The 111469-nt window shown below is 70.4% G+C and carries 107 protein-coding genes and 12 pseudogenes (1 of these 119 cut by a window edge); 53 read left to right on the top strand and 66 right to left on the bottom strand.

From position 1 onward, the window contains the following. The 6 genes and pseudogenes from ACZ5ON_RS18475 to ACZ5ON_RS18450 all read right to left on the bottom strand — a co-directional run. Positions 1–252, bottom strand: partial view of a hypothetical protein gene (locus ACZ5ON_RS18475; RefSeq protein WP_465593197.1) — the start only. It extends 567 nt beyond the left edge of the window; only the first 252 of its 819 coding nucleotides appear in the window; its start codon is at positions 250–252; its stop codon lies beyond the left edge, outside the window. Beyond that, positions 141–527, bottom strand: a complete 387-nt coding sequence (locus tag ACZ5ON_RS18470; RefSeq protein ID WP_465593194.1) for a hypothetical protein — start codon at positions 525–527, stop codon at positions 141–143. The genes ACZ5ON_RS18475 and ACZ5ON_RS18470 overlap by 112 nt, the downstream gene beginning before the upstream one ends. Before the next feature lie 839 nt (positions 528–1366). Next, positions 1367–1735, bottom strand: a pseudogene (locus tag ACZ5ON_RS18465) (M20/M25/M40 family metallo-hydrolase); the annotation flags it as partial. Positions 1736–1794: 59 nt separating this feature from the next. After that, a complete protein-coding gene (locus tag ACZ5ON_RS18460) occupies positions 1795–2583 on the bottom strand; it encodes a GNAT family N-acetyltransferase (RefSeq protein ID WP_465593191.1) in 789 nt (262 codons plus the stop codon). Next, positions 2574–3191 carry an HAD family hydrolase gene (locus tag ACZ5ON_RS18455; protein ID WP_465593188.1) on the bottom strand — a complete coding sequence of 206 codons (618 nt, stop codon included), beginning with the start codon at positions 3189–3191 and terminating at the stop codon, positions 2574–2576. The genes ACZ5ON_RS18460 and ACZ5ON_RS18455 overlap by 10 nt, the downstream gene beginning before the upstream one ends. Then, a complete protein-coding gene (locus tag ACZ5ON_RS18450) occupies positions 3188–4189 on the bottom strand; it encodes a radical SAM protein (protein ID WP_465593185.1) in 1002 nt (333 codons plus the stop codon). Before ACZ5ON_RS18450 ends, ACZ5ON_RS18455 begins: the two co-directional genes overlap by 4 nt. A gap of 357 nt (positions 4190–4546) precedes the next feature. Between ACZ5ON_RS18450 and ACZ5ON_RS18445 the strand changes: the two genes are divergently transcribed. Further along, complete coding sequence (locus ACZ5ON_RS18445) at positions 4547–4801, top strand: hypothetical protein (RefSeq protein ID WP_465593182.1); 255 nt, start codon at positions 4547–4549, stop codon at positions 4799–4801. Between the two features lies 1 nt (position 4802). Next, positions 4803–5369 carry a hypothetical protein gene (locus tag ACZ5ON_RS18440; protein ID WP_465593179.1) on the top strand — a complete coding sequence of 189 codons (567 nt, stop codon included), beginning with the start codon at positions 4803–4805 and terminating at the stop codon, positions 5367–5369. 7 nt (positions 5370–5376) lie between these two features. Here the strand turns inward: ACZ5ON_RS18440 and ACZ5ON_RS18435 are convergent, their stop codons facing one another. The 3 genes and pseudogenes from ACZ5ON_RS18435 to ACZ5ON_RS18425 form a co-directional block, all read right to left on the bottom strand. Continuing rightward, positions 5377–6576 (bottom strand): alpha/beta hydrolase family protein, encoded by a 1200-nt coding sequence (locus tag ACZ5ON_RS18435; RefSeq protein WP_465593176.1) that lies wholly within the window; start codon positions 6574–6576, stop codon positions 5377–5379. Between the two features lie 332 nt (positions 6577–6908). After that, positions 6909–7105 (bottom strand): annotated as a pseudogene (locus ACZ5ON_RS18430) (cytochrome b/b6 domain-containing protein); the annotation flags it as partial. A gap of 61 nt (positions 7106–7166) precedes the next feature. Further along, on the bottom strand, positions 7167–7592 hold the full coding sequence (locus ACZ5ON_RS18425; RefSeq protein WP_465593173.1) for an organic hydroperoxide resistance protein: 426 nt from the start codon (positions 7590–7592) through the stop codon (positions 7167–7169). Between the two features lie 457 nt (positions 7593–8049). Between ACZ5ON_RS18425 and ACZ5ON_RS18420 the strand changes: the two genes are divergently transcribed. Beyond that, positions 8050–10830 carry a helix-turn-helix transcriptional regulator gene (locus ACZ5ON_RS18420; protein ID WP_465593170.1) on the top strand — a complete coding sequence of 927 codons (2781 nt, stop codon included), beginning with the start codon at positions 8050–8052 and terminating at the stop codon, positions 10828–10830. A gap of 34 nt (positions 10831–10864) precedes the next feature. On the opposite strand, the gene ACZ5ON_RS18415 is transcribed toward ACZ5ON_RS18420, so the two are convergent. Continuing rightward, complete coding sequence (locus ACZ5ON_RS18415) at positions 10865–11680, bottom strand: alpha/beta hydrolase (protein WP_465593167.1); 816 nt, start codon at positions 11678–11680, stop codon at positions 10865–10867. 233 nt (positions 11681–11913) lie between these two features. Between ACZ5ON_RS18415 and ACZ5ON_RS18410 the strand changes: the two genes are divergently transcribed. Together ACZ5ON_RS18410 and ACZ5ON_RS18405 are read left to right on the top strand one after the other, a co-directional pair. After that, complete coding sequence (locus tag ACZ5ON_RS18410) at positions 11914–12981, top strand: alpha/beta fold hydrolase (protein ID WP_465593164.1); 1068 nt, start codon at positions 11914–11916, stop codon at positions 12979–12981. 34 nt (positions 12982–13015) lie between these two features. Beyond that, on the top strand, positions 13016–13210 hold the full coding sequence (locus tag ACZ5ON_RS18405; RefSeq protein WP_465593161.1) for a hypothetical protein: 195 nt from the start codon (positions 13016–13018) through the stop codon (positions 13208–13210). Positions 13211–13220: 10 nt separating this feature from the next. On the opposite strand, the gene ACZ5ON_RS18400 is transcribed toward ACZ5ON_RS18405, so the two are convergent. Then, the gene (locus ACZ5ON_RS18400) at positions 13221–13475 is read right to left on the bottom strand and encodes a hypothetical protein (protein ID WP_465593158.1); all 255 of its coding nucleotides are present in this window, start codon (positions 13473–13475) and stop codon (positions 13221–13223) included. A gap of 215 nt (positions 13476–13690) precedes the next feature. Between ACZ5ON_RS18400 and ACZ5ON_RS18395 the strand changes: the two genes are divergently transcribed. Continuing rightward, positions 13691–14524: an alpha/beta fold hydrolase gene (locus ACZ5ON_RS18395; protein ID WP_465593156.1), complete on the top strand. Its 834-nt coding sequence runs from the start codon at positions 13691–13693 to the stop codon at positions 14522–14524. A gap of 279 nt (positions 14525–14803) precedes the next feature. Here ACZ5ON_RS18395 and ACZ5ON_RS18390 read toward each other — a convergent pair whose 3' ends face one another. Both ACZ5ON_RS18390 and ACZ5ON_RS18385 read right to left on the bottom strand, forming a co-directional pair. Next, positions 14804–17521 (bottom strand): ATP-binding protein, encoded by a 2718-nt coding sequence (locus ACZ5ON_RS18390; RefSeq protein ID WP_465593153.1) that lies wholly within the window; start codon positions 17519–17521, stop codon positions 14804–14806. Between the two features lie 318 nt (positions 17522–17839). After that, positions 17840–18811 carry an alpha/beta hydrolase gene (locus tag ACZ5ON_RS18385; RefSeq protein ID WP_465593150.1) on the bottom strand — a complete coding sequence of 324 codons (972 nt, stop codon included), beginning with the start codon at positions 18809–18811 and terminating at the stop codon, positions 17840–17842. A gap of 436 nt (positions 18812–19247) precedes the next feature. On the opposite strand from ACZ5ON_RS18385, the gene abc-f reads away from it, so the two are divergent. The 6 genes and pseudogenes from abc-f to ACZ5ON_RS18355 all read left to right on the top strand — a co-directional run. Further along, positions 19248–20882 carry a ribosomal protection-like ABC-F family protein gene (gene abc-f / locus ACZ5ON_RS18380; RefSeq protein ID WP_465593147.1) on the top strand — a complete coding sequence of 545 codons (1635 nt, stop codon included), beginning with the start codon at positions 19248–19250 and terminating at the stop codon, positions 20880–20882. Between the two features lie 272 nt (positions 20883–21154). Next, positions 21155–21994 (top strand): oxidoreductase, encoded by an 840-nt coding sequence (locus ACZ5ON_RS18375; protein WP_465593144.1) that lies wholly within the window; start codon positions 21155–21157, stop codon positions 21992–21994. A 121-nt stretch (positions 21995–22115) separates the two neighbouring features. Further along, positions 22116–23291, top strand: coding sequence for a hypothetical protein (locus ACZ5ON_RS18370; protein ID WP_465593141.1), 1176 nt, complete (start codon positions 22116–22118; stop codon positions 23289–23291). A gap of 11 nt (positions 23292–23302) precedes the next feature. After that, positions 23303–24550 carry an ATP-grasp domain-containing protein gene (locus ACZ5ON_RS18365; protein ID WP_465593138.1) on the top strand — a complete coding sequence of 416 codons (1248 nt, stop codon included), beginning with the start codon at positions 23303–23305 and terminating at the stop codon, positions 24548–24550. Between the two features lie 91 nt (positions 24551–24641). Continuing rightward, positions 24642–24899 (top strand): hypothetical protein, encoded by a 258-nt coding sequence (locus ACZ5ON_RS18360; RefSeq protein ID WP_465593135.1) that lies wholly within the window; start codon positions 24642–24644, stop codon positions 24897–24899. Between the two features lie 286 nt (positions 24900–25185). Continuing rightward, positions 25186–25317 (top strand): annotated as a pseudogene (locus ACZ5ON_RS18355) (AsnC family protein); the annotation flags it as partial. Between the two features lie 521 nt (positions 25318–25838). Here ACZ5ON_RS18355 and ACZ5ON_RS18350 read toward each other — a convergent pair. The 3 genes from ACZ5ON_RS18350 to ACZ5ON_RS18340 all read right to left on the bottom strand — a co-directional run bounded on the left by ACZ5ON_RS18350 (position 25839) and on the right by ACZ5ON_RS18340 (position 28295). Beyond that, positions 25839–27311, bottom strand: a complete 1473-nt coding sequence (locus ACZ5ON_RS18350) for an FAD-dependent monooxygenase (protein ID WP_465593132.1) — start codon at positions 27309–27311, stop codon at positions 25839–25841. 105 nt (positions 27312–27416) lie between these two features. Continuing rightward, positions 27417–27809, bottom strand: a complete 393-nt coding sequence (locus ACZ5ON_RS18345; RefSeq protein ID WP_465593129.1) for a nuclear transport factor 2 family protein — start codon at positions 27807–27809, stop codon at positions 27417–27419. A 192-nt stretch (positions 27810–28001) separates the two neighbouring features. Then, complete coding sequence (locus tag ACZ5ON_RS18340) at positions 28002–28295, bottom strand: glycoside hydrolase family 15 protein (RefSeq protein WP_465593126.1); 294 nt, start codon at positions 28293–28295, stop codon at positions 28002–28004. Positions 28296–28422: 127 nt separating this feature from the next. Between ACZ5ON_RS18340 and ACZ5ON_RS18335 the strand changes: the two genes are divergently transcribed. Continuing rightward, positions 28423–29076: an IS5 family transposase gene (locus tag ACZ5ON_RS18335; RefSeq protein ID WP_465593123.1), complete on the top strand. Its 654-nt coding sequence runs from the start codon at positions 28423–28425 to the stop codon at positions 29074–29076. A gap of 21 nt (positions 29077–29097) precedes the next feature. On the opposite strand, the gene ACZ5ON_RS18330 is transcribed toward ACZ5ON_RS18335, so the two are convergent. After that, positions 29098–29553 (bottom strand): VOC family protein, encoded by a 456-nt coding sequence (locus ACZ5ON_RS18330; RefSeq protein ID WP_465593120.1) that lies wholly within the window; start codon positions 29551–29553, stop codon positions 29098–29100. 178 nt (positions 29554–29731) lie between these two features. On the opposite strand from ACZ5ON_RS18330, the pseudogene ACZ5ON_RS18325 reads away from it, so the two are divergent. Then, a pseudogene (locus ACZ5ON_RS18325) lies at positions 29732–30958 on the top strand (IS256 family transposase). Between the two features lie 18 nt (positions 30959–30976). Here the strand turns inward: ACZ5ON_RS18325 and ACZ5ON_RS18320 are convergent. From ACZ5ON_RS18320 to ACZ5ON_RS18310, 3 genes and pseudogenes are all read right to left on the bottom strand, one after another. Next, positions 30977–32401: pseudogene (locus ACZ5ON_RS18320) on the bottom strand (glycoside hydrolase family 15 protein). 155 nt (positions 32402–32556) lie between these two features. Beyond that, entirely contained in the window at positions 32557–32703 is a 147-nt protein-coding gene (locus ACZ5ON_RS18315; protein ID WP_465593117.1) for a hypothetical protein, read from the bottom strand. Positions 32704–32953: 250 nt separating this feature from the next. Further along, positions 32954–33316, bottom strand: a complete 363-nt coding sequence (locus ACZ5ON_RS18310) for a hypothetical protein (RefSeq protein ID WP_465593114.1) — start codon at positions 33314–33316, stop codon at positions 32954–32956. A 406-nt stretch (positions 33317–33722) separates the two neighbouring features. Between ACZ5ON_RS18310 and ACZ5ON_RS18305 the strand changes: the two genes are divergently transcribed. Next, complete coding sequence (locus ACZ5ON_RS18305; RefSeq protein ID WP_465593111.1) at positions 33723–34178, top strand: DUF6221 family protein; 456 nt, start codon at positions 33723–33725, stop codon at positions 34176–34178. Positions 34179–34267: 89 nt separating this feature from the next. On the opposite strand, the gene ACZ5ON_RS18300 is transcribed toward ACZ5ON_RS18305, so the two are convergent. From ACZ5ON_RS18300 to ACZ5ON_RS18265, 8 genes are all read right to left on the bottom strand, one after another. Next, a complete protein-coding gene (locus ACZ5ON_RS18300) occupies positions 34268–34504 on the bottom strand; it encodes a hypothetical protein (protein WP_465593108.1) in 237 nt (78 codons plus the stop codon). Positions 34505–34873: 369 nt separating this feature from the next. Further along, a complete protein-coding gene (locus ACZ5ON_RS18295) occupies positions 34874–35602 on the bottom strand; it encodes a tRNA-dependent cyclodipeptide synthase (RefSeq protein ID WP_465593105.1) in 729 nt (242 codons plus the stop codon). A gap of 325 nt (positions 35603–35927) precedes the next feature. Further along, positions 35928–36095: a hypothetical protein gene (locus ACZ5ON_RS18290; protein ID WP_465593102.1), complete on the bottom strand. Its 168-nt coding sequence runs from the start codon at positions 36093–36095 to the stop codon at positions 35928–35930. 187 nt (positions 36096–36282) lie between these two features. Next, positions 36283–37674 carry an amidase gene (locus ACZ5ON_RS18285; protein ID WP_465593099.1) on the bottom strand — a complete coding sequence of 464 codons (1392 nt, stop codon included), beginning with the start codon at positions 37672–37674 and terminating at the stop codon, positions 36283–36285. Next, on the bottom strand, positions 37661–37870 hold the full coding sequence (locus ACZ5ON_RS18280) for a hypothetical protein (protein ID WP_465593096.1): 210 nt from the start codon (positions 37868–37870) through the stop codon (positions 37661–37663). Before ACZ5ON_RS18280 ends, ACZ5ON_RS18285 begins: the two co-directional genes overlap by 14 nt. Positions 37871–38010: 140 nt before the next feature. Next, positions 38011–38943 (bottom strand): MBL fold metallo-hydrolase, encoded by a 933-nt coding sequence (locus ACZ5ON_RS18275; protein WP_465593093.1) that lies wholly within the window; start codon positions 38941–38943, stop codon positions 38011–38013. A gap of 50 nt (positions 38944–38993) precedes the next feature. After that, positions 38994–40214, bottom strand: coding sequence for an MFS transporter (locus ACZ5ON_RS18270; protein WP_465593090.1), 1221 nt, complete (start codon positions 40212–40214; stop codon positions 38994–38996). Positions 40215–40290: 76 nt separating this feature from the next. Then, positions 40291–40875, bottom strand: a complete 585-nt coding sequence (locus ACZ5ON_RS18265; RefSeq protein ID WP_465593087.1) for a TetR/AcrR family transcriptional regulator — start codon at positions 40873–40875, stop codon at positions 40291–40293. Between the two features lie 140 nt (positions 40876–41015). Between ACZ5ON_RS18265 and ACZ5ON_RS18260 the strand changes: the two genes are divergently transcribed. Continuing rightward, positions 41016–41150: a hypothetical protein gene (locus ACZ5ON_RS18260; protein WP_465593084.1), complete on the top strand. Its 135-nt coding sequence runs from the start codon at positions 41016–41018 to the stop codon at positions 41148–41150. A gap of 46 nt (positions 41151–41196) precedes the next feature. Here ACZ5ON_RS18260 and ACZ5ON_RS18255 read toward each other — a convergent pair whose 3' ends face one another. Next, positions 41197–41436, bottom strand: a complete 240-nt coding sequence (locus tag ACZ5ON_RS18255) for a hypothetical protein (RefSeq protein WP_465593081.1) — start codon at positions 41434–41436, stop codon at positions 41197–41199. Positions 41437–41466: 30 nt separating this feature from the next. After that, complete coding sequence (locus tag ACZ5ON_RS18250) at positions 41467–42069, bottom strand: TetR/AcrR family transcriptional regulator (RefSeq protein ID WP_465593078.1); 603 nt, start codon at positions 42067–42069, stop codon at positions 41467–41469. 115 nt (positions 42070–42184) lie between these two features. On the opposite strand from ACZ5ON_RS18250, the pseudogene ACZ5ON_RS18245 reads away from it, so the two are divergent. Then, positions 42185–43623 (top strand): annotated as a pseudogene (locus tag ACZ5ON_RS18245) (amidase). A 2-nt stretch (positions 43624–43625) separates the two neighbouring features. Here the strand turns inward: ACZ5ON_RS18245 and ACZ5ON_RS18240 are convergent. The 3 genes from ACZ5ON_RS18240 to ACZ5ON_RS18230 form a co-directional block, all read right to left on the bottom strand. Beyond that, positions 43626–43955, bottom strand: coding sequence for an FAD-dependent monooxygenase (locus ACZ5ON_RS18240; RefSeq protein ID WP_465593075.1), 330 nt, complete (start codon positions 43953–43955; stop codon positions 43626–43628). A gap of 13 nt (positions 43956–43968) precedes the next feature. Further along, entirely contained in the window at positions 43969–44520 is a 552-nt protein-coding gene (locus ACZ5ON_RS18235) for a hypothetical protein (protein ID WP_465593072.1), read from the bottom strand. Between the two features lie 330 nt (positions 44521–44850). After that, on the bottom strand, positions 44851–45072 hold the full coding sequence (locus tag ACZ5ON_RS18230; protein ID WP_465593070.1) for a hypothetical protein: 222 nt from the start codon (positions 45070–45072) through the stop codon (positions 44851–44853). A 1797-nt stretch (positions 45073–46869) separates the two neighbouring features. Here ACZ5ON_RS18230 and ACZ5ON_RS18225 point away from each other — a divergent pair. Next, positions 46870–49575 (top strand): SpoIIE family protein phosphatase, encoded by a 2706-nt coding sequence (locus ACZ5ON_RS18225; RefSeq protein WP_465593067.1) that lies wholly within the window; start codon positions 46870–46872, stop codon positions 49573–49575. A 57-nt stretch (positions 49576–49632) separates the two neighbouring features. On the opposite strand, the gene ACZ5ON_RS18220 is transcribed toward ACZ5ON_RS18225, so the two are convergent. Next, positions 49633–49995 (bottom strand): hypothetical protein, encoded by a 363-nt coding sequence (locus ACZ5ON_RS18220; protein WP_465593064.1) that lies wholly within the window; start codon positions 49993–49995, stop codon positions 49633–49635. 236 nt (positions 49996–50231) lie between these two features. Between ACZ5ON_RS18220 and ACZ5ON_RS18215 the strand changes: the two genes are divergently transcribed. The 3 genes from ACZ5ON_RS18215 (at position 50232) to ACZ5ON_RS18205 (ending at position 52986) form a co-directional block, all read left to right on the top strand. Further along, a complete protein-coding gene (locus tag ACZ5ON_RS18215) occupies positions 50232–50414 on the top strand; it encodes a hypothetical protein (RefSeq protein ID WP_465593061.1) in 183 nt (60 codons plus the stop codon). A 231-nt stretch (positions 50415–50645) separates the two neighbouring features. Then, positions 50646–51872 carry an alpha/beta hydrolase family protein gene (locus tag ACZ5ON_RS18210; RefSeq protein WP_465593058.1) on the top strand — a complete coding sequence of 409 codons (1227 nt, stop codon included), beginning with the start codon at positions 50646–50648 and terminating at the stop codon, positions 51870–51872. A 754-nt stretch (positions 51873–52626) separates the two neighbouring features. Continuing rightward, positions 52627–52986 (top strand): hypothetical protein, encoded by a 360-nt coding sequence (locus tag ACZ5ON_RS18205; RefSeq protein WP_465593055.1) that lies wholly within the window; start codon positions 52627–52629, stop codon positions 52984–52986. 362 nt (positions 52987–53348) lie between these two features. Here the strand turns inward: ACZ5ON_RS18205 and ACZ5ON_RS18200 are convergent, their stop codons facing one another. Further along, positions 53349–54800 carry a WXG100-like domain-containing protein gene (locus ACZ5ON_RS18200; RefSeq protein ID WP_465593052.1) on the bottom strand — a complete coding sequence of 484 codons (1452 nt, stop codon included), beginning with the start codon at positions 54798–54800 and terminating at the stop codon, positions 53349–53351. Between the two features lie 264 nt (positions 54801–55064). Here ACZ5ON_RS18200 and ACZ5ON_RS18195 point away from each other — a divergent pair, with 264 nt between their 5' ends. The 4 genes from ACZ5ON_RS18195 to ACZ5ON_RS18180 all read left to right on the top strand — a co-directional run bounded on the left by ACZ5ON_RS18195 (position 55065) and on the right by ACZ5ON_RS18180 (position 57428). Continuing rightward, positions 55065–55256, top strand: coding sequence for a hypothetical protein (locus ACZ5ON_RS18195; protein WP_465593049.1), 192 nt, complete (start codon positions 55065–55067; stop codon positions 55254–55256). A gap of 656 nt (positions 55257–55912) precedes the next feature. Next, positions 55913–56248 (top strand): glycosyltransferase family 2 protein, encoded by a 336-nt coding sequence (locus tag ACZ5ON_RS18190; protein WP_465593046.1) that lies wholly within the window; start codon positions 55913–55915, stop codon positions 56246–56248. Between the two features lie 573 nt (positions 56249–56821). Beyond that, positions 56822–56947 (top strand): hypothetical protein, encoded by a 126-nt coding sequence (locus tag ACZ5ON_RS18185; RefSeq protein ID WP_465593043.1) that lies wholly within the window; start codon positions 56822–56824, stop codon positions 56945–56947. 121 nt (positions 56948–57068) lie between these two features. Further along, the gene (locus tag ACZ5ON_RS18180; RefSeq protein ID WP_465593040.1) at positions 57069–57428 is read left to right on the top strand and encodes a hypothetical protein; all 360 of its coding nucleotides are present in this window, start codon (positions 57069–57071) and stop codon (positions 57426–57428) included. A gap of 682 nt (positions 57429–58110) precedes the next feature. Here the strand turns inward: ACZ5ON_RS18180 and ACZ5ON_RS18175 are convergent. Together ACZ5ON_RS18175 and ACZ5ON_RS18170 are read right to left on the bottom strand one after the other, a co-directional pair. After that, a complete protein-coding gene (locus ACZ5ON_RS18175; protein ID WP_465593037.1) occupies positions 58111–58707 on the bottom strand; it encodes a choice-of-anchor C family protein in 597 nt (198 codons plus the stop codon). Between the two features lie 996 nt (positions 58708–59703). Beyond that, positions 59704–59819 (bottom strand): annotated as a pseudogene (locus tag ACZ5ON_RS18170) (transposase); the annotation flags it as partial. On the opposite strand from ACZ5ON_RS18170, the pseudogene ACZ5ON_RS18165 reads away from it, so the two are divergent. The 5 genes and pseudogenes from ACZ5ON_RS18165 to ACZ5ON_RS18145 form a co-directional block, all read left to right on the top strand. Further along, positions 59820–59924: pseudogene (locus ACZ5ON_RS18165) on the top strand (IS5-like element IS4811 family transposase); the annotation flags it as partial. It lies immediately after the preceding pseudogene. A 71-nt stretch (positions 59925–59995) separates the two neighbouring features. Then, positions 59996–60229 carry a hypothetical protein gene (locus ACZ5ON_RS18160; protein ID WP_465593034.1) on the top strand — a complete coding sequence of 78 codons (234 nt, stop codon included), beginning with the start codon at positions 59996–59998 and terminating at the stop codon, positions 60227–60229. A 253-nt stretch (positions 60230–60482) separates the two neighbouring features. After that, complete coding sequence (locus ACZ5ON_RS18155) at positions 60483–61133, top strand: alpha/beta fold hydrolase (RefSeq protein WP_465593031.1); 651 nt, start codon at positions 60483–60485, stop codon at positions 61131–61133. Between the two features lie 99 nt (positions 61134–61232). Continuing rightward, positions 61233–61391 carry an alpha/beta fold hydrolase gene (locus ACZ5ON_RS18150; RefSeq protein WP_465593028.1) on the top strand — a complete coding sequence of 53 codons (159 nt, stop codon included), beginning with the start codon at positions 61233–61235 and terminating at the stop codon, positions 61389–61391. Positions 61392–61617: 226 nt separating this feature from the next. Then, positions 61618–61902 (top strand): annotated as a pseudogene (locus tag ACZ5ON_RS18145) (hypothetical protein); the annotation flags it as partial. On the opposite strand, the gene ACZ5ON_RS18140 reads toward ACZ5ON_RS18145, so the two are convergent. Then, positions 61811–62542, bottom strand: coding sequence for a hypothetical protein (locus tag ACZ5ON_RS18140; RefSeq protein WP_465593025.1), 732 nt, complete (start codon positions 62540–62542; stop codon positions 61811–61813). The pseudogene ACZ5ON_RS18145 and the gene ACZ5ON_RS18140 sit on opposite strands and share 92 nt — an antisense overlap. 567 nt (positions 62543–63109) lie before the next feature. On the opposite strand from ACZ5ON_RS18140, the gene ACZ5ON_RS18135 reads away from it, so the two are divergent. Beyond that, positions 63110–63673 (top strand): hypothetical protein, encoded by a 564-nt coding sequence (locus tag ACZ5ON_RS18135; protein ID WP_465593022.1) that lies wholly within the window; start codon positions 63110–63112, stop codon positions 63671–63673. Between the two features lie 148 nt (positions 63674–63821). Here ACZ5ON_RS18135 and ACZ5ON_RS18130 read toward each other — a convergent pair whose 3' ends face one another. From ACZ5ON_RS18130 to ACZ5ON_RS18120, 3 genes are all read right to left on the bottom strand, one after another. After that, positions 63822–64487, bottom strand: a complete 666-nt coding sequence (locus ACZ5ON_RS18130; RefSeq protein ID WP_465593019.1) for a hypothetical protein — start codon at positions 64485–64487, stop codon at positions 63822–63824. A 463-nt stretch (positions 64488–64950) separates the two neighbouring features. Continuing rightward, complete coding sequence (locus ACZ5ON_RS18125) at positions 64951–65619, bottom strand: response regulator transcription factor (protein WP_465593017.1); 669 nt, start codon at positions 65617–65619, stop codon at positions 64951–64953. Then, a complete protein-coding gene (locus ACZ5ON_RS18120) occupies positions 65616–66848 on the bottom strand; it encodes a sensor histidine kinase (protein WP_465593015.1) in 1233 nt (410 codons plus the stop codon). The genes ACZ5ON_RS18125 and ACZ5ON_RS18120 overlap by 4 nt, the downstream gene beginning before the upstream one ends. A 231-nt stretch (positions 66849–67079) precedes the next feature. Here ACZ5ON_RS18120 and ACZ5ON_RS18115 point away from each other — a divergent pair, with 231 nt between their 5' ends. Together ACZ5ON_RS18115 and ACZ5ON_RS18110 are read left to right on the top strand one after the other, a co-directional pair. After that, on the top strand, positions 67080–67904 hold the full coding sequence (locus tag ACZ5ON_RS18115; RefSeq protein ID WP_465593013.1) for a CPBP family intramembrane glutamic endopeptidase: 825 nt from the start codon (positions 67080–67082) through the stop codon (positions 67902–67904). Positions 67905–68121: 217 nt separating this feature from the next. After that, positions 68122–68403 (top strand): annotated as a pseudogene (locus tag ACZ5ON_RS18110) (SCO2400 family protein); the annotation flags it as partial. A 23-nt stretch (positions 68404–68426) separates the two neighbouring features. On the opposite strand, the gene ACZ5ON_RS18105 reads toward ACZ5ON_RS18110, so the two are convergent. Further along, positions 68427–68825, bottom strand: coding sequence for a hypothetical protein (locus ACZ5ON_RS18105; RefSeq protein ID WP_465593471.1), 399 nt, complete (start codon positions 68823–68825; stop codon positions 68427–68429). 519 nt (positions 68826–69344) lie between these two features. Between ACZ5ON_RS18105 and ACZ5ON_RS18100 the strand changes: the two genes are divergently transcribed. Continuing rightward, entirely contained in the window at positions 69345–69689 is a 345-nt protein-coding gene (locus ACZ5ON_RS18100) for a hypothetical protein (RefSeq protein WP_465593011.1), read from the top strand. A 431-nt stretch (positions 69690–70120) separates the two neighbouring features. Here ACZ5ON_RS18100 and ACZ5ON_RS18095 read toward each other — a convergent pair whose 3' ends face one another. Continuing rightward, positions 70121–71707, bottom strand: a complete 1587-nt coding sequence (locus ACZ5ON_RS18095) for a Na+/H+ antiporter (protein WP_465593009.1) — start codon at positions 71705–71707, stop codon at positions 70121–70123. A gap of 52 nt (positions 71708–71759) precedes the next feature. Continuing rightward, complete coding sequence (locus ACZ5ON_RS18090; RefSeq protein WP_465593006.1) at positions 71760–72011, bottom strand: hypothetical protein; 252 nt, start codon at positions 72009–72011, stop codon at positions 71760–71762. Between the two features lie 327 nt (positions 72012–72338). On the opposite strand from ACZ5ON_RS18090, the gene ACZ5ON_RS18085 reads away from it, so the two are divergent. Beyond that, on the top strand, positions 72339–72482 hold the full coding sequence (locus tag ACZ5ON_RS18085; protein WP_465593003.1) for a hypothetical protein: 144 nt from the start codon (positions 72339–72341) through the stop codon (positions 72480–72482). A 193-nt stretch (positions 72483–72675) separates the two neighbouring features. On the opposite strand, the gene ACZ5ON_RS18080 is transcribed toward ACZ5ON_RS18085, so the two are convergent. Beyond that, complete coding sequence (locus ACZ5ON_RS18080; protein ID WP_465593000.1) at positions 72676–73890, bottom strand: GH12 family glycosyl hydrolase domain-containing protein; 1215 nt, start codon at positions 73888–73890, stop codon at positions 72676–72678. 1702 nt (positions 73891–75592) lie between these two features. Continuing rightward, entirely contained in the window at positions 75593–75787 is a 195-nt protein-coding gene (locus ACZ5ON_RS18075) for a hypothetical protein (RefSeq protein WP_465592997.1), read from the bottom strand. A gap of 394 nt (positions 75788–76181) precedes the next feature. Between ACZ5ON_RS18075 and ACZ5ON_RS18070 the strand changes: the two genes are divergently transcribed. The 6 genes from ACZ5ON_RS18070 (at position 76182) to ACZ5ON_RS18045 (ending at position 80420) form a co-directional block, all read left to right on the top strand. After that, entirely contained in the window at positions 76182–76652 is a 471-nt protein-coding gene (locus tag ACZ5ON_RS18070; protein ID WP_465592994.1) for a transposase, read from the top strand. Between the two features lie 12 nt (positions 76653–76664). Then, positions 76665–77717 carry a COG4705 family protein gene (locus tag ACZ5ON_RS18065; RefSeq protein WP_465592991.1) on the top strand — a complete coding sequence of 351 codons (1053 nt, stop codon included), beginning with the start codon at positions 76665–76667 and terminating at the stop codon, positions 77715–77717. Between the two features lie 191 nt (positions 77718–77908). Further along, complete coding sequence (locus tag ACZ5ON_RS18060) at positions 77909–78175, top strand: hypothetical protein (RefSeq protein ID WP_465592988.1); 267 nt, start codon at positions 77909–77911, stop codon at positions 78173–78175. A gap of 626 nt (positions 78176–78801) precedes the next feature. Next, positions 78802–79011, top strand: a complete 210-nt coding sequence (locus ACZ5ON_RS18055; RefSeq protein ID WP_344638812.1) for a cold-shock protein — start codon at positions 78802–78804, stop codon at positions 79009–79011. 598 nt (positions 79012–79609) lie between these two features. Continuing rightward, positions 79610–79876 carry a Ku protein gene (locus ACZ5ON_RS18050; protein ID WP_465592985.1) on the top strand — a complete coding sequence of 89 codons (267 nt, stop codon included), beginning with the start codon at positions 79610–79612 and terminating at the stop codon, positions 79874–79876. Next, positions 79842–80420 carry a nitrilase-related carbon-nitrogen hydrolase gene (locus ACZ5ON_RS18045; RefSeq protein ID WP_465592982.1) on the top strand — a complete coding sequence of 193 codons (579 nt, stop codon included), beginning with the start codon at positions 79842–79844 and terminating at the stop codon, positions 80418–80420. Before ACZ5ON_RS18050 ends, ACZ5ON_RS18045 begins: the two co-directional genes overlap by 35 nt. Here ACZ5ON_RS18045 and ACZ5ON_RS18040 read toward each other — a convergent pair. Beyond that, positions 80347–81312 carry a molybdopterin-dependent oxidoreductase gene (locus ACZ5ON_RS18040; RefSeq protein WP_465592979.1) on the bottom strand — a complete coding sequence of 322 codons (966 nt, stop codon included), beginning with the start codon at positions 81310–81312 and terminating at the stop codon, positions 80347–80349. The two genes, ACZ5ON_RS18045 and ACZ5ON_RS18040, sit on opposite strands and share 74 nt — an antisense overlap. A gap of 677 nt (positions 81313–81989) precedes the next feature. Continuing rightward, a complete protein-coding gene (locus ACZ5ON_RS18035) occupies positions 81990–82970 on the bottom strand; it encodes a helix-turn-helix transcriptional regulator (RefSeq protein WP_465592977.1) in 981 nt (326 codons plus the stop codon). Between the two features lie 107 nt (positions 82971–83077). Between ACZ5ON_RS18035 and ACZ5ON_RS18030 the strand changes: the two genes are divergently transcribed. Both ACZ5ON_RS18030 and ACZ5ON_RS18025 read left to right on the top strand, forming a co-directional pair. Further along, complete coding sequence (locus ACZ5ON_RS18030; RefSeq protein ID WP_465592974.1) at positions 83078–83656, top strand: TIGR03086 family metal-binding protein; 579 nt, start codon at positions 83078–83080, stop codon at positions 83654–83656. A 136-nt stretch (positions 83657–83792) separates the two neighbouring features. Then, positions 83793–84224: pseudogene (locus ACZ5ON_RS18025) on the top strand (transposase family protein); the annotation flags it as partial. Between the two features lie 37 nt (positions 84225–84261). Here the strand turns inward: ACZ5ON_RS18025 and ACZ5ON_RS18020 are convergent. Beyond that, on the bottom strand, positions 84262–84891 hold the full coding sequence (locus tag ACZ5ON_RS18020; protein WP_465592971.1) for a hypothetical protein: 630 nt from the start codon (positions 84889–84891) through the stop codon (positions 84262–84264). A 214-nt stretch (positions 84892–85105) separates the two neighbouring features. Here ACZ5ON_RS18020 and ACZ5ON_RS18015 point away from each other — a divergent pair, with 214 nt between their 5' ends. Continuing rightward, entirely contained in the window at positions 85106–85546 is a 441-nt protein-coding gene (locus tag ACZ5ON_RS18015) for an MOSC domain-containing protein (protein ID WP_465592968.1), read from the top strand. A 413-nt stretch (positions 85547–85959) separates the two neighbouring features. Here the strand turns inward: ACZ5ON_RS18015 and katG are convergent, their stop codons facing one another. The 5 genes from katG to ACZ5ON_RS17990 form a co-directional block, all read right to left on the bottom strand. Then, the gene (gene katG / locus ACZ5ON_RS18010; RefSeq protein WP_465592965.1) at positions 85960–88146 is read right to left on the bottom strand and encodes a catalase/peroxidase HPI; all 2187 of its coding nucleotides are present in this window, start codon (positions 88144–88146) and stop codon (positions 85960–85962) included. A gap of 629 nt (positions 88147–88775) precedes the next feature. Further along, positions 88776–89384 carry a hypothetical protein gene (locus ACZ5ON_RS18005; RefSeq protein WP_465592962.1) on the bottom strand — a complete coding sequence of 203 codons (609 nt, stop codon included), beginning with the start codon at positions 89382–89384 and terminating at the stop codon, positions 88776–88778. 1125 nt (positions 89385–90509) lie between these two features. Beyond that, on the bottom strand, positions 90510–91340 hold the full coding sequence (nadE, locus tag ACZ5ON_RS18000) for an ammonia-dependent NAD(+) synthetase (RefSeq protein WP_465592959.1): 831 nt from the start codon (positions 91338–91340) through the stop codon (positions 90510–90512). A 273-nt stretch (positions 91341–91613) separates the two neighbouring features. Then, on the bottom strand, positions 91614–92186 hold the full coding sequence (locus tag ACZ5ON_RS17995) for a hypothetical protein (protein WP_465592956.1): 573 nt from the start codon (positions 92184–92186) through the stop codon (positions 91614–91616). After that, positions 92135–92569, bottom strand: a complete 435-nt coding sequence (locus ACZ5ON_RS17990) for a hypothetical protein (protein ID WP_465592953.1) — start codon at positions 92567–92569, stop codon at positions 92135–92137. The genes ACZ5ON_RS17995 and ACZ5ON_RS17990 overlap by 52 nt, the downstream gene beginning before the upstream one ends. Positions 92570–92895: 326 nt before the next feature. On the opposite strand from ACZ5ON_RS17990, the gene ACZ5ON_RS17985 reads away from it, so the two are divergent. The 5 genes from ACZ5ON_RS17985 (at position 92896) to ACZ5ON_RS17965 (ending at position 96938) form a co-directional block, all read left to right on the top strand. Next, complete coding sequence (locus tag ACZ5ON_RS17985; protein ID WP_465592950.1) at positions 92896–93402, top strand: GNAT family N-acetyltransferase; 507 nt, start codon at positions 92896–92898, stop codon at positions 93400–93402. A 29-nt stretch (positions 93403–93431) separates the two neighbouring features. Further along, positions 93432–94049, top strand: a complete 618-nt coding sequence (locus ACZ5ON_RS17980; RefSeq protein ID WP_465592947.1) for a hypothetical protein — start codon at positions 93432–93434, stop codon at positions 94047–94049. 99 nt (positions 94050–94148) lie between these two features. After that, on the top strand, positions 94149–94466 hold the full coding sequence (locus ACZ5ON_RS17975; protein WP_465592944.1) for a hypothetical protein: 318 nt from the start codon (positions 94149–94151) through the stop codon (positions 94464–94466). Further along, a complete protein-coding gene (locus tag ACZ5ON_RS17970) occupies positions 94463–94708 on the top strand; it encodes a hypothetical protein (protein WP_465592942.1) in 246 nt (81 codons plus the stop codon). The genes ACZ5ON_RS17975 and ACZ5ON_RS17970 overlap by 4 nt, the downstream gene beginning before the upstream one ends. Positions 94709–95750: 1042 nt before the next feature. Continuing rightward, positions 95751–96938: a Cmx/CmrA family chloramphenicol efflux MFS transporter gene (locus ACZ5ON_RS17965; RefSeq protein WP_465592939.1), complete on the top strand. Its 1188-nt coding sequence runs from the start codon at positions 95751–95753 to the stop codon at positions 96936–96938. A 136-nt stretch (positions 96939–97074) separates the two neighbouring features. On the opposite strand, the gene ACZ5ON_RS17960 is transcribed toward ACZ5ON_RS17965, so the two are convergent. Beyond that, positions 97075–97719 carry a tyrosine-type recombinase/integrase gene (locus tag ACZ5ON_RS17960; protein ID WP_465592936.1) on the bottom strand — a complete coding sequence of 215 codons (645 nt, stop codon included), beginning with the start codon at positions 97717–97719 and terminating at the stop codon, positions 97075–97077. Next, entirely contained in the window at positions 97614–98147 is a 534-nt protein-coding gene (locus tag ACZ5ON_RS17955) for a hypothetical protein (RefSeq protein ID WP_465592934.1), read from the bottom strand. The genes ACZ5ON_RS17960 and ACZ5ON_RS17955 overlap by 106 nt, the downstream gene beginning before the upstream one ends. Positions 98148–98245: 98 nt before the next feature. Between ACZ5ON_RS17955 and ACZ5ON_RS17950 the strand changes: the two are divergent. Continuing rightward, positions 98246–98705, top strand: a pseudogene (locus tag ACZ5ON_RS17950) (YqjF family protein); the annotation flags it as partial. 232 nt (positions 98706–98937) lie between these two features. Here ACZ5ON_RS17950 and ACZ5ON_RS17945 read toward each other — a convergent pair. Both ACZ5ON_RS17945 and ACZ5ON_RS17940 read right to left on the bottom strand, forming a co-directional pair. After that, positions 98938–99585, bottom strand: a complete 648-nt coding sequence (locus ACZ5ON_RS17945; protein WP_465592931.1) for a DUF4232 domain-containing protein — start codon at positions 99583–99585, stop codon at positions 98938–98940. 410 nt (positions 99586–99995) lie between these two features. Next, complete coding sequence (locus ACZ5ON_RS17940) at positions 99996–101276, bottom strand: MFS transporter (protein ID WP_465592928.1); 1281 nt, start codon at positions 101274–101276, stop codon at positions 99996–99998. Between the two features lie 133 nt (positions 101277–101409). On the opposite strand from ACZ5ON_RS17940, the gene ACZ5ON_RS17935 reads away from it, so the two are divergent. Beyond that, a complete protein-coding gene (locus tag ACZ5ON_RS17935) occupies positions 101410–102345 on the top strand; it encodes a LysR family transcriptional regulator (protein ID WP_465592925.1) in 936 nt (311 codons plus the stop codon). Between the two features lie 523 nt (positions 102346–102868). Here the strand turns inward: ACZ5ON_RS17935 and ACZ5ON_RS17930 are convergent. The 3 genes from ACZ5ON_RS17930 to ACZ5ON_RS17920 all read right to left on the bottom strand — a co-directional run bounded on the left by ACZ5ON_RS17930 (position 102869) and on the right by ACZ5ON_RS17920 (position 104336). After that, positions 102869–103225 carry a sigma-70 family RNA polymerase sigma factor family protein gene (locus tag ACZ5ON_RS17930; RefSeq protein WP_465592923.1) on the bottom strand — a complete coding sequence of 119 codons (357 nt, stop codon included), beginning with the start codon at positions 103223–103225 and terminating at the stop codon, positions 102869–102871. Beyond that, positions 103198–103617: a YciI family protein gene (locus ACZ5ON_RS17925; RefSeq protein ID WP_465592921.1), complete on the bottom strand. Its 420-nt coding sequence runs from the start codon at positions 103615–103617 to the stop codon at positions 103198–103200. Before ACZ5ON_RS17925 ends, ACZ5ON_RS17930 begins: the two co-directional genes overlap by 28 nt. 329 nt (positions 103618–103946) lie before the next feature. Next, the gene (locus ACZ5ON_RS17920) at positions 103947–104336 is read right to left on the bottom strand and encodes a VOC family protein (protein ID WP_465592919.1); all 390 of its coding nucleotides are present in this window, start codon (positions 104334–104336) and stop codon (positions 103947–103949) included. Positions 104337–104726: 390 nt separating this feature from the next. Between ACZ5ON_RS17920 and ACZ5ON_RS17915 the strand changes: the two genes are divergently transcribed. Further along, the gene (locus ACZ5ON_RS17915) at positions 104727–105398 is read left to right on the top strand and encodes a hypothetical protein (protein WP_465592916.1); all 672 of its coding nucleotides are present in this window, start codon (positions 104727–104729) and stop codon (positions 105396–105398) included. 761 nt (positions 105399–106159) lie between these two features. On the opposite strand, the gene ACZ5ON_RS17910 is transcribed toward ACZ5ON_RS17915, so the two are convergent. The 3 genes from ACZ5ON_RS17910 to ACZ5ON_RS17900 all read right to left on the bottom strand — a co-directional run bounded on the left by ACZ5ON_RS17910 (position 106160) and on the right by ACZ5ON_RS17900 (position 108062). Further along, complete coding sequence (locus ACZ5ON_RS17910; RefSeq protein WP_465592913.1) at positions 106160–106921, bottom strand: SDR family NAD(P)-dependent oxidoreductase; 762 nt, start codon at positions 106919–106921, stop codon at positions 106160–106162. 100 nt (positions 106922–107021) lie between these two features. Further along, entirely contained in the window at positions 107022–107606 is a 585-nt protein-coding gene (locus ACZ5ON_RS17905) for a TetR/AcrR family transcriptional regulator (RefSeq protein WP_465592911.1), read from the bottom strand. 234 nt (positions 107607–107840) lie between these two features. Further along, the gene (locus ACZ5ON_RS17900) at positions 107841–108062 is read right to left on the bottom strand and encodes a hypothetical protein (RefSeq protein ID WP_465592908.1); all 222 of its coding nucleotides are present in this window, start codon (positions 108060–108062) and stop codon (positions 107841–107843) included. Positions 108063–108284: 222 nt separating this feature from the next. On the opposite strand from ACZ5ON_RS17900, the gene ACZ5ON_RS17895 reads away from it, so the two are divergent. Next, the gene (locus ACZ5ON_RS17895; RefSeq protein ID WP_465592905.1) at positions 108285–110147 is read left to right on the top strand and encodes a peroxidase family protein; all 1863 of its coding nucleotides are present in this window, start codon (positions 108285–108287) and stop codon (positions 110145–110147) included. A 4-nt stretch (positions 110148–110151) separates the two neighbouring features. Here ACZ5ON_RS17895 and ACZ5ON_RS17890 read toward each other — a convergent pair whose 3' ends face one another. Continuing rightward, positions 110152–110286 (bottom strand): hypothetical protein, encoded by a 135-nt coding sequence (locus tag ACZ5ON_RS17890; protein ID WP_465592902.1) that lies wholly within the window; start codon positions 110284–110286, stop codon positions 110152–110154. Between the two features lie 44 nt (positions 110287–110330). After that, on the bottom strand, positions 110331–111323 hold the full coding sequence (locus tag ACZ5ON_RS17885) for a sigma-70 family RNA polymerase sigma factor (RefSeq protein ID WP_465592899.1): 993 nt from the start codon (positions 111321–111323) through the stop codon (positions 110331–110333). Positions 111324–111469: the final 146 nt, after the last annotated feature.

The following is a 111469-nucleotide window of genomic DNA, read 5'->3' as shown; positions in this document are numbered from 1 at the left end:
GATGCCCTCCAGGTAGTCGATCTCGATCAGCGCGTCTCCCTGGCGCACCGTCAGTACCGCGTCGCCCCGGCCCGCGACCGGATCGGTCGCGGTCAGCACGAACACGTCCAGGTCCGAACTGTCGTTGCCGAAGCCCTCGATCAGTGAGCCGCTGACGAAGGCGGCCTCGACACCCGGATGGATGCCGGCCGCCGCTCGCCCCAACTCGATGTACCGGTTGAGCAGTCCGGCCGGTACGGCAGCTGTGGACACGCGGGACTCCTAGGCTCGGGGGATGGCCGGCACTGCCGCCGGACCGGGACGCAGCAGTGTGCGCAGGACGTTGGGGGCGTTGTAGGGGTGTGGCCGAGCTGAACCGCCGGCAGCGAGCCGGTGGCGAGCACCACGGCACCCAGCAGACAGCTCATCGACAGCTGCCAGACGACGTCGTGAAGGTCCCAGACCGCGACCGCGCGCGGCTGGGCCAGATGCTCTCCGAGGAAGAGCACCGCGGCGGCGGCGATCGACCACCATCCGAGGTACGGCACCAGGGCGTTGAGCAGCACCCCTCGGTAGAAGTACTCCTGGGCCGCCCCCCCCGAGGCCGTAGTAGATCACCTCGGCCGGCCGCATGTCCGCCCGGTCGTGCGGTTGCAGCCGCAGGATCCGGCGGTCGAGCGCGATCCGCAGTTCGCGTGCCTGTGCCGCCAGACCGACGCCGCCGACCACGCAGGCTCCGGCCGCGGCCGCCCAGGACCAGTGCCCGTACGGGAAGCCCAGGATGGGCAGCGGCAGGGCGAACACCGCGACCCGGATGGTGAGTTTGACGACCGGGCGGTACCGCAGCCGATCGGCCCAGGGCAGCCGGGTGCGGCCCAGCACGAGCACGAAGGCGTACATCACGGCGCAGGTGAGCAGCGGGTGCCCCGAGGTCAGCGGGAGGGCCGCCGGCAGGAGCGCCAGCGCGGCCGCGGTGGCCCGGGCCCTGGTCCGGGGCGACGGATGGAACACCGTCACTGGCGGCGGGGCCGCCGACGCCCGCGGGCACGGGCCCCGTACCGGCCACCGGATGCAGCCACTGCCGGATGAGATGCGGCCACTTCTCCAGGAGGGCCCGCACCGCCGGTTCGTCGGCGGGACCGTAGCGGATGTCGAAGCGCAGTGACGCCTGCTGGAGGCTGAGGAAGCGCTCGGTGGCCGGTGCCGAGAGGCCGGTGAGCGTGAAGCGTAGCCCGGACTCCTCGATGTCGGCCAGCAGGTACCGGAGTCGTGTGCCGACGTCGCCACCGCCGCGTGCCGGATGCAGCACCGGCCGGCCGGTGTCGAGCAGCAACTCCGCGTCCACCTGGCCGTCGTGGCCGCCGTACACCTCGTGGTCCGTCCTGGCCCCGTCGCAGATCAGCAGGACGTCCGGGCGGTGCTCGGCCAGGTAGCGCGCGGCCGCGCCGTCGCCGTCGTACTCCTCGCTGGTGTCGACCAGGACGAAGTGCCGCTCGGGGTCCGCGACGGCGAGCGCGTTGAGGAGCTGGAACTTGGCATCGGAGATGCCGAGTCCGGTCCAACGGTCGGTCTCGTCCCGCAGCACGAACGGATCCGCGGCCCAGCCCTCCCGTGGTGTCGGGGGTTTGGTGTCCACGTGACTGTAGAGCCAGATCCGCGCGGCCGGATCACCGCGCCCCAGCAGACCGGGGGCGATCTCACTGCAGCCGTGGCGAGCGAGTTCGGCCCGGCAACGGGCGAACCTGGCGCCGTCCATGGGGCTCACGGTGTCCAGTGCCACCAGCCGGGACAACTCCTCGAACACCGCACCGGCGCTCATGCGGCACTCTCCACGGCCGGCACCGTCCGCACGCCCTCGGGCAGCCGCAGCACGACCGGCCGTTCGGCAAGCCCTTTCCAGTAGGCGGCGGTGCGCAGTTGGAAGCAGTGCAGCCAGCGGCCGGTGGCGAGATCGAGATCCACTCCCGCGTAGCCGACCCGCTGCTCCCCGGCGAGCCGGGCACGGCCGCGCTCACCGGTGAGGATCTCGCCGTAGCCGTCCGTGCGGCCCAGCAGGGAGGGAAGCTGGCCGAGCGGCTCGGCGCCGGTCCAACGCAGCAGGTCGCGGTCCGTGTCCTGGGTGAGGCGGGGTGGTCCCGGCTCGCCCACGGCGGGGTGAGCGTCGGTGAAGACCACCGAGGAGCCCCGGCTGCCCGGCCGCACCACATCCCGGCGGTAGCCGATCCTGAACGCCACGGGGCGCAGGCCGAGTTCCTCCTTGAGCCGCTGGCTGACGCCGTCCTCGCAACTGCAGCTGGTGTACAGCGGAACCCCCAGGGCGCGCACGTGCGCACAGCGGAGCTCCTCCAGTGCCCTGCCGAGGCCGGTGCCGCACCGGTCCGGGTGCACCAGGAGATTGGCCAGCACGCCGTGGCCCGCGACGATCCGCGCGGTGGCGTAGCCGAGCACCCGGTTGCCCGCCACCGCCAGGAACCGGTGGCGGTCCGCCCCGCCCAGCTCGTCGAGATAGTGGTACCGGTGGTAGCAGGTGTGGAAGAGCTCCGACACCGCGGCGCGCAGGGCCGCCGGAGTCGGCTCCTCTACCGGTAGCACGATCAGGTCCATTCCTCGATCACCTCCGTCAGCCGCGCCAGGTCGGGCGCGACGGGCCAGGGCCCGGCCGCCGCGCCGCCGAACTGGACCGCGGGCAGGCCCGCCTCGCGCGCCGCCGCGACGTTGGCCGGGCGGTCGTCGACGAACAGCACCCGGTCGGGTGCGGCCCCGACCGCGCGGCACAGCGCGGCGTACCCGTCCGGATGCGGCTTGCGCACCCCGATCTCCCCGCTGATCACCCAGGTGCGGATGTACCGCTCGAGTCCGAAGCGGCGGCGCAGCAGCACCGACCACTCGGCGACGTCGTTGCTCAGGCAGGCCAGCCGCAGGCCGGCCGCCGCCAGCCGTTCCAGCAGCTGCGGCACGCCCGGGGTGAGCTCGTGGCTGAGGCAGTACTCCTCGTCCACGGCGGTCGGGGCACCGAGGCACTGCCAGAGCTGCTCCGAGGTCAGCCAGCCGAGGCTGGCCTCGGTGTACAACTCCTCGATCCGGCGGTGCGTCAGGCCGCTTCCCTTGCTGCGGGCATAGGGGACGAGAAGGTCCCGGACATCGTCGGCGCTGCGGTAGAGCACGCCCATGGCATCGAATGCGACGACCTCGACGGTCGAATGTGCTGTCATGCGTACCGATCCTGCTCGAAGAACATGCCGTACTTCATGCCGATCGCGTCGAGTTGCGCCCGGACGCGGGGCGAGTAGAAGCTCACGCTCAGCTCGTCGCCGAAGAAGTAGCCGAGCTCGGTGGGGCGGATCGCCTCGGCGGTCACCTCGAAGAGACCGAGGTCGGCCGCTGTGGCGATCTCCGTGCCGAAGACGTCGAGCGGATCGATGCCGAACTTCTGCGCGAAGGACTCCCGCGGGATTCCGGAGCTGGTGTGCACACCTAGCGCGAGGGTCTTGCGCATCAGCTCGTCGCGGTCGAGGGTCTGGCCGATCCAGGTCGGCTGCCGGCCGGCCCGCACCGCCTCGCCCCACTCCCCCAGCGACTTGGTGTTCCAGTAGAAGGTCGAGTTGAGGAAGCCGTAGGCTCCGCAGCCGGCGCTCAGCAGCTGGGTCTGTTCGACACCGCGCTTGCGCTCGGTCTGCTGCTGGATGGTGTCCCGCCGCCGCGCGTACTTGTGGCTCTGCACTCGCAGATAGCCGCCGTCCGCCATGACCAGGCCGTGGGCGAGCTGCATCCGCAGGCCGTCCTGATAGCTCGGGTAGAGCTCCTGCTCCAGCTTCGAGATGCGCTTCATCGGATGGCGGCGCAGCCGGTAGACACTGACCGACTCCAGTTCCCAGCGGCAGATCTCGCGCATGGTCCGCACCCAGGAGGCGGGTGACTGTCCGGGCAGCGCGTAGATGAGGTCGACGTTGACGTTGTCGAACCCGGCCCGGCGGATGTTCTCCAGGCTGCGCAGCGTCATCTCGGAACCGTGCCGGCGGGCCATGATCTTCAGCACCCGGTCGTCCAGGCTCTCCACGCCGACGTTGATCCGGTTGACCCCGTTGTCACGGAGCGCCAGGAGCTCACCTCCTCGGCGTCCCCGCCTACGGCTACGCCCCCGCCGCCGCTGCGCCCGTTCCGGCGCCGTCGAGGGAGCAGCTCGCCGAGGAGGTCGCCGCCGACGCCGCACACCGCGCGGCCACCCACGCCCACGGTCTCGACCGCAGCGGCGGCAGCCTCACCGAGGCCGCCAACTGGGTCGGGTCGGCCGACGGCACCGCGACGTGCGAGCTGCCCGGCGGCGCGCACAACTGCTGTGCGTCCCCTCCCCCGCCGACCAGTACGGCCACATCAGCCGGACCTACCTGCTCGTGCGCGACGGCGAGCAGCAGATCCGGGTGAGCAGCATCAGCGACAGCGCTGAACCCGGAGCGCCGGCCACCAAGCGCGGAGACCAGGAGGTACTGAACCTCCTGGCCCGGCGCGCGAAGACCCTGCATCTGGGCACCGCGAACTACCGCTGGTTCGCCGACCCCGCCAAGGCCCTGTGCCTATCAAGCTGGCCGGCACGCCGGCCGCCGACCGGCCCCTGGTGGGGATGTGCGACGCCGCGCGCTGCCCGCAGGCCACCCACCACGCCTGCCACCGGCCGGTCTGGGCCGCCAGCGCCGAGAACAAGAAGGCGTTCATCGCCGCGATCGGCCGCAGCCAGCGAGTGGAGAAGACCCGACTGCAGCAGGAACTCGACCGCGATATGCGCGTCCTGGAAGCCATCGACACCGCCGACAAGAACGGGGTGTGAGATGGCCCGGATCACCGAACAGACCCGCTCCCGCAACGAGCACGCGATCTGCTCGGCCATGGACGGCGAGGTACCAGAGGGCGGCCGGTGCGATTTCGAGACCCTGGCTGCCGAAGCCGGCGTCACCCGTACCGCCTTCTACCCGAAGAAGAACCCCGACGGCACCACCAGACCGGGTCCCTACCAGCACCTCGCCGCAGGGTTCACTCGCCGACTCAAGGCGATGCAGGGCGCAGGAGGGACCCCGGACCCGCGAGACTCCCAGATTGCCCGCTTGAAGGACGCCAGCGCCGTCCTGGCCCAGCGCCTCCAAGCCCAGGAGAAGCAGCTCAAGGAACTCATGGCATTCCGACAGGTGGCCCTCTCCCGGCTCGCCGCTCAGCACCTGGAGATCGAACGTCTACGTGCCCAGTGCGTAACACGGGCGCAGGCCCCCGCCCAAGCGGTCACGCGGCTGCTGCCTAACGCATCCCTGGGGACGGTGACGTCCATCACGTCAGCAGCGACCCCGAGGCGACAGGAAAGCGACAACGCCGAGGAACCCGATACGAGCAGGCCTCGCTGCTAGCCCCTAGCTAGTGCTGGAAGACTACTTCCGGATTTTTCGGCGAGGGGCCGTCCAGCAGCGGACTGTGGATCCCCTTCAGCGTCTGGTCGAAGAACGCTGTCACGTACTCGCGGGTGATCATCACCCCGCGTTCCGGGGAGAGGGGCGGCGTCGGGAACCCGGCCTGCTTGTGAAGCAGGTCCAGGTCGGAGAAGCTGAAGTGGTCGGCGCCGGTGACCGTCAGCCACTTCTTGTAGCCGCCGAGGGCGGCCCAGGTCCGCCCCCATACGATGCCGTCGCCGCTGCCGGGCGTGTGGCCGTCGGCCCTACCCAGCATGAGGAACGGCCGGTTGATCTGGCCGGGCATCGGGGCCGGGTGGAAGGTGCCGTCCATGTTCACTCCGGCCCGTACTCGCGGGTCGGCGATCATCGTGGTGGCGGCCGCCGCTCCGCCGATGGAGTGTCCGGCCATGCCGATCTCGTGCTTGTCGATGAGGTGTGCCAGGCGCCACGCGCTATTGCCGTGCGTCAACTGGTCGATCACGAAGGACACGTCCAGCGCGCGGCTGGCGGCGACGGAGTCGAAGTCGAGCGTTTCCGGGTGGTCGCAGATCGCGCACGGCGGCGTCTGGCCGTTCGCCAGCGTCTCGCCGCTGTCCTCGTAGGTGTGGCCGACGAGCGCGACGACGTAGCCGTGACTGGCCAGGTCGGTCGCGAGCGAGGTGAGCACCATGCGCGGGTCCTCGGACGCGGGTGAGAGGATCACCAGCGGATGCTTGCCGCGTTGCGGCCGCGCGCCGTCGAAGGCGTGAGTGGTGACGCTGGAAAGGTTCTGCGGGGTGACGCCGGAGCTCGCCGGTATCTTCCCGTGCTGGATGACTCCGGCTGCCTCGGCGAGGGTCATGTAAGGGGCCGGGGTCCCGGTCCCGGGGACGGCGGGGTAGACCATCGTGACGGTCAGTTGGCGGGGGCCGGATGACGGCACCCACGGGTCGGGACGGCTCACGTCGGTGAGGTGGATGACGTCCTCGCCGGCGGCGTAGGGGCCGGTCGGCGCGGGGAGCGTGCCTTGGAAGGACCGCGTGGGCGCGGTGGCCGTGGCCGGTGCGGTGTCGGACGCGTGCGTGGCCACCGGTGTGGTCGTGGCGGCGAACCCGGCGCCGGTTCCGGTGACGAGGGCGGCGAGCGCCAGCGCCGCGACGGCGCTGATACGGCGATTGCGTTTCATGGGACCGACGCTAGGTTCCGCAGCTCCGTGTCGAATCAGCCCGTGGATGCAAACGTTCCGGTGTCGTTCGTAGCCCCGGCGAGGTACCGGCGTCATCCGCCGGGAGTATGTCGTGCGGCGCGGGGTTCCCTTCGCCGGCATCGTCGAGCGCCACCTTCGTCCTGGCCTACGACGGACACGACGTCAAGCCCTACCGCTGGACCTACGACGGCAGCCCGCTCAAAGCCGCATGAACCCCCGAAGGATCAACGCGGCGCCAGCTAGGGCACGGTCCCGTGCTTGGCCTGCAGCGCGGCCAGGTCACCGGCGAGCAGGTCGCTGACGCGGTGCTTCCAGCCCGCGCAGAGCTTCTGCCCGGCGTTGTACTTGCCGGCGGGCGCTCCAGCGGTGAGGGCTGGCGCCGACGGACGGAGCGTAGCCAGCGCCGGTCGTAGGACGCGAAACGGTTCGGCCTGCACAGATCGGCGCGGAAGGCCGACGAGAACAGTCCCAGGAGAACCGTTGCGGGCAGCAGGATGCCGGAGCACTCGGCGCCTCCGTCTGCCCACGTGTGCGCGGCCTGCGGAGGCGCACTTTGATGTCGCGGGCGCTCAGACAGCGGCGGCGTTGATGATGACGGGGAGGTTGCCCCGGGTCGCCTTGGAGTAGGGGCAAATCCGGTGGGCGGCCTCGGCGAGTTCCTCCGCGGTGCGCTGGTCGACGCCGCCGAGGCGAGGGGCCAGCGTGGCCAGGAGCGAGAACTCGCCGTCGCCGCCGTGGCGGAGGGTGACCTCGGCGGTGATCGAGGTGCTGGTCAGCCTGATCTTGCGCTGGGCGGCGGCGTGGCGGAGGGCGCCGAGGAAGCAAGCGGCCCAGCCCGCGGCGAAGAGCTGTTCCGGGTTGGTCGCGTCGCCGGCTCCGCCCAGTTCCTTGGGGATGGACAGGCGGTGTTCGAGAAGACCGTCGGTGGAGCGGGCGGTGCCGCCGTTGCGGCCCTCGCCGGTGACTTCGACCGTGGCGGTGTAGTTGACGGGCATGGCGGGTCTTCCTTACGTCGGTGTCCTGTACGGCTGGCGTCAGACTCCCTGGCGGCGGTGCCCCGTCGAGCCCGTGCCGGACACTGGTCGCCCCCGGCCCGGGTACTGGCCAGGGTTCGACACTGGCTCGACGGGCCCGCAGTCCCGGGATCGTGATCGGTGGACGCCGACCGGCTTCCGTTGCGGCGAAGGAGCTGACGAGGGTGGGCTTCAAGATCGAGGTCGTGGTCGTCCCGGTTTCGGACGTGGACCAGGCCAAGGACTTCTCCACGCGGATTTGATCGTGGACGGCATCGTGGCGGCCCTCGCCGCGACGCCCGGGCGTTGCCGGACTCGGTGCTGCCCGGGCCGGTGCACCCCCACGTGCGGGATGTAATCGTCGCCGAAGCACGCGGCAGTCCGCCGGCGCTGTCGGAGCTGCCGCGCGGTGAGAGCGATATCAGGAAGGGGTAGGGGCATGAAGTCCGTCACCACGACGATGGTGGGCCGCGAGGACGAGCAGGCGGAGCTCGTGGAGTTCGTGAAGTCCGCCACGGGCCAGGCTCTCGTCCTTCGAGGGGAGACGGGGGTCGGCAAGAGTTCATTGTTGAGCCATGCCGCCGCGCTGGCGGAGCAGGAGGGCCACGTCGTCGTCCGGGCCGCCGGCGTCGAGGCGGAGTCCGCGCTGCCCTATGCCGGGCTGCATCAGCTCCTTTGTCCGCTGCTCGCCGACGTCGCGCGGTTGGATGACGGGGCCCGGGCGGTGTTCGACGCCGTGTTCGGCGGAGTGCAGGGCGATCCGCCCTCGGTCATGACGCTCGGCATCGCCGTTCTCGGCCTGCTGGCACGCTCCGCCGCACAGCGGCCGCTGCTGCTGGTCCTCGACGACGGGCAGTGGCTGGACGACTCCAGCGCCGACGTCTGCGGCTTCGTTGGCCGACGCCTGGCCGGCAGCCCGGTGAAGCTGCTGGTCGCGGTCCGCACCGACCTCACGTCGCGCTTCGACACCGCCGCACTGCCCGAACTGCCGATCGTCGCCCTCGCCGACGAGGACGCGGCACGCCTGCTGGACCATCAGTACCCGGAGCTGGACCCACAGGTCCGTCGAATCGTGCTGGAGCAGGCCCAGGGCAACCCGCTGGCCTTGCTGGAGCTGCCCGCCCACTTCGCCGACCGGTCAAGCGACCTCCCGGCCGAAGACCTCATCGGTCAGCGCGGCGTGCCGTTGCCCCGGCGGCTGCAACGGGTGTTCGGCACCCGCATCGCAGCCCTCGACGAGCGGGTGCGGGCCGAGCTGCTGATGGGCGCGCTCGACGGCGCCGGGACCCCGAGCGGCGCCGACGCCCTCCCCGGCACTCGCTACGGCATGCGCGACGCCGACGCGGCAGTGGCCGCCGGGCTGCTGGACATCAAGGTGGCCACCGGCGATTTCGTCTTCCGCCACCCGCTCGTGCGTTCCGCCGTCGTGCGGATGGCTACTCCCAACCAGCGCCGCGCCGCGCATCTGGCGCTGGCACAGGTTCATCGTGAGAACCTCGAACGCCGGGCGACGCACCTGGCAGCGGCAACGGTCGATCCGGACGAGGACGTCGCCGTCATCCTGGAGGCGGCGGCCGAGTCGGCGACCCGGCGCGGCGGCGCGCTGGCGGCCGTGACCTGGCTGACCCGGGCCGCCGAGCTCAGCGAGAACCACACCGACCGGTCCCGGCGGCTGGCCGACGCGGCCTTCGTCGCCGGTCACGCCGCCCGCCTCGGCCAGGCACACCGGCTGGTCCAGGCGGACCTCGCATCCGGATCGACGCAGTCGCCGGCCTCGGTGCTGGCGGCCGCTTACCAAGCGCTCTACCAGGACGGGGACGTCCGCTCCACCCACCGACAGGTCTCGGCCGCGATCGAGAAGCTGCGGGACGGTGGGCCGGCCGCTGTGTCGACTGTCGGCGGAGCCGAACCCGAGGAGGTCCTCACCCGGCTGGTGATCCTTCTCCTGGCGATCAGTCAGTACAGCGGGGACCGCACGGCCTGGGAGAGCACGCACGAACTCCTCGCCTCCATGGGCAGCCTCGTCACCGAACGCTCGCGTCTCTACAGCGGCACGTGGAGCGATGTGACCAGGCACGGGGCCGGCTGGGCCGGGCCGGTGCGACAGGCCGCCGCGAACCTGCCGGATCTGGAGCCCTGGGACGTCACGCGGTTGGGCGCGACCGCGTACCACCTTGACGTCCTGAGCCAATACCGTCCGCACCTTCAGCGCGTCGTGGACCGCGAGCTGGAGACCGGGGCCGTGGCCACCGGCATGGTCATGCTTCACCTGATCATGCTCGACCAGATGGCGGTCGGCGAATGGGCCGAGGCGGAGGACACCGGACAGCGCGGCCTGGACCTGGCGGCCGAGCACGGCCACCACCTGTTCGCCGCCCAGAGCCGCGCCTACCTGGCCCAGCTGGCGGCGCTGCGCGGACAGGTCAGTAGGGCCCTGGACCTCCAGGCCGAGGTGGACGCCTGGGCCCGCCCGCGCGGACTGGGGTTCCTGACCCAGGTCGCCGACGCCGCCGGCGCGATCGCCGCGCTGAGCTCCGGCGACTACGAGACCGCGTACCTCTACGCCATCGGCATCACGCAGCCGGGCACGTTCCGGCCCTACGCCTACCAGGCCTCGCGTACCCTGCTCGATCTCGTCGAAGCCGCCCAGCACACCGGACGCGTCGAGCAGGCCCGGGCGCACGCCCTCGCTGCCCGCGACGCCGGCCTGCCGCGCGTGTCACCCCGCCTGGGGCTGATCACCTACGGCGCGCTGGCGATGACCGCCGAGAACGAGCGGGAGGCCGCCAAGATGTTCGCGCGGGCCGAATCCCACCCGGACGCCGCCCGTTTCCCGTTCGAGCTGGCCCGGATCCGGCTGGCGCACGGCATCCGGGTGCGCCACGTCCAGGGCCCGGCGGCGGCGCGGCAGCACCTCGTCCCGGCGGCCGAGGCGTTCGAGCGGCTGGGCGCGGCCGGCTGGACCGAGCGAGCCCGGACCGAACTGCGCGCCACCGGGATCCCGGCCCGCGCCTCGACGCTGAACCTGGCCTCGCTGACCTGGCAGGAACGCCGGATCGCCAACCTGGCCGCCAGCGGCCTGACGAACAAGGAGATCGGCGAGCGGATGCACCTGTCGCCGCGTACCGTCAGCTCGCACCTGTACCGCATCTTCCCCAAGCTGGGCATCACGGCCCGGGCGGCGCTGCGCGACGCGCTGAGCCGCACCGACGCACACTGAACCGGACCGACGCGGGCAGGTCTGACGCCCGCGCTCAGCCCGGTGTGGCCACGGCCACGACGCCGTTGGCGGCCAGCCAGGCGAGGGCGTGGTCGGCGACCGAGCGCCAGCCGCTGTCGAACACCAGTGAGTGCCCTCGATCGGCGAACTGCTTCAGATCGGTCACCGCGGACGAGTCGCCGTAGCGCTTGTAGGCCGAGCGGGTCACGGCGTCCGGGACCAGCCGGTCCTCCTGGCCGGACACGAGCAGGAGCGGTCCGCGCGCCGTGTTGGCCGTGTCCACGACGGCACCGGCCGGGCCGGCGGGGGTGCGATCGAGTCCGAGATCCGCGAGCAGCCGGAGCGGGGCCGGCACGGCGTACCGGTCGAAGAGCTTCGTCGCCTCCTCCGCTCCGACCGTGTTGGCCACGACGTGCCGGAAGCGGGCGCGCGGCGGCTGCTCGAAGCCCGGGTGCCGGGTCGAGCCGGCCGGTCTCGGCGACCAAGGCCGGGGCCGGCCGTCGTCCAGCGGCACACCGCCGGCCTGAAGCGGCGCGAGGGCGACGGCGGCGCGGCCGAGGTCGGCTCCGAGGAGGTGCTGGGCGATGAGGCCGCCGGCCGAATGCCCGATGAGGACCGGCGGGTTGTCGAAGGTGCGCACGATCGTCTCGTAGTGGGCGGTGAGCGCGGTGAGCCCGAGGTCACACAGCGGGCCGGGATCGCGGCGGACCTGCTCGGCGGTGGGGGCCTCACCGGGCCAGCCCGGGACGCACACCGCGTAACCGTGCGAGGTGAACCGTTCGGCCCAGCCCTCCCAGGAGGATCTGTGGAACCACGCACCGTGGATGAGGATGACGGGGGTTTGCTTCACGGTCGGACCTTCCGATTTGGCACACACGACGCTCCGCCGGCATCGCGGCGCTCCTTCGAGGATCACCGAGCGGCCGCTCGGCGGACACAGTCGAATGACTGAATGTGGCGGCCCGGCAGGTCCTTCGTGCGTCCGCGAGCGGCTTCGCGCGTCTTGACGTCATGTGACTGATGTGTCGGGCCGGTGGCCGAAGAACAGTGGAGGCATCAACGAGTCTCCGGGAAGGATCAGACATGATCAACAGGCGTACCTTCACCAAGGCGGTCGGTCTCGGCGTGGGGGCCACGGCCGTGTCGGTCGGCGCGGCATCGACCGCGCCCGCCGCCTTCGCCGCCGGTTCCGACCGGCCCGGCCGCCCGACCCCGGTCATCCCGGCTATCGCCCCGGGCACGCACACCACGTTCACCGAGCTGAAGCGGGTCCGGGCCGGCGTGCTCGACGTCGGCTACGCCGAGGCCGGGCCGAAGCACGGACCCGTGGTCATCTGCCTGCACGGCTGGCCCTACGACATCCACGGCTTCGTCGATGTGGCGCCACTGCTGGCGGACGCCGGCTACCGGGTGATCGTGCCGTACCTGCGGGGCCACGGCACCACGAACTTCCTGTCCCCCACGACCGTCCGCACCGGGCAGCAGTCCGCGATCGCCCTCGACGTCATCGCCCTGATGGACGCCCTGAAGATCCACAAGGCCGTACTGGCCGGCTTCGACTGGGGCTCGCGGGCCGCCGGCACCGTCGCGGCACTGTGGCCCGAGCGGGTCAAGGCCCTGGTGGCGGTGAGCGGTTACCTCATCGTCAACATCCCTGCGCAGCAGAACCCGCTGCCGCCGAAGGCCGAGCACACCTGGTGGTACCAGTACTACTTCGCCACCGACCGGGGCCGCGTCGCCATGGAGACCAAGCAGTACCGGCACGACCTGTGCCGGCTGGTGTGGGACGAGGTCTCCCCGACCTGGAAGTTCGACGACGCCACCTTCGAGCGCACCGCCGCGGCGTTCGAGAACCCCGACTACGCCGCCATCGTGATCCACAACTACCGCTGGCGCCTGGGCCTGGCCGACGGCGAGCGTCGCTACGACCGCTACGAGCAGCTGCTCGCGGCCCGGCCGGCCATCACGGTGCCGACCATCGCCCTGGACCCCGCCCTCGACCCGTTCCTGCCCACGACCGACGGCACCGGGTACCGGAAGTTCTTCACCGGCCGGTACGAGCACCGCGTGCTCCCCGGCATCGGCCACAACGCGCCGCAGGAGGCGCCGGCGGCGTTCGCCCAGGCCGTGGTGGACGCCGACCACCTGTGACCCGCGAGCGTGTCGACCACTTGGAGGTGCGGAAGTGAGTGATCCGAACGCCCACGAGCAGGCGGCGGCGATCCGCAAGGCCCGATTCGGCGCGCTCCCGGAACGCGTCGCCTTCGAGGACATGGTCGAAGAGAAGGCGGTGCTGCCGACGTGTCCGGCGGCGGACACCCTTGACCCCGACGCGCTGGCGATCAGGTTCTCCTGCCTGGCAGCGGACTTGGGTCTCTGAGCGCAGCGGGTCAGGCATGACCCGGCACCGGATGATCGATGTGGGAGTGTTCGGGTCCGCCCCCGACCGGGGACGGACCCGACTCCACCGCGGTGCCCGCCGGGGCCGGCAGCGCGGACGGGGAACAGGTGAAGGACAAGGGGTCGGTGGCGGCGGCGTTCGCGGTACGGGCGAGGTCCGCCGACGCGTTCACCGGCGCGGAGACGGCCACGGCGGCGACCAAGGGGAGACTCGCCGCGACCAGGACCAGGAAAGGCCTTTTCATGATCTCTCCTCGGAATCGGGGGGATGGCACCATCACTGTGTCCGCCCCGCCGGTGACGGCACATCAGTCATCTGACGCCTAGTCGTCGCGGCGGCTCGAAGGCTCAGAAGGGCCGGAAGCGTGAAGTCACATGACCGATGCGTCGGGAACGGACCGAGGGCGACAGTGAGGACCGCCGGATCCGCCACACTGTTCAAATCCCCTGGAGTGTTTTCATGTTCAGCATTGAGAACGGCCGCCTGCGCCGATTCATCGCCGGAGCCGCCGCCGGGGTCGGCGCGATCGCCGTCGCCGGAACCGCGAACGCCGCGACCCCGGACTCGGCGGCCGACCGGGCCCCGAAGCCGACCGTCATCCTGGAGCACGGCGCGTTCGCCGACGGCTCCAGCTGGGACGGCGTCATCGCCAAGCTGCGCCGCGACGGCTACCCGGTGGTGGCCGCCGCCAACCCGCTACGCGGCCCGGCTTCCGACGCCGCCGCGCTGCGCAGCCTCGTCGACCACATCAAGGGCCCCGTCGTCCTGGTCGGCCACTCCTACGGAGGCTCGGTCATCAGTGAGGCCGCCGTCGGTGAGCCGCGGGTCAAGGCCCTCGTGTACGTCGCCGCGTTCCTGCCCGCACCGGGCGAGTCCGCGCTGAAACTGACCAACCAGTTCCCCGGTTCGACCCTGTCCGGCACGCTGGACCCGGTGCCGTTCACCAACACCGACGGCAGCACCGGCACTGACCTGTACATCCAGCAGGACAAGTTCCGAGCCCAGTTCGCCGCCGACGTCCCCGCCGACCGGGCCGCGCTGGCAGCCGTGACGCAGCGGCCCATCGCCCGGGCCGCGCTGGAGGAGAAGGCCACCGCCGCCGCCTGGCAGACCGTCCCCAGCTGGGACATCGTCACCACCGAAGACCTCAACATCCCGGCCGCCGCACAGCGGTTCATGGCCGAACGCGCCCACGCACACACCACCGAGGTCGCCGCATCGCACTCCGTCGCGATGTCCCGCCCCGACCTGGTGGCCGACGTCATCAAGGAGGCGGCTCGCGCGACCCACTGACTGGCCATCAGCCGTCTACGGCGCGGTCGGCGCGCTGCTGGCAGATGCCCTGTTCGTGGGCAGCGGGGCACCGGTCCGCGGCCGAGAGGCCTCCGAGGGATCGCCAGGCGCGCACGGGTCGGCCGGTCGAACGCGGAGATCGGAGCCGAGGTCTACCTCAGCGCCCCTGCGGTCGAGTGGCATCTGCGCAAGGTGTTCACCGAACTCCGCATCAGCTCACGGCAGGAGTTGCGCACCGTGCTGCCGCAGTCGTCCCACCGATCCGCCGGACCACGGCGATCACCGCTCGGACAAAGCACCGTCGATCTCGCGACGGGAGGAGATCCCCAGCTTGGCGAAGACCTTGCGCAGGTGCCACTCGACCGTGCGAGGGCTGAGGAACAACTGCGCGCCGATCTCCGCGTTCGCGTGCCCGGCGGCCGCGAGGCGGGCGATCTGCGCCTCCTGCGGGGTCAGGACCGGCGCGCCGACGGTCCGCTTGCGGACCGTCTCACCGGTGGCGATCAGCTCTCGCCGGGCCCGCTCCGCGAACGCCTCCATACCCGTTTCCGCGGCCGCCTCGTACGCCGCCCGCAGCTCGGTACGGGCCTGCGCGCGCCGGTTCTGGCGGCGCAGCCACTCACCGAACAGCAGCCGGGCCCGGACCTCGAACACGCCGAGCCCGCCCCGGCCGAAGTGGTCGACGGCCTCGCGATAGTGGTCTTCGGCCTGCTCGGATGCTCCGGTCAGAGCATCGGCGACAGCCTGCGCACCCAGGGCCCAGGGCGTGCCGGCCAGGGCCCAGTCGGCCAGCCGATCGCGCGCTCGGGCCGCCACCGCCGGGTGGCCGGCCCGGGTCGCGGCCTCGACCAGCTCGCTGCTCGCCCAGAAATGCACGTTGAGGTCCTGGTACTCCATGCTCCGGAGCGCCGCTTCCATGGCGAGCGGATAGTTGCCCAGGCCGTTGTGGAGCACGGCCCGCACACACGCCGCCATGCCGGTGAGCCGTCCCAGGGCGGGCTGCTCACCGTCCCGTTCCATCGCCTCGATCAGTTCCAGGGCCGGTCGCTCCCGTCCCCGATACGCGCCGATCAGGGCCGTCATGCGCGGAGCCACGCCGGTGGCCTTCTCAACGGCCGCGGCCTCGGCCAGCAGGTCCCCGGCTTCGGAGAAACGCCCCGCATAGCCCAGCGCGGCCGCCCGGTAGGGCAGCACCATCGAGAGGATCGACAGCGTTCCGGTCGTCCGGGCGAAGCGGGCCGCCCGATCGGTGACGTCCAGCCAGGCCCGGAGATCGCCCAGCTCCGCGGCGGCGTTCGCGGCCGCCCACAGGACAGACGGGTCCTCCTCCTCGGTGAGGGAGCGCAGCGCCCGCGCCAGCAGCGGGAAGGCGGCGACCGGCCCGTCCGTGGTCCACACGACCAGGGCACGAAGGAAGACTCCCGCCGGCTCGTCGCCGGGTATCAGGTCGCGAGCGGCGTCGGCGACCCGCCGCAGTCCGCCTTCGTCGTGCCGGCCGGCCCGAATGGCCGCGCTGAACGCGTCGAGGTAGGTCTTCCGTGCGACGGCCGGGTCGAGGTCCCTGAGCCGGCCCGCCGCGTCGAGCAGCGGCTGCACCGCGCCCGGCCCCGAGCCGGTCATGGACGACACCTTGGCCCGCAGCCGGCTGGCGTTGGCCTGCTGCAGCCGGTCCAGCGGCCCCAGCTCGGCGGCGGCGAGCAGGTCGGGCACCCGAGCCGGCACGCCCGCGGCGAGGTGGGCCTCCGCGGCCGCCAGCGCGCGCCGCGCCCGCTGCTTCGGGTCGGGGGTGAGCGCGGCGGCACGTTCCAGGAAGGAGGCGGCGGCGGCCCGGCCGCCGCGCGCCAGGGCCCGGTCGGCGGAGCGCTCCAGCGCGGCGGCGACCTCCTCGTCCGGCCCGACCGCGGCGTGGGCCTGGTGCCAGGCCCGCCGGTCGGGGTCGCGCCGGGCGTCAATGGCCTGGGCCAGGACGCGGTGCGCCGCGCGCAGCGTGGCGGAATCCGCGCCACGCCAGACGGCCGAACGCACCAGCGGGTGCCGGAACCGCACCGAGGCTCCCAGGGTGATCAGGCCTGCGGCCTCGGCCACTGCCGCGGCCTCCAGCCCGATGCCCAGCAGACGCAGGGCATCCCACAACAGCGGCCCGTCACCGACCGGTTCAACCGCCGCGACCAGCAGCAGGGACCGGGCATCGGTCGGCAACGCATCGACGCGCCGACGGAATCCGTCCTCGACCCGGGTCGCCACCGGGCCGGCGCCGGGCCCTCCGAAGCCGAACGCCAATTCCACCGGTGACAGACCCCGGGGCAACTCCAGCAGGGCGAGCGGATTCCCACCGGTCTCGGCGACGATCCGGTCCCGCACGCGAGCGTCGACCGGCCCCGGCAGCACGCTGTCGAGCAGCACCCGGGCGTCGACGTCGGCCAGCCCGCGCAGGGGAAGTTCCGGCAGACCGGAAAAGCCCTCATCCTCCTTCTCTCCGTCGGTGATCCGCTCGGCGAACACCAACGCCACCGACTCGGCGTCCAGCCGACGCCCGACGAACGCCAGGATCCGTCGGGACATCAGGTCCAGCCATTGCACGTCGTCGACCAGGCATACCAGCGGGGTCCGGGCCGCCGCCTCGGCGAAGAGACCGAGGATCGCCATCCCGACCAGCAGCATCTCGGGCGGGTTCCCCGCGCTCAGGCCGAACGCGACACGCAGCGCGTCCTGCTGCACCGACGGGAGTCGATCCAGCTGCGACAACAGCGGAGCGCACAGGCGTTGCAAGGCCGAATACGCGAACTCAGACTCGGCTTCGACACCGACCGCGCGTACGACCTGCATCTGCGCCGCCTGCCCGGCCAGATGGTCGAGCAGCGCCGACTTGCCCACGCCGGCCTCACCGCGCAGAACCACCACCCGACTGTGTCCTTCGCGCACCTCGCGCAGCAGGCGGACCAGCGCCTCCAGCTCCCGGTTCCGCCCGAGCAACTGGTGTTTCGCGTGTTGCGGCATGTCACCTCCGGGACGAGTTCCTCCCGGAGGAGCTTCCACCCATCCTACGAACAGCAGGCCGGCTGAGCCGCACGGATTCCACACCCCTGGCGCCACCTCTCCTCGATGGACGGCCTGGCCGGCCTGCACGCGGACAGAGCTCGCGCGTTGCGGGCCGAGTCCGGCGCGGGCAAGGAGCTTCGCGCTAAGCATTTCCCGGGGAGCGCGGACAACGCTGCGCTCGGAGGTGGTCAACGCCGGGTCGCCGGCTGCGACTGCTCCCAGGCGGCGAAGTGGCCGCCCTTGTCGTCCTCGTTCCAGTGGACGAAGAGACCTGACCTACGAGCGCGGCGGCCGCGAGGTGTGAGCCCCCACCGCCATCGGTCGGCTCGTGGCGCCGAGGTGGGTGGTGAAGAAGTCGGCCAGTTTGCCGACGGCCGGGTCGATGTACTCCTTCTTGTCGTAGAGGTCGACGTGGCTCGCGCCTTCGATCCAGTGCAACTCCTTCGGCCCGGTGGCGCGTTGGTGGGCCTCGACGGCCATCCAGGAGGTGACGGCGCGCTCGCCGACGATCTGAAGCATCGGGCGGGGGCCGATCAGCGGGACGGCGAAAAACGCGTCGTAGGAGGCCAGCCGGTCGATGCTCTCCCAGGCCAGGAACTTCGCGGACCGCTCGTGCTCGCCGCGCGAGGTGCAGTAGTACTCGAATCCCTCGACACCGTGCTCGCCGCCGAGCGCGCCCGCCTGCTCGGCGGTCTGCGGGAACATCGTCATGACGCCGGGATCCTGGCCACGGGCGCCGGCAGTGCGGGCCGAGGCGGCCGCGCCCAGCAGCGCCTGGAAGACAGCCGGGTCCTGGCCGCCGTCGGCACCGAGCCGGAACTGGCGGGAGGGGTCGGCGGTGCACACGGTCGCCACCGCCCGGACCCGGTGATCACCGCCGGTGGCGGCCAGCGAGTATCCGCCGGACGCGCAGATGCCGAGCAGGCCGATCCGCTCCGCGTCGACGTCCTCACGGGTGACCAGGTACGACACGGCGGCCTTGAAGTCCTCCACCCGCTGAGCCGGGTCCTCCAGCCCGCGCGGCAGTCCCCCCGACTCCCCCTGGTGGGCCGCGTCGAACGCCAGGGTGACGAACCCGTGGTCGGCCATCCGCCGCGCGTACGTGCCGGACGTCTGCTCCTTCACCCCCGTCCCCGGGTGGCCGACCACCAGGGCCGGGCGCGGCCCCGGCGCCGGGGTGTCGGGGATGTACAGGTGCGCGGCGATCTCGATGCCGGCACTCTCGAAACGGATGTCCGACCTGCTCATGTAGACACTCTCCTGTCGATCGACTCATCGGCTGTTCGTCGGCACCCCTGTTCAGACTGCGACCCGCTCCGCCAGCAGGGCGTGGGGCGCCGGTGCAACTGTTCAGTATCAGTGATGATCAGAGCATCAGTCATATGGCTCAACAACGGTTGCCGCGAACGACAGTTCTCGATCGACAGCCACCGAGGCACACCTGCCCGACCCGCGGCGACGCGCGATCGCTGCTACATTCGATGTGACCTGTATTCGTGTGATCGAGGAGTGGCAGACGTGGCGGGTGACGACGACATCTCCGGGTGAGATCCGGATCTGACGGCCACCGGCCGGTGCTTCAGCAGCGCCGCCGAGCTGGCCCGTTTCGTCGTACCCCTTTTCCCGTGCCTTCCCAGGGCAGAGGTCCACCCTCCTGCCCTCACTCTTCTTCGAGGTCATCTCCATGTCCGACGCTGCCGTCGTCTGCTCCAACATCTCCTTCGCCTGGCCCGACGACACCCCGGTCTTGCACGACCTGTCCTTCACGATCCCCACCGGCCGTACCGGCCTGGTCGCCCCCAACGGCTCCGGCAAGAGCACCCTGCTCAAGCTGATCGCCGGTGAACTCACGCCCGCGACCGGCGCGGTGACGGTCGCCGGCCGGCTCGGCCACCTCCGCCAGAGCCTGCCCCTGAGCTCCGACCTCACCGTCGCCGAGGTGCTGGACGTCGCCGGGATCATCCGGGCCATCGACGCCGTCGAGTCCGGGGACGTCGACGAGCGGCACTTCACCACCATCGGCGACGACTGGGACATCGAGGAGCGCACCCGCGCCCAGCTCGACCGTCTCGGCCTGACCGACCTCACCCTGGACCGCGGCCTGCACACGCTCAGCGGCGGCCAGATCGTCTCCCTCGGCCTCGCCGCCCAACTGCTCAAGCGCCCCGACGTGCTGCTGCTCGACGAACCGACCAACAACCTCGACGCGCAGGCCCGACACAAGCTCTACGACGTATTGACGGACTTCAACGGCTGCCTGCTGGTGGTCAGCCACGACCGCGCACTGCTGGACCGCATGCAGTCCATCGCCGAACTTGGCAACGGTGAACTGTTCTTCTACGGCGGAAACTTCACCGCGTACGAGGACGCCGTCCGGGCCGAGCAGGAGGTCGCCGAGAAGAACGTCCGCAACGCCGAGCAGGAACTCAAGCGGGAGAAGCGGGAGATGCAGCAGGCCCGCGAACGCGCCGAACGCCGCCAGAGCAACGCCGCCCGCAACCTCAAGAACGCCGGCCTGCCCCGCATCTTCGCCGGGAATATGAAGCGCGGCGCCCAGGAGTCCGCGGGCCGCGCCGGGCAGATGCACGCCGCCCGGGTCAGCGAGGCCAAGGCCCGGCTCGACGAGGCCGGCCGCGCCCTGCGCGAGGAGCAGCGCCTCTCCCTGGACCTGCCCGACACCCAGGTTCCCGCCGGGCGCAATCTCTTCCTCGGCCAGGGGCTACAGGTGCACCACGCCGGCCGGCCGGTGTTCGCCGACGGCGGCGTCGACCTGAACATCCGCGGCCCCGAGCGGATCGCCCTGACCGGTCCCAACGGCGCCGGAAAGAGCACCCTGCTGCGCCTGGTCACCGGCGAACTCGCCCCGGACGGCGGGGAGATCACGCGCAACAACGGGCGGATCGCCTACCTCTCGCAGCGCCTGGACCTGCTGGACCTCGACCGCACCGTGGCGGAGAACTTCGCCGCGTTCGCCCCCTCGCGGCCCGAGACGGAGCGGATGAACCTGCTCGCCCGCTTCCTGTTCCGCGGCGCCCGCGCCCACCTGCCGGTCGGGGTCCTCTCCGGCGGCGAGCGACTGCGCGCCACCCTGGCCTGCGTGCTGTGCGCGGAGCCGGCCCCGCACCTGCTGCTGCTCGACGAGCCGACCAACAACCTCGACCTGGTCAGCGCGGGTCAGCTGGAGAGCACCCTGCACTCCTACCAGGGCGCCTTCCTGGTGGTCAGTCACGACGAGCGCTTCCTCGCCGAGATCGGGGTGAACCGCTGGCTCCGGCTGGCCGACGGCACGCTACAGGAGACCGCGGCCCCCGCGGTGTGAGCCGTCGACGTTAGAACCGGCCCGCACCCGCGGCTCCGTGCCTTCGGCAGCGAGGCGCGCCGGTTCCTCAAAGGCGGCGTCCTTCGTCATGGCCCAGTATCGCCCCGCCGGCCCGGCCGGATGGTCGAGCAGCACCGGCCGAGCCGCACGGGTTCGGCCCCTTGGCCCGGCCACCATCGCGGACTCAGCGTCATATGACTGATGTGCGAGGGATGTACCGCACACGACAGTGATGACCGATGGGTCTCACGACAGAGCACAAGGGGCTTGACATGACTCGCACGTGGTTGATCACCGGCGCGTCCCGGGGCTTCGGGCGGTGCCTGACCGAAGCGGTTCTGGAGAGCGGGGACCAGGTCCTGGCGACGGCTCGGCGGCCGGAGCAACTGGCGGACCTGGTCTCCCGCTACGGGGCGAGGGTCCGCACCACGGCCTTGGACGTGACCGACGCGGCTGCGGCCCGTGTCGCGGTGGAGGGCGCGGTCGCGGCGTTCGGGCGGCTCGACGTGGTGGTGAACAACGCCGGGTACGCCAACAGCGGCCCGATCGAGGAGATGACGGACAAGGACTTCCGCGAGCAGTTCGAGGCGAACTTCTTCGGGGTCGTCAACGTCACCCGGGCCGCGCTGCCGGTGCTGCGCGAGCAGCGGTCGGGAGTGTTCGTGCAGTTCTCGTCCCTGGGCGGCCGGGTCGGCGGCACCCCGGGCATGGGTGCCTACCAGAGCGCGAAGTTCGCCGTCGAGGGCTTCTCCGAGGTACTGGCCGGCGAGGTCGCACCGTTCGGGGTGAAGGTGGTCATCATCGAGCCCGGAGCCTTCCGGACGGACTGGCAGGGCTCGTCCATGGAGCTACATCCGGTGGGGCCCGACTACGAGGAGACCGTCGGCGCCATGAACCGGTACCGGCGGGAGAACAACGGCACGCAGCCCGGCGACCCGGCCCGCGCCGCCCGAGTGGTCATCGATGTCATCGGCCACGACGACCCGCCACGCCGGCTGCTGCTCGGCGCCCAGGCCGTGACCGCCGCCCTGGCCGCTGGTGCGGCGCGCGCGGAGGAGACGCGGAAATGGGCCGGGGCGAGCGGCGCCGCCGACTTCCCGGCGGGGCAGTGAGCCACCGGTGCCCGCGCGGCCTCGGCGCCGCCGGTACGGGCCCCGGCGGTCAGCCGGGCCTCCGAGCAACACCAACCCCAGTGCCGTCACGGCCGGTCGCGGCAGCCGGCAAGGAGCAGACGTGAACAGCAGCCAGCTCTTCGAGGGTGTCGCACACCCCCGGCAGCACACCTCTCCCGCCCCTGGCCACTCGGGCTCGCCGCTGCGCGAATACGTCCTGCGCAGCCTCCCCGCCGCCCTCGGCGACCTCTCCTCCGAGCGCCTGACTTACGATCAACTCGCGGACATTCACGAGCAGATGCTTCGGAACCTCGCTCCACGGCTCCACTCCGAGGACGACGAGCGGACCGCGCGCCTCCTCCAGCTCGATCTGCTCTTCCTGCTCAGCGGCTACGCGCCCGCGGGGCCGAAGGCGGCACCCCGCGCCCTGACCGAGCTGATATCCGCCCAGTGCACCAGGTTCCCCGCCCTGGATCCCCATCTGAGCTATGAACTCCTGATCGACGTCAACTGCGAGGAATACCGGCGCAGTGGGGACATCCGGGTGTTCTCCGCAGGCCGGGACGCCGCTCTCGAACGGGACTTCTACCTCGGCCACCACCTCTCCGAACCATGGGCCAAATCGGCCGCCTACGGCCTGCGCTCGCTGGTCCTGCCGGCGGCCGCCGCCCGACCGGCCGCGGTCCTGGACGACGTCGTCGAGTCCCTTGCGGAGTTCACGCGGTACATGGCCAGGTACCGCAAGCTGTCACAGCAGGCGTTCAACCGGTTCCGCCCTTACCACATGGGCCATCCCGGCGGACCGCGCGGCGCGAGCGGTGCGTTCATGCCCAGTGTCCACCTCCTCGAACTGGCCCTGCTGCCGCCGTCGAAGGGGTACGGCATCTTCCTGGACCAGTCGATGTCCTACTTCCCCTCGTGGTCCCGGCCCGTCATCGCACGGTGGCGCGGCGACTCCATCCGCGGGGCGAACGTGTCCCAGCGGCTGCGGGACGGACGGCTGGTGCTCGACCGCGCGGGCCGCGACCGGTTGGTCAGGGTGATCGACAAGTTCGTGGACTTCCGGATGGCGCACCTGGGCGTCACCCGGCACGCGCTCCCCGAGGCGTTCGCGGAGCGGACCGGGCTGACCCGTCGCGACATCCGCGAGCAGGGCGGCGAACACGACATCCTGGACGGCCGGGACCCCGGCACGTCGGGATTCAGCGTCCGGCACGTCCTCACCAATGCGGTGTACCGGCTCCTCGCTCTTCGCGCCGATCTCGCTCACCCCGGCTCCGCTCCGGCCGACCAGTAGGCAGGCAACCGATGTCAGCATTCCGTGTCGCGGTCGTCGACGCGTTCGGCACGTCCTTCGGGTTCACCGGCGCGTTCGGCGCGGTGGGCGGCGAAGTGATCCAGGTCCGGAGCACGCCCGCACCTCCGGTCGGAGTCGATCCGGTGGACGACCGGTCCTTCGGTCATGTGCTGCTCCACGACGGCGAGTTGGACGTCCTGGCTGCACGGCTCTCAGAGCTGGGGCCGGTCGCGGTCCTGCCTGGCCGGGAGACCGGTGTGGAGCTCGCCGACGCCCTCTCGGAGCGGCTCGGGCTGGCCTCCAACGGCACGCCCCTGAGCAGCGCGCGGCGCGACAAGTACGTGCAGATCGAAACGATCAAGGCTCACGGTGTCCCCGGCATGCGGCAGCTGCGAACCGGTGACGAAGCCGAACTGCTGGCCTGGCACGAGGAGTTGGGCGGGACCGTGGTCGTCAAACCCCTGCGCGGCTACTGGGGTGACGGCGTGTCGTTCTGCGACCTGCCGCAGGACTCGGTCGCCGCGCTGCGCGGGCTGCGCGACCGCCGCGTGGTGCTGGGCGAGCCGATCACCGAGGTCGTCGCCCAGGAGTACCTGGTGGGCGCCGAGTACATCGTGAACACGGTCAGTTGCGCGGGTGTGCACCAGCTGACCGACGCCTGGCGCACCGAGCGGATCGAGACCAACGGGGTGCGGGACCTGGTGACCGCGCAGGTGCTGCTGTGCTCCGACGAACAGCCGGTCGGCGAGCTCTTCGACTACGGTCGCCGGGTGCTGGACGCCCTCGGCATCCGGTACGGCGCGGCGCACCTGGAGATCAAGCTGACCCCGGACGGCCCGCGGCTGGTCGAGGTGGGCGCCCGCGTTTCAGGACTGCCCTACTACACGGCCGAGGCTCTGGGCGAGGGCCAACTGGAGTGGACCGTCGACGCCTACGTCCGGCCCGAGCGGTTCCACGCCCGGGCGGGCCGGCCCTACCAGCGGCGGCATGCGTTCGCCTGGGCTGCGCTGGTCGCTCCGGCTTCGGGACGGCTGCGGGGCTACCGCGCGCTGGACCGGCTCAAACAGCTGGCGAGCTTCCACTCCCTCACCCTGCTGGTGAGGCCCGGCGACGCGATCACCGCGACGACCTACGACCGCGAATACCCGGCCACCCTGACGCTCAGCCACCCGGTGGACGCCGTCCTGCAACGCGACCTCAACACGGTGCGCTACCTGGACGGCCCCGGGATGTATGAGATCACCCCGGCGGCCGGCTGACAGCTCCGCATCGCCATCCCCTCGACGACCGGCTCGAACGCCCGCCCGGCCGGGCGGCACGCCGCTTGCGGCCACCGACGCCATCCGGACCGTGGCCGGCGACCGGCTCGGCCGGTGGCAGCAGCAAGCCGCCGCAGGCATCCGCCGCATGCAGGGCAGCGCGGCGGCCATCGTGAACGCCTTCAACCAGCACCCCAATCAGGTGTTCCGAGCCCGCGAGCCGCACGAACTCCTCGGCATGCCCACCGACGAGGCGTCCGTATACATCACCCACAGCCGCCTCGGACGCCTCACTCGCCAAGGCTTCCTCACTCAACCCGAACGAGGCCGTTGCCAGAAACGGACTTGACGTCCGCTCAGAGGAAACGGATCGGACCGCAAGTCCCGAATCGCGAAGCTCGGGTGTCGCGAAAGAAAAGAAGAGCAGTCATTGAAGCTTCGCCATCTTCGAACGTGCTGGTCAGAGGGGCTGGCGTGACGCCCGGCTGTGGTGCTCGTGCTGGTCGCGGGCGGGAGTCTGTGGTCTTGATCGTCCGTCGGCTGTCTGTCAGCTCGGTGCGGAGCTTGGCCAGGATGCGCCAGGCCTTCAGGTGGGCGAAGCCGTAACGCGTCGGTATTTGACTTTGAGTAGGGTGATGTCGGTGGAATCCGACTACGACGAGCTGGATCGGCAGCTCGTGCATGCGCTCCGGATCGACGTTCGGGCCCCGTCCAGCGCCATCGCCGGGGTTCTCGGCGTGTCGGATCGCACCATCGCCCGCCGGTACGCCCGGTTGCGGTCAGCCGGGGCGGTTCGGGTGCTCGGCGGGGTCGACCCGACCGCGCTGAGCGCGGTGGTGTGGTTTCTGCGGGTGCGCTGCGCGCCCGCCGCGGCGGTCCCGGTGGCCGAAGCGCTGGCCAGACGCCCCGACACGTCCTGGGTGAGTGTCACCTCCGGCAGCACCGAGATCACCTGCGCGGTCCGCGCCGAGAACCAAGCCGACAGCGAGGCGCTGCTGCTGGCCGAGCTCCCCCGCACGCCCCGTGTGGAGGGGGTGACCGCGCACTCCGTGCTGCACGCCTGGTCTTTGGGGCTCGGCGCGCTGCCCGGTGATGCCTGCGACAGAAAGGCGCCTGCCGAGCGTTGCGGGGTCCATGGGTTGTCCGGCCCGGCGCCCGGGGGTTCCCGCCTTGCGATGCACGCGTGGGCGCCCTCGCCTGGAGGCTGGGGGCGCCGCGCGCTGATCCGGCCTGATCCGTGCGAGAGGGGCGCCGAGCGGGGCCGGCGGGTGGGCTCATCGAGCGGCGTTCAGCGGCACAGGGTGCGCAGGGTGGTGAGGCAGTCCGCGGCCCGGCGCTGCGGGTCGGTGTCGGTGCTGGCCCAGGCGATCCGGGCGTCCGGCCGGATGAGGACGGCGGTGACGTCCCGCCAGATCGGATGCGCTGTCTCGGTGTTGACGTTTCCTGTCCGCTGCTCCAGGCCATCCGCGGGGCACGGTGTCCGCGTCCCGGCGAGGTCCAGCAGCAGTGGTCGGCCGTGGTGCATCAGCGGGTGGGCGGTGGGTACGCCGGCTGTGTCCAGGGCGAGGCCGGCCAGTCGCGTGCCGTTCAGCGGATGCGCGCCGGGTGCGGTGTCGGCGGGGAGCGGGTCGTCGAAGCCGGCAATCCGGCGGGCCCACTGGCGGTTGGTCTGCGGTTCGGTGAGCGCGGCGGACCAGACCTCGCGCAGCGCGATCTGCTCCGGGCTCGCCGCCGCGAACAGGGCGAGCTGCGCGCGGGTGTTGTCGATGACGGCGCGGGCGGCCGGCCGGCGCTCCCTGTCGTAGCTGTCGAGCAGTCCGTCGGGCGCCCGGCCCTGGAGGGTGGCGGCCAGCTTCCAGCCCAGGTTGGTGGCGTCCTGGATGCCGAGGTTCATGCCCTGCCCGCCGGCCGGGAAGAACATGTGCGCCGCGTCCCCGGCCACCAGTACCCGTCCGGCCCGGTACCGCGCGGCCTGGCGGGTGGCGTTGCCGTAGCGCGAGAGCCACCGGGGGTTGCGGATGCCCAGGTCCCGTCCCAGTAGCGTGCGGGTCTGCTCGCGCACCTCCTCCAGGGTCAGTGGTTCGCCGGTGCCGTGGTGCATGGTGGCCGTGGACAGGCCCGCCAGTCGGTGGACGCCGTCGCCGATCGGGGCCGCCAGGAACGAACCGGCCGGCCCGGTGGCGGCGAGCGGCGCGGCGGGCGGATCGTCGAGTTCGACGTCGGCGAGCCACCCGGTCAGGGTGGTGTCCTGACCGGGGAAGTCGATGCCGGCCGCCTGGCGCACCGCGCTGCGGGTGCCGTCGCAGCCCACCACCCAGCGGGCCCGCACGGTCCGGTGGGTGCCGTCGGCCCGGATCACCACCTCGACGGCGTCCGGCCCCTGGGTGAGCGAGACGACCTCCTGTCCGCGCAGCACGCGGGCGCCCACGGCGACCGCGTGCTCCTCCAGGAGCTGTTCGGTGACGGACTGACCGAGCGCCAGCATGAAGGGGTGCGCCGCCCCGATGGTGGAGAAGTCCAGCCGGGTGGTCGCCGCGCCGAAGTGGCCGGTCGGCACCGGGGTGCCGCGTTCGATGAACCGCTGCGCGAGGCCGCGGGTGGCGAAGGTGTCCAGCGTGCCGGCCTGCATGCCGACCGCGCGCGAGCGTCCGTCCGGTGCCGCCCGGCGTTCCACGACGGTCACCTCCACCCCGTGCAGGCGCAACTCCGCGGCGAGCCAGAGCCCCACGGGGCCGGCCCCGGCGATGAGCACGTCGAGCATGACAATCACTTCCTCTCTGCTTTTCGGATGATGCGCCATGACGGCGGCACGCCGATGCGCTGGGACAGGGACGGCCGCCTCATGGCGTCAGGTGGGCGATGTGGCTCAGCGGGCGCTGCCGAGGTTCCGGTCGGCGTCGGCGCCTTCGAGCATGAGGGTGGTCTCCTCGATGCGGCGGAAGCGGCCGTCGGGGGCGAACTCGGCGAAGAGGTAGACCTCCATGCGGACGGTGGAGCCGTCGGTCTTGATGACCTCCATCGTGTGGCGGTCGGCGTAGCGGTCGCCGGACGAGAGTTCGTCGTGCACCTCGACCGAGCCGCCGGCGACGACCGTGCGCAGGTGGGCGATGTGGGCGAGGAACTCGGTGCGATTCGCCCAGCTTCCGTCGGTGCGCTGGCGGTAGTCGGGGGCGAAGTGCCGGTCGGCGGCCTCGTCGAGGTCGAGGCCCGGGGTGAGGAGCAGGTCGGTGAGGGCGGCGTGGGCGTCGGTGTGGTTCATGGGGATTCCTTCGGTCGGGTGCGGGAGTGACCCGCCATGCGTCAGTCCAAGATGCGTGCCCTGTGCACGCTTATTACCGTACAGGAAAAGCGTGCACTGTGCACGCTAATCTGGAGGGGTGCAGAACTCGACCGGATACGACATCGCCGATGCACTGGGCCTGCTCCTGCGGCGGAGCACTCACGCCCGCCTCTACACCCAGCTGACCGAGGGGCTGAGGGAAGCCGTCGAACGAGCTGAAACACCACTCTCACTCCCGGGGCCGGGACTGTGCACGGTCGAGCGAGAAGCGGTGTTGACAAGCCCGACGTGCGTGAAGGCCTGGGGGAAGTTGCCGAGATATTGGCCGACCTTGTTCAACTCCTCGGCGTACAGGCCGAGATGGTTGGAGTAGCTGTGCATCTTGTCGAAGAACAGCCGCGCCTGCTCCAGGTTCTCCGGGTCGCCGCTGCGCGCGAGGCAGTCGATGTACCAGTAGGAGCACATGCAAAACGTCCCCTCGGTGCCGGCCAGCACGTCCTGGGCCCCCCATCGGTGCGGTACCGGTAGACGAGTGAGTCCTCTACTAGGGTCTGTTGCGAAAGTGGATCAAGGTCGTAGATGATCACGGTCCGTGGGACGTGGTGACCTGACGAACGGCCAGTGGGAGCGACTGGAGCCGTTGCTGCCGGTGGGCAGGAAGCCGGGCCGTCCGCGGACCTGGACTCGTCGGCAGCTGATCGACGGCATACGATGGCGGACCCGGACCGGGGCGCCCTGGCGTGACCTGCCGGAGCGGTACGGGCCGTGGGACCGGGCCTACGACTTGTTCCGGCGCTGGCAGCGCGACGGCACCTGGAAACGGATCTTCGCGCAACTGCAGGCCGAGGCCGATGCAAAGGGCCTGATCACGTGGGACGTGAGTGTCGACTCCACCATCGCCCGCGCCCACCAGCACGCCGCTATGACCTGGCCGCCCCGTACGAAGCCCGACAGGGTCCGGGCCGACCGGGCGTACGACTCCCGCGCGAACCGCCCCTACCTGCGCCGACGCGGCGTGAAGTGCACCATCCCGGAGAAGGTGGATCAGGTCCGCAACCGCCAGAAACTCGGCTGCCGAGGCGGACGCCCTCCCGAGTTCGACAGGGAGGACTACAAGCAGCGGCATGCGGTCGAGTGCGGGATCAACCGGCTCAAGCGTCACCGTGCTGTCGCCACCAGGTACGACAAACTTGCTGTCCGCTACCACGCGACCGTGCTGGTCACCGCCATCAACGAATGGCTGTGACCAGCACCGTCGCAACGACCCTCAGATGACGTCGAATTCGTTGCCCTCGGGGTCCTGCATGGCGGCGGCATAGAGCCCCATGTCCGGCTCATCCTTAAGCCGCAGCACGGTGGCACCAGCTTCGACCAGCCTCTCCACCGTAGCCTTGACCCGCTGTGTGCGGACGTCCAGTGGGACGTCACGGCCCCCACCGACCTTCAGGTCGAAGTGCCACCGGTTCTTGGCGGCCTTCGGCTCCGGAACCTGCTGGAACCACACCCTCGGCCCACGTCCCGCGGGATCGATGATCGACTCCGGAACATCCCCGGCACCGGCTGGCAACTCTGCCTCGGGCACCCCCACCGCCGCCCAGTAAGCACGCCACGTGGCGTGCCCGCCCGGCGGAGGCTCAGGCACGTAGCCCAGGGCCTCGGTCCAGAACGTCACCATTCTCTGCGGATCGGAGCAGTCGATCGTCAGCTGCACTGTCATCTCCATGCTCGGAACATCCCAGGCAGGTCTGACACGATCCACTTTCACAACAGGCCCTAGTTCTTTTTAATCGGGACTGTACAACTAACGGCGGATCTGCTGATCAAGGGAGAGACGCCAGATGAGCGAGACCATCGCCGAGCAGGGCACCGTCGAAGATCTGCCGACCGCAGCGGACAGGGCGATGACGGATGACCAGCTGATTTCCATGCTGGTGGACCGGGCTCGCCGCGAAGGGCTCCAGCTGACCGGTGAGGGTGGGCTGTTGCAGCAGCTGACCAAGCGGGTACTGGAGTCCGCCCTGAGGGCGAGATCACAGACCACCTCGGCTACGAGAAGCACGAGGCGGCTGGGCGGAACAGCGGTAACAGCCGCAACGGCAGCCGGTCCAAGACCGTGCTGACCGATGTCGGCCCGGTTGAGGTACGCGTCCCACGGGACGTGGCCGGCACCTTCGAGCCGCAGATCGTCAAGAAGAGGCAGCGTCGCCTGACCGGCGTGGACGAGCTGGTGCTGTCGCTGTCCGCGAAGGGCTCACGCACGGCGAGATCGCCGCGCACCTGGCCGAGGTGTACGGGACGGAGGTGTCCAAGCAGACGATCTCGAACATCACCGACAAGGTGATGGAGGGCATGGCCGAATGGCAGGACCGGCCGCTCGACCGCGTGTATCCGGTCCTGTTCGTGGACGCTATCAACGTCAAGGTGCGCGACGGGCAGGTGGCGAACCGGCCGATCTACGTCGTCATGGCGGTGACCGTCGAGGGGCATCGCGACATCCTCGGGATCTGGGCCGGCGACGGCGGTGAGGGCGCGAAGTACTGGCTGCACGTGTTCACCGAGCTGAAGAACCGCGGCCTGGAGGACGTGCTCATGCTGGTCTGCGACGGGCTCAAGGGCCTGCCGGACGCGGTGGAGGCCGTCTGGCCTCGAACGATTGTCCAGACCTGTGTGATCCACCTCCTCCGGAACTCGTTCAGGTACGCGGCCCGCCAGGACTGGGACAAGATCGCGAAGGCGCTCAAGCCCGTCTACACCGCGCCGACCGAGGACGCCGCGACGGAGCGGCTCATGGAGTTCTCCGAATCCTGGGGAAAGAAGTACCCGGCGATCGTGAAGCTGTGGTCGGACGCCTGGGCGAGTTCGTCCCGTTCCTCTCGTTCGATGTGGAGATCCGCAAGGTCGTCTGCTCCACCAACGCCATCGAATCGGTCAACGCGCGCATACGCAAGGCCGTCCGCGCCCGCGGGCACTTCCCGAACGAGACCGCCGCCCTCAAGTGCGTGTACATGGCCCTGATGAGCCTGGACCCCACCGGGACGGGCCGCAAGAGGTGGACCATGCGTTGGAAGGCACCGCTCAACGCCTTCCAGATCGCCTTCGAGGGCCGTCTTACCCCAGCAAACCACTGACCAACTCAACAACCAAGATCAGCCGTTAAGTTGACACACCCGTTCCCGGGAGATGAATCCCACCTGCGGCATCAGCAGGCTGGAGGCGTCAAGGGTGTCGCTGCCTCGGTGTTGGATGAACGCGTTTCGCTTGTGGTTCCAGAAGTCGTCGTGGATGTCGTTGTAGATCTCGTCGCGGGTGAGGCTCCAGTGTTCGAGCGGCGCGGGGAGCGAGCGTCGCACGGCGATCTTGCAGGCGCGGTCGAGGGCGACTCAGCACAGCAGACGGGAGTACCGGAACTCCTGGGGGCCGCCGCGGACCTCCCAGATGCCGCTGTCCGAGCGTTGCCAGTTGGCGGCCACCCAGTTGGCCGAGTTTCGAAGGTGCTGCCAGAGTTCGCGTGTGACGGGCTCGACGACGTCGTACAGAGCGATCAGATCCAGAAGCTCGCCGTAGATGTCGAGTTGGAGCTGAGTGTATGCCTTGTTGCCGATGCTCACGGGGGCCGAGTCCTTGTACCCGGCGAGGCTGCCGAGCACCTCCTCGGGGAGGTCGGGCTGGCCGTCCAGGCGGTACACGATCTGCAGGGGACCGTGCTCTTGCGGTGTACCGCGCTTGTCCGCGTTGTTGTAGCAGTCCAGCACCCACTCGATGAACTGTCTGGGCTCCTCGGTGAAGCCGAGGCGAAGCAGGGTGGCGGTCGTCAGCGAGGCGTCGCGGATCCACGTGTAGCGGTAGTCCCAGTTGCGTGCGCCACCGACGAGCTCGGGCAGCCCGAAGGTGGCCGCGGCGGCGATCGATCCGTGGTCGATCGAGGTGAGCAGCTTCAGCGCGAGTGCGGAGCGGATGACCTCCTGCCTCCAATTGCCGTGGTAGGTGCAGTGGACCACCCAGTCCCGCCAGTACTTGAGCGTGTAATGGAAGGCGGTGTCGACCCAGCGATGCGTGGAGCTGGGCGACTGCGTGTCGGGGGACGCAGACTCCAGTACGAAGTCGGCCCGCTGGTCCGGCCCGAGGGTGAACTCTGCAACCGCGTCGCCGTTCTCGGTCCGCACCTCGATGTCGGTCGGGTGCTGCAGGCGCAGGGGTCCTGTGCCGTTCGTGTCCTTGGGCAGGAAGAACACCTCCCCGGGCCGCTCCTCGGCCCGGTGGGATGTGCGCGCGTAGTTGAAGCGGGGTGCGCAGCGGAGCTTGAAGCGGAAGCTGCCCTGGATGCCCTTCACTCTGCGGACGACGGCCTGCGTGTGGCGGATTTCGCCGATCGGCATGAAGTCGGTCACTTCGCCGATGCCGTCGTCGGTCAGGAACCGGGTGAGCAGGACGTTGGTCGCCGGCAGGCACAGCTGTTTGAGCCGCGCGTCATCCGCCGCAGGGTTGATCGCGAAGGTGCCGCCCGCGCTGTCGTCCAGCAAGGCCCCGAACACCGTGGGCGAAACGGGCGTTGGGCAGTCACCCGGCACCATCGGAGCCTCGGCATCTCCGGCATCTGGTCCTTCGGACCGCGGCGTCGTCGAGCCACTCGGCATCGACATCCGTGGCTGGCTCCGCACCATCCCCGCCGGCACCTCTACCGCCGCGGCCGGTGGATGCCGATCGACGACGGGCCCGGCATCGACAACTACCAACCGCACCAACCGGCAAGCGCCACAACCAGGAGGAAGCCATGACCGAGCAGGAGTACACCGAGTCCTGACGCGCCGCCGTCGCCAGCCTGCACCATGGCGGCGACCCGGAGCAGGACCACCTCGTCGACGAGATCCAGCACCCGGAGTCCACCGAGGCGCTGTACGAAATGGCGTCACGGTGCAAGGGGGTGACCGGTTGAGTGGCGCGCGCGCCTGCAAAAGACGGGGTCTGGAGCCGGAAGAGCCACCCGACAGCAACCGGTTCGCCGCGTGAACGTACGTGCCGCGCCCCGATCGTGGGGCGCGGCATCAGCTCGGCAGCAGGCGGCGGCTGGTACGACGGCTTTGCGTAGGCCTCGGGCCGCAAATTCCTGGTCTGCCTGCACCGGTTCAGTTGAAAACGAGTACGTCCGTGCGCATCGGAAGCGGGCTGCCCCAGCCGATGTTGATCTTGAATGTCACGACTCCGTTGCCGGGGGCGATGCTCGACACCTGGAAGGGCGCGGCACCGACGAACCGGTTCCCGTTGGCATCGATCTCGGAAGCCGTGATGACGACGGTCGAGTTCACCCCGATGACATTCCAGGGGAGCTGAAGGTTGAACGTCCCGTTGCCCGGGGTCCACGTCCACCAGGCCCGCCATACCGCGCCGACGTTGCCGCCGATCGCGAGTCCCTCTTCCCGGGGGGCGATGTGCGAGGTCTCTTTGATCTGCGGCACCTTGGAGGTAGCGGATGCATTGGAGGTGGTCACGACGGCACTCCTCACAACCTGGGAGGGCCCGAGAAGCCCTCCGGATACTAAAAGTATCCACGAGTACACTCAGCGTAATAATCCCTCGTTAGGGTGAATCTCACCCAGCCGGTCGCGCCGTTGCAGTGGCGCTGCCGAGACAAGTGCTATCGCCAGCTGGCCAGCGCTGGTGCCGCCTGGCGGCCTGTCACGTGGGAGCTCCCACCTTGCGAGCGTGAGATTGGGGGAGGTGCCGCACATCGCGGAGTGGCGTCGGCACCTCCCCAGCGCCCGTCATGTGGAACGCGGCATACCGGGTACTTGTGCTGTCCTCGTTGTTGCCCGTGGCCTGATGGTCATCCGGGGCGGTGGGCGTGTTCTGGTGTGCATCCGGTTCGGGGTGTGGGTGAGGATGGCGGAGGCGGCGGTGAGCAGCGGCGTGGTGGCGTGGCTGGAGGCGGAGCTGGCCCAGGTCGAGCAGATCGCTCGGGATGCCGGAGCCGACGTGTGGCGGGTTGATGACCACCCGGCTGGCAACGTGGCCGTCTGCGACGGCGTTGGCGAGCCCGTGGTGTACGACGAGAGCGTGCCCACGGGGGAACAGGCCCGGCACATCGCCCTTCACGACCCGGAACAGGCCCGGCACATCGCCCTTCACGACCCGGCCGCGATGCTGCGCCGGGCCACAGCGGACCGGAAACTTCTGGCCGACCACGCGAACGACCATGGCAGTTGCTGGGTGTGTGCGGGGCCAGAGTGGGCCTCCGACGACGCCGAGGGAAACCGGGAATGGTCCAGGACGGCGGTCCCTTGGCCGTGCCGGACGGTGCTGCTGCTCGCCGAGGGCTACGGCTGGACCGAGGGCCTTGAGGACTGCTGTTGAGCCACGCAGACGCTGGCTGGCTCAGTATGGCGGCAGCTTGGACAGGATGAATACGATGCGAGCCTCATCGCCGTGGAGACCACTGCCGATCACGTACATGAGGTCGAACGGTGGATCAAGGTCGTCGCCGGGGATGGTGAGGACCCGGCGGTAAAGGTCGCCCCTGTAGGGCTGCCCCAATTCACGGTCCCAAAGGCGCGCAGGCGGGCCGCGTAGCTCTCGTGGGCCTCGATACGGGGCCGCAGATAGCCGTCCGCGACCCGCATCGCCTCCGCGACGACCTCACGCATCAGATCGTCCCGGCCATCGAAGTGGTAGGAGATCATCCCCGCGCTGCTCAGCCCCGCGCGCTGCGCGATCTTCGCGAACGAGGCCCGCTGATATACCCGACCTCCGCGATGACGTCGATCGCCGCGGCGACGATCTGGGCACGGCGCCCCGTCTCCGTGAAGGAGAACCTGGCCCTACCTACCCTAGACAAGTCACATCTTCCCAGTTCAGAGCGGCATCTCCGTTTTCGTCTCCAGACGCTGGAACGGCCATTGGCCGGTGGATCCGGGCTCAGTAGCAGGTCCCGGACCTCATGCGCTCAAGGCCGGTGAGCCGCTCGTGAGACGTCACCGAGCAGGCACTTGTCGTACCCGTCCTGGTAGATGCGACCGGCTCGGATCTCTCGTGGGCGGTCGTTGCCACGTTCATCGTCTCTTCAACCGTAGGGAGACCACGGTCAGGTCCCGCAGTTCCTCCGGCGCATTCGGATGGTCGCCGGCGGCTATTTCGGCCAGCGTGTTGAACGATCCCGGATACACCATGACCGAGATGCCATTGCGCTGCAGGCAGGCGAATATGGCAAATTCCTCAAGGAAGTACGCTGACGAAAGGTCGAGTCGGCATTCCCGCTCGGAATTCGTCAATCCTTCGTCGCGGCGCAGGTTGTAGGCCTGCCCGAACCGGCGGATCGATTCGCCGAATCCGGGGTCCGTCTCGAACAGCTCGACCAGCCGGGCGTGATAGCCGGAATAGGTCTCCCAGGCCTGGACCTCGCCGCAGGTCATGAACTCGAACTTGGTGCTCTCCCGGAAGACTTCGAACACTTCACGGTTGGCGTCGACGAACTCACGCCCGAGCCTTAGGGCTTCGGCCTTGGCCGGCGCTTCAGCCAGCCCCCGGGTCGCGGCCAGGGTGAGCCGGTGGATGCTGTCGCCGACCAGGACCGTGCAGTGCTCGAAGCGCCTGGACACCCACCTTGCCATCGCGGCGACCTTGGCTGTGCTGAACTGTGTGTTCTCCAGGCTGATACCCAGGAAGCAGGATGCTTCCCGCTCGAAATCGTTGCGCCGACCGGGTGGCTCGACGCCCGAAACATTCGCTCTGTAGCGTGCCGATATCGATGCTGGACGCTGGATTGGTTGGTCGCCAGTCACAAACTCCCCCTTCTTGTCAGGGCATCTCGCCCGACATAAAATAATATGTCATATGTGAAGCTGGCGCCAAGATCCGAAGGCATGCGATGTGGAGCCCTCCGGTACTGGCCGATGGGCCGTCATGCCATCTCAATCAGGCTTCTGCGGTGGGGAGTTCGACAGCCCACCAGCCCCTCCCCCCGCCAAGCTCGCCTTCGCCCGCGACGCCGGTGCCGTCCCGGTCTGGATCCGCTTTCGGCAAAGGCGGCATCGACGCGCCGGACGGTGTTGCCGTCATCGACCTCCGATGGGTGGTTCGCCAGCTCCAGCACACTGCAGCCACCGGTCAGGCGTTCCAGCAGGCGCGGAACGCAGTACTGCTCGTCGAGTTCGACGGTTCCCGGTCGGCGAGGCGGTTGACGAGCAGCTCGGCGAAGGTGGCGCGCAGCCGGGTGAGGTCGCGGCAGCGGGCGCCGAGCGGGTCTGTACGGTCTTCGGTATAACTCCCGATCATGGAAGTAGCACCTGATGAGTGACATGACTGTCTCGGTTGAGGCGGTTGAAGAGACCCGGCCGGTCGAGCTTGCGGCGGAGCTTCTGGATGACCGGAAGAGCAGCAGGGGCCGGCTCGCGTAGCCGGCCTCCCGGGCCAGGTGTGTCCAGCCGGCGGCTCTGCCCTGTAGTCGGCCCTGGCCCGTCACTCAGGCCGCTGTGGCGAGTGCCCGAGCGGGCTGCGTCTGCTCGTACGCGTGCCCGACCCGCAGGAGCGTGGGCTCACCGAGGGGCCGGCCGAGCAGCTGCATACCGATCGGCATGCCCGCCGAGTCGTGGCCGACCGGAACGGTCAGGGCGGGCACTCCGGTGATGTTGGCGGGGGCGCAAAGGCGCACGTAGGCGTCGGAGACGCTCTCGACCGTGCCGTCGGGCCAGGTGACCGTCTCCTCGTCGGCCCCGACCGCGGGCATCGGGACGCTCGGGGCTGCGATCACGTCGACCTCCTCCAGCATCCGTGCCCACTCGGCGCGCATGAGCGTGCGGGAGCGTTGAGCGCGTACGTAGTCACCGGCGCTCATCAACTCGCTTGCCTCCAGGAGGATGCGGACGTCCTCCTGGTACAGCTCGGGGACCGTGCGCAGGCTGCGTTCGTGGTAGGCGCCGGCCTCCGGCACCATCAGGCCCCACTGGGTGGCCTGGATGTAACGGGTCATCGGGATGTCGACCTCGACGAGCTGTGCGCCCAGGGCTTCCAGCTGCCCGATGGCGTGCCGAACGGCGGTCTCCACCTGCGGGTGGACGTTGTCGAAGTAGTAGGTGCGCGGCAGGCCGATGCGCAGCCCCGTCAGGTCCGTGCCGGCACCGGGCCGGTAGTCCGCGGCGGGCACGGACAGCGAGGCGGGGTCGCGCGGATCGTGTCCGGCCAGCGCGCTCAGGACCAGGGCTGCGTCCTCGACGGTGCGGGTGACCGGGCCGACGTGGTCCAGCGACCAGGACAGGGAGGTGACGCCGTGACGGGGGACGAGACCGTAGGTCGGCTTGAGGCCGACGACCCCGTTGAGCGCGGCGGGCACCCGGATCGACCCACCGGTGTCGGTGCCCAGGGCGAAGGTCGCGGTGCCCGACGCGACGGCGACCGCGGAGCCGCCGCTGGAGCCACCGGCGACCCGGCCGCGGTCCCAGGCATTGCGGGTCTGCGGGGTGGTCAGGCCGAACGCGAACTCGTGGGTGTGGGTCTTGCCGAGCAGGATCGCGCCGGCTGCGCTCAGACGCGCGGCGACCGTGCTGTCCGCTGTCGCGCGATGGTCGGCGCGGACCCGGGAGCTGGCCGTGGTGGCCATCCCGCTGACATCGATCAGGTCCTTGAGCCCCATCGGGATGCCGTGCAGCGGTCCCCGGTAACGGCCTTGCGCCGCTTCGTGTTCGGCTTCGCTCGCCGCCCGGCGCGCCTGCTCCGCGGCGACCGTGACGTAGGCGCCGAGGTGCGGCTCCACCTTCTCGATGCGATCGAGGACGGAGTCGACCAGTTCGACGGGGGACAGTCGGCGGGCACGCATCGCGTCCGCGGCAGCAGCGAGGGACAGCTCATACGGCTGCATCGTGCTTCTCCTCTCCGGCGCGGTAGGCGGCGGCGGGCGGGACGTCCGCGAAGTCCAGCTCGCGCAGGACCGCTACGACGCTGTGGATGTGGTTGGCGACCGCGGCGACCGCGGCGTGGCGCTCGGCGGGCAGCACGAGTCCGGTGCGGGCGGCCCAGCGGGCGGCCTCCGGTGGTGTGAGTTCGACGGCGGACATGGATGTTCTCCTTCTCGGTCAAGGCTGGAACGGTGGAGTAACCGGGGCCCTAAAGGCCAAGGGTTCGCTTTAGGTGACTGCAGGCGCCGCGGCTGCTCGGCGGCCCGTGCGGGGGCGGCCGGGCGGCACCGGCCGCGTGATCAGGCCGCGGTGGCCGGGATCTCGACGCCCTGCTCGGCGAGCAGCCGGTAGCGGCCGTTCTCCCGGCGGACGGTGCCGGCCGTGGGCTGCGGGAAGTGGGTGCCCAGGAGCAGCGCGTCGGTGTCCGCCAGGGCGTCGAGCAGCCGGCCGCGGGTGCGGACCGCCTGGGCCGGGTCGATGTCGACGCAGCTGTTCACGTGGGGGTGGGACAGCTGCACGGGGTGGTGGATGCTGTCGCCGGTGATCAGCGCCCGGCGGTCGCTGCCGCGAAGTTCCACGGCGACCTGCCCCGGGGTGTGGCCCGGAGCAGGGACCAGGAGGACGCCCGGCGCGACCTCGTGCCCCTGCTCGGGCACGGGCACGAGGTCGTACTGCCCGGCGTCGCGGATGGGGTGGACGGAGTCGCGGAACATCTGGGTGCGGGCCTCGTCCAGGTCGGTGGCGGCCCAGTGGTCCCATTCGGTGCGGCTGGTGAGGTAGCGGGCATTGGGGAAGGTGGGGACCCAGTCCCCACCGACGAGGCGGGTGTTCCAGCCGACGTGATCGGTGTGCAGGTGCGTGGTGATCACCAGGTCCACGGACTCGGGCGGGAAGCCAGCCGCCGTCAGCCGTTCCAGGAAGTCGGTGCCGAGACCGTTCCAGGCCGGGTTGGCGCGGATCTTGCCGTTGCCGATGCCCGTGTCCACGACGATCCGCAGCCCGCCGGTCTCCACCGCGAAGCTGTGGCTCGCCAGCCGCGGGACATCGGCGTCGGCGAAGTCGGGGCGCAGCCACGGCGCCTCGTCGAGCACCTCCTTGGTGGCGCCCGGCAGCAGCCAGGGTCCGGTCTGCCGGGGCAGTCCGATCTCGTCGACGCGGCGTACGGCGATGTCGCCGAGGCTCCATCCCGTGCTGGTGAAGGGGGTGGCCCGACGGGGCGGGACAGTGCTCATCGGTGGGTCCTTTCGGATGGGACGGTGCGGTGCGGGAAGGCAGGACTCGGTCAGGCGGTGCGCGGCTGCCGCCCGGCGCGGGCGAGGCCGATCAGGGTCAGCAGGATGGCCGTCACGGCGTAGAGCGAGACGGCGGTCTGCAGGCCGAACAGGTTGGTCAGCAGGCCGGCAAGAACGGCGGGGCCGCTCATGGCGAGGTAGCTGAGGACGTAGTAGGCGGCGAGCGTGCCGGCGCGTTCGCCCGGGGCGGCCGGGGGCAGCAGCAGGCGCAGGGCGCCCTGGGTGACGGCGCCGAAGCCCGCGCCCGCCAAGGCGGTGCCGGCGAACAGCGCGGGCAGGCTGTGCAGGTGCGGGCCGCTCAGGGTCAGCAGGGCCCCCGGGATCAGGAGCGCGGTGCCGGCGAGGCTCACAGCACGGGCGGGCAGCGCCCGGGCGGAGTGACCGGCGAGGCCGGCCGCGGCCGTCAAGGTGAAGAAGACCAGGCCGCCGGTGGCGCGGGCGGCGTGCGGGGCGATGAGCCGGGCGAGCGAGGGGCCGAGGGAGGAGTAGAAGCCGCCGAGGGCCCAGGCGGCGACGACGCCGGGCGCGGCGAGCGCCATGGCCGGCCGGGAGGCGCGGGCGACGGCGATCGTGGGGCGCAGTGAACGCCAGGCGCCGGAGCTGGGTCGGGCGGTCTCGGGGGTGAGCAGGACCGCGGCCGCCTGCGCGGTGAAGAGTAGGAGCAGCAGCAGGTAGACGGTGCGCGTGGGGGCGGGGGCGTACTGCACGAGGGCGGTGGCGGCCAGCACGCCGGCCGCCATGCCGGCCACGGGGGCGATGCCGTTGGCGGCCGTTGCCCGGCCCGGTCGGTCGGGGTCCTCGAAGTCGAGCAGGGCGGCTCCGGCGGCGCTGGTGGCCACTCCGGTAGCCAGCCCCTGCAGGATCCGGGCGGCGATCAGCGCCGGCACCCCCTGTGCAGTGGCGAATGCGGCCATCGCGGCTGCTTCCGCCAGCAGCGCCGCGGTGAGGACCGGGCGCCGGCCCAAGTGGTCCGAGAGCGTGCCCGCGGTCAACAGCGCCACCAGCAGGGCGAGCGCGTAGGCGCTGAACACGACGGTGAGAGTCATGGCCGAGAAGTGCCATGCGGCCTGGTAGAGCGCATAGAGCGGGGTCGGTGCGCTGGAGGCGGCCAGCAGGCCGACCAGGACCGAGGCGTGCAGCGGGAAAGCGCCGCGACGGCTCAGCACGGGCAGGCGGCGGGGACGGGACGGCAGAGCTGTGACGCTGGCCATGGATGCACCTCCGAGCCTTAAGGCGAATGCTTTGCATTAAGCACTCTAGACCCGCGGCCCCCCGGAACGCAAATATTTAGCTTTTAGAGGGCGGAAGGGGTGCGACGCGGCCGAGTGCCACTGCCACCAGGCGGTCGGTGTAGGCCGCGGACAGGTCCGAGGGGCGGAACAGGATCCGATACATCAGGGGGGCGACGACGACGTCCAGGAGGGTCTCAACGTCGGGCACGGCCTCCCCGCGCCCGGCCGCGCGCACGCCGACCGCCTTCAACTGCTCGGCGGCGTAGTCGGAGCAGCGAGCCGCATTGCCCTGCTCGGGGTCCCCCAGCAGGGCGTCGCGGATGTACGTGCGACCCGCCGTCGAGGACATCTCCTCAGCGAACTGCACGGCCCACGCCTCCAGGTCCGCCCGCAGGCTGCCGTGGTCGGCCGGCGGGGTGTCGGGGCGCAACCGCTCGACGGCGACGTCGGACAGCAGTTCCCGCAGGTCCCCCCAGCGCCGATAGACGGTGGACGGCGTCACTCCCGCGCGGGCGGCGATCAGCGGCACGGTGAGCGCATCCCGCCCCACCTCCGCCTCCAGATCACGGACGGCCTGGTGCACGGACTGCTGGACGCGGGCACTGCGCCCGCCGGGGCGTGTGGTCGCTCGGGCACTCATGCACACAGTTTAATGCGAAGAAGTTGCGTCTGACTGGACATCGACCTGGTCGAACCGCCACGAGAGCTGATCCCACCCGGCCGCGACGCGGCGCCGGCATGCGACCCGGACGGACGCGCCAGCCTGCCGCCAAGGAGCCGGTGGAACGCACCTTCGGCTCCATTCTCAGGAGGCCTACACCGTGCCGGCATCCGCACGGCGTCAAGGAGTGGGCACTCGATCCCGCTCTCGCCCAGCGCCTCTGGGCGGTCTCGACCGACCTGCTCAGCACCTGACCTCCCGACGCCACGGCACCCCACGCTCGGGGCGGAGGTGCCGGCATCAGGAGCCACAGCGGGAGTCACCGCGGGAGCTACGCAGCTCGCCCTCGAAGAAGTACCCGCCGTCGTGCTCCCCGGCGCCGACGGCGAGCAGCGGCGCCGTGGGATGGAAGGCCAGCGCGTGCACCGGGAAACGCGTGCGGAGCACGGCTCGGCAGCCGAGGTCCCCGGTGCCGTAGACGTCGGTTGCTGAGGGCCGTTCGACTCGGAAGCGCAGACGACTCACGTACAGCGAGCTCAACGCCATCCTGGGCTGACCCGCAGCCACCTGCTACGCCGCATCCGCTCCGTCCCGCAGCAGGAGGGAGCGGACAATGCGCATCAGCCGCTCGCCCGCGTGCCCGACGCTGCCGTTCTGGGCGCTCACCTGGGCTCCCTCGAGGAGGAAGGTGAGCTCCGCGGCAGCCTCGTCCGGGTCGGGCAGCCCGGCCCGGGTGCACAGTTCGGTAAGACGGCGCAGCTGGCCGGCCTTGTGGGCCTCGATCAGCCGCCGTGCCGGGTGAGTGCGGTCGGGCAGCTCCGCGAGGGAGTTGATGAACGGGCAGCCCCGGTGGGAGAGCCCCGGTAGCCCGTCGGCGATGAACCGGGCCATGCCCAGGATCTGCTCCCGAGGCTCGTCGGGGTGCTGCTGCGCCAGCCGGTCGAACACGGCGGTGTAGTCCGCGGCGACGATCCGCAGCCACTCCTCGACCAGCGCGTCCTTGGTCGCGAAGTGCCGGTATAGCGCCATCTTGGTGGTCGCGGCCCGGTCGGCGATCGCCTGGACGCCGACCGCCTTGATCCCCTCGCGTGAGAAGAGTTCCTCCGCCGCGTCGAGGATCCGCTCCCGGGGCGGCAGTTTGGCCACCCGGCTCTGCCTGCTGACTCTGTCCACGGCGGCAATGCTACGGTACCGACCAGTCCTTTGCGATACCGATCGGTCTCATCAGATACCGATCGGTATGGCGAATTGGATGTCGAGCCTCCCGAGCGGAACGGAACGGACGAAGATGAAGCTCTCCGAGTACGCGACCTACGACGGCATCGGCCTGGCCGAGCTGGTGGCCCGCGGCGAGGTGACCACCGCGGAACTCGCCGCGACCGCCCAGCTGGCGTCCGACGCGGTGAATCCGCAGCTCAACGCCGTCGTGGAGACCTGGCCCGCCGAGGACGCACCGACGCCCGACAGCACGCCGCTGGCCGGGGTGCCCTTCCTGATCAAGGACCTCGCCATCGCGATGGCCGGCAAGCGCACCGAGCTGGGCAGCCGGCTCGCCGCGCGGAACGTCGCCGGGGCCGACTCCTCGCTCATGGCCCGCTTCCGCCGCGCCGGACTGGTGACGCTCGGACGCACGGCAACCCCGGAGTTCGCGTACAGCACCACCACCGAAGGCGTCCTGTACGGCGCCACCCGCAACCCCTGGGACCCGGCCCTCAGCCCCGGCGGCTCCAGCGGGGGCTAACCGCGGGCATCGTCCCGCTCGCGCACGCCACGGACGCGGCGGGCTCCCTCCGCGTCCCCGCCGCCGCCAACGGCCTGTTCGGACTGAAGCCGACCCGCGGCCGGACATCCATGGGCCCCGACGCGGACGAGGTCTTCAACGGGCTTGCCGTCCACGGCGTCCTCAGCCGCTCGGTGCGCGACAGCGCCGCGCTGCTGGACCTCGTCCACGGCCCCGAGGTCGGCGACCCCTACACGGCCCCGCAGCCGGAGCGGCCCTACGCGCAGGAGGTCACCCGCTCGCCCGGCAGTCTGCGGATCGGGCTCGTCACGCAGCCCTGGGGTGGCCGGGCCGTCGACGGCGCCGTCCTCGACGCCACGCTGCGCGCCGCCCGACTCGCCGAGTCACTGGGACACCGCGTGACCGAGGTCAGCGTCGAACTCGGCGTCGACTGGGAGGAGTTCGTCCTGGCCAACGCCCGCCTCTGGAGCACCAACCTGGCGACCTGGATCGACGGCTTCGCCGCAGCCTTCGGACGGCCCGTAGACTCCACCACCCTGGAACCCGAGACGCTGGCAAGCTACGCCTACGGACAGCGGGTCGGCGGGGCCGAGTTCGTCCACGCGCTGGCGATGCGCAACAGCGTCGCGCGCGCGATCGGCCGGTACTTCACCGGCCACGACCTGCTGCTGACGCCAACCCTGCCCGAACTGCCAGTCCCGCTCGGCACGTACGCCGCGGGGGCCGAGGGCGCAGACGGCCTCGGCTGGATCCGGCAGGTCCTCCACCGCTCACCGTTCACCGCCGCGTTCAACGTGGCCGGCACCCCGGCGATGTCCGTCCCGGTGGAGAGCGACCCCGCGAGCGGACTCCCCATCGGCATCCAGTTCGCCGCGGGGTACGGGCGCGAGGACCTGCTCTTCCGGCTCGCCGGGCAATTGGAGCAGGCCGCCCCCTGGGCGCTGCGGACCCCCGCTGTCTGGGCGGGCGCGCAGCAGACCACCTGAGCTCAGCCTGCCTCTACCCCGGTCGGGTCGCCGAGCAGGCGGCTCGCTCGACGGTGGCGGACCTGCTGGTTCGGGTCGCCCGCCTGCGCGAGGTAGCCCTGGTGCAGGAGGCGCGACACGGCCAGGGATGCCTCGGCGGCGACACGGCGTTCGGGCTCGTAGGTGTCCAGCAGGGACGGAGCGAAGTGACCGTGCAGGACGGCGGCGAGCTTCCAGGCGAGGTTGTGGGCATCCTGAATCCCGGTATTCATGCCCAGGCCCCCGGCGGCGCTCTGCACGTGGGCCGCGTCGCCGGCCAGGAGGACCCGGCCCCGACGGAAGGCGGCGGCCATGCCGATGGCGGCCTCAGGGGAACACGCGGAACACGAGGGCCGCGACGTCCTTGCCGTCGGCGTCCGGGCAAGGCACCAGCGAGTAGCCGTCCGGGTCGACGAAGCAACCCGGCACCAGGCCGGCCGGGTCGTCCAGCAGCAGCCAGCCCTCGGCGAAGTCGCCGGGCTCGGTGGTGAGGTCGAGGCTCTCGGGGTCGAAGCGGTCCTTGGCCATGCCCTCGGTCGGCTCGGCGGCCCGGTCCCAGAGCTTCGAGGTGGGCGGCCGCCGGCGCAGCACGCCCAGCGCCCAGCCGGTCATCGGCATCACCGCGTCCTGCCACGAGTTGAGCTCGCGTCCGTACAGCGCGAGCAGGCCGCAGACGGTCGCCACCCGGTAGCCGCCCTCCTCCCAGTCCACCTCCACCGGGCGGGTGTCGCCGTACTGCGACAGCACCGCGCGCACCTCCCCGGCTACGTCGTCCAGCACCAGGTAAACCGGCCGCGGTCCCTTGCCCGCCGGGCCGCCCACCGACTCCCCGCCGAACGGGGAGCCGAACCTGGCGGTCTCCGCGCCGCCAAAGTCCATCTCGATCCGAACGGAACGGGGTGCCGTCGGTCGGCAGTTCACCGGCATCGAGCGCGGGCAGCGCGGCGAACAGAGCGTCAAGAGTCCCGTCAATGTTCATGGCCGGTGAGGCTAGCGGGCCCCTCCGGCAGGCGGCGCGGGCGGACAATGGGAGGGGTGTCCAGCACGACCGAACTCCCCGGTCCGCGACTACCTGCGCCGCCAGTCGGCCCCGGACGGAGGGCCGGTCAGGACGACGGGCTGACAGGCCGACGGGCCGACGGGCCGTCCGAGTACGGTCGGTACCCGGACGGCCCGTCGGCCTCGGCGCGGTTCAACCGATGCGGCGACTCAGAAGAAGTCGCGCTCGATGATCTCCTCGCGCTCGATGACCTCGTCGCCGCCGAACAGGCCGCCGAAGATGCCGTCACGCTCGACGACCCGCTCCCGCTCGACGATCTCCTCGCGCCCAAAGTCGTCGCGGCGGACGATCTCCTCGCGCTCGATGATCTCCTCCCCACCGAAGAAACCGTCCCGCTCGATGATCTCCTCGCGCTCAAAGTACTCGCGCACGGCCTTCTCCCTGCTTCTGTCCACGTCTTTTGACGTTCCGGCAGACGTGACGATAACGCACCCCGGTTGAGTGGCGCCGAACGCCCCTGGACCTGCGACCCTTCAGGCGGTGACCTGCTCGCCTCAGGCGTCGACCTACTCGCGCAGCAGCTGTACGAGCAGCTCCCCGCCGACAGGCGGGGCGGGTGTGGCCGGGGTAGGCCCGGCGCCACCAGTGCACCGTGCGGTCGGCGGGCCCCTCGTCTGCGAAGGCCGGGTCGTTGTCGCGGACCTTGGTAAGCCACCGGGCAGCCGGAGCACGACCCGATCCCGGCCCACCGGCGGCACTGCCCTGCGCAAGCAGACCCAGAAGCGGCCGCCTTCCCGGTCGCTGATCAAGTCAGCGCCGATTGGTGAGCAAACCGAGCCCACATCTTGCATGATCAGAAGATGGCCCAGGCGTCCCTTGGCAGGCGGCCCTCTGTGACAGGCTCGGGTGAGACGTCCCGTTTTAGCGGGTTTGTGTAGGGACTGCGCTGCCAGGGATGCGGCCACAGCGCCGCGCAGCTCACCGACGGGTACTGCATCTCGTGCTGCGCACCAGCGCCCCGGCTGGTCGTCGATGACCCGGCGCCGACCGTACAGCCCCCTACACGCCGCCCGCACCGCGACCGGCGCTGCGTCCGGTGTCGGCCGCAGCGGCGGTATCCCGGGCCCTGGAGGCCGGCGGGCACCGGTTGCGGGTCGACGATGGCGGAACGGCGATGACCCGCCTTCCCGCCAGTCAGCCCGGCGGCAAGAAGAGGGGTGGCTCGGCCTCGACGCCATACCTGTACGACCGCCCCCAGTGTCAGGCACCGGTCGGGCGGCCACCGCGTCCCCCGGCGACGGTGCCGCGGGCCAGGCCGCCGTGCGGGAGCAGCGGGGCAAGGAGGGGGTGGACGGGCATGGTGGTGGCGGCGGCCTGGCGGGCCCGGGCCGCCGGCGAGGTCTGTTCGAGGAACTCGGCGAGGGAAGGCTTGGCGACGGCAGGGGCGGTGCGGCGTCCCCGGCACCGGCCCCGTCACCAAGCGCACCCCCGACGGCTGGGAGTCCGCCCCGAAGTGCGGGTGCCACGAGTCCGGGCACTGACCGTGCCCACCACCACGCCCCCGGCCCGCTCCCGGCCCGGGGCCGGACGTCACGCCCCACCCGGCCGAACCCACCCACCATCGGAGGTTCTGGCTGTTCAGCCAGGTGCCCAGCGACGTCCCGCCTTCCTTGTGCGTCCGCGGGACCCTCGAGTGCCCCTTCCGCTCCACGAACGCCGCCAGCTCCTGGTCCTCCTCGAAGCCGGTCGCCGTCAACAGGTCCCGCTGTTCCTGTTCGAGCTCCGCCCAGCCGGCCCGCTGCGCCCGCCCCCCGGCCGAACTGCTCACCCTCGAACGCGGTCCCCAGCGGCAGCTGCGCCCATTCGACGCGGCCGTCCGACTCCAGCCACCACGGCCGGGCCACGGCATGTCCACTGCCAGGTGATCAGCCAGGTGAGACACAGGCACGTCGATCTCCATCCAGCACGCCCTGGCGGGTCGCGGGCTCGCCTGCTGGCACCCCGGCCGCCGACCCCAGGGCGCCGACCTGCCTGGCGGTCTGTCCGGCGCTCCGGTGGCTTGGAACATGCACATCTCCAAACGGGGTGGCAGCGTGGAGGAGTCACGACCCGAACGTGCGGGGACGGGCGGGATGCACAGAGTGGACAGCCATGCCCCTGGGAACACGGAACCGGGCGCACCGAGGAAACGCCGGTCCGCCCGGGATGGGCTGCGCTCGCGGCTGAGGGTGAATACTGTCGCCGGGCAGGTGTTCCTGTGGCTGCTGGTCGTCGTGGTGCTGCTGGTCGCCGCGGCGCTGACCGCGCTCATCTTGCAGACCCGGAACTACGCCACGAGTGATGCGGAACACCGCACGCATGCCGCAGCCATCATCTTGGCTCACTATCCCGGAGCGGCGGCCGCTCTGGACAGCGCCAATCCCACTGCGGCGCTGCAGCCACTGGCCGTGGACGTGAAGAACCGCGGCGGCTTCGACTACATCGTGATTTTCGGCATCAACGGGATCCGCTACGCCTCCACCGACCATCCCGAGCTGATCGGAAAATACGTCTACGGCCTTCACTGGGAAGCCCTGAAGGGGCCGCTCAGCTTGGTCGAGAACACACCGATGGGAGTCCAAGTGGACACCACCGCGCCGGTCACCAGGCCGGACGGTTCGGTCGCCGGCCTGATCCAGGTCGGCTACTACGTCGAGAACACAGCCAGCGCCGTGAACCGGCAGCTACCGGTCCTGTTCGGTGGTGCGGCGGCCGCGCTCGCCGTGAGCATGGCCGGGGCGGCACTGGTGCGGCGGCGGCTGCGCCGTCAGACGCGCAGCCTGGGCCCGGCCGAGATGACGCGGATGTACGAGCACCACGACGCGGTGCTGCACGCGGTCCGCGAGGGCGTGCTGATCGTCGGCGGGGACGGACGGGTACTGCTGGCGAACGACGAAGCCCGGCGGCTGCTGGAGCTGCCGCCCGATGTCGAAGGGCTGCCGGTCACCGAACTCGGGCTCGATCCCGGGCTGGCCGACCTGCTGGCATCCGGGCGGGCCGCCACCGACGAAGTGCACCTGGCCAAGGACCGGTTGCTCGCCGTCAACAGCCGGCCGACCGAACCGTTCGGCGGAGGATCCGGCAGTGTCGCGACGATCCGTGACACCACCGAGCTGCGGGCACTGGCCGGCCAGGCCGAGACGGCGCGGGCCCGGCTGCAGCTCCTCTACGACGCGGGGGTGCGGATCGGCACCACCCTGGACGTGGCGCGGACCGCCCAGGAGCTCGCCGACGTGGCGGTTCCGCGGTTCGCGGACTTCGCCACGGTCGAGCTGGCCGAGCCGGTGCTGCGCGGTGACGAGCCGCTCCCGGACCCGGGCACCGCGCAGGGCCCGCGGATCCGCCGCGCCGCCGCCAGCGGCGGCAGCGACGGCAGCGACGGCAGCGGCGGCAGCGACGACCGGCTGTTCTACCCGGTGGGCTCGCAGATCAGCCCGCTGCCCGGCACCCCGGAGGCGATCGCCCTGGCGAGCGGGCGCGCCACGCTGGCCGCCGACCTTCGCCAGGCGCACGCCTGGCGGGCGCGCGACCCGCAGACCGCCGACCGGATTCTCGCGTACGGGGTCCACTCGATGATCTCCGCGCCGCTCAAGGCACGCGGCCTGACCCTGGGCACGGTCAACTTCTGGCGCGCGGGAAAGTCCGAGCCGTTCGGGGAGGACGACGTCTCCTTCGCCGAGGAACTGGTCGCCCGCGTGGCGATCACCGTCGACAACGCCCGCCGCTACACCCGCGAACACCGGATGGCCGAAACGCTGCAGCGCAGCCTGCTGCCCCGCGGGCTGCCCGAGCAGGGCGCCATGGAGGTGGCCTACCGCTACCTGCCGGCGCGGCGAGAGGTCGGCGGGGACTGGTTCGACGTCATTCCGCTGCCCGGCTTCCGCGTGGCACTCGTCGTCGGCGACGTCGTCGGCCACGGCCTGCACGCCGCCGCCACCATGGGCCGGCTGCGCACCGCCGTACTCAACTTCTCCACCCTCGACCTGCCCCCGGACGAACTGATCGCCCGCCTCGACGAACTGGTCGCCCGGCTCGACCAGGACGAGGCGGCCGCAGGAGAAGGCGACATCGAGGGCGAGCAGACCGCCGTCACGGGCGCCACCTGCCTGTACACGATCTACGATCCGGTCTCCGGACACTGCACGATGGCACGGGCGGGCCACCCACCTCCCGCTCTGGTGCACACCGACGGCAGCGTGGAGTTCGTCGCCCTGCCCGCCGGGCCACCGCTCGGCGTCGGCGGCCTGCCCTTCGAAACCACCGAGCTGCGGCTGGCACCCGGCACCGCTCTGGTGCTCTACACCGACGGGCTCGTCACTGACCGCGACCGCGACCTGGACAACGGACTCACCGCACTGCAGGCCGCTCTGGCCGACCACCATGCCGACGGATCCCCGCAGAACACCTGCCGGGCCGTGTTCGACACGCTGGTCCCACCACGCCCGAGCGACGACATCGCACTCCTCATCGCCCGCACACGCCTCTTCGAGCCCGATCAGGTGGCCACCTGGAACGTACCCCACGACTTCGCCGCCGTCTCCCGCATCCGCAACGCATGCACCGACCAACTGACCGCCTGGGGCCTGGAGGAGCTGACCTTCACCACCGAACTGATCCTCAGCGAACTGATCACCAACGCCATCCGCTACGGCACCGAGCCGATCCGCGTCCGCATGCTGCGCGACACCAGCCTGGTCTGCGAGGTCTCCGACGGCAGCAGCACCGCCCCACACCTGCGCTACGCCACCACCACGGACGAGGGCGGCCGGGGCCTGTTCCTGGTGGCCCAGATGGCCGAGCGGTGGGGAACCAGGTACACGGCCCGCGGCAAGGTCATCTGGTCCGAGCAACCACTGACCGCACCCGAGTTCCAGTTCGAGGCGATGCTGCTATAACCCCCCGGACGCTGCCGACCCTCGACAGGCTGCGGCAGGACCGCAGCCTCGACGCCCTTACCTGCAGGCTGGGACCGCTGGCCTGCCGCTGAGCGCCACCGCGTACAGCATCTGGAAGACCGTCGGCCTGGCCGCCAGCTTTCTCGCCTTCGCCTTCCGGACGACCCTCGCCCGCCTCACCTGGACCGCCTGATCCACCGCCACCCTCGCCATGGTCTGGCAAAACAACCCCGAGCCGGGCCGCACCGTCGCCATCGGCATCACCGCAGCCGCCATCACCACCGCCTCCCTCCTCGCCCTGCGCGGCCTGCCGATGCCTTCGTGCGCCAGGCGTTGCCTGATGCCGTCGTCGTACCCGGAGAGGTAGCCGCCGCCGACGGCGAGCAGGGTACGTCCGAATGCGGCCAGGGTCTGTTCCACGACGACCCTCAGCGGGGTCTCCGCGAGCGCGCAGTAGTGGGCGGGGCGCGTGGCGGGGCGCGCCCGGCGGCGGGCGGGAGGCCGGTCACGGCCGAGCGGCCGACGACGGTGAACGCGCGGCCCGCACAAGACCACCCCGACCGTGGCCTCGGACGTCTACACCGAGAACGGGTCGAGCGGAGGGACCGGGGTGCCCGGCACGTTCACCTTCACCCCGAAGGGAGAGGAGCGCTGACGTGGCCGGCTACACCTACTCCTTCAACTGGGCCCCGGGCACCACGGTCACCGCGGGAGCCCATGGTGCCGCCCAGATCTCATGGACCCCGAGCCAGAGCGGCTGGTACGACTTGCAGGTCTACGCGACCACCGAGGATGGCGTCCAACTGGCGCCGTACGACTACTCCTTCACCGTCAACTAACGGTCTCCATCCAGGCCGGGCATGACCGACAGCCACGTCTCCTACGACTCCTTCAACCTGCCGTTCAACCTCCTGAACATCCCCTGGCCGGCCCGTCTCCAAGATCACCGAAGCTTTGAAACGCCCTTGGCATCAGTCTGGGGAGGTAAACCTGTGGGCCAATGCGGGCGGCGGGTAGATCAATCGGTGGACTGATGCTCCCCGCCCACGCCGCATGACACCGTTCCGCGCATGGACACCACGCCGTTCACAAGCCGAGACGGACTGACCCGCCGTCGCATGCTCGGTACCGCACTGGCCTTGGGCGCCGCAGCCCCGCTCGGCCTGGCCTCCACCTCCTGGGCCGCCTCCCCCGCCTCCCCCGCCGCCCCCGCGGCCGCACCCGGGCGACTCACCCTGCCCGCCCCCACCGGGCCGCACCCCGTCGGCATGGTCGCCCTGCACCTGCGCGACACCTCCCGGCCGGACCCGGCCGCCGGGGCCGGCCACTACCGCGAGCTGATGGCGAGCGTCTGGTATCCCGCCCGGAACGCCGACGACTACCCGCTCGCCCCCTGGATGCCCGAAGGCGCCATGCGCGCCTTCCTCGACGACGCCGGCTTCCCGCTCCCTGTGTCCCTCGCCCCGCTCACCTCGGGCCACCTGGGCGCACCCGTCCACCGCTGCGGCCACCGCCTGCCCGTCGTCATCTACTCGCACGGCTCGGGCAGCCACCGGGCCGACCACACGATCATGGTCCAGGAACTCGCCAGCCACGGCTACGTCGTGGTCACCGTCGACCACACCTACGACGGCTTCACCGAGTTCCCCGACGGCCGCGTCGTCCCCCAGATCAGGGACTCCACGCACCCGACGCTGTCTCCGATGGACTACGCCACCGACGCACGCTTCGTACTCGACCGCCTCCAGGACCTCGCCGCCGGACGCAACCCCGACGTCGACAACCTCGCGCTCCCCGACGGCCTGCTCAGCGCCCTCGACCCCCTCGACATCGGCATGTTCGGCTGGTCGAAGGGTGGCACGGCCACCGCACTCACCATGCTCGCCGACCCGCGCGTCCGGGCCGGGCTGAGCATGGACGGACCGATGGCGCCGACCATCACCACCGACCTGGCCCGGCCGTTCCTGATGATGACGGCCGTCTTCACCCGGGCCCAGGACCCGGACGCCGAGACGTTCTGGACCCACCTGCACGGATGGCGGCGCAACATCCAGGCCGACGGCGCCGTCCACGCCTCGTACGGCGACGACGCAGTACTGATCCCGCAGGCAGCGAAGCTACTCGGAATGAGCGACCAGCAGGTCCAGCAGATGGTCGGCACCCTCGCCCCCGACCGCGCCGTCCGCATCCAACAGGCCTACCCGCTCGCCTTCTTCGACCAGCACCTGCTCCACCGCCGCGGACACCTCATCGATGCGCCGTCGCCGCAGTTCCCAGAGGTGAAGTTCCTGCCGTAGAGCGGCGCTTGGAGCACCGGCCTGCCAGCCCACCAGGCCGTCAGCCCGGGGCTCCTGTCGGGCGCCCCGGGCATTCCGGCAGCCGTCACCACTCAGGGCTCCTCGCCGTCCGGGCCCACGCTTGGCCCATCGAATCAGCTCGCCGGTCAGGTCGCTGCGGTCCAGCCGTAGCAGGGTGGCCAGTTCGATCGCGCGCCACTCGCACCCCGGGGCGGTGCCCATTACGGCGAGCACGTCTTGGAGTCTGCTGGTGTGCATCGGGACTGCGGGCGGCAGCAGCGTCTCGGCCGTCACGGGCGGGTGCCCGCCGGTATCGGCGGCGGACGTGGCCTGTCGCGGGGCCGGGATCCGGCTGGGTTGGCCGGAAGGAGCCGGCGCCGGGACGGGGGCGAGGGCATCGTCCGCGGGAGCGTGGATGGTGATGTCGATGGCGGTGTCCGGGGTGCTGACGGCAGGCCGGTCCTCGTCGGGCGGGCGGTGTCCGTAGCGGGCGGAGACGCCTTTGACGGTGCGGGCACTGATCCGCGCCCGCCGTGGTGGCAGCAGGGTGCCGGTGACCGCCTCGGTGATCGGTTCTCCCAGCTCGCTCCCGGCGGCCGGCAGGATGGCGGCGGCACGGGTGACGCTGTCGCGCGCGGCGGCCAGGGCCGCAGTGAAGCACGCCCGGTCCGGGTCGCATCCGGGCACGGCGTCGGTGGCGTCCAGCATCGCCATCCGCAAGAGCTGGTGGACCGTCAACAACAGCTCGTGAGGCGTGCACGGCGCGGATGAAGGCGTTCACGTCGAAGCCGCGGTCGGCGAGCACCAGCATGTCCTGCCGCAGGTGGCCGACCAGTTGCAAAGCGGCCTCCACCTCACCGCGATACGGGCCGACGACCGCGCCGAGCAGGGCCCGCGTCCCGGTCTCCGCCAAGGCCATCACCGCCAGCAGCGGATAGGCGGCCACCCCGGCGGCGACCTTGTACCGGCCCAACCAGGCCACGTTGTCGCCGGTCTCGGGGACCCGGGTGGACCGGCAGCCGTCGAACGCGACCGTTCGCAGACCCCGGTAGGACACACCCACCGTGCCCGGGCGGCCCAGCGGACCCGCCACAACCTCGAACAACTCTCGTAGCGGGTCCGGGCCCAGACGTCGGCGCGCATCGGCCAGACCGGCCTCGGCCACCGCCGCGACCAGGCGTCCCGCCTGCCGCAGTGCGCCTGTCAGGGCCGGAGGTCCCGTTCCGTTCTCCACCCCACCCGACACACCACTGGATGCTTGACAAGCGGCCAACTCGCCCAACTTGTCGGCATTGAACGCAGAGAACTTCCGCTGACGGACGATCACCCGCCCACGATCACGCCCCGGACCGAGCCTGAGTGACCAACCTCCGGCCCGCGCCAGCACCGCTGACCAGAAAGTTTCAGGATGAAATCCCTCAGTGCTCCGGCCCGGCCCCGGCACCGTCTTCGGTGTCGAGGTCGCCAAATGCTGGGTCAGTGGTCCGGGGTGGCGTTGTTGGGGGATGGTGTGGCAAGGAGTTCAGCGGGGGTCTTCGGCTGGATTGTTCCGGCGCCGTGCTGCTGTGCGGCTGCTGCTTCTCGTGCCTGGCTGGCAACTCCCTGGCCCTGGGGCCGGGCGCCGCTCGCCCGACCGTACGGGATCGCATTCGCCATTCCGGGCGTCTGGGTTGCCGGTTGGCGGCCGAGGCTACTCGGTTCCGTGTCCTGGTTACCGCCGACCAGTCCGGAACTGTTCCTGGAGGGAGCCCGGTCGCTTCCGGGAGGAGCGAAGAGGGGGCGTGGACCGGCGGCCGGTGCTTGCCGTGGCGCGGTGCCCGTGTGATCTGCTTCTGCCGGCGGCTGGCCCGGCGCGGGCAGACCCGGGGCCCCGCTCGTCTTCGGCTCGCTCTTGGTCAGGAACCCGACTGCGCCGGCGAGTGCTTCGCCCCCGCCGGTGCCCATACCGGCGTGGTCGAGCCCTGGGCGCGCTCCGTCGTCTGCGACGAGACCCGTGTACAGCGGGTTGCCTGTGGTCACGTCGCCTACCCCACCCGCGAGGTGGAGCGAACTGAGCGAGGACGGCGAGTTCTGCCCGGCCAGGATGCCGTGCAGCTGCCGGGTGTGCGCCTCCTCGTTCTCGGTGAGGTTGCGGGCGACCTGGTCCATCCCGTCGGCGGTGCCCCGGAACGAGCCGAGCAGCCGCCTGAGCACCTCCTCGCCGACGATGGTGGCGATCTGTTCGGCGGCGGCGATGACCAGTTTGCCGAACGCGTCCTGGGGCTGGCCCACGTCCAGGCCATCGACGATCCGCCGGAACGAGTTGCCCTGGGAGTCGATGTCATCAGCGTGGCCACGAAGCTCGAGAGCGCAGGAGGCCAACTGGTCCAGGTCCACCTCGAACCCAGAGCTGTTCGACGGCCCCGCCCCTGCGCCGGTCACTTCCTTGACCACGGTCTCCACCAGATCGGCTACCGGCTGGGCCAGCGCATGGCCGAGGGCGGACACCGCCTCCTCCAGGATGCCGGAGACGATCTGCTTACCAGCCGCGACGATGGCCGCGCTGCTCCATGGGCCAGTCGCCGACGCGGCTGCCATCTCGCCCTCAGTCGCCGCCAGTTGGGTCACCGTGGCGCCCTTGCAGCCCTCGATGACCAGCGCCGCCGCGTTGAGCGCGGCCGCAGTGGCCCCGCAGGCCTCGACCACCATGCCGGAGTACTTGGAGACGGTTGTCCAGAATTCGGCCAGCCTGCCCGCGGAAGCGCCGTGGTACACCTCCTTCAGCACGGTGAGTGCCTTGTCGGCGTTCATCTGGACGGAGTCGAGCGTCGAGGCCAGCTTTCTGAGCTCGTCCGCGAGCCTGTTCACCTCGTCCTCGTTCGCCTGGGGCCAGTCCAGTCCGACGAGATTGAGTACGGTGCCGAGTTCCGGCGGTAGTTCGAGTGCCATTGCTTCCCCCAGGTCGCTGTGCGGTCGAGCGCGGATGAACACTTCCGGCTGGACTGATGCTGGTGTTGGTGCCGATCGGAGAACAGGACATGGCACCGGCCACCTATGGCCGGTCGTCGGGCACATCCAGGTCCAGCCAGGCCGGCAACACGTCGGACTCGGACTCAACATGCGAAGACGGCGTGAACGTCACCGGCCGCCTCTTCCGGATCAGGACGGAGCGCGGCGTTCTCTCTCCTCCCGGAGGCCCGATACGGCTACGGGATGACCACGGCGACGGGGACCCGGACAACCGGCCCTGGTACATCCAGAAGTCCATCGGCACCGAAGGCCAGGACACCACAGCTGGCCTCCGCTCTGGCCCGGGCGCTGGCCGCCGCCGACCGGCAGCGCCACCAACTGAAGCGCTACGGTGCCGTCACCACCCCGACCAGCCTCAGCCACTGGCGGCACTGACCTGCTCCGAGCCCGAGGGACAACTCGCCTCCGCCGGCCAGAACAACCTGGCGGACCGGGCACTGCCGGACCTGATCCCGCCCTGGGGGCCGCCAGCCTCGTAGGCCCGCCCGATCCACGCCCACGGCCAGCACCGACCACGGACCGCATCGCCTGCATCCCGTCGCGGGATGCGGCACGCGGCCCGGACGGACCCGCCGACCACACGGAAAGGAGACGCTCATGACCACCGCGTGCCGCCACGGCCGACTGCCGGCCGAACACGAGGAGCACTACATGCGCCTGCGGCGCCCGTATGGTCGGAACCCGGACCCTGTTGGCGGTGCGGGAGAACACCCGTGCCGCGAGAAGACCTCCCGCAGCCGGTCCGCGACCGGGCGGCGCAGACAGCCGAGGGTGCCGGCAGCGCGAGAGCCACCGCAGAAACGCCAGCAGCACCGCCTCCGGCACTCCCACCTGCTCGAACCCCCACCCGACCCGGGCGCAGGCCAGACGCGTCACCTCGAATGCTTCGGCTTCCTTACGCTCGACCCGGCTGTCGGCACGGACGTCGACCACTACGGCCGAGCCGTCCACATGGCGTGCGAAGTAGTCCGGGGCATGCCGACGCTGGCGGGGCCTGTTCGTAGGGGCTGCTGCGCTCAGGCAGAAGCAGCGTGATCAACAAGCCCACCGTCGACGTCGTGGTCTTGACCATGAACGACCGGCCGAACGAGTTCAGGGAAGCCATGGACTCGCTGCGCAACCAGCAGAGTGTCGACCTGCGGATGGTGGTGGTCGGCAACGGCGTCGTTCCGGACTACGTGCCGGAGGGGGCTCGGTCCGTCGTGCTGCCGGAGAACTTGGGCATCCCGGGCGGGCGCAACGTCGGGGCCGAGGAACTGGGCGGCGAGGGGGCCGGCGAGTTCATCCTCTTCTTCGACAACGACGCGATCCTGCCGGAACCGGACACGCTGGCTCGGCTGGTGGCGGAGTTCGAGCGGTCTCGGTGAGCGCGTCCAGGGCCCTCGGACGGTCCACGGGAAGGTGGGTGGTTCCTGGAGCGGATCGGCGTCCAGCCAATGCGGCCAGGGCCGCCCGTCGACGAGTGCGGGGTCAATGCCGAACAGGCGGGCCAGGACGCGCTGGGTATCGGCATCGGGCGTGCGGCCTTCCTCCCACCGTAGGACCCCGTCGGGGCCGTTCCAACGCGGTGTGCCGAGCTCGACGCTGATCCGGCGCACTTCCCGGGCCCGCTCCGGACGCTCCAGGTTGCGCGCCTTACGGGCACGGACCAGCGGGCGTACCAGCTGCACATCGCCTCCCGCGTAATGGGACGTCAGAGCGCACGCGCACTTGCAACGGTAACGGTCACAGCCGCAGCCGGGAAGGGCGGCGGCCAGTGCTCGTTCAGTGCTCGTCCACGCACCGGTCGGGCACCGGCGTCGGGCCTTCCACCGCCGGAGCGGGCGGGTGCAGGGTAGGACCGTACCGAGCGTCCCTGGCCCGAACCCCGGTCGACCCGCCGGTGCCCCCATCGCCTTCACCAGGCCCTGCGGCCTGGCTCCCCTCCCCTGGAGGTCCCCGTGCGTCTGGCTCTCCACGGCCTGCCCGGCGCCGGCAAGAGCACCCTCAGCGGACTGCTTGCCGCCGAGTTCGACGCCGCGGGCACGGCGTACCTGGTGCTGAAGCTCGCCGCCCCGCGATGGTGAGCGGAGCTGTGCGCACAGGGGAAGGACGGGGGCGCTGCCTGGGAGCTGCGGTCTGCGCGGAAGACTGGCTGGGACCAGGTCGGCCGCTGAGCCCGGCCGATGGCGAAGGGGCGGGTGGCGGATGACGAACGGGACCGACACCGGTGGGGCGTTGGTTGAGGCGGCCCGGGAGCGGCTTCGGGCGGGGGCGGTGGCGGCGGTGGTCTTCGGCGAGCTTGCCGCGCGGACGCCGCGGTGGTGGGACGCCGCGCAGGCCGTCGACCAGGCGCTGGGGATTGCGGAGCCGGAGCTGCTGCGGCGGCTCCACGACGAGCCGGACCGGGTGCAGGGTGGGTTCCGCCCGGGCGAGGAGGAGCTGTACGGCGAACTCCTGGAGACGATCGGCGTTGGCCCAGGACGACAAGCGCCCTGCCGTGACAAACGGCAGGGCTCTACTGGTCTTCCGTCAGATCGACGAGCTGAACGCAGCCACCTTTACTGATCTCCAGTCACTGAGACTGCTGCCGGCACGCGGACCTTGGGCCAGCGGTCAGAAGTCCTCGCCCATCAGCCGACGGAACACCACCCAGGCGCCGCGACGCCTCCTTCTACGGGCAGCGCGGGCACCGACTCGCCGTCCAGCGCGACCAGGTAGCGCCCAGGCTCGCCAGCATTCGCCACTGTGTGGGCGTCTGCCGGGCCAAGGTCGATCGACCGGCCAGCGACGACGTCCAGGACCGGGCCGATGACGGACATCTGCCAGCGTCCGTGTCTGACGCCGGCTTCGGCTCGATAGAGGACTGGGAGGTCTTGGTGGACGGGGCACGCTTCGGACATGCGGGGAGCCTACTTCCTGCGGCTGTCAGCGATGGGCGACCTTGGCCGCGGCTCGACGACCCGGCGGTGAACGCTGAGGCCATCGAGTAGCCGTGCGGGAGCACCGACACAGGGAGTGGCAACGCCCCGCCGGTTCGCGGCGGGGCGCTGTCGTTCAGGTCAGTCGACGGTGTGCTCGCCGTCGAGACTGACACCATCGATCTCGATGACCTCGCAGCCGGCCCGCTCCGCCGCACCCCAGGCTGCGGCAGTGAGCGCGGTATCGGCGGATGGGCGGCGACGCGGGCGGATGGGCCGGGCGAACGTCAGGCGGTATTTGATCCCGCCCAGCCCGTATGCCGACTCTGTCAGCCGTTGCCGCAGGGCGGGCAGGGTGCGCAGCGCTCGATCCGGACGTCGTCGACGACCGGACCGAAAGGACTGTTCGCCGTGGTGCTGGCGAAGGCGACGGTGGTCGCGGAGTTGGTGGCTCGGAAGGTGAACTGCCGGTTGACGTATCCCATGTTCGTAAGAGCCTTGCCGGTGATGTCGAAGGAGAAGTCCTGGAAGTCCTGCCCGTCGATGAGGGCGCGGCCGGTCTTGAGGGTCGGCGCGCCCCCGGGGTTGCCAGCCAGGGCGTAGGTGACGGTGTAGGTCGCCCCGGGGACGGTGGTGAAGGTCTGGGTCACGACGCCGGGGCCGGTGCCGTTGAGGTCGACGGACTGGTCACCTTCCGCCGCCTGCCAGAAGCCGGCTCCGATCAGGTCGACGGTGCCCTCGGTGACCTGCCACGGTCCGATGGTCTGTCCTGCGGAAAGGTCAGCGAAGCTGTTGGCCGCCGCTCTTGGGTACTCGAAGCTGCCGTCGTCGAAGTGGCTGACGGTCTGCGCCGAGGCCGGGGCGCCGGCACCGGCGAGCAGGACGGAGGAGGTGGCGGCGATGACACAGGCACGCATGGCACGCATGGGTTTCCCTCCCGAGCAGTTGGCGCACATCGAACTGATGCGTCCACGAATAAGATAAGCAGGTTCGAGGCGGGGAATAAGGGCCCGAAAGAAAGACGTACAATCACAAGAAGGGACACCCCGTTCAGGGCGCAGTCTTCATAGCTGCGCCGATTCACCTGCGAACAGGTACGGCTCCCCGACGTCTCGCCCTCCACAAGCACGCACCCGTCGGCGACGAGGACTACCTGTCCTTCGAGTCCGCCATCAACGGCGTGCAACGGCATGGAAGCTACTACGACTGCAGCAACCTGATCCTCAATGACGGCTCGCCCGAAGTCTGGACCAACACGATCGTCTGGTTCATCGGGCACCGCCGCAGGGCGCACCTGTGGTCGCCATGGTGGCTTCCAACCCCGACTTGGTGCCCGCCCTTCCGGGGGCCAGCCGCGCGGAAGTCCAGGAGCTGCTCGACGCACCCCTCGCAGCCGAGTAGCAGTACCAATAGCAGTACCAACGCGACTGCAACCCTCCGGTTCGCGGCGGGGTGCAACTGTCGAGGAGAGGTCAACCGTTGGCCACGTTGGCTGCATCGCGGGCCGCTGCTCAAGAACAGCGCGGTATTCGGGGAACGGGGAGTAGTCCGTGGTGGACGCCGTGTCGGGGTGCTCGCGGAACGCGCCGCTTGACAGTGCGGACCGTGCCTCATCGGCCGCACGGATTGCCGATTCCAGGTGTAGGGCCTGGGCGGTCTCCGGCCCGCTTCGCGGGTACGCGCCTCCGAGTTGGACCTTGCGACCGAGAGGTTCGTCGAGAGTGTCCAGCCAGTCCAGGGCCGCGACCAACTCCGGGATGAACGGCACGGCGGGGCAGTTTCTGCGGAGGTCACGTCCGCTGGAGTGGTGTATCGACGGCCACTCGGTGATTCGCTAACAGGCTGTGCGCTGAGGGAACTCGGGGTCGGTTCGGTGTCGGATTCTCCCTCGATGAGGTGAACGCGGCAGCGGCCGAGGATCTCGGGGCCGATGTAGCGGCGCTGTTCGGCCCACTCGTCGCTCTGCTCCGTGAGGACCGCGCCGACGAGTCGGATGACCCGAGGTGCGGTCGGGGAAGACGCCGACGACGTCGGTGCGATGCACGCCCGCCGGCACGCCCGCAACTACGAACGCCCCATCCAGCACTCCGAGTCGCTGATCACCTGGGCCGCGATCACCCTCATGACCGGACGCATCACTCGAAGGGAGTCCCGCAGGGCAGGCCAACCCGCATCCCGCGAAACCTAGCGGGACTGATCGCCTCGGCGGTCACCATGGTGACCGTCCCCAGGACCGGCCCGACTCCTCAGCCCGAGCTCCACTCTCTGCACCAGCTGGTGGAGACGGCGCAGGAGTGGGCCGACCACGACGGGTTCGACACCCTGCGCTGGCGGGAGGTGGAAACCGGCCCCGAGGGCGCGGCACTGCGCCAGTGCGCCGCGGCCTGGACCGCGATCCCAGGGCGCGGGCCCGCCTCGACCAGGAGCTCGCTGTCGTCACCCAGCTGAAGTACGACACGTACTTCCTGGTTGTCGACCAGGTGGTGCGCGACATCCAGGGGCCGAATCTTGATGCGCAGTGAATGCGCAATGCGCAAATCCGCGTCTCGATGCCTGCTGCTTGCGACCGGTGACGGTTGATCAGATTCTCTTGCCGCCTTCCAGGACGGTGGGTACTGGGAGGCTCGCACCGTCCCGGCCGTACCGGCTTCCCAGGAGGCTCGGTGTTGCAAGGCCACCGGAAGGCGTGAAAGATGGATGGGTGAGTGTGAGTCACAGCGCGCAGAACCGAGTGACGACACCAGTACTCGAGATCGCATATGAGCAGACCGGCGAGCACAGCCGGGAAGCAGGCGTGCCCGTGATCCTTCTGCACGGCTTCCCCTACGACGTCCGGGCGTTCGACGAAGTCGCGGCCCGGCTCGCCGCCCGTGGCAGGCTCGTGCTGACGCCGTACTTGAGGGGCTACGGGCCCACCAGGTTCCTGGAGGAGCGCGCGATGCGCAGCGGCCAGCAGGCGGCGCTCGCCCAGGACCTGAAGGACTTCATGGACGCGCTGGGGATCGAGCGGGCCGTAATTGCGGGCTACGACTGGGGCGGACGCGCGGCCTGCATTGCCGCGGCCATCTGGCCGGAGCGTATCCAGGGCTTGGTCACGGCTGGCGGCTACACCATCCAGAACATCGCCCGCGCGATGGAACCCGTTGCGCCGGAGTCGGAGCACAACTACTGGTACCAGTACTACTTCCACTCGGAGCGCGGCCGCAGGGGTCTGGAGCAGAACCGCGAGGAGCTGTGCAAGCTGCTTTGGCGCCTGTGGTCGCCGACTTGGCCGGAGGCCGAGGAGGCGTTCGCCGCGTCGGCGAAGAGCCTGCACAACCCGGATTTCGTCGAGGTGGCGATCCACTCCTAGCGGCACCGGTACGGCCTGGCGGAGGGTGATCCGCGCTACCAGGCCCTGGAGGACCTGCTCGCCGCGCAGCCGCCGATCGCGGTCCCCACGGTCGTGCTGGTGAGCGGTGCCAACGGTGTGATCGCGCCCGCCGACCAGGGCGTCACCGAGCGCTTCACCGGCCCGTGCGAGGTCCGGACCCTGCCCGGAGTGGGCCACAACGTCCCGCAGGAGGCACCACAGGCCTTCGCCGAGGTGATCCTGAGCCTGCCTGGCTGAGCCGTGAATCGGGCCGGTCCTGGGGGACGTCCAAGGCTGATGACCATCAGCCAGCAACTGTCCCGGAGAACCGCGGGCCTCTCATCAGTGGATCCGAATCGCACGACGACCCTCAGTGACCGAGCCGGGAGTCCGGCAGTGTCCCGACCGGACCCGAGTGCGCATGACCCTCCGACACCGGTGGTGCGCGCCGGGTCCGGATTCCAGCATCCGTGCAGGAAGCACTGCGCACGCAAGCGCGGACCCTACACGCACCACCGGCACCGTCATCGACCTCGACGACCCGGAGCAAGTGCCACCGGACGACCTCTTCGCGTTCCTGATGATCCAGGCCGCGGACACGATCGGCATGTACCAGCTCGAATCGTCCGGGCAGCAGGACCTCGTCTCCGGTCTGCAGCCGCGCGACATCAAGGACGTCATCGCCGCCATCTCGCTGTTCCGACCGGGGCCGCTGGCCGGCGGGATGCCAGCCCAGTACATCGCCGCCCGCCACGGCCATGCCCCCACCTGCCCGAGAGCAGCTTCAGCATCCACTTCTCGCGGTGGGCGTCCGGGCTCGGATCGCGCTTCTGGTCCCACACCACCGTCGCCGTCCAAGCCCCGCACTCGGCGGCCGCCGCCAGCAGAGCCCGCTGCATCGGCTCACGACCCTGAGCGCCAAGCGCGAACTGCGCCGGCTGCCGATTCCGGTCCGGCGACCACTTCAACTCCTCGTCACCGAGCCCGAAATCGGCCCGGACCTTGGCCGTGCGGGCAGCGAAGACCGGCAGCAGCTCTCCCGGCAGCGCGACCGCGCCGTACGCCTGCAGCGTCCCCAACCCCGCACGCTGCACCTGCTGCGCACGCACGGTGGTCTCGTCGACGAAGACGGTCACCGGCTCCGCCGGACGGTCGGTGGCGTCCAGCAGCCAGCCCGCCGCCCGCAGACCGATCAGCTCGCCCAACTGCTGTTGTGCCGCCAGCTGTTGGGCGAGTGATTCGTGTGCCGCCGACAGGTCTCCGTCCCGGCGGGCCGTGGCCAGCCGTTGCCCGCTCGTCTGGTAGGCGTCGAGTGCCTCCCCGGCCGTTCGCACCTGGTGCGGGGCGGCCCACTGGGCAAGCAGCACCTGCTGTCGGGTTGCCGTCGCCCGCCGCTGATCCTCGCGCATCCATCCCCCTCGTTCCCGCCCGTCAGCACCAGAACAACAGGGCTGCCAACGTGACCAGCTCACGGTCCATCAGCTTACTGATCGTTGCAGAATGAGTTGGGCACGGGGTCCTGTGCTCGGCGATCTTGGTCGGCAGGGTATCCGGGTGCGTACTGATCCTGTTCCGGATGACCTTCGGGAGTGCGTGGCCCCGCCGTAGCGGCCACCTTCCTCGAGGCACCGAGCAGACCCCGGCGCAGCTGGCCGCCTGCGCCCGCCTGTGGGGGGCAGCAGGGCCCGGACGGGCCGGGTCGGGCGAGGCGGCGCCGGACAGGAACGGCGAAAGGGCGGGCATCCGGGTCCGCTCCCGTCCCTCCCCTCCCCTCCCGTTCTCCGCCCTCTGTCGGCGTACAGGTGAAGGTGCATACGCAGGTACAGCCGGACGTACACAGCGAAGTGCTTACGGCAGGGAGGACCGGCCCTCCCCCACGCGGGGGAGACGGCGGTACGGATCTCCTTCCTAGGCCGGCTCGAGGCCGGTCCTCAGGGGCGATGCCGGGGCGGCAACGCACCGAGACGATGGTGTACATGACTGCCACCCGACTCGACCCCGTCCTTCCGTCCCCGCCCCGCTGGGCCGTCCGTGCCGCCCACGCCGCCGCGCTGGTCACCCTGCCGTCCGGGATCTGGCGCCTCCTGCTGGCGGCCGGTTTCACCGCGGGCTACACCGAGACCGGGTACGAGGCGATGGGCTTTTCCGGCTGGGGCGCGGCGTACGTGGTCGGGCTCAGCATCGCCGGAGAGCTACTGGCGCTGCTCACGCTCGGGCTGGTCCGGCCATGGGGCGAGGTGCTGCCGCGGTGGATCCCCCTCGTCGGCGGACGCCGGCCGAACCCGCGAACGGTTACCGTGGCGGCGGGCCTCGGCGCCGGAACGCTGACCCTGGCCCTCACCCAGTTCGCCTTCTGGTGGGCCTTCCCCCACCCGAACATGACCGCCCTCGGCAACACCGCCGCCGGGTTCCTCTACCTGCCCCTCGTCGTCTGGGGGCCACTCCTCGCGGCCGTCACCATCGACTACCACCGTCGGCGTCGTAACGTCACCGTGGTGCCGGGTGCCAGTCCGAGGGACCACGGCGTACGGGACCAGTAGCTGCAGCATCTACTCGTCACTGGTGCGGGCCTGGCCGGTGAGGGCGTAGCCGACGTGGTTGGCGAGACGCGTCGCGGTGACGACAGCGCGCTGATGGTGGAAGGCACCGCGCGTCACGCGGTTCCTTCCACCGTGGCCGCGGGCCGGATCAGCGGCGCGCGAGGAGCCAGGCGCCCTGGCCGCCGCAGCCGCCCGCGCTGTAGGAGGTGCTGCGGAAACCGGCCGGGATGGGCGAGCCGGGGCAGGTCCACAGGCCGGCCCTGGCGGTCATCTGGACCCAGGCGCCGATGCCGTTGCAGCCAGCGCGGTTGTAGTTGACGGTGACGTAGCCGGCCACGATCGGCGAGCCCGCACAGGTCCACAGGCCGTTCTTGGCCAGTTGGTGGTACCAGGCGCCGATGCCGTTGCAGCCGGTGGAGAGGTAGTTGGTGATGACGTACCCGGACACGATCGGCGAGCCCGCACACGTCCAGATCCCATCGCGCACGGGCTGCTGGTTCCAGGAGCCGGCCCCGTTGCAGCCGGTGCGGATGAAGCCGGTGAGGACGTAGCCCGGCGGGATGGGCGTGCCCGCGCAGGTCCACCCGCCTATCGCGGGCCGCGCCGCAGCGGGAGCGGAACCGGAAGCATCGGCGGGCGCGGCAGCGGACACGGCGACGGGAGCAGCGACGGGTGCGGCAGCGGCCGTGCCGACGGAGGCGGTGCCGGTGAGGACGGCAGCCAGCAGCGCGATCATCCCCACCGCACCGGCGAGCCGGCTCCGGATCGCCGTCACCGATGAACGACCGAGCAGCTGACGGTACTTGATGTTCATTTCACACCGGTCCAATCGAGGGGTAGACGGGCCGCCGCACAATGACCATGCGGTGTCCGCTCGTGGAGTTGAAGTGACCCTAGTGGGAACCGGAGCGGTTGATCATCACAGAACAGACACACAATCAACTTGGCCGAAAGTTATCCCGAGATCCCGCCAGCTGCCGGACCTGACTGCCGCCCGGTCCCCGCTCCGCTGGTGGTCACCGCCGGGCCCAGGTCGGGCAGGCGGGCTCGTGCCAGGTCGTGCGGACTACCAGACCGCCCTGGGTCAGGTGCTCGTTGGGGGACTATTCCTTTCGCATCCCTGTTCGGTAGCGTCGTGACCCCTCGGTCCCGGTGGGTGCATGGCCGTTGGTGCGCGCTACGCGATAGCCACAGTGAGTTGCGCCAGCCCCGCCGGGCCGAGGCCGCCTGATCGGCTTCAGGGACACACCCCGTAGAGGGCCGGTTGAAAGCTAGTGCTAGTCGGCGAGCCCCGGCACCACGAACCCCGACTCGTACGCCAGCACCACCGCATGCGTCCGGTTCTGCGCCCCCAACTTGGTGAGCACGTTCCCGACATGGGTCTTGACCGTCTCCATGCTCACCACCAGCCGCTGCGCGATCTCGGGGTTGGACAACCCGGTCGCCATCAAGCGCAGCACCTCCTCCTCCCGACCGGTGAGCGCCGCACGCGGCAGGGCGTCGGCCGAGCAGAGCGGACGGGCCGTGACCATCCGCCGCAGCGCCGCCGGGAAGAGGATCGCCTCCCCGGCGGCCACGACGCGGATCGCCTCCGCGATCCGACGGATCGGCAACCGCTTGAGGACGAACCCGCCCGCCCCCGCGCTCAGCGCGGCGGTGACATAGTCGTCGTTCTCGAAGGTGGTGATCACCACGATCTTCGGCGGCGGTGCGGTCGACTCTGCCAGCAGCAGACGGGTCGCCTCGATGCCGTTGCGGCGCGGCATCCGGACGTCCATCAACACCACGTCGGGCCGCAACCGCCGGGCCAGCTCGACCGCCTCGACCCCGTCGGCCGCCTCACCGAGCACCGTGATCCCCGGCTGAGCCGACAGCAGGGTACGCAGGCCGCTGCGGGTCACCTCGTCGTCGTCGGCGATCAGCAGGGAGACGGAGACGCTGGTCACGCCGACCACCGTACCGGCAGCCGCGCCGCCAGCCGCCAGCTCGGCCCGGCCCCGGTCGGCTCGGCCGCGAAGTCGCCCTGCAGCAGCCGCACCCGCTCCCGCAGCCCGATCAGGCCTCGACCGGCGGTCGGGCGGGTGGCTCCGAGTGCCCCGGCGCGCATCGGGTTGACCACGGCCAGCTCCAACTCCCCCGGGCCGGCCGCCACCCGCACCGTGATCGGACCGCCCCCGCCATGCCGCAGGGCGTTCGTCAGCCCCTCCTGCAGGATCCGGTACGCCTCCCGCGACAGGGTGCCCGGCAGCTGCACCCACTCCCCCGACAGCTCCGGCTCCACCACCACCCCGGCGTGGCGCAGCCGGTCCAGCAACTCGGGCAGGTCGGCCAGGTTTCGGGACGGTGCCGTTCCGGCCGCCTCCGCCCGCAGCACGCCCAGGACGTAGTCCAGATCGTCCAAGGCGGCCCGTGCTGACTCCTCGATGCTGCGCAGCGCCGCGCGGGCCGCCGCCGGGTCCGCCGGCAGCAACTCGCCGGCCACCGCCGCCTGGATCGTCGCCGCGGTCAGGGTATGTCCGATCGAGTCGTGCAGCTCCTGCGCCAGCCGGTTGCGGCCTGCCAGCAGCAGTTCCCGCTGCTCCGCCGCGGCCAGCCGCTCCGCTGCGGACGGCCCGAGCAGCCGCGGTGCCAGCAGCCGCATGACGGCCGCCGCCTCAGCGCAGACCACCGCCGCCAGCAACAGGCAGCCTGCGGCCACCGGCCAGACCCAGGCGCCCGGCCCGCCTTGGCGAACCCACACCACGTGGCCGAACCAGACCAAGTGCTCTCCGCTGATCGGTTTGCCGATGAGGCCGAGCCAGGCGCCGACCAGGACCAGGCCGGCGAGCAACAGCACCCCGACCAGCAGCGCGGTCAGCCACCCCAGGGCGACCTGCAGCAGCACCCAGAGCGGCGTGCGCCAGCGGCCCGCCCCGCGCAACCGGCCTTCCGGAGCCGACAGCGGTACACCGAGAAGTCGCCGTCCGGCCACGACCAGCACCCGCCGGGTGGTGCCGGCCGACCCGAGCATGCCGAGCAGCGCCGCCCACAGCAGCAGGCACAGCAGCGCCCTTACCCCGTACGGTGCGGCGTGCCAGGCCAGTGCCGGCAGCATCGCCGGAACCAGCAGCGGGATGCTCGCCAGTGCACCGGCACCGGCGAACAGCGCCCCCGTGTACGTGGAGCCGCGCAGCAACGGTCCGGCTCCCCGAAGACGGCTCCTCCTGGACGCGGTTGCCGCGGAACGGTTCGGCTTGAAACGGATTCCCCTCACCATGGCCGCCAGTATTGCGGTGCCACCCACCGGCCACCTCCCCCGATCGGGGGAGCGGAATCTCCCGCCTTTCCGCGATGCCGTCCGCCGACCGTAGAACCAGGATCGTGTCGCGACAACGAAACGCTATTCACAGGTACGGAAGGACAGTTGATGAGGCATCAGAAAAAGGGTGTGACGGTCTTCCTGGCCTTGACCTTCGTCGGCGCCTGGGGGTGGATGCTGCTGGCCCGGCTGGTGCTACGGCTCTCGCTGGTGAACCCGCTGGTCCAGCTGCCGATCGCGATAGTGCCGGCCACGGCCGCGGTAGTGGTGCGGCGCTGGGTCACCCGCGAAGGGTTCCGGGACGCCGGGCTGCCACTGCGATTGCGCCGCGCCTGGCCGTACTACCTCGCAGCCTGGACCGGGCCGTTGCTGCTCGCCGCCGCGGCCGTCGGCCTGGCCGCGCTGCTCGGCCACCGCCCCGACCTCGCCCAACTCGTTGCCGTGGCACCAGGTCTGCCCGTCTGGTCGGTTCCATTGCTGCTCGCCCTGCTCGCCGCCGTACTGACTCCGCTCTACTGGGGCGAGGAGTTCGGCTGGACCGGTTACCTCCGGCTGCGGCTGCTGCCGGGCCGGCCGCTACTGTCGGTCCTGGTCACCGGTCTGATCTGGTCGTGCTGGCACTATCCGCTGGCCCTGCTCGGCTACCTCCGGTTCGCCGACCTGGCCACCGGGCTGCTTGCCTGGACGGCCTCCATGCTCTGCCAGGAGTACCTGCTCGCCTGGCTGCGGGCGCGCAGCGGCAGCATCTGGCCGGCCGCCCTCGCCCACGCGGGCAACAACGTGGTGCTCTCGCTGCTGGTCAGTACGCTGCTGAGCGGCCGCGGGCTGGACGAGTTCGCGCTCACGCTGCTCCCGGTCCCTACCCTGGCCCTGGTCGCCTACGGCACGACGCGCGGCCTGCGCCGCTCGGCTGCCACGCGGGCCGCCGTGTAGCTGGCGACGGGCCACCGCGTGGGTGGCGTAGCGCTTCGAGGTCCACCACAACCTCATGCCTTCCCAGCGGTGGAGCCGCCGGATCTCAGCCCAGTCCTCCACGCCAATCACCTCTTCCTCCTGACTCGCATAGAGCCAGGTTGATCACTCGATCACGGAAGGGGTCACTTTTCATCGACCGCTAGGGGGTCACGGTTTTGGGAGATCGCCGACACGGATGCCCACCAGGAGCGCCGCCACCACCATGGGGTCTCTCCCAAAGCCTCACATCTGGCACCTGTCGGTCGATCGGGCGCCGCGCCTACTGTCTCTTGGACGCCGATCGGTCCGAGGCGCGAGACAGAGCGACGGGACAGAGCGCCGAAACGCGCCGAACAGAGCACAGAGCACAGAGCTTGGAAAGACGACGATGGACTACTGCGCACCCTGCCGCCGCCACCTCAACGGTGCGCTGTCCTGTCCCGGCTGCGGTGCGCCGGCCTCCGCCGAGGCCCCCTTCGCCGGATCCACGCCCGGACCGGCTTACCACCCGGGTCCCCTCACCGACCCGCCTCCCGAGCCGGCGGGGGCTCGCCGCAACCGCCGCAGCAGACGCAGGTCCCGGCGTCGGGGGCGGGTGCTCGCCGCCACGGCGGTGACGCTGGTCCTCGGCGGCGCGGGCGTGCTGGCGCTGACCCCGCCGCAGTCCGGCGGGCCGACCGGGCCGGCCCCCGCACCCTCCGCCGAGGAGCACGGACCGGAGGTGGCCCTCCAGACGGCGCCGCCCACTCCGTCGCCGATCGCCCCCAGCACCTCGCCGTCGGCCGGAGCGACCAGGTTCAGAGCCCACTCACGGCCGAGCGGCCCCCCGTCCAGCTCGGCACCCGTCCCCACCGTCTCGGCAGCGACCGCCTCCTCGACGACCGCACCGAGGCCGTCCACGACCCCTCGTCCGACGAAAACCGCGCCGTCGCCGTCGCCGACCTGTACCCACTTCCTCTTCTGGTGCAGCTGAGCCGGGCCCGTCTCCCGTTGGCCGCACCCACTCCTCCGCCTGTACCACTCGCCGCCCTCTCCGCCGTCTCTGTAGGCCGTTCCGAGGCGGCGAGCCGGTAACCAGGCGAGTGCCCCCGCCCCGACCGTTCGGTACCCGTCGGGCATCTCTAGCGACGGGGAACGGGCCAGCACGCACGCGGTAGGCCGGGAACCCGGCCATGCGTGCACGCGGCTCGGTGCGGTCCGTAGCCGTCTCACGCCCGGGAACACGGCCCGCGCACACCACCGCAGCCGTGGACCGTGCGCCGGCGACCGTCGTATCCGCGGAGGACACGGACCCCGTGCCCGCAGCCGGCGGACACGACGACTGCCTCGGCCTTCACAATGGTGCTCAGGAGACCGTCCACCGCGACGGCCGGCCTGTCCGACCACCGAACCCGTCCGACCATTGAAGAAGGAGACGCCGTGAGCGAGCAGACCGCCGTTGCCCAGCGGATCGCCGACACCATTCGCCCCGCCATGCTCAGCGGTCTGCAGGACGCCCAACTCCACGGTCCGGGAGGCGCCCAGCACATCAGTGACTGGGCGGACTGGATCGCGGCCACCGTCGCCGAGCATGTCGTCCAACCGATGGCCGCCGAACGGGACGCCTTCGCCGACCGCGTCGACACGCTCAGCCACATCGCCAAGCGCCACAAGGAGGGCTACGCGGACGCCGTACGGGACATGCAGCAGTTGGAGGCCCGGATCGAGGCTCTGGAGGCGGAACTGGCCCAGTTGCGCACAGCCGAGGAGGCCCGCCAGTCCTGACGGCCCACCCTGCTCGACAGCTGCTCCCCTCCGACACGGTGGAGGAGCGGCTCACGAGCCGGGCCGCCTCCCGCCGCTGCTACCCCTCCGTAGGGTCCGGACCGCCTGTTCCGCTGCTGGCGTCATCCCGAACTGATGCTCATGAGTGAGGTTGATGCCTTTCAGGTCGAGGAAGCGGATGAGACCGTCCTCGCGGCCTGACCACCACACCGACGGTGTCCGTCAAAGCGGAGCAAGCTCACTGAAGATCGAGGATGACCCGACTCCTTGACGAAGGCTGCCACGCTTCGTGTTCGCAGAAGTGACTACGCCGTGCACATCAGGCGGCGTGAGAACCGGTGGGATGAAGAGGGCGAAGACCTCAGCACGGCGGGATGGGAAGCGGCGGCTGAGGCCGATCTCGACCTCGTGATGGTCCCCGGGCCCCACGGTCACTCGCGGGCGCGGAGACTGGCTTCCTCGAGGTCGAGTTCGCGCTGGATCCGGCGCCGGGTGGCGTTACTGATCATGTTTGCTTCGTAGAGGCGCTGGAGCTCGGCCGCCTCAATGCCGATGAGTGTCTGGCGAATCTCGCGGTAGGCGTCGGCAGGACGGGCGTCGGGGTCACTGTAGTGGGCATCTTCCGCTTGATGGATACGCGCTTCCAGATGGCGACGAGCCTGGTTCAAAGCGGCCTCAGCGGCGGCACCCAGATCGGCGAGCTCATCCAGATCACCAAGCTGTTTGAGCTCTTCGAGAGCGGTGTGGGCAATGTGCCGGCGGGTCCGGGCCTCCTCGCGGGCGGTGTGCTCCGGTTCCAGACCGATGCCCGAGCGGCGGACGACGGGAGCGAGGGTGAAGCCCTGGAAAACAACAGTGAGCGCGATGGTCCCCGTGGTGAGCGTAAGGATGAGCGCCCGGTGCGGCAAGGGCGTCCCCGTGTAGGTGACCAGGGGGATGGAGAGCGCGGCGGCCAGCGGCATGACGCCTCGGGTGCCTGCCCAGGACAGGACCGCCGGAACGCGCCAGGAGAGACGACCGTCACCCTCCTTGTGCCGGTACTGGATCAGGGCGGACAGCGGGAAGAGCCACAGCAGGCGGATCGCCAGCACAGTGAAGGCGATCACCGGCACCCACAGCGGCCAGCCGTGCTCGTCGTGCGCGAGGTGACGGACGGCGGAGGGGAGCTCCAGGCCGATGAGGGCGAAGACGACGCTCTCCAGCAGGAAAGTCACGGTGTCGTAGACGGCGTGGACCTGGAGGCGGACGGGGGCGTTGCTGAGCTTGTGGCCGGTGCTGCCAAGGACGACCCCGGACACGATGACGGCGGTCACGCCGGAGGTGTGCGAGTCCTCCGCGATGACGTAAGAGGCGTACGGAGTGACCAATGCGATGACCGTCTCCAGCACGGGGTCCTCGGTCCGTCTTCGGATGAGGGCCACCACTGCGGCGACCGCCGCGCCGATGAGAGCTCCTCCGCCTGCAAGGATCAGGAACTGCTCGACGGTCCCGAGCACGGTGATGACGCTGCCGGAAACCGCGGCGGCCACGGCGACCTTGTACAGAACCAGGGACGTGGCGTCGTTGAACAGGCTTTCCGCCTGCACCATGGCCTGCACGCGCGGTGGGAGAGAAAGGCGCCGGCCGAGTGCCGTAACGGCCACGGGGTCGGTGCTGGCCAGGACAGAGCCAAGGATCAAAGCGGTCGCGGCGGTGAGCGGGGTGATCGCTCGGGCGACGTACCCGACGGCGATAGCCGAGGCGAGGACCAGACCGAAGACCAGGCCGGTCACAGGCCGCCACACGCTGCGCACGTCGCGGACAGAGATTTCCCCGGCCGAGGCGTAGAGCAGGGGCGGCAGCACCAGCACACTGATCACGTGAGGCGGCAGGCGGACTTCGGGAACCCAGGGCATCAGCCCAACGACCAGACCGGCAATGACGAGGAGCGAGGGAGCGGGCAGACTCCAGCGTCGGGCACCAGTCGCCACGGCCGTGGCCAGGACCACGAGCAGCAGGATGACGGTCAGGCCGGTCATAGAGCGTCCCCGGTGTGGGTTACGGCTTGTTGTCCCCCTCTGACCAGGTACTTTACCAACGTAACCGACCTCGGCCAGTGACGCAGCGGCCGCGGAGTCGCGGGCTCGGAGCTTGCCCGGCGAGGGTCCGCGTGTCGACGAGCATCTGCCGCAGCCCTTGGCCTTCCCTGGACGCCGAGACCCGGGCCGGGTCGAGCAGGCCCTGGCCGTCGAGGTGGCGCTGGCGGGCGAGCCAGGAGATCAGCTGCGCGTGCTTCGCCTTGTCGGTGGAGTCGAGGTGGCCGTGCTCGAGGTGGAACAGCACCGCCAGGGGCCTGCATGCGCTGCCACTCGACGGCCCGCGGATGAACGCCCGTAGCAACGACGCGCGGCGCGCAGCCGGGGCGGACGCGGACCGGCGCGGCGTCGCCACAACCGGAGCAGCGGCGGCTGGAGCAAGAGAGGCCACCGGCTGCTGCGACTGCGACGGGTGCCGGGGCGGTGCCGGGGCGACAGAACCCGCGCAGGTGCATCAGCACGCCGTCATCGGCGGGGCCCTCCACCGGACCGCCGGGTTCACGGAGGCCGAGGACCCCGTGGCCCGTGCCGTGGCCGAGTTCGAAGCGCAGCAGGAGGCCGGCTCCCGGCCCCGGTGCTCGATGTCGTTGTCGACCCGGCGAGCGGCGCGAACGCCCTGGTCTTCCCCACCTGCGACTACACGTCGAACAGCATCCTGGTCGGCCGGGACGAGAGCGGTACGGGTGTCGGGATCTTCTGGTCCAACTTCGACGGGTGACGTTCGGCAGGTGACGTTCGGCAGGTGCTGGGGCAGCTGGCGTCCTGCGCCAGGAATTCGGCGGGTAGCTGTGGAAGTGGCCAGGACGGGCCCGGTGCCCAAAGTGGGCCAGCCGCCGGCGAACGGGCCAGTGTGGTTCCCCCGCGGCGGACGGCGGGTAGGGAGCTTCCCACCGGCCGCCACCGGAGGCCGGTCAGGCCGGCGTGCCCGCCACGGTGGTTGGCAGCGTCCAGCGCTGGGCGGCCGAGCCGTCGCAGGTGAGCAGGTCCAGCTGGGTGCCCGGCTGCTGGCCCGCCGCAGGGTCGGCCAGGCAGAGTCCGGAGCCCTGGTTGACCAGGCTGCCGGCCAGCCCGGGAAGCCAGGCCTGGTAGGGCGAGCCGTTGCAGGTGTGCAGCGCCACCAGGTCACCGGTGGTGCCCAGGCACAGGCCCGCGTGCCGGAGGGTCCCGTCCATCTCCGCGGTCCAGTTCTGGGCCGGCGTGCCGTTGCAGCCCCAACTGTCCACGCGGCTGCCGTCACCGGTGCCGTTCCCGTAGTCGTCCAGGCACTTGCCCAGCTCGCCGCTGGGCGCCGAGCCGACCGGGTAGCCCGCCTGCTCGGCGGAGGCGTAGGAGCTGGTGCGCAACCCGGCACCGGCGTCCCAGATCTCGTACCCCGCCTCGACGCTGACGAGGTACGCGTCCGGACTCACCGCGCCGCGCACCACCGCGTCGCGGATGATCGAGCGCAGGTCGAGGCCGCTCACCGAGGTCGTCGGGCTCTGCATCCGGTAGCCGACCAGCGGCCAGGTCGTCCCGTTGGCGCTGATGGTGGTGCGCCAGGTCGCGTAGCCGGTCCCGCCGATGGTGGTGCTGCCGGTGGCGACCGGCGCGTCGGCAGCCGGTTGGCGGTCGAGCCAGACCATCAGCTCGGCGCTGTCGGGCTGGCCGGCGGAGGTCGGTGTGCTGTTGAACCACAGGTCGTACGCCACGTCGTAGTTCCCGGGCGCCTCGACGGTCGACCAGCTGGTGGTGGCCGCGCCGAGCCGGCTCACCTGGATCGGCAGCGCACTGCCGGTGCTGCAGGTTCCCCAGTGACAGCCCTCGTAGATCTCCGCATAGCTGACCGGCGCGGAGTGCGCCGGATCCGCCACCGTCGCGGCCGAGGCGGTGACGGTGAAGTCGGCACCGCCGTCGGTGCTCAGGCACTGACTCTGGTCGGGGGTACCGTAGTTGTTGTTGTCCACCACGTACCGCCCGCCCGCCACCGGTATCGTCCGGTACTGGTCGCAGGTGATGGTGACCGGGGCGATGGGGGTCGGGATGACGGCGGCCGGGGCTGGCGTCTGGACCAGGACCGGCACTGCGGCCAACAGCACGGCGCACAGCACGACCGCGCCCGGGCGCCCGCGCAGCAGACGGACGGACATGTGTTCCCCCTCAAACAGGTCTGATGATCGGCGATGATGCTACCGGCGCCCCTGGTGGCGACCCGGTGCACCGTCAGCTGCAGGAACCTGTCAGGTCAGCCGATCCGCTCCATATGGATCCGGGCCCACTTCGCAGACGGCCGCACCGGTGCCCGCCCACCGCCCGCCACAGGCGCTGCTACGGATGCGAACCGATAACCAGCACGGTGACCACCGCCTGGTCCCGGCCGGCGTGCCGATCGCCGGCACGCGAGGATCGGCAGCGAGCCGGTCGAGCGCGCGGCGCACCCGGCACAGCTCCACCGGAATGGTGCTGGGTGTTGGTGAGGCGAGCTTCTGTGAGGAGTTCGGGACCGAGGTCTTCGCCTTCCCGGACGGCGGCGCGGTCCGGGCACTCGGCCGCCTCGGCGTGCAGCTCCCGGTCAGAGCCTTCGGGGCCGCCCAGGGGCCGTTGAAGGCTCAGCGCGGTAGGCGCGCTGGGCGTGGGCGGTGCGGGCGGCCCGAAGAAGCTCCTGGTCCTTGCGGTGGGCGGCCTTGGCCTTGCGCTTGGCGTGGCAGGGGTAGCAGGTGCCGCCCTTGCGGTGCGTCCAGTAGTCGTGGGTCTCCTGGACCCAGACCTTGTCCTGCTCCGGCGCCGTGCCGCAGTCCGCGATCTGCCCGGAAGTAAGGCGGGCATGAGGGGAACCTTATCGGCGCTGAAAATCTGCGCTTCGGGCTGTCAAAGCGCCCTAGGTTCGTGATCGCTCTGGCGTTGCATCGACCGCCGCACCGGTCCGCTGCCGTCCTTTCTGTCCTGCCCATGTGAAGGGAGGTGCCGAGTGCGTGAAGGTGTGAGCGAGCCCCGGCTGCGCGAGTTGGTGGCTTCCTGTGACAGCGGCCAGCGCGTGCTGGTGCTGGTCGAAGGAGAAGCGAGCATGGGCAAGAGCGCTTTCATGCGATGGTTGCTGAGTCTGCCGGAGGCCCGGCGGGCGGGCGCCATGGCACTGCGGGTTTCCCATGGCGGAGCGGTGATCGAAGAGGGCCCTGGTAGATCGGCGGCGGTACCCGGCTCTGCTCCCGGGCCCGACCGCTCGGTCCTTCCACGGCCGACGGCCTGTGCGGGTTTCTGGGTGCCCGGTCTGTCGGGGTGCTGGTGGTGGAGGACGTCCACCGTGGCGGCCTGTTGTGCCGCCAGGCCCTGCGCCGGATGCTGGAGCGCCCGCCGGCCGGGCCCTGCACCATCCTGACCTACCGTCCGGAGGAGCTTGTCGAGCCCGGACTGGTGCTGGGCGCAGCCGTGGACTATCCGGCCGATCTGTCGGTGGTTCGGGTCCGATTGCGGCCGCTGAGCGAGGACCGAGCGGCGCCCCAACGCGGGCTGGAAGAACTCCGCACTACTGAAGGGGAGTTGACCGCCATCGGGGCGCTCTGGGACCCCGCCGGAGTGCGGGGCGCGCTGCGGCGGCACCCGGCGGCGGCGAGGAGATCGGCAGCACCTCCGAGCAGCTGCTCGCCTGCCGCCGCTACGCCCTGCCCGGCGAGGCTCGGGCCATCGGCTGGTTCTGACGGACCGCAGGTCAGCTGGGGCGGTTACGGGTCCGGGCCTACCTCGGCGTGCGCCCCGCCGGTGGTGGCCCGGTTGTGCGTCTCGGGTCCGGCGGGCGCCCGGGTGTAGCGGATCCGGGCGCGGTGTCCGGGTGAGTGTCGCCGTCGTTGCCGCTGATCACCAGGACATGTCGTCGACGAGGGCAACCGCATGACCGGTCGGCGCCGCTGCCGATCCGGTCGGTGCAGCTACGTCGCCCCAGCTCGTATCGGCCATGGTCACCGGCTTCACGGTGGCCGTGGCAGCGCCGACCGACACGGCGACAATTGCCGTGAAGGCAGCCAGAACTGCTGCAATACGGGTGCGAGACATGGGCGTACCTCTTCCGCTAATCACAAGACGGGTTCGGAGCCAGACAGGCGTCTTGCTCCGGCACGCACTAGTGTTCACATTCGCAGGTGTCGCTTCAAGCGCTTCAGTGCCGTCGCCGGCAGGAGTGGAAAGCCGCTCCTCCCGTCGGTCCACCCCTCGGCCCGTCTCTCAAGCCGACCCCTTGGTCCGACCATACAGCCCACATTCGTCCCCCCGGCGCGGCCGTCTCGCCGCCGGGTAGGCACCGCCCAACAGCGCAGACGTACGGGGGATTTACCGTCGAGCCGGGCAGGAGAATCAGCCGCCGGCAGGTGAAGGTGGCCAATCTCTTGGCAGACGGTCAAGATCGTTGAGGCGGGTCACAACTGACCTGCGGGCGGACAACACACTGACGTTGGCCGAGCGGGAAGAGATCTCCCGAGAGCTGGCCCGTGGCGAGTCCTTCCGCGTGATCGCCGAGCGGAGGGGCCGGGCGCCGTCGACCGTCAGCCGCGAAGTGGGCCGCCACGGCGGGCGGGCGAAGTACCGGGCGGCGGATGCCGACGAGCGGGCCTGGGACAACGCCCGCCACCCCAAACCCCGTCTATTGCAAGGCAATCCGCCACTGCGCGATCTCGTCGCAGCCAAGCTGGCCGCCGACTGGCCGCCGCCGCAGATATGGCTTGCCCACCGCTCCGGACGCGAGGACGGTATGTACGTGTCCCACGAGACCGTCTACCGCAGCCTGTTCATCCGGGCCCGCGGCGTTCTGAAGAAGGAGCTCATCGCCCACCTGCACAGGCGGCACACCATGCGGCGGTCGAAGACCCAGATCTGTCAGAACGTCGAAAGCCGAGCGAAGAGCATCGGTTGTGAACGTCCGTAGCCGCGTGCACGGATGAGCCGCAAGCTGACAGAGTCCATTCAGGCCGCCCGAACCACTCCTTTCGGGTGGCGATCGGCCGCAGCGGGCCAGCAATGGCCCGACGAACCTACCAGCGGTCGCACAATGGCGCGCCCAATGCTGGTGGCCGACGGACGGACGACAGGGATGGCCTCAAACACTCACGAACCGCTGGACGGCACGACCATGGTGCTGCGCAAGCTCCCCCAGGTGACGGTGCTGTTCTGGATGCTGAAAACGGTCGCCGTGACTCTCGGAGAGTCCACCGGCGATCTGCTCGGTATCAGCTTCAAACTCGGCTACGCCACCACCGCGTTCCTCTTCCTCGCGTTCTTCCTGGTCGCCGTCGTGGCCCAGGTGCGAGCGAAACGGCTCCACCCGTCGCTGTACTGGTCGGTGGTGCTGGGCACGAGCATGGTCGGCACCGAGGTATCCGACTTCCTCAACCGCGGATTCGGCCATGGCAGCGCCCCCGACGGCCTCGGCTACACCTCCGGCGCCGTGATCCTCACCGCCCTGCTGGCGCTGGTCTTCCTCGTGTGGTGGCGCACCGGGCAGACGTACAACGTGGAGAACATCTCCAGCCGCATCGGCGAGATCCTGTACTGGATCGCAATCCTGGTATCCAACACCCTGGGCACGTCCAGCGGTGACTGGCTCTCGGACGACACCGGCCTGGGCTTTCGCAACGCCTTCCTGGTCATCATGGGCATCTTGGTGCTGATCACAGCCATGTACTACCTGACGCCGATCAATCAGATGATGTTGTTCTGGTTGGCGTTCATCCTCACCCGTCCCCTGGGCGCGGCCGGCGGCGACGCGCTGACCAAACCGACGGCCCAGGGCGGGTTGGGCTGGGGCACGGCGGGCGGCACCGCGGCGCTGAGCGCCCTGCTCCTGGTCCTGATCGCCTACCAGACCTGGCACATCCACCACCACCCTTTGGCCCCGCTGCCGATCCCCGTGGACCGGCGTACCGGACAGCCTCAGCGCCCCAACGGAGCCCTGGTCCAACCAGTCGCTGCCACCGGCTCCAGCCCAGGCTGATCAGAACAGTCACCTCCCCAGGACGCGGCCATCCACCATCGCGGCCAGCTACTCATCGCTCATTCCAGCTCGCCGGCGCCGAGGTGCTGGACGAATCACCAATCCGCGTGCAGGGGGCCATGAACATCCGCGCATCCAACTCCGGAAGCTGGCAACCATCCAGTGGCCGCCCTCGCCGCGAAAATCGGCGGATGCCCAGCACGTACCAGCAGCCCCAGCACGGTCTGAAGGCCCTCATCCCCCAGCATGAACAGCCCGAACCGGACAGCGCCGGGCAGCGCGCAGGCGCGCAGCTCCTTCATCCGCGGGAGATGAGTCTGCCTGCCCCGGTCATCGCGGCCGCCGGCGGGCTCCTCACCGATCGGTTGAACGATCCAGACCAGTTCACCCGTGAAGCGGCCGCGGACGTGCTGGCCCGGCTGAACGCCGTTCTCGGCCAGGAGCCCATACGGCGCTGAGCAGCGGGAACACCCGGCCCGGCGGGGGCGCGCCAGGCGGGAATGCACAGCCGCACGCACTCGCGCTTACCGCCCTCGGGGGTGCGGTAGATCCGCGCTCACAGGCCCAGGCCCCGCTGGGTGAGCAGCCGCCGGGCCTTGGTGAGGGTTCACCTGCTGGTGGGCGTCGAGCAGCCGGCCGAGGCGGGGCACGAGCTCGGTTTTCTCGTCCCGGCCCATCGCCGGGCCGCTGCCGCCGACGGGACCGCCCGCGCGTACGCCACCGGGCACGGCCGTGGTCAGCGCTCGCCCATGAGCGCCGACCGTCGGCACCCGGTCTCCGCGCTTCTTCGACACCGGCGATCCCACGGGCGACCGGCTGACCGTATGGACGGCCAGCCGGTTCGTACAGCCGGCATCACCAGTTCCTCGCCGAAACGCCGAAGAAAAGTGCTGCAGAAATTCCCGTTCCGACCCGAAGCCTGCTACGGTCGTAGGAGTTGCAGTTTTGGTTCCCATGAACTCTGGGTGCGCCTGCCGGTTCTCACCGCAGGCGTATTTTTTTCTGAGATCCCGGCGGGTCATCAGTGCGGCGATGGATAGCCCGCGCAGTGCGGGTCTACAGCGCCTTCGAAGGAGAATTTTTTATGGCTTTTGGCACCGTGAAGTGGTTCAACGCGGAAAAGGGCTTCGGCTTCATCCAGCAGGAAGACGGCGGCCCGGACGTGTTCGCCCACTTCTCGAACATCAACGCCGCAGGCTTCCGCGAGCTGATCGAGGGCCAGAAGGTCGAGTTCGACGTCACGCAGGGCCAGAAGGGCCTCCAGGCGGAGAACATTCGCCCCCTCGCTCTCTGACTCTCCCGCTGCGCGATTTTCGGTTCACAGCGGAACCCGGGGATCGTACCGCACGGGCGGTACGATCCCCGGCTCTTGCCCAGGGTTGACCGCTCTGGCAGTGCACCGCCGCAGGTAACCCGTCGCTTCCTTCCCGCTGCCGCCGGCCGTTCCCCCATTTCAGACCGGCATCAAGGCACACGGGAATCCGCCACGCGCTGGTGGCCGCGCCATTGCAGAACTGCTTTGCCCGTCGACCGCCAGGCCCCTCCTGGCGCACCCCGGTTGCCCACCAATGCGAGTCTCTCGATCACCAGGGCGCAAGACGGCCGGTCAAGATCTCTTGGTAAACGGTCAAGATCACCTGGCGGAGGACAGAGCGAGCCGGTGTCAGCACCGGGCGGGACCGTTGTCCCGTCTCAGCCGATCTGGTCTCCGTCTCACATGATCTGGCCCGATTCGCTCGCCCTCGCAGCGGACCTGGTCCGTCGCGTCTCGCCCGATGAAGGTCGAGCAGGCTGACGACCGAGCTCTTGTCTCAGCGAGACCTGACTGCATGGGTCACTGGGCCGGCCGGCTGCTGGCACCCGGAGAACGCCATACTGCACGTCGTGGTGAGGTGACCCCAGGCGACATCGCGCGCGGCTATGAGGCACCGGACGGGCGCACCGGGGTACTGACTCAGGACGACCTCGCCGACCTGCCGCTCGCCACCACCGAGGAAATCAGCGTCCTCGGCTTCCTGGAAGCCGCCAAGGTGGACCCGATCGCCTACGACCGCGCCTACTACTTGGTGCCCTCGGTCCCAGCCGGGGCGCGCCCGTACGCGCTGCTACGCCGCGCGATGCTCGATGCCGGCCAGGTCGGCGCGCCCGCGTGGCCCTGAGAGCCAGGGCGAGCCTTGCCGTGCCGTGGGTGCAGAGCGATGCCCCACCCGCAACCCCGAGTCCGGGCAGCCGCACATCTCCGTCGTGGTCCTGGGCCACGACGGCCGATTCGCCGCCCGTTACGACGAGCAGCACGTCACTCCTGACGATCGCGCCGCCGACTTCGGCCCCGGCACCGGTGGGTGTTCCCTCGCCCTCGACGGGTGGTGTCTCTGGCTCGGCATCTGCTGGGACTTCGGCTACCCCGAGCGCGCCCGCGCCGCAGCCCTCGACGGCTGCCACGCGTATCTGGTCGGCGCGATGTTCGGCCGGGGCACCGGGCCCAGCAGCGTGCCGCGGTCTTTCCAGCACGGGCGAGCTGCTCGGCCCCGCTCAACCTGCCATGCCCTGATCCGCGCCGACCACTTTGCGTGCTTCCGTCACCCCGGCCCGTTCCTCGACCTGAGGTTCACCGAGGCCCGCCCGGCGATCACCGCTCAGCCGGTCGCATGCTTGTCTCGGCAACGACATGTATCTCGTGGACGGCGTTTCGGTCGCCGGTGAGCGGCTGGACGCGCCCGGCGGAGTCGGTGGCCCGGCAGCGGATGCGGTGCGGGCCCGGGGCGAGGTCGTACCGGAGACGGAAGCGCTGCCAGGCGGGATCCGGGCCACGCCGGTCCAGCGCGGCAGGCTGCCAGTCGGCCTCGTCCACGGCGATCTCGACGGACGTCACCTCGGTGGAACTCCAGGCGTAGCCCGCCAGTTCGCAGCTTCCGGCCGGAATGGGGCGCCCGTCACCCGGGGTGAGCAGCTTGCTGCTGACGTCCTTCTCGCGGACCGGCCGGGCCTCGCTCTCGCCGGGCAGGACGCGGGTGTAGAGACGGGTGGTGAAGAGGTGGTCTGGACGGTCGGCGGCCAGCACGATCCGGCTCAGCCACTTGACCGAGTTGGTGCCGAACATCCGGGGCGCCACCGCCCGCAGCGGGTAGCCGTGGTCGGGGCGAAGCGGTTCGCCGTTCATGGAGTGCGCGAGGATGACCTCGGCGCTCGCCTGGTCGAGGGGCAGGTCCTTGAGGTAGCTCAAGCCGCTCTCTCCCGCGAAGTCGCCCGAGTCGGCGCCCTCCAGCCAGACGTGCTGGGCCTCCGGGCGCGGGCCGGCGAGCTCCAGTACGGCGGCGAGCGGGACACCGGCCCACTCCAGGTTGGTGACGGCGCGGGTTGGCACGTCGGGGCGCAGTGGGTTGCCGAAGCACTCGTGGACGGCGGTGAAGCAGGTCTGCGGCAGGCCCTGGATGGTCGGGAAGTCCAGCTGCAGGGGCCGCTCCACCAGGCCCTCAACGGTGAGCGACCAGGTCTCGGGGTCGAACCGCGGGTGCGGGCCGAGGTGGTTGCGGATGAAGACCTCGTCGACCGGGGTGATGAAGAGGTCGGGTGTCTCCGGATCTGTCCTGATCATTTGTCACGTCCCCTGTGTCGAACTCGCCGTTACGTGCGATCGACAGTACAAGGAGCAACTGACATCGCTCGGGGCAGGCTCCTGGGCTCAGCAGGGCCGGAACGCCCGCGCCGCTGCCATGAGTTCGACCACTGTCGCCGCATCGCGCTCCGAATGTGCAGCGGCGATCTCGCGCAGTGCTGTCTCTCGGTCGAGGATTGCCACGTCGTCAAGGCGTCCGCGCGCGACTGACTTCATCTCCGAGTACCGCCTCCTCGGGCCCCGCCGTTCGGGTCGGTGACCTGCGAGCCGCACACGTCACAGGGAACTGTCAAGGTGACGGGCATCCAGGAGGCCGGAAACGGCCGCGAGGAAGCCGTACCTGGTGACCGTCGCCGGAACGGGGAGCTCGCGGCTTCAGGTTGCGCTCGGAGGCGGGGTCGACAAGCTCGGCTGTATCAGACGCCCGAGGCCGGCTCCACCGCCGTCGACCATGACACCGTCCGCGTGCGCGGCGTCAAGGTCTCGGTCAAACACACTCCCCCCGGCTCCGCGATCGTGGATGCGGTCCTGGTCTGCCCACCGGGCAAACTGCCCTCATCACCGTGACAGACTCGGCTGCCCGCGCAGCGAGCTTCCGCCGCGCCGCCTCACCAGGCAGCCTGCATGCCTGCTGCCGTGGCCGAGCTCGGCCGGGCCTAACTGGCGGCGACGGCGGCGGCGCCCTCGGCGTACAGCGCGACCACTTCGGCCGCGGCCGCGGCCAGTTCGGCCCGGGCCTCCGTCGGGGACAGCACCTCAACGTCCGCTCCGAACGGGAGCAGCGCCCGGACCGCCCGTACGGCACGGAAGCCCATCTCCACCTCCACGGACTCGCCATCCAGATCCTCCGGACCGGCGGCCAGGTTCACCACGTGGATCCGCAGAAAAGTGTCCAGTCGGTGCCGCCGGACCCGGCAGCGGACCCGGATCTCCTGCGGCAGCCGCTCGACCTGGTCACGGAGCACAGTCCAGACCTCGGCGAGGCTCAGCCCGGGCCGGCGGCGCACCGGCTCGTCGTCGACCGAGGCCGCCTGCACCCGGTCGGACCGGAACAGCCGGGCCTCGCCGTCCCGGTCGGCCACCAGGTACCAGACGCCGGCCTTGCTCACCAGGCCGTACGGGTCGACGACGTACTCCTTGGGCTCGCTCTGCCCACTGTGACGGTACGTCAGGCGCAGCCGACGGTCGGCGAACACCGCCCGCTGCAGCTCGCCGAGCTCCACCTCGGCGGCGCCACCCCGCATCCAGCGAGCCGGGTCGACGAGGATTCGCTCGCTGGTGCGTTCGGCCGCCGGGCGGTGCGGCGCGGGTAGGGCGGCCATCACCTTGCGCAGCGCCGAGCCGATCGCCGTACCGAGCCCCAACGCGTCATGCGTACCGTCGGCCGCGAGCACGAACAGGGCCCGGGCCTCGTCGCCGGTCAGGCCCGTGACGTCGGTGCGGTAGCCGGGCAGCAGGCGGATGCCGCCCAGGCGGCCGCGCTCGGCCCAGACCGGAACGCCGGCCGCCGACAGCGCCTCGACATCCCGGTAGATCGTCCGGACGGACACCTCCAGCCGCTCGGCGAGTTCGGTGGCCGGGACCTGGCCCCGGGTCTGGAGCAGCAGCAGGATCGAGAGCAACCGGTCGGCTTTCACGGAAGTCAGCCTAAAACCTGACAGCAGATGTCCGGTATACCCAGGAGAGTGTCCGTCACAAGGCCACCCGGAACCGCGCCGGGGCCACTGACCGAGGAGTTCTCCCGATGGATGCCGCATTCGACCCCCGCCCCCTGTTCCTGCGCTCGATCGGCCAGTTGGAGAAGCTGCTCACCTCGCTCGCTCCCGCACACCTCGAGAAGCCGACACCCTGTCAGGAGTACGACCTGCGCACGCTGCTGGGCCACACCATCGGCGCGATCCACCGGATCGCGTACATCGGCGAGGGCGGCCGGGGCATGGACCTGCCCGCGCAGGTCGGCGAGGTCACCGACACCGACTGGACGGGTGCAGCTGCCCGGGTCCGGGCCCGCGCCACCGCCGCCTGGGCCGAGGACGCCAAGCTGGACCGGGAGGTCGAGGTGCCCTGGGGCCTGGCCACGGGTCGGATCGCACTGAGCGGCTACGTGATGGAGACGGTCACCCACAGCTGGGACATCGCCCAGGTGATCGCCCCCGAGGCCGAGCTCGACGAGGAGCTGGCGCTGGCTGCGCTGGCCATCGCCCAGCAAGTGCTGCCAGCCGACCGGCGCGGCCCCGAGGTTCCGTTCGGCGCCGCACAGCCGGTGCCGGCCGACGCCGACGCCTACACCCGGCTGGCGGGCTGGCTCGGACGCAGCGTCTGACGGGCCAGCCGGAGGGCGGGCGGAGCATGCGCGTCGCCCGCCTTCCGGCGTTGCCGATGTCGGCGCAGCTTCTCGCCGATGGCCATCCCAAACCGGAACAGCGGGGCGACCAGCTGAGGGCCGATGACAGCCCGCATTGACCGACGGCTACTGCATCCCGCTCGGTCGCGTCCTGGCCTGCGCCAACCGACACGACTCACCCCTTCTGGCCCCAACTCTCGGTCTTCTGGATGGACTTGGAGCGCCGCCGGACGGGATCACCGTGCACCTATTGGACGCCGGCGACGACTCCGCCAAGTCCCGCACCGCGCTTGACAAGCGAGGTCTGCAAGGCCAGATCGCCCGCAAAGGGGCCAAGGTGCCGGCCCACGCCGCGCACCGCTGGCACATCGAGCGTACCCATGCCTGGCAGAACGCCTTCCACCGGCTCGCCCGCTGCTACGAACGCCGGACCAGCATCATCGACGCCTTCTTCGACCTTGCGGACACGATCATCACTGTCCGTAGCCTCATCCGCCGAGCCTGGACCATCCACCGCTGGGATACCAACCCCCAACGCCAACCATGACCCGCCGCCACCTAGGCGACCTTTAAAGCCGCCTGGGTCAGCCAAGGCTGAGCGGCGCGCCGTGCCAGCGCCAGTTCGTCCGGCGAGGGCGATCAGGAGTCTCGATGCGTCCAGTGGCCCACAGAAGGGTCGACCACGGGGTGTCGATGACGAGGACGTCGGGGAACAGCCGCGCGAGGACTCGCTCACTCAGGTCCTGCGGAGCTCCCCAGACGAGATTCAGACCCTGGGTGATGTCGTGGGTGTGGACCAGGGTCTCGACGACGCCCATCGCCGCGAAGCCCTCCGGGTCGGAGGCCCCAAAGACGTGCGGGGCCAAGGTGGTTGCGTCGGTGGTGTCCACGACCGTCGCGAGCAGTCCGCCGCAGGCCTCCACGACGGTCAGGAGTCCCCCAGGCCCTGCCTCGTGGTCCCCGAAGATGACATTGGCCGGGCCATCAGGTCGATCACTAGAAATGCGCAGTGGGACGCGCGGTACGGCGATCGGCTGCGCGAGCCCGAACCGTAGCGCGTACGTGAGCAGGTCGTCCGCGAGGTGTTCGAGGGTCTCCCAGCACGTCCATTCCAAGCCGCCAGCCAGAGCGTGCCATTGGGCAGCCGGGACGTCTTCCAGGACGTCGACGCAGTGGGCGACGGCCTGGCGCACGTGCTCCCCACTCACTGACATGTGCGGTCCTTCGGACTGTGGCATGCGGAGAGCCTACAAGGCCGGAGCGCTGTGATCGGCCTGGCAGCCTTCGCCGCTTGGCACCGCAGCCTGAACGGCCTGGTCGCGGCGGCCTCCGACGCGACGAATCGCACGAGGTGCCGGACAGGGACATCATCCACCACCGGCCTGCGTGATCCGGATTCCGCCCGAATTCGGGCAGAATCCTTGAGCCTTGTTCGACCGTGAGCCTACGGTCTGTGCTGTCGCTCGTGTCGAACTGGCCCGCGAGGGCACGATCTCCCACTTCGATCAGCTCCCGCTCAGCCTCCTGACCACTGCCACCGTCGACTGGGTCCGCGAGGCCGCTCCCGGCGTGCCCGTCGATGAGCGCCGGTTCCGGCCGAACCTGGTGGTGCGTACGCCGCCCGGCACGCCTCCGTTCGTGGAGGACGAGTGGTTCGGCAGCACCGCCCGGATCGGCGACGCTCTGCGCATAGGGTTCGAGCGCGCCAGTGAGCGATGCGTGATGACCAACGAGGCCCAGCAGGACCTGCCGCACTCCCCGCTGATACTGCGAGCTGTCGCGCAGGCCCACGACACGCGGCTTGACGCACTGGCCACGGTCACACACCCGGGACGTGTACGACTCGGCGACACCGTCGAACTGAACTGAGGCACCATCTGAAAATCAGTCCTCCCCCGGGCTCGGGCTCGGGAAGGTCGAACACCCACAGAACCTCAGGACCGCCGAACTGCGTCAGTCCGACCGCCTTCATGGTCTGTACACCCCTGTTCTCGTGATCGTGGGTGGTCGTGTTTCACTTCGGGCCGTGCACGCTTGGGCTGGTCGGTCGCACCGTGAGAACCGCTCACACCTGCGGTTACAGCTTGAACTGGGTAGCCATGAACGCGCTGAACTCGGTAACGCAGGCGCGCTCGTTCGGCCTGGCGTTCTCCCGGAGGACGCGGGCCTTGTGGGCTTCGGTACGGCGAGGGTCCTGGATCGCTCCCGACCACCACGAGGCCGGAGGCCAGACCGAGGATGTCCGGGCCGGCCAGTGCCACCGGCCGGCCCGGACATCGGGATCAGGCGAGGTCGAACCGATCGAGGTTCATGACCTTGTCCCACGCGGCCATGAAGTCACGCACGAACTCCTCCTTCGAGTCGTCCTGGGCGTAGACCTCCGCGATGGCTCGGAGTTGAGAGTTCGAACCGAAGACGAGGTCGACGGCGGTAGCGGTCCACTTGACCTCGCCTGTGGCGCGATCCCGCCCCTCGAACACGTTCTCAGCCGAGGCGGACGCCTTCCACGCCGTGCCCATATCGAGCAGGTTCACGAAGAAGTCGTTGGTCAACGTCCCGGGCCGATCGGTGAGGACACCGTGCCGGGACTGCCCGACGTTGGCGTTCAGGGCCCGCATGCCGCCGATGAGAACCGTCAGCTCCGGAGCGGTCAGCGTCAACATGAACGCCCGGTCCACCAGCCGGGTCTCCGCCGGCAACTTCTCCCCGGCCCGGAGGTAGTTGCGGAACCCGTCGTAGGTCGGTTCGAGCACGGCGAACGACTCCACATCGGTCTGCTCCTGCGAGGCGTCCGTACGCCCCGGCGCGAACGGGACCGTGACGTCGTACCCTGCCTTCTTCGCCGCCTGCTCGACGGCCGCGCACCCGCCCAACACGATCAGGTCGGCGAGCGAGACCTTCTTGCCGCCGGACTGCGAGCGGTTGAAGTCCTGTTGGATCTGCTCGAGGGTCTGCAGCACCTCGGTCAGCTCGGCCGGCTGGTTGACCTCCCAGTCCTTCTGCGGCGCGAGGCGGATCCGCGCCCCGTTGGCCCCACCGCGCTTGTCGGTGCCGCGGAAGCTCGCTGCCGCTGCCCACGCGGTGGAGACCAGCTGGGAGATGGACAGCCCCGATGCGAGGATCGTGCCCTTGAGGGCGGCGATGTCCGCCTCTGCGATCAGTTCGTGGTCGACCTTTGGGATGGGGTCCTGCCACAGCTGTGGCTCGGGAACCCACGGGCCCAGGTAGCGCGAGCGGGGTCCCATGTCGCGGTGCAGCAGCTTGTACCATGCTTTGGCGAACGCATCCGCGAGCTGGTCGGGGTTCTCGTAGAAGCGCTTCGTGATCGGCCCGTAGATCGGGTCCAGCTTCAACGCCAGGTCCGTCGTCAGCATCATCGGGGCGTGCCGCTTGGACGGGTCATGAGCGTCGGGCACGGTGCCCTGGGCCTTCGGATCCTTGGGAGTCCACTGCTTGGCCCCGGCGGGGCTAGCCGTAAGCTCCCAGTCGTATTTGTACAGGTTGTCAAGGAAGCCGTTGTCCCACGTCGTCGGCTGGCTAGTCCAGGCACCCTCCAGCCCGCTGGTGAACGCATGGGCGCCCTTGCCGCTGCCGAAGGCGTTCTTCCAGCCGAGGCCTTGCTGCTCGATGGGGGCGGCCTCGGGTTCCGGACCAACGTACTGGGGATCGACTGCACCATGGGTCTTGCCGACCGTGTGGCCGCCGACGATGAGCGCAACCGTCTCCTCGTCGTTCATCGCCATACGACCGAAGGTCTCTCGAATGTCTCGGGCGGCAGCCAGCGGATCCGGGTTGCCCTGCGGCCCCTCCGGGTTCACGTAGATCAGGCCCATCTGTACGGCGCCGAAAGGCTCCGCGAATTCCCCCGGTCCGCTGTAGCGCTCATCTCCGAGCCAGGTGTCCTCAGGGCCCCAGAAGATCTGCTCGGGCTCCCAGATGTCCTCTCGCCCGAAGCCGAAGCCGAAGGTCTTGAACCCCATCGATTCATAGGCACAGTTGCCGGCGAAGATCAGCAGATCGGCCCAGGAGATCTTCCGACCGTACTTCTGCTTGATCGGCCAGAGCAACCGGCGCGCCTTGTCCAGGCTCGCGTTGTCGGGCCAGCTGTTGAGGGGCGCGAACCGCTGAGCGCCGCTGCCGCCACCTCCCCGGCCGTCGGCGATGCGGTAGGTGCCAGCGGCGTGCCAACTCATCCGGATGAAGAGCGGCCCGTAGTGGCCGAAGTCGGCCGGCCACCAGTCCTGGGACGTCGTCATCAGCTCGAAGAGGTCCCGCTTCAGCGCCTCGACGTCGAGGGTCTTGAACTCTTCTTTGTAGTTGAAGTCCGCACCCATCGGGTTGGACTGGGGCGAGTGCTGGTGGAGAACCGAGAGGTCCACCTGGTTCGGCCACCAGTCCCGGTTCGTCCTAGGCCGATGCGGCGTGGGGGTCGGGGAGGGGATTAGTGGGTTCTCGCTTTCGCTGGACATGTCGGGTCTTCTCCCTGTCTTGCCGGTTCGTTCTGGTGGTTACCCGGGTGGCGGCGCGCAGGAGGTGGGCGGCCAGGGCAGCCTTCCCTCGCCCTCGTTCGGGGACTCGATTTCCGGCGGGACGGGCAGAGCAGAGCGGCAAGGGCCGCCCGCAGCTGGACCTCGCCGGAGCGAACTCCTCCTACCCACGCATCATCCCGCGGCCAGCAGACCGGACAAGGGAGGCGCGGCCGGACTGCGGACCAAGAACAGGGTGCAGGCGGTCAGTGGACCAGGTCAGACATGGAGCTGAGGGCGGTGTCGGGCCGGACCACCGCGTTCGTCACCGAGTCGTGGCCGGCGTGGCCGTACCCGGCGACGCGGGCAGCCAGCCCCCGGTCCAGCAGCTCACTCAGCTCGGCCGACTCACCGGCAGAGCTTCCGGACGCTGTGCGGCCGGGCCCGGCAGTGCACCATCCTCCCGAAGCCGGCCCGGGCGGCAGCGGATCACTGAGTGGGCCGGGCGGCGTGGTGCCGCACGGCGCGCTCTCAGGGCACCGACGGACGGGGCCGCTGGTTGCCGGCCCCGGCCCGCGCCGGCCCGCCCACCGTGGCTAGGTGAAGCCGTCACGGGCTCAGCGGAGCAGCTGTCAAACCGTCAGGATGACCGCCTCCATCCGCAACGACCGGCCGGTGGTCCCCACGAAGGCGTCCTGGCCGGCCGCCGCGCAGACCCTCGGCTGCCAGCCGATGTTCTGCACGTGGGCCTGGGCGCACACGCTGCCGCTGCCGACGCCGATGCCCAGCGCTTCCATGCGCAGCGACCGGCCGGTGGTGCCGACGCCGACGGCCGTGCCGTCGCCCGCGCAGACCCATTTCTGCCAGCCGATGTTCTGCACGTGGGCGACCGCGCACACCCCGCCGACGCCGGAGACGGCGATGCTCAGCGCCTCCATGCGCAGGGACCGGCCCATGGTGCCCGCCATCTGTCCGTCGCAGACCGCCGGCTGCCAGCCGATGTTCTGCACGTGGGCGGCGTAACAGATGTGTCGGCCGGTGTCGTTGGGGTGCGTGACCGCCTGCCGCCGGACGGCCGCCAGCACCTCGGCACGGGCCGCCGCGTCGGAGGTGATCGCGCTCGCCCGTGGCGCGGCCGGGCTCGCGGTCGCCGCCTGGGCAGGAGCGGCCAGCGAGGTCAGTCCCGCCACCAGGAGTGCAGTGCTGAGCAGGCCAGCGGCGGAACGTCGGATTCGCTTCATGGGTGGTGTCTCCACTCTTGCCGGAGTCGAGGTGAAGTGGCCACGCCAGATGCTATCCGCGGCATCGCCGTCACAACGGCCACCGACTGGGCCACAGCCGCCGACGGCACCCGCGCGGACTAAGACCGACCGGCAATAGGGCCCGCGGCGTCGCGTGCCGATAGCTCGCGCCTGGGCGCACATCCCTCGTCGCGTGCAGCGCCGCTGCGCTCTCCTCACGATGCACGCCCAGACTCGGCTCTCGACCCGCTCCTTGATCCACGCTCCCTATTGCCGGTCGGTCTAAGCCGGTCGCGCAGCGCCGCGATCTGCTCCGGGTCGGTCATCTCCAGGGATTCGATGGTCAGCCGCCCTTCGGAGGCGTCGGCCAGGTCATGGAGGCCGGTGCCCGACGACACGGGGCTGCGGACCGTCCCCATAGGCCGGGAGACCAAGGTCGCGTGCCTGCCCGTGACGCATCCGCTGGCCGACCGCCCGAACCTCACCTCCGCCGACCTCGACGGCGAGCCGATCCTCGATGCCCGGACCCGGCGGACCTCCTCACTGGAGGAGAAGTTCGAGCTCATCGCCTCCGGGCAGGGCATCGCCCTGGTCCCGCTGAGCATCGCCGACTCGTACTCCCGCCCGACCTGCTCTACCTGCCCATCACCGACTCCCGGCCCGTCGAGACCTGCCTGGCGGTGCCGAGGAACGACTGCGCGGACCCCGTACCGGAGTTCCTGGCCATCGTCACCGCCACGCTGCGCCGCCCTGCGGCAACGCTCCCGGCCATGCCGGACCACGAGGCCCCGGCCGCCCACCACTGTGAGCGACCTCAGCGTGCAGGCAACCGCTTGGAGCCCATGGCATGACCTGCGTCACGCCCCGCCAGAGCGGGCAGCGCGGAGCAGGACCGGGCAGTGCGGTCCTGCTCCGGTGGGGTTCAGGACGTGCCGCGGCCGGTGACGAAGTCGCAGGGGAACCAGTAGGGCTTAATGAGCTGGTGGTTTCTGCCCGATGGGACGCGCTTGCCGGAACCGAGTGGTCATGCTCCTTGCAGCGAATCGCCAAGGCGACCCACCTGAAGCCACCCCCATAACCGGTCCCTCCAGCGGTCCAATCACCTGCCGGGCTGCAGGTCACACACTAGGGGGCGACGGGCAGCCTGCGCTTGTGGTCGGTGAGGCGGTAGCGGCTGACGATCGTTTCGAACGTCCGCTCGTCCACCGGCTTGCCTTCCAGGAAGTCGTCGATGTCGTCGTAGGTGACCCCGAGTGCATCCTCGTCGGCCTTTCCCGGGTCGAGGGTCTCCAGATCGGCCGTCGGGGTCTTCCACACCAGCTCGGCGGGCGCGCCCAGCACGTCCGCGACGGCGCGCACCCGACGCTTGGTCAAGCCGGTCAGCGGGACCAGGTCGGCGGCGCCGTCGCCGAACTTGGTGAAGAAGCCGGAGACCGCCTCGGCGGCATGGTCGGTGCCGACGACCAGGCCGTCGGCCGCGCCAGCCACCGCGTACTGGGCGATCATGCGCTGCCGGGCCTTGATGTTGCCGTGCACGAAGTCCTGGTGGTGGGCGTCGCGGAAACTCACGCCGGCGGCCAGCGAGGCCTCGAGCGCGGCGTCGCTCGCGGGCTTGATGTCCACGGTCAGCACGTGGTCGGCCCGGATGAAGGAGAGCGCGAGCTGGGCGTCGTGCTCGTCAGCCTGGACCCCGTAGGGCAGCCGCATCGCGTAGAACCGCGCCTCGTACCCGGTGGCCCGGGCCCGCTCGACAGCGAGCTGGCACAGCCGGCCGGTGGTCGTGGAGTCGACGCCGCCGCTGATGCCGAGAACCAGGGAGCGCAGACCGGTGGAGGTCAGCCGCTCAGCCAGGAAGGCCACCCGGCGTTCTATCTCCCGCTCGGGCTCGAATGTCTCGGCGACCTGGAGTTCCCGGGCGATCTCCTCCTGCTGGGCGATGGATGCCAGCTCGCTCACGTCTGCTCCTTGTTCCGGTTCACGATGTGCTGTCGCGCCACCTTACCCAGGAGGTGCCGGCGGATCAGAGTCGGACGGCCCGGGGTGCGGGGCGCAAGCAGTGCGGCGGGCGCTGACCCGGGCGTGGCCAGCCTCGGCATCGCTGCACACGACAATCCTGCCGGTCGCCAAGCGGCTCGCCCGCTGCGGCGTACGACGGGCCGGGCGGGGACGTCTGGGGCCGGGCCGCGCCGGCGCCCCGCGTGGTGCGGCACCGACACGGCCCCGCGGGCATCACGCGTAGTTGCGCAGTTCGGACCAGATCGCACCCCAGGGACGGACGGGGTCGGTGCAGACGTAGACGTGGCCGCCCCATTCGATGTTGTGCACGCCGTAGGGGTTGGAGAGGGTGGCGGCTACCCGGACGTGCCGGAAGTACCGGCGTAGGAGGTCGGCGTACCCGGGGGCGTAGTCGGGGCCGGGAGCGATGGCCACCACGGTCGTGGCCTGCGGGTTGCCCGGGCCCCACCACCAGTCGGTGTTCTGGGAACCCGCGGCGGTGGGCAGCCCGGCGCTGCGGCCCAGTTCGTTGATGGCGCCGGCCTCGCTGTAGTCCGCCGCGAAGATCACCGCGTTCGCGCGCTGCCCGGCCGGGAGACCGGTCCATACCTGCCGCACGGTGCCGACCAGTTGGGGCCAGCCCAGGCTCTCCCCCGACATCGGGCTGGTGCCGTACGTCCAGGCCATGTCAGAAGGCGGCAGCACCGGCAGGACGATCACGGCGGACAGCGCGGCCGCGACGGCGGTACCGGTCATCAGGCCGCGCAGCCGGACCGGGCGGGCGTGCAGCCACCGGTCGAGTCCCACCGCGCCGGCCCCAGCAGGCACACGTACAACCCGCCCAGGTAGTACACCTGCGCCCCGGTCGTCACGGCGAACAGTACGAACAGCACGGCGTACGCGGTCACCAGGCACCGCCACAGCGGCCGGCCGGACCGCCACAGGAACCGCAGGCCCGCCAGCCACAGCACCGTCATCACCAGACAGGACATGCCGAGCTGCCCCACGATCCAGGTGGGGATGTTCCCAGCGCCTCCGTGCTCCCGGTTCAGCGCCCGCGTCATCGCGAACGTGGCCCAGCCGTGCCGCGCCTGCCACAACAGGTCGGGCAGCACGAGCAGCACAGCGATCACCACGCCCGCGAGCAGTCGGCGATCGGCCACGGTCCGGCGGGCCGGGTCGAGCAGCACCGCGTTCCAACAGGACGGCCCCGAAGACCGCCGCGATAAGGTGAGCAACGACTGTGCGACCCGAATGTGCGAGACAGGGGCCCGCCTGGGTGCAGGTGCTGACTGACGCGCGCTTTCGCCGGGGGCACGGAACGTGGCTAGGGTTGCCCCGTCGGAGATGGTGATCTCGCCGGGCTGCTGGGTTGGCATCGATCGATCGCACGGCCTCCCCACTGGTTCGGGGGTGGTCACGTCAGTAGGCACTCAACGCGGGCGCAGCCCGCCGCGGTCGGGCAGCGGGTGAGCTGAATGGTCCTCAGTTCACCGTTCCTGCTTTACTGGTGGGCGTGGAGATCGCACACCAGGCCGTCATCCGGCCGATCGGACGGCCGGGGGACTTCGGCTGGGTGGTCCTCGCGCACGGGGAGATGTACGCGGCGGAGTACGGCTGGAGCAGCGCCTTCGAGGTCATGGTGGCCGGGATCGTCGCCGACTTCGCCGCCGAGCACGATCCGGCGCGCGAGGCCGGCTGGATCGCCGAGTTGGACGGGCGCCGGGTGGGCAGCGTCTTCTGCGTAGACGCCAAGGACGAGGACGAGGCCACCGCCAAGCTGCGGGTGCTGCTGGTCGATCCGGCCGCCCGCGGCCACCACCTGGGGACCAGGCTGGTCGAGATCTGCGTGGAGTTCGCCCGCGCGGCCGGCTACCGGCGGATCCGGCTGTGGACGATGAACACGTTGGCGGCGGCCCGCCACGTCTACCTCACCGCCGGCTTCCACTTGGTGGCGGAGGAGCCAAGCCCATTCGACTTCGGTGACGATCTGACCGCTCAGGTCTACGAGTTGGAGCTTTGACTCCCGATCTCCCCGGCGATGCGCGGGCCGTGGACCTGCTGGGACCTGGGCACCGCCACATGCAGGGCTCTCATCGAGGCTGCGGAAAACCCCACTACTTCTCATGCCATCCGGAACTTCTCGTTGGGGGGAAGGAGGACGGCCGACAAGCTCTACGGTCACATCAAGCCAACGAAGAGCCGGACGAGGATCCTCGAGTTCTGCCGCTGTCCGTGCAGCTTCTACCCGCCGAGGATCCGGATCGCGATCGTGCTCGACAACTTCTCCCCGAACCCGACCATGAAGGAGGATGCCCGGTCGGCGACTGGGCCGCAGCGAACAACATCGAGTTCGCCTACACGCCGACCAACTCCTCCTGGCCGAACCGCATCGAGGCTCAGTGCACCGCCCTGCGCTACGTCGCACCGGACGGCGCCGACCACGCCAGCCACAAGGAGCAGGGCAGCATGATCCGCCGCTGCGTCATCTGGCGGAACGAGCATGCCGCCGACGAACGTCTGATCAACGTCGTGGCGAGCGCTGGGCGTTGCCGACATCGACCGCGCTCCGGGGAACACCGTCCGGAGCGCTTCCCCGCCCAGGAACGTGCACCGGTCCACGGTGGCGCAGCAGGTCGCGCGTCGGCCTGCTGCGCTGGGGCCGGCTAGCCGATCAGCGGCCGCCGATGACCCGAACCCGCCCCCAGGAGCGGGGAGTTGTGCGCTAATCTCGGTGCTCGAACAACCCCGGCCCGAGGGAGCGCAGCGGTGAGTAGCAGGTGGACGATCGATGCTCTGCATGGTGCGCTGCCGCACCCAGAGGCGCAGCGGAGTTTTCTGCGGGACGTGAACCGGGCGCCGGTCGACGAACTCCCGACGGTTCTCGGCCGCTGGGTCGCGGTGGTCGAGCAGCAGGAGGGCGACCGGGTCCGTCTCGAGGGACTGCGCGCGCACTACCTTGCGCACGGCGAGCTCCCTTCCGAGGTTGAGGCTGGCAGCGTGGACATCACCGGTGAGCTGCTGCGCTGGCTGGACCAGGCGCCGCTGGGTAGCCAGCCCGCCCCGGGCGCGCGGGGCGCGGCGTGACCTGGCACCTTCGACTCGGCCCTGATCAGCTCGCCGTCTACCAGGCCCTCCCGGACCATGGCCGGGCCGACCTGGCCGTGTGTCTCCTCGACTGCCTCGCCGACCCGCTGCGTGCCTCCATGCCGTACGGGGCGGACGACGGGGTGATGCGCACGATCGCCCGTGGGCACGTTCAGGCCGTGATTCTGGTCGGGGAGAAGACCAGCACGGTCACGGTCGTGCAGGTCACCTACGCGGGCTGAGCGACGGGTCGGCGGTCGGCCGACCGGCGTGGCGCCTGTACTGCTGCGGAGAAGATCCGCGTGCTCAACCACCGCGCCCAGTGGGGCAATGCCCCCGAGCTCGGGGAGCCGTTCCCGTCCCCGAGGACGGTCTACGGCCCTGTCACGATGTTGCACACCTGCTGTAACGCCTCCGCAGGCCGTCGCCCAGACTGCGCCGGGCTCGACAGGATCCCGGACCGGGACGTCCTGGCCGGGTCGCCGGGTGTGGACGCCGGTGAACTCGCTTACCGGAAGGATGCGGTGGCGTCCGAGCTGGGGATGGCAGCGGCCCGTCTCGGCGTTGTTCAGGCGCGTCTAGCCGCAGTGCGGCTCACCTACGGCCTGGGGTACGAGGACCAGCTCGACCTCGGGCCAGCCCGGGCCTGGGACGCCCCCGGTGCGCGTGCGGGTGGAGCGAGCCGTAGAAACGGCGGGGCCCGGGAGGCAACGCTGGGGTGCGACGCGCCCGCTTCGGCAGGATTCGGCGTATCGACGCAGGCCAAGGCCGCAACGCGGGGCACCCGCGTTGCACCGCGGCCGCCCCGCGTTGCAGATCCGGCCCGAGGTCGACCACGGGGGTGACTGGTTCGACGGCCGTAAGGGCGTGCGCCGGCTTCTCTGGGGGTAACCGTGTGGCGCGAGGCAAGTGGAGACCACTTTGTGCAGCTCAGCGCCGGTGTGAGCGACAGTATCGTGTGCAACACCTGTGGCGCTACCTGACGTTGTGCGGAGCACGGTCGTGGTCCGCCGATATCCAGTTGATGGTCGCCCCATGCCGTGAGTACTGTGCCTCACGTGATGAGCCCTGAGTCAGACAGAACGGAGCCGCCGGTCGCTCGGCGGCGGGTTGTCGACTGACCAACGACCGTTTGGTTCCTTGGTCGACTTCGCTGTGAGTGACCGGACACGTGCTCCGTGTGTCTGGTCTGGTTTCGGCTCTCGTCTCAGCAACAGGTGACGCAGTTCGACGTCCAGCGCGCGGATGTTCATGCCCGCACACGTCAACGCTGGAGTCGACTTCGTGCCCGTGTTCATCTACGTCCTCGGCCTTGCGGTCTTCGCGCAAGGAACCTCCGAGTTCATGTTGTCCGGTCTTGTACCGGGTATTGCCCGTGATTTGTCCGTGTCGGTGGGAGCCGCCGCAAGCCTGACGTCCGCATACGCCATCGGGATGATCATCGGTGCGCCGGTGATGGCCGCACTGAGCGCGCGATGGCCACGTCGTCGCGCACTGGCAGGATTCCTGACCGCGTTCGTCACCGTGCACGTCATCGGCGCGGTCACGACGGACTTCGCCGTGCTGTTCGGAACCCGAATCGTCGCCGCGATCGTCAATGCCGGGTTCCTGGCGGTCGCGATGAGCGTGGCGACAGCGCTCGTACTCCCAGTGAGGCAGGCCAGGGCCACCGCCGTCCTACTGTCGGGCGTCACGCTGTCGTGTGTTGTCGGCGTGCCTGTTGGCGCCTTGCTCGGGAACTGGTCCGGCTGGCGTTCGGCCTTCTGGGCAGTCGCTGCCCTGTGCCTGCCTGCACTGGCGCTCGTGTTCCGGTCGGCGCCCACTGGTGCGGCCCGGCGGCACGACGTCTCGGTCAGGCAGGAAGCGCGTGCGCTCAAGTCGCGTTCGGTGCAGATGGCGTTGACGCTCACGGCGCTGGTCAATGGGGCCACCTTCGCAACCTTCGCCTACCTGGCTGTCATTGCCACGGATGTGGCTCACTTGCCCGCCGGCGCGGTCCCCGGACTGCTCGCCGCGTTCGGAGTCGGCGCTTTCATCGGAGTGAACGCAGCCGGCCGTATGGCCGACAGTCAACTCCGGCAAGGCCTGGTCCTCGCGATGTGGGCTCTGCCTGTCGGGTGGGCGGTGCTGGCCATGACCAGCACGCAGACAGCGCCGCTGTTCATCGTCGCGGTCGTCCAGGCCGGGCTGTCGTTCGGAATCGGATCGACCCTCGTCAACCGTGTCATGCATGTCGCGTCCGATGCCCCGTCCCTGAACGGGGCGTTCGCCACCGTGGCGCTGAACGCCGGTGCGTTTCTAGGACCACTGCTCGCCGGCGCCGCGACTGGGGCGACGGGTGACTACCGAGATGCTGCATGGGTCAGCGCCGCCCTTGCCGCCACCGCAATTGCGGTTACTGCCGCCTCGCGCCTGAGCGCTGCGCGCGGAGAACGTGAAGGAAGTACGGTGACGCGCCGCAGCGCCCTGTGAGTGTCCGGGTCGCGACCAGCCCGGTCGCGACCCGGTTCTCAATGCGGTCAGCCGCGCTGGTTCAGAGCTCGAGTGAGGTCCCGGTTGGCCGCTCGGGCGGCTTCGAGATCGGACCGGGCTTCGTCGAGCGCGTTGGTCAGCTCGACGTTCTGCTGCGGCAGATGCCGTAGGCCGTGGCGACTTCTCCGATGGCCCGCCGCACGTGTTCGGAGTCCAGCATTGCCTGTGCTTTGCGCCAGACGCGGTTGCCTCGACGGTCGAACTGCAAGGCGGTGACCCGGTCGACGGCCTCGCGCCGTCGCTCCTGGCTGACCCGGTAGTAGCCCTGAGTTGTGGAGATTTCGCGATGGCCCATCAAATCCATGAGCACATCCGGGGCGATGTTGGCGTCCGCGTGCCGCTGGGCGAAGGAGTGCCGGTAGGCGTAAGGGAAGATCTTGGACTTGTCGAAGGGCAGCATCTTCGTCACCAGTTGCCCGTCGGCCTCGACGACGACCGGCATCATGATGTCGGGCAGGGCATCGACCCATGCTCGGTGAGCGTCGCCGATCGAGCCGATCGGCTTCGTCCCCTGGGGATTGGAGATCGGGCTCGGCAGCAGCTTGAGCTTGCTCGCCGGGGTGTCGGGGAACCGCTCCCGTACCCGTTCCTGCTGTTGCGTGATCACGCCGGCGGTCACCTGCCCGATCGGCAGACGGCGGCCCAGCCGGTAGTTCTTGGAGTTGTCGTAGAGCAGGACAAGGGTGCCGTCCGGATCCTTCTCCAGGCACTCGAACGGCAACGTGCTGATCTCGTCGGGCCGCCGCCGGTGTCGATCAGCAGCTCGGTCGCGACGCGGAACTCGCGGTTGCTGATCTTCTCCAGCAGATCGAGGTTGTCGCAGAGTTCCCGCATCACCTCGTCCGGCAGGTCGCGCCCCGCCTCGGTGTCCTCCGGCTCGTCGGGGATGTCTTGTATGGACAGGGCGAAGTCGGCCGGCAGGCCCTCCAGTACCTGGCCGGGACCGGTGAGACCCATGACGCGGATCCGGTTCACGATGCTGCGGACGTAGCGGATCACATTGACCCGGTGGTGAGCCCCGAAGACGCCGGTCTCGGCGAGGAACGCGATCCGGTTGCAGAAACTGACCATGTCCGTGCGGCTCAGGAGCCGGAGTTGATGTCCTTCGTCGTCTCGTTGCAGCCGCAGGCTCTCCGAGAGCTGTTCCATGCCGCGGATCATGTTCTGCATGGAGGACGCGACGTTCCGACCGCGGCGCCGAGGGAGTTCGTCGTAGGCCCAGATCTTGACCGCCTCGCGGATCGGTGCGCGGCGTGGTGTTCCGCTCTCTGGAGGCCTCGCGGCTGCTGCCAGTGACCATCGCACGCTGCGCCTTCCGACTACCCTACGTGTGGGCCCGGATGGCGATCCAGCGCGACGCGGACACCGTCAGCTACACCAGCAGCCGGCGCTGGCCGGGGCCGTGCGGGGCGCGCTGTCGGATCGCGGTGCGCATCGGCGAGCGGATCGAGGAACCGACCGCCCTCGAGCACTTCCTGACCGCCCGCTGGGGCATGCACAACGCCTTCTTCGGCCGGCCGGTGTACCTGCCAAACACCCACCCGCGCTGGCCGCTGCACAGGGCCGAACTCCTGTATTGCGAGGATCAGTTGGTGACCGCCGCCGGGCTGCCGTCGCCGGTCGGTCCGCCGGTGAGAGTGCTGTACCCCCCCCGGCGTGCCGGTCCGCTTCGGCCGCCCCGCCCGCCCGGGCAGCCTGGCCACCCCCTGGGACCGGAGGCCGCGGCCGGGCAGGAGCCAGCGGCTGGGCGCGGAGGGCGGTGAAGCAGTACTCGATGAGGCCGCCGGCGTAGCCGCCTTCGGCCCAGAGCTGCGCTTGCTCATGCCTGCCCAGCGAGCCGAACCCCAGGAGTCACGGCTCGTCGCTCACCAGGAACGTAAACGCCGGCCACTCGGACGGCGCCGCTGCCGACACCGGCCGAGTGACCCCCGGACAGTTGCTACCGGGCGACGGGCGGGCTCATTCGGACCTCGTCACCGCAGATGGTGACCTCCGCCGGCTTGCCGCTCTGATCCACCACCGGGACCCGAACTCCGGTGCTGTCACCCGGTGCGGCCACATCGGCGGCACCGGCAGTGACCGGGCAGTCGCCGCTGTCCGGCCCCTTGCCGTTCAACTCGGAGTAGCGCAGGGCGATCACCGCCTTCTTCCCCGCACCCAGCGTCACCGGCACAGGGCTGCCCTTCCCGACCCCAACGGCTTCCGGCCCCTTGCCCACGTGGAACTCAAGCTTCGGGTAACCGGCCAAGGTGCAGCTGTGGGAGCCGGAGTTGACGGCGACGAGTTCCGCGTTCGCCGGATCCTTCGCACTGGCACCCGCATCGACGAGGCGGGTGAGTGTCCACCTCAGGTTCCGCGTAAGGCACTTGGCAGCCTGCGAGCCGCCGGAGCCCGTCGACGCCGTGACCCCGGCGGCGGACGAGGCGGAGGCCGGAGCCGCGGACTGACCCGCGACCGGTACGGCCGACACCGGCGCGACCCCACTGGCCTTCGGCGGGTTGGCCGTGGAACTGGAACTACAGGCCGTCAGGCCGAACCCGGCCAGCAGCACGGATAACGAAACCGTCGACACAGAGCGCGAGCGCATGGATCCCCCCGGATCATCAGGACAGCCGACAGGCCACCGCTACCCCGGGCCTGGGCTGTGCGTTCTCAGGGGTGAAGACACCGGGAAGGCTCGCCCGGTTGCCTCTGGATGAGAGTTTCCTGAAACACACTCAAGACGGACTGACCGCGGCCCAGCCGAACGTCAACCAACCCTGTGACAGTAGTTCAGGAGAAGGCATGTGAGGCAGGTGGCCTTGCACCGTATGTGCCTCACGAGTATCTGGGGGCTGTTGAGGCACATTGGACACATAAGCCACGATTTGCCGCGCCGCGACCCCCACAGGCCACGGCGGAGGCCACCGCGCTCGCCTCCGAGCTCTACCCAGAGGGGTGAACCGCTCCGAAAGAAGAGCGGCGCGGCCCGATCGGGGTGACGGCCGTGGCGGCCCGTCAGGCGCGGCTCGGTGCTGGCTCCGGCTCCGGCTCCGGCTCGGCCAGGGGCGCTGCCGCGCGACGGGGGAGCAGCAGCGGGGTCGCCAGCAGGAGCACGCCGGCTAGGCCGATGGCCGTACGCGGGCCGAGCAGGCCGCCCAGCACGCCCCAGACTGCCGTCAGGAGCGCGGTCGAGACCTTGGTCGTCACCGCCCAGGCGGACAGTGTGCGGGCGACCCGGTCGGTCGCGGTGCGCTCGAGGCGGTAGGTGGCGTAGACGGGGTTGAAGACCCCGCAGCAGAAGATGAGCCCGAGCTCGACGCCCATCACCAGCAGCAGCCCTCCGGTGCCCGGCCGCAGGAAGGCCAGGCCCATGGGCCAGATCGCGCGCAGTGCGCCGGCCACGACCAGGACCTGGTGCTGCCCGAACCGGGTGACGAGCGGTCGGGCCAGCCGCGAACCGAGCAGGCCGCCGATCGAGGGCGCGGCGAAGGCGAGGCCGTACTGCCAGGGAGCGAACCCGAGTCGGCCGAGCATCAGTACGGCCAGCAGCGGCTCGGCGGCCATCACCAGGCCGTTGAACAAGGCGGTGTTGAAGAACAGCGGGCGCAGCGTCGCGTCGGCGAGGATGTACCGCCAGCCGTCGAGCAGGTCCCCGACCCGCGTGCGCGCGGCCTCCCGGCGCTCGGGCCGCGGCTCGTGCCCGCCCGTCGCGCGGATGCCCAGGGCCGAGAGCAGGTAGCTGACCGCGTCGGCCACCACCGTCGCCACCGGACCGAGGAGCCCGATCGCCGCGCCGCCTAGCGGCGGTCCGATGATCGTGGTCGTCCAAGCCGTGGACTCGAACCGGGCGTTGGCGACGAGCAGGTCCTCGGCCGGCAGCAGCGTCTTCAGGTACGCGCCGGAGGCGGCGCGGAAGGTGATGTCGGCCGCCGCGACGACGACCGAGACCAGCAGGAGCTGAACGAAGGTGAGCACGCCGAACGCGAACGCGGTGGGGATCGTCAGCAGCGCCGCGAACCGCACCAGGTCCATCGCGATCAGCACCGGCCGCTTGCGGCGGAACTCCACCCACGGGCCGAGCGGCACCGCCACGGCCGCGCCCACCGCAGCCCCCACGGAGGAGAGTGCGGCGACCTCGGCCGGTCCGGCGTGCAGCACCCGGATGGCGATCAGCGGGAACGCGCCGAAGGCGAGCCACGTGCCGAGCGCGCTGGTCCCGTACGCTCCCCAGAGCCACCCGAACCGCCGCCCCAGCCGATGACCGAGCAGATGTCCCAGTTGGTGCCCGCTCCTCATGCCCGACGCCCCTCGCCACTCACTCGCACAACCGATCCGCGATCGGAAGCATCAAAGCGAGGACCATACCCGGGGATCAAACAACCGCACGGCCGCCGGCCACAACCAACGGTTGTTCCCATAGGGTATCGGCATGGACCTCGACACTGTCCGGACCTTCATCGCCGCCGCCGACGCGGGGCAGTTCCAGGAGGCCGCCGCCGAGCTGGAGGTGACCCAGCAGGCCGTCTCCAAGCGCATCGCCGCGCTGGAGCGCAACCTCGGCGTCCGGCTGTTCACCCGCACCCCGCGCGGCGCCGAGCTCACCATCGACGGGCAGGCGTTCCTGCCCCACGCCCGCGAACTGCTGCGCGTCGCCGAGCGCGCGGTCGCGTCCGTGCGCACCGGCCGCCGTCCGCTGCGCGTCGACGTGATCGCCTCGCGCGTCGCGGCGTCGGGCCTGATGCGCGGCTTCCACAACGCGCACCCCGACATCGACCTCGACGTGGTGATGCTGTTCGACGTCAAGACGGCCGTCGCCGCCATCCGGTCCGGTGCGATCGACGCGTCCTTCCGCGCCGTCGCCGTGCCCGGCCAGCCCCTCCCCGAGGACATCGAGTCCGTCCGGGTGCTCGACGAGCCGCTCCAGCTCCTCACCGGCCCCGCCCACGCGCTGGCGGCCGCCCGGTCGGTGACCGTCGCGCAGCTCGCCGGGCACCGGATCTGGATGCCCGGCATCGTTCCCGGTACCGAGTGGGCCGCCTACTACGACGACCTCACCGCCGAGTTCGACCTCACCATCGAGGCGACCGGCCCCAACTTCGGCTCCGACGCGCTCCTCGACACCATCGCCGACACTCCGGCCCTGGCCACCTTCATGGGCGAGCAGACCCGCCTCGTCTGGCCCGCCGACCACGGCCTGCGCCGCATCCCGGTGACCGAACCAACGCCCGTCTACCCTCACTCGCTCCTCTGGCACCGCGACAACCCCCACCCGGCGCTTGCCACCCTCCGCGCCCACCTCGCCGCCACAGCGGCCGGCCACGACGCCGCCGGGACCTGGGCGCCTCGTTGGGTGATCCCGCGCTGAACGCCGCCGCGTCTGCGATCACCGTGGACCGATCGACGGACGGTGGCTCCGGGGCAGGGCTCGCCATCGGCACCCTCCGGCGCTCCCCCTCCGCATGCCTCGTGTGCCTTGATGCTGATCGATGCTGAAACTGCCGATTCGGCCCAGGAACCCCGGCAACGACCGCGCCGGCGGCGGCCGCCAGGTGCGGCAACGCCTCCGGGCGGGAAATGCGAGCGCCAGCGGGGTAGAGACTGACCGCCCGCTCGATGACGCCGGTCTCGCGGGCGAGTCCACCGGCGCGCACTCATCCCCCCCAGTGCGGCGCCCGTTATGAACGCCACCTGCGTGGGGACCACGGCCAGGATGTGCCCGACCCGCAGCCGGCCCTCCGTCTTGTCCTCGGGCTGCGGCGGGGAGGCCACGCCGCGCAGCTCCGGGAGCCTGGCGGCGATCCGTGTGCTCGGTCAGGAACTACCGTCGTGGCCGGGCGGTCCGGTTCTCCGGACCGCCCGTACGCCGGGGCGGTGCCGCGGCTGCGTGATCAGGCGAGACCGCGAAGCTTGTCCGGGTTGACCTGGAAGCGGAGGTTATGGATGCGGCCGTCGGTGATGTCGTACGTGAGCGCGCCGACCGGGTGACCGCCCATCGAGAACAGCACGCTCTCCTCACCGTTGATGGTGGCCGATTGCCAGGCCATTCCGTGGAGTTCGGGCTTGGCGAGAACTCCGAGCATCCAGCCCGCGACGTTGTCGGTCCCGCGCAGCGGGCGGCGGGCCGCGGTCACCTTGCCGCCGCCGTCGGACCAGGCGGTCACGTCCGGCGCGAGCAGTTCCATCACCGCCTTCAACGGGCCGCCGGCGGCCGCGGGCGTCACAGCTGGCCGGTCCGCTCGCGCCACGCCCGCTCCTTGACGATCCACTCGTTGTCCTGCGGGAACTCCTCGATGCCCGGTACGCGGCGGATCTCGCACTTCGAGCCGGCAACCGCCGGGAGCCGCTTGGCCCACTCGACGGCCTCCTCCTTCGTTGCCACGTCGATCACGTAGAAACCACCGAACAACTCCTTCGTCTCGCCGTACGGACCGTCGGTGACCACCGGCGTCTCGCCACTGAAGTCGACCACCACGCCCTGGGCCGGGTCGTCCAGGCCCTCGGCGGCCACGAGCACGCCCGCCCGGATCAACTCCTCATTGAAGCGACCCACCGTCTCGAGCATCTCCTCGAAGGGTGTGGCCATCATCTTCGCAACGGATTCGTCCGTGCCCCGCATGATCAACATGTACTTCGCCATCTTCGGTCTCCTCGGTACGAGGGCCGCCTCTCGGCCCTCTCACCCCGAGGTCGAACGAGGCAGCCGCGGATCGACAGGCGGACAGAAATTCCATCCACTCGGGCCGGGAACACCGTATCCGGGAAGTCCGCGCCGCTCATCGACCTTTTCCTCGGCCCAGGTCGAGCCACTGACATCGGCACTTCGGGGTGATTGATCGGCGCTCGGGTGGCGGCGGCACCGAGCGCGGCGCACAGCTCAAGGCACCGGGGCCCCACCGGTTCTTCTTTCGCCCGGCGGGGCCTCGGGGTCGATCCGGGTCGCTCTCGACAACTCGGCTCTCGGTCAGGTCACCTCGCGGCCGGGACGGCCCACTCGACCAGCTCGATCACGACGCCGTTGGGATCGGTCACCTGGAACAGCCGCTCACCCCAGGGCTCCTCAAGCAGTGGCATGGTGATCTCCACGCCCTCCGCCTGCAGTCGGGCCTCCTCACCGGCCAGGTCGTCGACGGTGAAGACCAGGATCAGGCCTGCGGCGTGCTGGTCGCGGAAGCCTTCCGGCAGTACCTCGAGGCCTCGGCGCAGGTATATGACGTTCAGTCCGGCGTCCTCGCGGCCGAGCGAGACGAAGCCGTCGGCCGCCATCTGCTCCTGGAAGCCGAAGTGCTCGGTGAGGAACGCGGCAGAAGCCGGGACGTCCTCGACGGTCAGCGAGACGGCAGAGCTGTTGATCTTCAAGAGTGGGTCCTCTCCGATCGGGATCCGGTTCACGGTTCTCCGTACAACGTACACTATACATGGTACAGAGAATCGCGTGACGGGATTTCCGCAGCGGCGCACGCAGTTGGACGGCAGCACGGGGGCGTGGTCGGGGTCGGCGCCCTGGGGTCGCCGCCGTCGGGCTCGGGCAGCGCGAGTGCGGTGGCGGACATCGGGTTGGCCTTCCGTCAGGACGGGCCCGGGGCCGCCCCGCGCAGCCGCCACGACCACCACGCCGTCCCCAACGCTCTCACGCCACCCGTCCGGGTACGCCGCCGACACTCTTCTGAGTACGGATACTCAGGCCCGCCGTGGACCGCGTTTCTAGGCTGGCCGCATCATGATCACCATCAAATGGGGGAGACGAGAGTGTCCGACAATCCTGAACTCAAGGGCTGCCTGTGGGCCGCCGGCCTCGTGACGGCCCTCGTGCTCGTCTGCTTCGCGCTGCCACTCGTCGGCTGGATGATGGCGGGTCCCGACTCCCCCGACCCTGTCAACCGCTACGACGTCACAGCGGTCGACTTCCGCGACGACGGCGAGAAGTTCCTCCGCCAGACGACTGCGGCCATCAGCCCCGGCCTGGTCTTCCACGACAGCGGATACCAGGTCGAACGCGACGAACTCCCCCACGGCGAGGAGAGCAAGTCCTCCCGTGTCCGTCGAACCCTGAAGTCACGCACCGTCATCCTCGTCAGGCACGAGGCCGAACTGGAACGCCGCATCACGGACGCGTGGCTGAAACTGCGGTGCCCGCTGCCCACCATCGACACATACCCGGAGAGCAGCAGCGGCAGCGCCGGCGCCGGCCGGATTCTGCACACCACCGACCCCAACGGCCTCCAGGCCGAACTCTCCCTCGAGGAGAGCCGGATGAACGACCCCGGCCCGCTCACCGTCCGGGTGACGATCACGATCCACCAGGGCAGCGTCCAGTACGTCCCCGACGACTACGGCGACCTGGCCGCCGACCACGTACCCGGTTCCCGCCCGGGCGACCCCGCCGACACGACCATCGACAACCCGTACTGGTCACACTGAGCCCCCTGCCCCGGCCGGGCGCACTCCCGCAGCGACTTCGGGGCGAGCGGGGTTAGCCGCTCGGTGCCGGCGCAGGCAGCCCGGGCCGGGGCCGTTCTCCTCACGGACAGCGGCGCAACCCGGGCGCTCCACCACCTCCCACGGGACTCACCCGCTGCTCGACCTAGATTCCTCGCGCGTCGAATTCCTGTTCCAGGATCGGCGGTGGTAACCGGCCGCCCAGACAGCCAGCGCCGGCCGAGCCGGAAGCTGACCGACCGGACCGGAGCCCGCCATCCGTGGAGCAGGCCGGTCACGATACCGACGGGCGCCCAAACCTCTGCCGGGCCGGCCTCGGGCTGTCCCCGCCCCCGCCACCCGGCCGACGCATGCCGGTGTGTGGGCGTACCGGTTGCTGGTAAGTGCAGCAGCCTGGCTGCGCGCCGCAACGTGGAACTGGAGCGGTGGACCGAACTCGCCCTCGCGAGGCCAGTCATCCCTCGGCAGTGATCTCACCGAGAAGGCGGGGGGATCGGCAGGCTGAAAACGGCTGGACATCACCGCCGCCGACGTGACGACCAACGTGATCCGCGAGTCCGGGTCGGCGAAGTTCGCCCGGGCCTTCGGCTTGGGCCACGCTGTTGCGGCGGCCGCCTCGCCGGTGTCTGCGACGGCCTGCTCGTCGCTTTCTCCGGTGCGCTGTTGGCGGCGGCGTTCCTTGTCCTCGGCGTGGGCGCGGGCTTTGTCGGCGGCCTCGTGCCATCAGCGGCTTGACAACATCATCAGGAGGTGATGCCGCCGTCGAGGACGAGGTCGGCGCCGACGGTGAAGGCGGCCTCGGGCGAGGCGAGGTGGAGGACGGCGGCGGCGATCTCCTCGACCGTGCCCGCCCGGCCGAGGGGGACGGCGGCCTTCATCCGCTCGGCCTTCTCGGCGGCGCTCTCGCCGGGGCGGGTGGACATCGTGGTCTCCACCGGGCCGGGGCTCACCGAGTTGATCCGGACGCCGTCGGCGATGTGATCGCGGGCGGCAGTGCGGGTCAGGACCGCGACGGCGGCCTTGGCGGCGGCGTAGGCGCCGAGGCCGGAGAGGCGCATGTGGGTGCCGAGGTTGGAGGCGATGTTGACGATGGCACCGCCACCATGGGTGCGCATGTGGCCGATCTGGCACTTCATGGCGAGCCAGGTGCCGGTCAGGTTGACGTCGATGACGCGGCGCCACTCGCCCTCGTCCACATCGGCGACCGGGCCGAGTGCCCCGAGGACGCCGGCGTTGTTGACGGCGACGTCCAGGGCGCCGAAGCGCTCGACGGTCTCGCGGACCAGGCGGGCGGCGTCCTGTCCGTTCGTCACGTCGCCGGTCAGCGCGACGGCCTCGCCACCGACGCGCTCGATCAGCTCGACAGTCTCGACGAGCGGGCCCTCCGTGCGGCCGGCAACGGCGACCCGGGCGCCCTCCCGAGCGAAGGCGAGCGCGACGGCCCGACCGATACCGGTGCCGCCACCGGTGACCAGGACGGACGTGTCGGCGAAACGTGCGGTCATACTGAGCACTCCCATACTAACCGTTCGGTCCAGAATCGAGACAAGAAGAGAGCAAGAGAATCCAGGCGGGGAAGAGGAACGGCCGGCACGCCACCGGGCGTCAGCCCAGCAGGACGAGCGCCTGCTCGGCGGCATCCCGCGCCCGGGCCGCGCCGTCGCCGGTCTTTCCGACCACGCGCAGCCCCTGCAACAGCACCACCAGCAGCCGGGCCAGCGCCCGGGGGTCCCGCCCGGTCGGCAGCTCGCCCTGCGCTTCGGCCCGGACCAGGGCGACGGTCAGCACCGTCTCCAGGTGGCCGAGGCTGGCGTCCACCAGGCGGGCGGCCCGCGGGTCGTGCGGGGCGAGCTCGACCGCCGTATTGGTGACGAAGCAGCCGTACCGGCGCCGCCCCTCCTCGGCAGCCTCGGCGGCGAAGCGGCGGACCACCGTACGCAGGGCCGGCAGCACCGGCCCGGGCTGGGAGAGTTCGGCGAGCAGCGCCGGGTTCCGCTGCTCGCCGTAGCGTTCCAGCGCACGCAGGTAGAGCTCGTGCTTGCTACCGAAGGTGGCGTAGATGCTGGCGCGGGCGATCCCGAGCTCCGCCACCAGGTCGGCCATCGAGGTGGCCTCGTAGCCGCGCCGCCAGAACAGCTCCAGAGCCTTCTGGAGCACCGCATCGGGATCGAATTCCTTGGTCCGTGCCATGCAGAGGACCTTACGCCTTTTCAGACCAATCAGTCAAGAAAGACGCGGAGCGGAGCCACTCTGCCCGGGCCCGGGACCGCCTGTGGTCACCCCTGACGGCACGGACGCACTCAGAGCGCCGGTGGACCATCCGACCGCGCGGCAGCGCTGGCCATGCCCGACCGCGAACGGCCACGCCCCGGACCGCTCGCGGCACTCACCGCAGCGCTCGACCTGCCCGGGCACTCAGCAGCCTCAGCGTCCGCCGACCGGGTCCTGGCGGGCCCGGCGCGGTCGCCTGCCTAGCGGTGCGGCGCCAGCGCCACACCGCTCATCCAGCGTCCAGACGTCCGGGCTCACGCCGCCGTCGAGCACGACGCCGAGGCGGATCTCCTGACCGTCGAAGTCGGTGTCACCCTCCTGGCCGTCCGCCGGGCTCGGGGAATCGTCCGCCGTGTTCACCACGGTGTCTCCCACGGCCGCGCTCCTCGGTCGCCGCCAGGCGCTCCGAACCGGTGCCGGCGCTCGCCACTCCCCCGCACCCTTCGGCTCACGCCGCGCCTTGCGCATCTGACGCACCCCAAACAGTGTTGTCCACGAAGGACCTGGCCGGCGCGCGGGCGATCCGCACCCGGCGCAGCCACGCATCCGCGCACCTGTGCACCTGTGCACCTGTGCACCCAAGACGAGGAGGCCGGTATGGCCGAGCAGCGCAGTCCCCGGAGCGGCCGCCGGCCGGCCGCGTCCGCCTCCCGACCCGAGGCCGCCTTCCTGCGGGCGTACCGGCAGGCGTACCAACGGCTGGCGGTGACCGTGGACCACCGGATCGGCTGGGACCGGCTGCCCACCCCGCTCGGTCTGGCAGTGCTGAAGGGCCTGCGGGATCTGCTGCGCCGCGAGAACCTCTTCGACACCACCGGCTATCCGGCGGTCGACCTGCCGCCGATCGAGCCACGCCGGGCCCGCGACACCATCGAGCGCTCGGCCGACGGCACTCACAACGACCTGGGCAGCCCGCGGATGGGCATGGCCGACTCGCGCTTCGGCCGCAACGTCCCGCCCGAGCGGACCTTCCCCGAGCCCGAGCCGCAGCTGCTGACGCCGAGCCCCCGCGAGGTGAGCCGCGCGCTGCTCACCCGGCGCGAGTTCGTGCCCGCGGAGTCGGTCAACTCACTGGTCGCGGCCTGGCTGCAGTTCATGATCCGGGACTGGTTCACCCACGGGCCGGGCACCATGGCGGATCCATGGCGGATCGAGCTGGTCGATGGCGATCCCTGGCCCACCCGCCCGATGCTGGTGCCGAGGACCATCCCCGACCCGACCAGGCAGCCGGGTGACGGTCTTCCACCCAGCTACCTCAACCAGAGCACCCACTGGTGGGACGCCTCCCAGCTCTACGGCGACAGCCTGGAGGCGCAGCGGCAGCTGCGCACCGGCGACGGCGGCAGGCTGCGGGAGCCCGAGAACGGCGCGATGTTCTTCGACGACCCCGAGCAGGATCCGGCGAACACCGCAGGGTTCTGGCTGGGCCTGGCGATGATGCACCGGCTGTTCGTCCTGGAGCACAACGCCGTCTGTGGCCGACTGCAGGACGAGTTCCCGAAGTGGACGGACGAACAACTCTTCCAGCGGGCCCGGTTGGTCATCGCCGCCCTGCTCGCGAAGATCCACACGGTCGAGTGGACCCCGGCGGTGGTCAGCCATCCGACGACGGTCGCCGCGCTGCGGGCCAACTGGTACGGAGTCCTCGGTGAGCGCGTGCACCGGCTCTTCGGCCGCATCAGCGGCAGCGAGGTGCTCAGCGGCATCGTCGGAGGGCGGACCGACCACTTCGGCGTCCCGTACGCGCTCACCGAGGAGTTCACCGCGGTCTACCGGATGCATCCGCTGATCCGCGACGACTGGTCCTTCCGTTCCGCCGGCGACGACACCGTGCTGCAGGAGGCGACGTTCCGGGAGCTGGCCGGGCCGCGCGCCTACGAGTTGCTGGCGAAGCACTCGCTGACCGATCTCTTCTACTCGTTCGGCACGGCCCATCCCGGGCTGGTGACGCTGCACAACTACCCAAGGTTCATGCAGGAGTTCGAGCGGCCGGACGGGATCCTGGTCGACCTGGGCGCCGTCGACATCCTGCGGATCCGCGAACTGGGCGTGCCCAGGTACAACGAGTTCCGGCGCCTGCTCCACCTCACCCCCGCGAAGGACTTCGAGTCGCTGGCCCAGGATCCCGACCTGGCGAGGGAGTTGAGCCTCGTCTACCAGGGCGACATCGAACGGGTGGACCTGATGATCGGCATGTTCGCCGAGCGCCGACCGAAGGGCTTCGCCTTCAGCGACACCGCCTTCCGCATCTTCATCCTGATGGCCTCGCGCCGGCTGAACAGCGACCGGTTCCTCACCAGGGACTTCACCCCCCAGGTGTACACGCAGGCCGGACTCGATTGGATCGAGGACAACACCATGAGCTCGGTACTGCTGCGCCACTTCCCGGACCTGCGCCCGGCGATGGCCTCGGTGGCCAACGCCTTCGCCCCCTGGCAGACCACCGGGACGGGAGCCTGATCCATCACTCCGGCTCCATCGACCGGGAGTCGGGCCCGCCGGGGGAACGCCAGATCGTCAGCACCGAGACCGCCAGCACGACGGCCTGCAGGACGGCCCGGCCTTGCCGGCCCTGCTTGCCGGCCGGGCCGGCAAGCACCAGGGCACCGGCCAGGTGAGGTGTTCGAGCCCGAGGCCGGTGAGTCAGGTTCCCGTGCCGTCGGCGGTCAGCCGCATGGGAAGTCCCCACAGCGGGAACAACCGCTCGGTGTCCATGTGATTGGTCATGGTGCTGATCCGGCCGTCGGTGATCTCCAACAGCGTGATGCCCCACGGAGTCCACCCATTGCCGTCCTCGGCCGGCCGGTACTGTGCGAACGCGGGCGTGCCGTTCGCCTCCACGGGAATCATCCGCGATCCCCGGCATCCGCAGCCGGCGCCGAGCCACCACTCGCCCAGCTCCACCACTCCCTGCACCCACATCTGGTACGGCGGCATGTTGAGAACCGCGTCCTCGTGCAGCAGCCTCTGCAGCCCCTCGATGTCGAACGCCTCGAACGCCCGGATGTACCTCGCCAGCAGAGCCTGCTGCGTCTCATCCAGCGGCTTGAAGATGTCGCTCTCCGGCACGCCGCCGTTGTCGGCGAGCGTGGCCCGCGCTCGCTGCAGGGCACTGTTCACCGAAGCGACGGAGGTCTCCAGCAGCTCGGCGGTCTCGGCCGCCGACCAGGCCAGCACCTCACGCAGGATCAGCACCGCGCGTTGGCGGGCGGGGAGCCTCTGCAGCGCCGTGACAAAGGCCAGCCGGATCGTCTCCCGGCCCACCGCGACCTCGGCGGGGTCGCCGGAGAGCACCCGCTCGTCCGGGATCGGCCCCACCCAGATCCGCTCCTCCAACTGCGCGAGGTTCGGCGCGGTGGCCGAGCCCGGCGGGGACAGGTCCATCGGCCGGGCACGACGCTGAGCGGCCGGGGCCATGTCCAGGCAGACGTTGGTCGCGATCCGGTACAGCCAGGTGCGCAGCCCCGAGCGGCCCTCGAAACCGTCGAACTTCGACCAGGCCCGGACCATCGTCTCCTGCACGGCGTCCTCAGCCTCGAACGCCGAACAAAGCATCCGGTAGCAGTAGGCCGTCAGCTCCCGGCGGAAGGGTTCGAGCTGCTCGACGACATCGTCACGATCTTGGGTCACAGACACTCCATCACCCTAGCGGCCGAAGCCGACCAAGATCAGCACTTCAACAGCTCGGCAACGCCGCTGCGTTATGGCATGAGTGCGCAGGTCAAGGGGCTTGAACAAGGCAACGGGACACCTGTAGATCAACGATCGGCGAAGAAAGTCGA

It is taken from the genome of Kitasatospora sp. NPDC032150, from assembly GCF_055579945.1.
This window is presented reverse-complemented; position numbering and strand designations above follow the sequence as displayed.

Excerpts from the sequence above, each read along its gene's own strand:
- ACZ5ON_RS18060 (WP_465592988.1), top strand. The coding sequence starts at position 77,909 with ATGCCCAGCACGTACCAGCAGCCCCAGCACGGTCTGAAGGCCCTCATC.
- ACZ5ON_RS17955 (WP_465592934.1), bottom strand. The coding sequence starts at position 98,147 with ATGGAACAGCTCTCGGAGAGCCTGCGGCTGCAACGAGACGACGAAGGA.
- ACZ5ON_RS18160 (WP_465593034.1), top strand. The coding sequence starts at position 59,996 with ATGGTGACCGTCCCCAGGACCGGCCCGACTCCTCAGCCCGAGCTCCAC.
- ACZ5ON_RS18435 (WP_465593176.1), bottom strand. The coding sequence starts at position 6,576 with ATGAAACGCAATCGCCGTATCAGCGCCGTCGCGGCGCTGGCGCTCGCC.
- ACZ5ON_RS18055 (WP_344638812.1), top strand. The coding sequence starts at position 78,802 with ATGGCTTTTGGCACCGTGAAGTGGTTCAACGCGGAAAAGGGCTTCGGC.
- ACZ5ON_RS17925 (WP_465592921.1), bottom strand. The coding sequence starts at position 103,617 with ATGGCGAAGTACATGTTGATCATGCGGGGCACGGACGAATCCGTTGCG.
- ACZ5ON_RS18460 (WP_465593191.1), bottom strand. The coding sequence starts at position 2,583 with ATGGACCTGATCGTGCTACCGGTAGAGGAGCCGACTCCGGCGGCCCTG.
- ACZ5ON_RS17940 (WP_465592928.1), bottom strand. The coding sequence starts at position 101,276 with ATGAGGAGCGGGCACCAACTGGGACATCTGCTCGGTCATCGGCTGGGG.
- ACZ5ON_RS18440 (WP_465593179.1), top strand. The coding sequence starts at position 4,803 with ATGGCCCGGATCACCGAACAGACCCGCTCCCGCAACGAGCACGCGATC.
- ACZ5ON_RS18115 (WP_465593013.1), top strand. The coding sequence starts at position 67,080 with ATGAGGCATCAGAAAAAGGGTGTGACGGTCTTCCTGGCCTTGACCTTC.
- ACZ5ON_RS18455 (WP_465593188.1), bottom strand. The coding sequence starts at position 3,191 with ATGACAGCACATTCGACCGTCGAGGTCGTCGCATTCGATGCCATGGGC.
- ACZ5ON_RS18270 (WP_465593090.1), bottom strand. The coding sequence starts at position 40,214 with ATGGCCAGCGTCACAGCTCTGCCGTCCCGTCCCCGCCGCCTGCCCGTG.
- abc-f (WP_465593147.1), top strand. The coding sequence starts at position 19,248 with ATGTCCGACGCTGCCGTCGTCTGCTCCAACATCTCCTTCGCCTGGCCC.
- ACZ5ON_RS18375 (WP_465593144.1), top strand. The coding sequence starts at position 21,155 with ATGACTCGCACGTGGTTGATCACCGGCGCGTCCCGGGGCTTCGGGCGG.
- ACZ5ON_RS18300 (WP_465593108.1), bottom strand. The coding sequence starts at position 34,504 with ATGATCTCCTACCACTTCGATGGCCGGGACGATCTGATGCGTGAGGTC.
- ACZ5ON_RS18350 (WP_465593132.1), bottom strand. The coding sequence starts at position 27,311 with ATGCTCGACGTGCTCATCGCCGGGGCCGGCCCCGTGGGGCTCTGGCTC.
- ACZ5ON_RS17905 (WP_465592911.1), bottom strand. The coding sequence starts at position 107,606 with ATGGCACGGACCAAGGAATTCGATCCCGATGCGGTGCTCCAGAAGGCT.
- ACZ5ON_RS18095 (WP_465593009.1), bottom strand. The coding sequence starts at position 71,707 with ATGACCGGCCTGACCGTCATCCTGCTGCTCGTGGTCCTGGCCACGGCC.
- ACZ5ON_RS18135 (WP_465593022.1), top strand. The coding sequence starts at position 63,110 with ATGACTGCCACCCGACTCGACCCCGTCCTTCCGTCCCCGCCCCGCTGG.
- ACZ5ON_RS18180 (WP_465593040.1), top strand. The coding sequence starts at position 57,069 with ATGACGAACGGGACCGACACCGGTGGGGCGTTGGTTGAGGCGGCCCGG.
- ACZ5ON_RS18240 (WP_465593075.1), bottom strand. The coding sequence starts at position 43,955 with ATGGCCGCCGCCTTCCGTCGGGGCCGGGTCCTCCTGGCCGGCGACGCG.
- ACZ5ON_RS18390 (WP_465593153.1), bottom strand. The coding sequence starts at position 17,521 with ATGCCGCAACACGCGAAACACCAGTTGCTCGGGCGGAACCGGGAGCTG.
- ACZ5ON_RS18425 (WP_465593173.1), bottom strand. The coding sequence starts at position 7,592 with ATGCCCGTCAACTACACCGCCACGGTCGAAGTCACCGGCGAGGGCCGC.
- ACZ5ON_RS18265 (WP_465593087.1), bottom strand. The coding sequence starts at position 40,875 with ATGAGTGCCCGAGCGACCACACGCCCCGGCGGGCGCAGTGCCCGCGTC.
- ACZ5ON_RS18030 (WP_465592974.1), top strand. The coding sequence starts at position 83,078 with ATGGATGCCGCATTCGACCCCCGCCCCCTGTTCCTGCGCTCGATCGGC.
- ACZ5ON_RS18345 (WP_465593129.1), bottom strand. The coding sequence starts at position 27,809 with ATGAACCACACCGACGCCCACGCCGCCCTCACCGACCTGCTCCTCACC.
- ACZ5ON_RS18200 (WP_465593052.1), bottom strand. The coding sequence starts at position 54,800 with ATGGCACTCGAACTACCGCCGGAACTCGGCACCGTACTCAATCTCGTC.
- ACZ5ON_RS18235 (WP_465593072.1), bottom strand. The coding sequence starts at position 44,520 with ATGGACTTTGGCGGCGCGGAGACCGCCAGGTTCGGCTCCCCGTTCGGC.
- ACZ5ON_RS18275 (WP_465593093.1), bottom strand. The coding sequence starts at position 38,943 with ATGAGCACTGTCCCGCCCCGTCGGGCCACCCCCTTCACCAGCACGGGA.
- ACZ5ON_RS18395 (WP_465593156.1), top strand. The coding sequence starts at position 13,691 with ATGTTCAGCATTGAGAACGGCCGCCTGCGCCGATTCATCGCCGGAGCC.
- ACZ5ON_RS18045 (WP_465592982.1), top strand. The coding sequence starts at position 79,842 with ATGCCGGCCAGGTCGGCGCGCCCGCGTGGCCCTGAGAGCCAGGGCGAG.
- ACZ5ON_RS18005 (WP_465592962.1), bottom strand. The coding sequence starts at position 89,384 with ATGAAGCGAATCCGACGTTCCGCCGCTGGCCTGCTCAGCACTGCACTC.
- ACZ5ON_RS18340 (WP_465593126.1), bottom strand. The coding sequence starts at position 28,295 with ATGTGCTCCTACTGGTACATCGACTGCCTCGCGCGCAGCGGCGACCCG.
- ACZ5ON_RS18410 (WP_465593164.1), top strand. The coding sequence starts at position 11,914 with ATGATCAACAGGCGTACCTTCACCAAGGCGGTCGGTCTCGGCGTGGGG.
- ACZ5ON_RS18290 (WP_465593102.1), bottom strand. The coding sequence starts at position 36,095 with ATGATCGGGAGTTATACCGAAGACCGTACAGACCCGCTCGGCGCCCGC.
- ACZ5ON_RS18140 (WP_465593025.1), bottom strand. The coding sequence starts at position 62,542 with ATGCGCGAGGATCAGCGGCGGGCGACGGCAACCCGACAGCAGGTGCTG.
- ACZ5ON_RS18065 (WP_465592991.1), top strand. The coding sequence starts at position 76,665 with ATGAGCCGCAAGCTGACAGAGTCCATTCAGGCCGCCCGAACCACTCCT.
- ACZ5ON_RS17945 (WP_465592931.1), bottom strand. The coding sequence starts at position 99,585 with ATGCGCTCGCGCTCTGTGTCGACGGTTTCGTTATCCGTGCTGCTGGCC.
- katG (WP_465592965.1), bottom strand. The coding sequence starts at position 88,146 with ATGTCCAGCGAAAGCGAGAACCCACTAATCCCCTCCCCGACCCCCACG.
- ACZ5ON_RS18365 (WP_465593138.1), top strand. The coding sequence starts at position 23,303 with ATGTCAGCATTCCGTGTCGCGGTCGTCGACGCGTTCGGCACGTCCTTC.
- ACZ5ON_RS18195 (WP_465593049.1), top strand. The coding sequence starts at position 55,065 with ATGACCACGGCGACGGGGACCCGGACAACCGGCCCTGGTACATCCAGA.
- ACZ5ON_RS18285 (WP_465593099.1), bottom strand. The coding sequence starts at position 37,674 with ATGCAGCCGTATGAGCTGTCCCTCGCTGCTGCCGCGGACGCGATGCGT.
- ACZ5ON_RS18020 (WP_465592971.1), bottom strand. The coding sequence starts at position 84,891 with ATGTCAGTGAGTGGGGAGCACGTGCGCCAGGCCGTCGCCCACTGCGTC.
- ACZ5ON_RS18075 (WP_465592997.1), bottom strand. The coding sequence starts at position 75,787 with ATGTCTCGCACCCGTATTGCAGCAGTTCTGGCTGCCTTCACGGCAATT.
- ACZ5ON_RS18280 (WP_465593096.1), bottom strand. The coding sequence starts at position 37,870 with ATGTCCGCCGTCGAACTCACACCACCGGAGGCCGCCCGCTGGGCCGCC.
- ACZ5ON_RS18130 (WP_465593019.1), bottom strand. The coding sequence starts at position 64,487 with ATGAACATCAAGTACCGTCAGCTGCTCGGTCGTTCATCGGTGACGGCG.
- ACZ5ON_RS18400 (WP_465593158.1), bottom strand. The coding sequence starts at position 13,475 with ATGAAAAGGCCTTTCCTGGTCCTGGTCGCGGCGAGTCTCCCCTTGGTC.
- ACZ5ON_RS18080 (WP_465593000.1), bottom strand. The coding sequence starts at position 73,890 with ATGTCCGTCCGTCTGCTGCGCGGGCGCCCGGGCGCGGTCGTGCTGTGC.
- ACZ5ON_RS18040 (WP_465592979.1), bottom strand. The coding sequence starts at position 81,312 with ATGATCAGGACAGATCCGGAGACACCCGACCTCTTCATCACCCCGGTC.
- ACZ5ON_RS18385 (WP_465593150.1), bottom strand. The coding sequence starts at position 18,811 with ATGAGCAGGTCGGACATCCGTTTCGAGAGTGCCGGCATCGAGATCGCC.
- ACZ5ON_RS18210 (WP_465593058.1), top strand. The coding sequence starts at position 50,646 with ATGGACACCACGCCGTTCACAAGCCGAGACGGACTGACCCGCCGTCGC.
- ACZ5ON_RS17895 (WP_465592905.1), top strand. The coding sequence starts at position 108,285 with ATGGCCGAGCAGCGCAGTCCCCGGAGCGGCCGCCGGCCGGCCGCGTCC.
- ACZ5ON_RS17910 (WP_465592913.1), bottom strand. The coding sequence starts at position 106,921 with ATGACCGCACGTTTCGCCGACACGTCCGTCCTGGTCACCGGTGGCGGC.
- ACZ5ON_RS17935 (WP_465592925.1), top strand. The coding sequence starts at position 101,410 with ATGGACCTCGACACTGTCCGGACCTTCATCGCCGCCGCCGACGCGGGG.
- ACZ5ON_RS18330 (WP_465593120.1), bottom strand. The coding sequence starts at position 29,553 with ATGGAGATGACAGTGCAGCTGACGATCGACTGCTCCGATCCGCAGAGA.
- ACZ5ON_RS18420 (WP_465593170.1), top strand. The coding sequence starts at position 8,050 with ATGAAGTCCGTCACCACGACGATGGTGGGCCGCGAGGACGAGCAGGCG.
- ACZ5ON_RS18175 (WP_465593037.1), bottom strand. The coding sequence starts at position 58,707 with ATGCGTGCCATGCGTGCCTGTGTCATCGCCGCCACCTCCTCCGTCCTG.